Raw genomic sequence first — 104,066 nt, 5'->3', positions numbered from 1 at the left:
CTGCGCGGTTAACGTTGAGCGTATTGCCGACCAGCGGGCCGCCGAGCAGTACGTGATCGATGAGTACAGCAGGCTAAAAGCCCGCCTGCGCGAAAGCGCGATGGGTTAAGTCAGACCGTTTTCCCGGAGGCGCACGAAGCGCCTTTCCGGGATGCGGATCGGTCCTTCCGGCGGCGCGATGCTTACCGGAGGGACAAATTTATCGCCCTGCTTTCATCATGCCTGCTTCGTGCCTGTCATTTTCTTCTCCTGCTCCTCCCTTTATACTGCTCACAATGTTCTCTACCGATAATAAAAAATGAAATACCTCTATTTATTACTGGCGCTGGTCTCTGCCGCCACAAACGCCACGGAACCAGGCAGTCAGTACAAACAGCAGGCAGAATCGGGCGACCCGCGCGCGCAGTACTATCTCGCCGATACCTACGTCAGTTCGGGCGACTATCCGCAGGCCGAATACTGGGCGCAGAAGTCGGCGGAAAGCGGCGATGGCGATGCGCTGGCGCTGCTGGCGCAGCTGAAGATCCGCAACCCGCAGAACGCCGATTACAAGCAGGCCAGGCAGCTGGCGGAAAAGTCGGTGCAGGCCGGCAGCAAGGCCGGGGAGATCGTCCTTGCCCGGGTGCTGGTTAATCATCAGGCCGGCAAGCCGGACTATTCGCACGCCATAACCCTGCTGCAGGACGCGGCCCAGGACCCGGAAAGCGACTCCGCCGTTGACGCGCAGATGCTGCTCGGGCTGATTTACGCCAGCGGCGTGCAGATTGCGGAAGATGACGCCGCGGCCACGCTCTATTTTAAACGCAGCTCCTCGCTGTCCCGCACCGGCTACGCCGAGTACTGGGCCGGGATGATGTTCCAGCAGGGGGAGAAAGGCTTTATCGAACCCAATCAGCAGAAGGCCCTGCACTGGCTAAACGTCAGCTGTCAGGAGGGGTTTGATACCGGATGCGAGGAGTTTGAGCGGATAACCAAGGGGTAGCCTCTTCGCGCCCGGATGGCTTTTTACGGTGGTTTGGGCGAAGGCGTGCGTTGTGGCTAGCGCTGTAGCGTAAGTTCTGTGGAATGTGAACGGAACTTAAAACACGGCCTTCGCCCAAACCACCGTTGACTGGAATCCCCTGCCCTACGATAAAAAAACCCGGCGCATGGCGCCGGGTTTGCTATTTAATTACGCGTTTATTGCGCGGTCTTATCAAATTTGCCCAGCACCTCACGTTCGTACGCCAGCGCTTTCTTACGGTCAAATTTGTGTTCCCACTTGGCGATAACCAGCACCGCCAGGGCATTCCCCACCACGTTCAGCGCGGTACGCGCCATATCGAGGATACGGTCAACGCCGGCAATAAAGGCCAGGCCTTCCAGCGGGATGCCTACGCTGCCCAGCGTCGCCAGCAGCACCACGAAGGAGACGCCCGGTACGCCGGCAATCCCTTTCGAGGTCACCATCAGGGTCAGCACCAGGGTAATCTCCTGCCACAGCGACAGGTCAATCCCGTACAGCTGGGCGATAAAGATCGCCGCAATGCTCTGGTATAACGTCGAGCCGTCGAGGTTAAAGGAGTAGCCGGTCGGCACCACGAAGCTGGTGATTGAGGCCGGCGCGCCGTAGGCTTCCATTTTCTCAATAATACGCGGCAGCACGCTTTCGGAGCTGGCGGTGGAGTATGCGAGGATCAGTTCGTCTTTCAGGATGCGAATCAGGATCCAGATGCTCAGGCCGCAGACCCGTGCGACGAGTCCCAGCACCACCAGCGCAAAGAACAGAATCGCGAAATAGACCAGAATCACCAGCTTGGCCAGCGGCCACAGGGAGGCGAAGCCAAAGGTGGCGACGGTCACGGAGATCAGCGCAAATACCCCCACCGGCGCGTAGCGCATCACCATGTGCGTCACTTTGAACATGGTCTCGGAAATGGAGCGGAAAACGGTCACCAGCGGCTCACGATGCGTTGCCGGCAGCGAGGAGAGGCCCAGACCGAACAGCACCGAGAAGAAGATAATCGGCAGCATATCGCCTTTCGCCATCGAGGCGACGATATTGGTCGGCACCAGCGACAAAATCGTCCCCATCAGCCCGTGCGCGTGGCTTTGCACTTCCGCCGTCGTACTTTGGTATTTCGAAATATCGACCGCCGCCAGCTGCGACATATCAATGCCGGTTCCCGGCTGGAAAACGTTGGCCAGGGTAATCCCCAGCACGATTGCCACCGTGGTGATCACTTCAAAATAGATAATCGTTTTGGCGCCAATGCGCCCCAGCTGCTTAGCGTCGCCAACGCCCGCAATCCCGACCACCAGCGTCGAAATCACAATCGGCACCACGATCATTTTGATCAGGTGGATAAAGATATCGCCCGCAGGCGTCAGGAGGTTCGAGATTAACCAGTCACGACTTTCGGCGTGGTAATGCAGATAACTGCCCAGGAGTATGCCCAGCACCAGGGCCAGCAAAATTTGCCAGGCCAGGCTGACTTTTGTTTTTTTCATCACTACAGACTTCCTCAATGAAAGGCACCATTACCGGAGGTAATGTTACCCACTGAAAGGGGTATGAATTGTGTTGCGTTGCTCTATGGGGTTTTTTAACGCGCGATATGAGTATCATTTGCACGGCCTGCTGCGCAAGCGTTTAAGAACAGGCCTTTACTCTGGTTTTATGCATAAAGCCGCTAATTCCCCCCACTTACATTGCATAAGTATCTGTTATAAAAAAATTTTAATCGATTCCATTTCTATAAATTCACTTGCGAAATTATTCCACTTAAAAGTTTCATTTGATTAATTTTCATTCAGTTGAATTAATGCGTGATCTGCCCCCCAAATAGCAAACAAAGCTCTCAAAGCCCCTACTATTAACGTTTATTTGACATATATTTAACAACCTACAGGAGAAAAAAAGCCATGAGCCAAATACATAAACACTCTATTCCCGCAAATATTGCGGACAGCTGCCTGATTAACCCGGAACAGTACAAGGCGCAGTATCAACAGTCTGTGACCGATCCCGACGCGTACTGGGGTGAGCAGGGAAAAATCCTCGACTGGATGCGGCCCTATACGCGCGTGAAGAACACCTCATTTGCCCCGGGCAACGTCTCTATCAAATGGTATGAAGATGGAACGCTGAACCTGGCGGCTAACTGTCTCGATCGCCACCTTGCGGAGCGCGGCGAGCAGACGGCCATCATCTGGGAAGGCGACGATGCCAGCCAGAGCAAGAAAATTACCTATCGCGAGCTGCATCGCGACGTGTGCCGCTTTGCCAACGCCCTGCTCGGCCTCGGGATTAAAAAAGGCGACGTGGTCGCTATCTATATGCCGATGGTGCCCGAAGCGGCGGTCGCTATGCTGGCCTGCGCGCGCATTGGCGCCATCCACTCGGTTATTTTCGGCGGCTTCTCGCCGGAAGCGGTGGCCGGGCGCATCATCGACTCCAGCTCGCGGCTGGTGATCACCGCCGACGAAGGGCTGCGCGCCGGTCGCGCTATTCCGCTGAAGAAAAACGTCGATGACGCGCTGAAAAATCCTAACGTAACCAGCATTGAAAACGTTGTCGTCCTCAAGCGTACCGGGGGCAAAACGGAATGGCACGAGGGTCGCGACCTGTGGTGGAGCGATCTGCTGGAAAACGCCAGCGACCAGCATCAGCCGGAAGAGATGAACGCGGAAGACCCGCTGTTTATCCTCTATACCTCAGGCTCAACCGGCAAGCCGAAAGGCGTCCTGCACACCACCGGGGGCTACCTGGTGTATGCGGCGACGACCTTCAAATACGTATTCGACTATCATCCTGGCGATATCTACTGGTGCACCGCCGACGTGGGCTGGGTAACCGGCCACAGCTACCTGCTGTACGGCCCGCTGGCCTGCGGCGCGACGACGCTGATGTTTGAAGGGGTACCAAACTGGCCGACTCCGGCGCGCATGTGCCAGGTGGTGGATAAACACCAGGTCAGCATCCTTTATACCGCACCGACGGCGATCCGCGCGCTGATGGCCGAGGGTGATAAGGCCATCGAAGGCACCGACCGCTCTTCCCTGCGCATTCTGGGCTCCGTCGGCGAGCCGATCAACCCGGAAGCCTGGGAGTGGTACTGGAAAAAAATCGGCAACGAGAAATGCCCGGTGATGGACACCTGGTGGCAGACCGAAACCGGCGGCTTTATGATCACCCCGCTGCCGGGCGCTATTGAGCTGAAGGCCGGCTCCGCCACCCGTCCGTTCTTCGGCGTTCAGCCGGTGATCGTCGATAACGGAGGCACGCCGCTGGAAGGGGCCACCGAGGGCAACCTCGCCATCGCCGACTCCTGGCCTGGCCAGGCGCGTACCCTGTTCGGCGACCACGAGCGCTTCGAGCAAACCTACTTCTCCACCTTTAAAAATATGTACTTCAGCGGCGACGGCGCACGCCGCGACGAGGATGGCTACTACTGGATAACCGGCCGCGTGGATGACGTGCTGAACGTTTCCGGCCACCGCCTGGGCACCGCCGAAATTGAATCGGCGCTGGTTTCACACCCGAAAATCGCCGAAGCGGCGGTGGTCGGCATTCCGCATAACATCAAAGGTCAGGCAATTTACGCCTACGTGACGCTGAATCACGGCGAAGAGCCTACGCCGGAGCTGTACGCGGAAGTGCGCAACTGGGTGCGTAAAGAGATCGGCCCGCTGGCAACCCCGGATGTGCTGCACTGGACCGATTCGTTACCGAAAACCCGCTCCGGTAAAATCATGCGCCGCATCCTGCGCAAGATTGCCGCCGGCGACACCAGCAACCTCGGCGATACCTCAACGCTCGCCGATCCTGGCGTGGTGGAAAAACTGCTCGAAGAGAAGCAGTCCATCGCAATGCCATAGCCAGTACGTACTGAATCCCTACACCCTCTCCCCTACCGGGGAGAGGAGATCAACATAAAACCTTCCTAAGGATTCCAGGCAGCAGGAAAGCGGTAAGCAGGCGGATTCCCGACGGTTAGCTGTCGGGCGGACAAGTGCTGCCGACGTCTCGCGCGTGGATGACGAAAGGAATACCTCTGGAGACGCTATGATGAATGATCAAATTTGTCAGCGGATAGAAAATAGTGCGCATTTCAGGGAGTTAGTTGCAACCCGGCAAAGGTTTGCCGCCATTTTGTCACTGATCATGCTGGTTATCTACGTCGGCTTCATTTTGCTTATCGCCTTTGCCCCCGGCTGGCTGGGTACGCCGCTGCACGCGGGAACCAGCGTCACCCGCGGCATCCCCATCGGCATTGGCGTCATCGTTATCTCCTTCCTGCTCACCGGGGTTTACGTCTGGCGGGCCAACGGCGAATTCGATCGTCTGACGAAAAGCGTTCTCAAAGAGGTGCAGGCATCATGAAGAAAGTTCTGACGGCGCTTGCCGCCACGCTCCCGGCTGCCGCAAACGCGGCCGATACGATCGCCGGCGCGGTGCAGCGCCAGCCGACAAACTGGCAGGCGATTATCATGTTCCTGATCTTCGTCGCCCTGACGCTCTATATCACCTGGTGGGCGTCAAAACGGGTACGCTCGCGCAGCGATTACTATACCGCCGGGGGGAACATCACCGGCTTCCAGAACGGGCTGGCGATTGCCGGCGACTTTATGTCCGCCGCCTCCTTCCTCGGGATCTCCGCGCTGGTTTATACCTCCGGCTACGACGGGCTGATTTACTCCCTCGGCTTCCTGGTCGGCTGGCCGATTATTCTGTTCCTGATTGCCGAACGCCTGCGCAACCTCGGACGCTATACCTTTGCCGACGTCGCCTCTTATCGCCTGAAGCAGGGGCCAATCCGCACCCTCTCCGCCTGCGGCTCGCTGGTGGTGGTGGCGCTGTATCTGATTGCGCAGATGGTCGGCGCGGGCAAGCTTATCCAGCTGCTGTTCGGCCTTAACTACCACGTTGCGGTGGTGCTGGTCGGCGTGCTGATGGTGCTGTACGTGCTGTTCGGCGGGATGCTGGCGACAACGTGGGTACAGATCATTAAAGCGGTTCTGCTGCTGTGCGGCGCCAGCTTTATGGCCTTTATGGTGATGAAGCACGTAGGCTTCAGCTTCAATAACCTGTTCAGCGAAGCGATGGCGGTCCATCCTAAAGGGGCGGCAATTATGAGCCCTGGCGGACTGGTGAAAGACCCGATATCGGCGCTGTCGCTTGGGCTGGGGCTGATGTTTGGTACCGCCGGTCTGCCGCATATTCTGATGCGTTTCTTCACCGTGAGCGATGCGCGCGAAGCGCGTAAAAGCGTATTCTACGCCACCGGTTTTATGGGCTACTTCTATATCCTGACCTTTATTATCGGCTTCGGCGCCATCATGCTGGTGGGCGCGAATCCGGCGTTTAAAGACGCGGCGGGCGCGCTTATCGGCGGCAACAACATGGCGGCGGTGCACCTCGCCGACGCGGTGGGCGGCAATCTGTTCCTCGGCTTTATTTCGGCAGTGGCCTTCGCCACCATCCTTGCGGTGGTCGCGGGCTTAACCCTGGCCGGCGCGTCGGCGGTCTCCCACGACCTGTACGCCAACGTCTTCCGTAAGGGCGCCAGCGAGCGCGATGAGCTGCGGGTATCGAAAATTACCGTGCTGATCCTCGGCGTGGTTGCCATTCTGCTGGGGATTCTGTTCGAAAATCAGAACATTGCCTTCATGGTCGGACTGGCGTTCTCGATTGCCGCCAGCTGTAACTTCCCCATCATTCTGCTGTCGATGTACTGGTCGAAGCTGACCACGCGCGGAGCGATGATTGGCGGCTGGCTGGGCCTGCTGACCGCCGTCATCCTGATGATCCTCGGCCCGACCATTTGGGTCCAGATCCTCGGCCATGAGAAGGCGATCTTCCCGTACGAGTACCCGGCGCTGTTCTCGATTGCCATCGCCTTTATCGGCATCTGGTTCTTCTCTGCTACCGATACCTCGGCGGAAGGGCTGCGCGAACGCGAGCTGTTCCGCGCCCAGTTTATCCGTTCACAGACCGGTATCGGTATCGAACGCGGCCAGGCGCATTAAGCCTCTTAACCCCGGCCAGACGGCCGGGGCTCATCAAAACATCAGCAGGCGCACCAGCGGCGCCGCCAGCACCATCACCACTCCCGAAAGCATCATCACCAGGCTGGCGACAACGCCCTCCTGCGGCCCGAGCTCATAGGAGCGCGCGGTTCCGGCGCCGTGCGAAGCGGCGCCGAATCCCGCCCCTTTCGCCATCCCTGCACGAATCGACAGGCGCAAAAACAGCACATCGCCGATCGCCATGCCAAATACCCCGGTCACCACCACAAACAGCGCGACCAGATCCGGCTGGCCGCCGAGGGGCCGGGCCGCGGCCAGCGCAAAAGGCGTGGTGACCGAACGCACCGCCAGGCTGCGCTGAATCTCATCGGAAAGGGTGAACAGGCGCGCCAGCCAGACCGAGCTGCAGACCGCCACGATTGAGGCCGTCAGCACCCCGGCGCTCAGCGACATCCAGTGGCGTTTAATAATAGCCAGGTTGTCATACACCGGCACGGCGAAAGCGATCGTCGCCGGCCCCAGCAGCCACAGCAGCCAGTGGGCCTCCCCCATATAGCTTTGATACGAAATATGGCCAAAGACCAGAATCAGCACCAGCAGTATCGGGGTAAAGACCAGCGGCATCAGCGGAAGCCTGTGGAAGCGGCGATAGAGGCGTTTATTGGCAAAATAGAGCGCCAGCGTCACGATCAGGCACAGGATGCTCAACAGGAGATCACTCATGCTTCATCCTGCTGATTTCGTAGCGATAAACTTTATCCACCACCCACGCCGTCGCCCCCAGCACCAGCGTCGTGCTCAGCGCAATCACCAGCAGAATGCGCCAGCCGTCCACCATCAGCAGCTGGGTGTAGTTGACCACCGCCACCACCGCCGGCACGAAGAACAGCAGCATTTCTGCCAGCAGCCAGCGGGCGCCGGCACGCACCCAGTTCAGCGGGATCACCCGACAGACGATTAATGCCAGCAGCATCAGCATGCCGACTAAATTTGCCGGGAGCGGCAGGTGCAGCCAGTTAACCAGATATTGAGCGCAGACAAACAGTCCGGCATAAACCAGTACCTGAACCGGTACCTGAAGGCGTTGCACAACGAAGGGGGTAACGCGAGCTGGCGCGAAGGCCATGAGCGATATTCCTGAAAAAGAAGCCAGGCGAGCAGTATAGTGAGCCGCCAGGTTGGACAGAAATGAATTAAAATCATCACAGGTATAGTCTCAGGGAATAATTATGGATATCCGCACGCTGCGTTATTTTGTCGAAGTCGTCCGCCAGCAGAGTTTCACTCGCGCGGCAGAGAAACTGTTCGTCACGCAGCCCACCATCAGCAAGATGCTAAAAAACCTCGAAGATGAGCTCAACTGTACGCTGCTTATTCGCGACGGCCGCAGGCTCCTGCTGACCGATACCGGCCGGGTGGTTTTCGAGCGCGGGCAGGCGATTCTGGGCGAATTTCGCCAGCTGGAATCTGAGCTTAGCGATATTAACCATCTGCATAAGGGCATTCTGCGGCTGGGGATCCCGCCGATGGTCGGGATGCTGATGGCCGAGCCTATCGGCCTGTTTCGTCAGCGCTATCCGGGCGTGGAGCTGAAAATTGCCGAGTTCGGCGGGCTGACCGTGCAGCAGGCGGTCAGCAACGGCGAGCTGGACCTGGCGATGACGGCGCTGCCGGTCGATGAGGAGAGCGGCCTGGCGACGCTGCCGCTTTTCAACCATCCGCTGTGCGTGCTGGCACCGCGAACGGCGCCATGGGAGGGCGTTAGCTCGCTGTCGCCGCAGGAGCTCGCCGCCCATCCGCTGGTGATTTATAACGAAGATTTCGCCCTCAGCCAGCAGCTGATGCAGCTGTTTACCGACTACGAGGTGAAACCCCGTATCGCGGTGCGCAGCGGGCAGTGGGACTTCCTCGCCGCTATGGTTCAGGCGGGAATTGGCGTGGCGATCCTGCCGCAGCCGATTTGTGAGCGCCTCGATACCCGGCATTTTTACACGATACCGCTGCAGAGCGAGCTGCGCTGGGAGCTGGGAATGATTTGGCGGGAGGGCGTTTACCTGTCGCATAGCGCGCAGGCGTGGCTGGAGTGCAGTAAGGCCTTCTGGCTGAATGAGTAAACGCCCGGAGGCGGCGCGTTGCGCCGGTCCGGGCTACCAACTACAGATCAGCCAACCGCACGGCCCCGACGGGGCGCGGCGGCGATTATTGATCTTCGATTAACAGCGCTTCCAGCAGGTCAAGGTCGTGCAGCAGCTTCTGCAGCGTCTCGTTGCTGATCTGGCGGGTCGCGCGCAGATGGTACAGCTCGCCGCGCTCTGAACGCAGCGCCGCCAGGCGGAACCGGCGCTCAAGCTGCTCTTCGAGGATTGAGGTTTCCACGTCGTTACGGCCGTCGACCCGCCGGCGCAGGTTACCGATCACGCGTGAACTGACCTCCGTCAGCAGCTGGTTATCGATATTCTCTTTGGTATCCGCCGCCAGCCGCTCCTCCATCTTTTGAATCGCCACGATCGCCACGTCCGCCGTTGCCGCGCGCGCCAGGCGCTCCTCTTTACGCTGCTGGACATGGTCGGTCGACTCAATGTGGCGCAGCAGGATCGGTAGCGCAATCACGCCGACAAACAGCGAGAACAGAATGACCCCGGCGGCAAGGAACACCAGCTCATAGCGTGCAGGGAAAACGTCGCCGTCCGGCAGCAGCAGCGGTATCGACAGTACGCCGGCGAGGGTAATCGCCCCGCGCACCCCGGCCACCGAGGAGATCAGCAGCTCGCGGTTTGTCCAGGAGCCAAACTCCATCGGTTTCTTCTTCAGGAAGCGCTGGCTTAGCTTGCGCATCGTCCACAGCCAGCCAAAACGGACCAGCATCAGCGCGGCGTAAATCAGGATAATGTCGGTAAACAGCATCCAGGTTTCAACGTTGGGGTCCGCTTCCGCCGCCACCAGCGAGCTCGACAGAATATCCGGCAGCTGCAGGCCTAAAAGCAGGAACACCATGCCGTTAAACACGAACTCCAGCATCGCCCAGGTGCTGTTCGCACGCAGGCGCATCGCCAGCGGCGCGGTGCGCATCACCCCGGAACGGGTGATGGTCATCCCCGCCGCGACCGCGGCCAGAATCCCGGAAAAACCGATGTGTTCAGCGATCAGGTAGGAAGCAAACGGCAGCAGGAACAGCAGCACAATCTGCGTTGCCGGCTCATCGCCGCCCCAGCGGCTGAGGAAGCGCATCGAGCGCCCGTACAGCCAGCTGACGACAAAACCGGCGAGGATGCCGCCTATCGCTACCTTGAAGAACTCGACCGTCGCCCCTCCGACGGTAAAGACCATCGTACCCATCGCCACCGCGACGGCAAACTTCAGCGAGACCAGGCCGGAGGCGTCGTTCATCAACGCTTCGCCCTGCAATATCCCCATAATTTTTTTCGGGATGCGCCCTTCACCGACGATCCCCGACAGCGCTACCGCATCGGTTGGCGACAGAACCGCCGCCAGCGCAAAGGCCGGGATCAGCGGAATGCCTGGGACTATCCAGTAGATGAGGTAGCCGATCCCCACCACCGTTACCAGCACCAGCGCCAGCGCGAGGCCAAAAATCTCTCGCCCGTGCTCAATGAACTCGCGGGTCGGCGTCTTCCAGCCATCGGCAAAAAGCAGCGGCGGAATAAAGAGGACCAGGAAGAGTTCGGGGTCGAATTCGACGTGCAGGCCGAAGGTAGGCCAGGCCAACAGCGCGCCGATGGCGATTTGGATTAAAGGTAGTGGAACCTGAAAGGGCAGTACGCGTGTAACCACCCCGGAGAGAGAGACCACGAGGGTCATGATGAGTATGGTAAAGAATATTTCCATGTGTTCCCTGTTTGCTGCGTTTTCTTTTTTTACATCTGAGGCGTCATGTCTCGAAATGATACGCTACTCAGATTAACGCAAAAGGAAACAGGATGTGGCTTAAAAATTAAACGGGCGGCCTGAGCCGCCCGTTGTCAGCAAAAATAGCTTAAATTGCCCAACCGCCGGCGTAGAAGATAACCAGCGCCGCAGCGATGATCACGGTGCCGAGGTTCAGCTTGCGCCACTCCCCGGAAACCAGGCGTCCAATCACCAGCGACGCGAAGCCGATCATGATGCCGGTAACGATGTTGCAGGTCAGCACGATAAAGACCGCCGTAATCAGGCCCGCCATCGCATCGACAAAATCGTTAAAATCAATTTTCGCCACGTTGCTCAACATCAGCAGACCGACATACATCAGCGCCGGAGCGGTGGCGTATGCAGGAACCAGATAGGAGAGCGGAGAAAGGAACAGGATCAGCAGGAACAGCACGCCGACCGTCACCGCGGTCAGGCCGGTTTTACCGCCGGCGGCGGTACCTGCGGCCGATTCGATATACACCGCCGCCGGCGCCGCGCCGACCAGGCCGGAGAAGACGCTGCTCAGGGAGTCGGTGGTCAGCGCTTTACCGCCGTTGATGATCTGCCCGTCTTTGTCCAGCAGGTTCGCCTGCCCCGCTACCGCGCGAATGGTGCCGGTGGCATCAAATACCGCCGTCATCACCAGCGCCAGCACGCTCGGCAGAACTATCGGATTCAGCGCGCCGATGATATCAAGGCTGCCGATCAGCGAATTGCCTTTGTCGTCGCTCAGCGACGGCATAGCAAAAATACCGGAGAAGTGGACGTTAGGGTCGAAAATCAGGCCCACGATCGACACGCCGATAATGGTCAGCAGGATACCGCCAGGCACCTTCAGCTTTTCGAGGCCGATAATCACCGCCAGCCCCAACAGCGACATAATCACCGGGAAGCTGTCGAAATTACCCAGCGCGACCGGCAGGCCGTCCAGCGGGTTCTTAATCACCAGGCCCACGCCGTTGGCGGCGATCAGCAGCAGGAACAGGCCAATACCGATACCGGTGCCGTGCGCAACACCCTGCGGCAGGTTGCGTAAGATCCAGCTACGAATACCGGTCGCGGAGATAATGGTAAACAGCACACCCATCAGGAACACGGCGCCCAGCGCAACCGGGATGCTGATCTGCTGCCCCAGCACCAGGCTGAAGGCGGTAAATGCGGTCAGCGAGATAGCACAACCGATTGCCAGCGGCAGGTTGGCCCACAGCCCCATAACGAGAGAGCCGACGCCCGCTACCAGACAGGTGGAGACAAACACCGCCGCCGGTGGGAACCCGGCTTTACCGAGCATGCCCGGTACCACAATTACCGAGTACACCATCGCCAGAAAAGTGGTTAAACCTGCGAGAATTTCCTGACGCACGGAGCTGCCGCGAGCCGAAATTTTAAACCAGGCGTCTAATGAACCGCCGGTACGCGCTGAAGGCGTAGACATAGAAAACTTCCCCTGAGAATTTTTATCATTCGTCGGTATGCGTGGTGGACCATCCACTGCCAGTTCAACGCGATCTCCTTGTGCTATATCGCAGCGCCAGGGGGGCTGCAAAAAAAGCAAACGTTTAACTCCGCGCATACAATACGGTGGTCAAAATTACTTTACTCACCCCCTGTTAGCAGGATAAATAGCGAGCAAAATAATAAGGCAAACGATTATCCAGCCTTTAGATGGCCCTTTTCAACTGAAGTTTGTCGTATTTCGCTAAATTTCGCTTATGACGTTCAGGAAATAACCAGCCGATGCGCAAACGTTATCGTCCATGCGCAATCTGCTAACATTTTGGCTTTGCGCTGATAGCAATTCGCGCCGGCCATCGTAAAAGGTGATGCCTCAGGCGCCCGGTAGCGCGAAGGGGCCGCCGCGCTCAATGGCGCGCTGCCAGGCCGGACGCTGTTCGATACGCTGCGTCCAGCGGGCGATGTGCGCAAGGCCGTCAATTCCGCCACGTGACTGCAGCGCCAGCAGCGGAAAGCTCATCTGAATATCGGCCATGCTCAGGTTTTCGCCCGCGAACCACGGCCATCGGGAGAGGTGATCTTCGATAAAGCTGGCGTGGGTGGCAATCTGCCGGTCAAGCCAGGCCTTCTGCATCCCCTTCCCCAGCGCGCCGCCCAGCGTGCGCATGCCAAACGGCACCGGGGCCTTGCCGAGACGGGAAAAGACCAGCTTCATCAGCATCAGAGGCATCAGCGAGCCTTCGGCATAGTGCAGCCAAAAACGGTACTGCAGCCTGTCCGCCATCGCCTGCGGGCGCAGCTGCTGCGTGCTATCGTAGGTTTCCTGCAGATATTCGAGTATCGCCCCGGACTCCGCCAGCACGTAGCCGTTGTCCTCCACGACCGGGGATTTGCCCAGCGGGTGAATGTTTTTTAACTCCGGCGGCGCCAGCATATTTTTCTGCCGCGGATAGCAGACAAGCTGATAGGGCAGCTGCAGCTCTTCCAGCGCCCAGAGCACGCGCTGCGATCGCGATTGATTAAGGTGATGTACCGTCAGCATGGATTTCTCCCGTCGTTTGTTCAAATTAACTATAGGAACTGGCGGCGAATGACGGAAAAAATTCGCCAAAATAAACGGGTAGATTTAAGGGGATGTGCCACAATTAAGGTGTCGGCGCAATCCGGAACCTCCATCAACTTGTTGCGCAAAACTGAGGTGAGCCGACGTCGGGGGAAACCCTCCTGTGCACCAGCGGGATAGAGCGAAAGACAAAGACCGGAAAACAACTAAAGCGCCCTGTTGTGGCGCTTTAGTTTTTTAATCATCCTCCAGCAGCCGCGCGCCGGTACCCTCTTCACCCAGCATGTCCCCCGGGTTACGCAGCGGGCAGTCCCGTCGCGACAGGCAGCCGCAGCCAATGCAGCCATCCAGCTGATCGCGCAGCGCGGTCAGCGTATGAATACGCCGGTCCAGCTCGTCCCGCCACACCGACGACAGCTGCTTCCACTCTTTGGCACTTAAGTTGTGGCCTTCGGGCAGTACGCCAAACGCGTCGCCGATAGTGGCCAGCGGAATGCCGATGCGCTGCGCAATCTTGATAATCGCCACGGCGCGCAGCACGTCGCGACGATAGCGCCGCTGATTGCCTGGATTGCGCTGGCTGTGAATAAGCCCTTTGCTTTCATAGAAATGGAGCGCCGAGACGGCAACGCCGGTACGTTTCGCCACTTCTCCCGGGGTCAACAGCATTTTAATTCGGGGTGATTTCTTTTCCATAAAGCGCTTTACCTCAAGTTAACTTGAGGAATTATACTCGCCCGCAGACAAAACGACGAATCGAGAATTGAGAGAGGCCGCTTTATGTCCCATCAGGATATTATCCAAACGCTTATTGAATGGATTGATGAACATATCGATCAACCACTTAACATTGATGTAGTCGCCAGAAAATCGGGGTACTCGAAATGGTATCTCCAGCGGATGTTCCGCGCCGTTACGCATCAGACGCTGGGTGATTACATTCGTCAACGCCGGCTCCTGCTGGCCGCTGAAGCCCTCAGAACGACCCAGCGCCCTATCTTTGATATCGCGATGGATCTGGGCTACGTCTCGCAGCAGACGTTTTCACGAGTGTTTCGCCGGGAGTATGACCGCACGCCTAGCGACTATCGCCATCAGATTTCCGCCTGACAGCTTTGCGCGCAGGAGTTAAGCAGCGCTGGCGCCTTGACCAGCCATTGCTTAAACTCCTGCACCGGCATCGCCTTCGCGAAATGCCAGCCCTGGCAGTAGCGGACGCCGCGCTTCTGTAGCCACTTAACCTGATCCAGCGTTTCCACGCCCTCGGCCACGGTTTTCAGATGCAGGCTGCGCGCCATCTCAATAATATGCTCGGCGATCATGTGGCTGGTGCCGTGGGTCGTCAGCGTATCGATAAAGGATTTATCGATCTTGAGAATGTCCACGTTGAGCGAAGAGAGGTTATGCAGGTTGGAGTAGCCGGTGCCGAAATCATCGATGGCGACTTCATATCCCGCCTCGCGAAAGGCCTGAATAACCGGCGTCGTTTTCTGCACGTCAATAAACCCGCGCTCGGTTACTTCGATTTTAATCTGGTTGATGCATACCGCGTGGCTTTGCGCCTTTTCACTAATTTGGCTAATAAGCCGCGCGGAGTGGAAATCCGTGGCCGAGAGGTTAATCGCGACGTACAGCTGAGGATGGCTGGCGAGAAATTCGCCCATATCGGCAAACACCTCATCCACGACATAGTCCGTAACCTGCGTAATCAGCCCTTCGTTTTCCGCCAGCGGAATAAACTCCGCCGGGCTCATCACCGGGCCATCGCACCCGGGCCAGCGCAGCAGCGCTTCGGCCCCTACGCAGCGGTTCGTTTTAATATCGACGATCGGCTGATAGTGCAGGCACAGCTGGCGACGGCTTAGCGCGCGCTGCAGCATGCAGCGCGGAGAGTGATACTGCCGCCGGGTTCGCAGCCACACCAGTAAAATCAGCGCGCTACAAATAAGGCCCAGCGGAAGGGTAAGCATTATCTGGTCATATAAATTTTGATAATAGCCAACGCGCGAGGTGGACATGATCACCGCAATAGGGCGGTTGGTCGAATGGGCAACGGTATAGACCCGGCGATCCCGCTGAAAAAAGGTATCTTCGGGGCGGATCAGCGGACGTAAGGTCGCGGCATCCGTATTTTTGCTGACGGAGAAAAACTGATTCGTTTTGGTATCGAACAGACCGTAGGCTAAATCTCTGTCGCTGGATATTAGCGTACTATAGGAAAGTGGATTAATAACCGCGACATAGTGACCGCGCTGCATATAGGTCATGGCAAAACCGGGATAGAACGGGGTATCGCGATAGTAATAGATCGCGATATCCGGCTTTTTTATATAATTAGCCGGCTCGACATGCCACGCCGTGTCGGGATGAAAGGCGGTTGAGCAAAAGAAATCAGCGCCTTTTGCATAGACTAAATCATCGACATAAAGCAGGCTGCGAACAATATCCAGCATATATCGCTGATGCTGCGGCGAACATATTATCCCCTGATATTGCATGGCCTTTTTACGCGCCTGTTCGACCTCATGAATAACCATTTCGGTTTTCTGCAGCGCCAGTTGAGAAAACGAGCGGAGCTGGTCGTCGGTTTCCACCTTTGCCCGGTGTTGGGCAAGCCACGATGCCAGGACCACTGGCAACAGGATGACCAAGGTAATACCGAATATTCTCAACGCCTTATGCGGCGCGCTACGACTCATTTCCGCTTTATATCCATGCGATACGCCTTAGTCACGGTAACAGTCCACAATGGCAGATGCCTACTCTTATACAACACTCAGTCATTTAGCAATCGGCTATTTGGCGTAAAAACCACACACCTGATAATGATGAATAATACTTACTTATAGAACAACCGAGAAACATTCTCGAAATAATGAGAGCGGTGCCGCTTTCTGATTCGGTTTATCCGTATGATTACCGCGAACAGGTAATAAAACCCGCAGATATAAGTCTGGCAAAAAGAATCCATCGTATTAAAGCGTCAGCTTTACCGTCATGGCGGGCATGGCTATGGCTCAATGCGCCATTAACCACAATATTAAAATGGTTTATAAGTACATAAAAAACGCAATTTTTGGCTGGTGAATAAAAGAACAAATGTGATATAGTTCACACATCCTAATGAAACGGAAACATTGTTTCATTATACGTTTGTTTGCCCGTCGATAGCCAGAGCGCCACGTCATCGTCAGTCTCGTCAGGTTGTCAAAGGCCCCCGACTTTCTTTGAGGATCAGGTTAATGGCTTCCATTACTACCAGTGTCATACTCCTACGCTGGCCGCTGCTGAGCGCGGTGCTGATGTTTTTAGCCAGCTCGATGAATATTCAGCTGCGTAAAAGCGATTATGCCGGATTAGCGGTCATCTGTAGCTGCCTGGGGCTGGCCGCGGCCTGCTGGTTTGCCACCGGTCTGCTCGGCATCACGCTGCTGGATGTAGCCAAAATCTGGGGCAACATTAAAGACGTCATGGTTGAAGTGATGAGCCAGACGCCGCCAGAGTGGCCAATGATGATGACCTGATAGTAAAAACGCTTCCCATCGGGAAGCGTTTTTACTGGCGGGCGGCCTGCGCGCTATTTCCCCATTTTTGCCAGCATTTCCGGGCGCATAAATTTATGAATAACCAGCATAAACAGCAGCGACGGAAGTAACAAAATCAGCGCAGTAATAGACGAAACCTGATAGTTCCCCGACATGCTGGCGTTGTATAGCAGCAGCGGCAGCGTGGTGATATCCGGCGCGCCGACAAAAAAGGTGCCGGTGAACTCATCCAGCGACTCCAGAAAGACAAAGATGCTGGCGGCAATAATCCCCGGCGATGCCTGGGGCAAAACAATATGCCAAAACGTATAAATCGCTCCGGCCCCCAGATTACGTGACGCTCTTGCCAGCAGCGGATCGACGGCTGAGAATGCCGCCACGCAGATCCATACCGAATACATCAGCCCGTGCACGCTGTGCACCAGCACCACGCCGGCCACGGTGCCGTTTAGCCCCCACTGATAGAAAAGCCGGGCAATATTCATATACACCGTCAGATTAGGGAACGCCTGCGGGATAAGAAACAGCAGCATAAAGCATACCCGCAGAGGCATTCCCCGTCTTGATAACGCATAGCCTGCGGGGATCGAAATCAGCAGGCACACCAGCACCGACAGCACGGCAATCAGCACGCTGGTCAGCAAAGAGCCCGAGACGTCGCTATAGGGGCTGAACACCTGATACCAGTATTTCAGCCCCCACTGGCTGGGCAGGCTATGGGGAAAGAACCAGCTTTCGGCCACCGTCCAGATAAGTAGATTCAGCAGCGGGCCAAACATCGCCAGCAGCATCAGAACCAGCAGCAGCGTCTGCAGCGGCAGGCTGGCGCTCAGCTTTCTCCGCCCTTTCGCCAGCAGCGTCGCAGGTGGTGTCATCCTAACCTCTTTCATTATTCTCCTCCTTTTTGGCGCAGGCTGTGGCGCAGATAAAACCACGACAGCGCGCCGCAGATAAGCAGCGAAACGACGCCCAGAGCATTAGCCACGGCGTAATCCCCGTAGGAGTTAACGCGAAACGCCATATCAACCGTGATCATCGTCGGCGTACCGACGCCTATCATCAGCGGCACGGACAGCACCGACATCATGGTGACGGTCGAGAGCACCAGCGCAACGCCGATAGCGGGCAGCACCTGCGGCAAAATAATATCGAACAGGATCCGTGGACGAGAGGCGCCCAGGTTGCGCGCCGCGAGAATTTGCGACTGCTCAAGCGCCGCCATTGCGCCGCAGATAAGCAGCGTAGCGAACGCCAGCTGCTTCCAGACAAACGTGATAATGATGCCCTTCCAGCCCAGCCAGGAGATAGTCTCCATCGGCGTTAGCAGATCGCTGGCGACCAGGGCATTGTTCATTAAGCCGTTTTTAGCCAGAAACGTCCGCATCATCTGCGCCGCAACGATAAAAGGAATAAACAGCGGCAGCCGATATAAAAATGCCAGCATCCGCACAATCGGCCGGCAGGAGGACAGGGTAATAACGGCGGAAAGGGTGATGGAAATGAGCGCCAGCAGCGCCACGGAGCTCAGCACGACGATCAGCGTAAACAGAATATCGTTGGAGTAGAGCGCGTAGACTTTGCGGAAGTGGGCCAGGGTTAGCTGCTGCGCATCGTTGGTAAAGGCGGCAATCAGCGAGAAGCCCAGCGGATATAAAAACAGAACGGCGATGGTCAGCGCGGCGGGAGCAACCAGCAGCAGATATTTCAACGAAATACGCATAGCAAACCTGATATCAGCGAGGAGAAACGCCCGGGCCGACGCTGTGTCGGCCAGGGCATCGACAGAGATTAGTTGGCGACCTGGCTTTCGTAGCCTTCTTTAATATCGTCAAAATAGGCGGTAATCGGGAAGCTTTTGCCATATTCCGCCAGCGCCTGCGGCGAGATCTCAGCAAACAGCTTTTGCCACGTCCCGGCATCCAGCTGCGGTTTAACGTGCTGCGCATCGATGCCCGGATACCAGTTAAACTGCTTAACGATCCCCTGCGCCTGAACCTCCGGGCTGGTCGCCAGCTCGATAAATTCGCGCGCCAGCTGCGGATTCGCCGCCTTCGCCGGAGTTACGTAATACATCGGCTGTCCCGGCATGCCCGGAGCCAGCAGGGACAGCTTGATCGACGGCGGCAGTTTGCCCTGATCTTTCCAGCTGTAGAACATGTCCACCCATACCGGCCCCATCGTGATCTCCCCGCGGGTCAGCATATCGAGCGTCCCGGCGTTCCCCGGCGTAAAGGTGACGTTTTTATTAAAAGCCTTCAGCTTTTCATAGGCCTGGCTCCAGTTCTTCTCCACGCCTTTATCATACGGCAGGGAGGAGAGACGCTGCGCGTCGGTGCCGTAAGCATACATCCAGCCCACAACGAAGCTGACCCCGGACATGCCGTTCTTAATCCCGTTATAGCCGAAAGCCTGCGGGTTTTTCTGCGCCCAGGCGACCAGCTCATCGTAGGAGGCCGGCGGGGCTTTGATCGCCTCGCTGTTCCAGGCAATAGCGGTCTGGCTTAAAAACATCGGCATCACATAGCCGTCGACGTTAACGCCGAGGGCGTTTTTAGCGTTGTCGGCGGTGACCAGGCTGCCGGTCTTAATCTGCGGGCGGTATTTCTCTAACAGCCCTTTTTCCACCAGCTCGCCGCCGGCGTTTTGATGCACCACGGCGACGTCAATATCCCAGCTGCTGGCGCCGCTCTCCTTCTGCGCCGTCAGCTTTTCGATAATTTTGTTCGATCCCGCGTCCCCCGGCCCGGTGCCGATGACCTGCACCTTTACGCCCGGATGAGCGGCCTCAAACTTTGGCCCCAGCCAGGTTTTTACGTAATCCACCATATTCTGATCGCCCGCCGTCGCGACGTTCAGGATGGTGTCGGCCTGCGCGCCGTAGCTCAGGAGTACGGCAGTCGCTATCGCAACGTTTGTTTTAGTAAACATGGTCTATCCCCAGAATGAACACGATGATGTCAACTTGCATGAGATGAAGGAAAAATATGCAGCGCCGGCGTTGGCACGTGCAGCCTGACCGGCGAACTGGCTGGCCAGCAGCGGGTAGAATCCGCCAGCAGCAGGCGATCGCGACAGCGCACGCTGTGGCGATATAAATGGCCGAGGAAGGCGCTTTGTTCGACGATACCGTCAAGCGTCAGCCCCTCCTGCGGCGCGCTATCCGCTAATGAAAAGAGCGCCGCGTCGGTACTGCGGAAATAAATCACCTGCTCCTCAGAATGCGCATCTGAATATACCGTCGGGGTGCGCCAATGAATGCCGTCGAGGGAGCGGATATCGCGGGTATTTATTTTATTATCGGCCCCCATAAAATCGGCGACAAAAGGCGTAGCCGGACGTTGATATATATCTTCCGGCGTCCCTAATTGCTCAACTCTTCCGTTATTTAATACAGCGATACGGTCAGCCATCACCAGCGCCTCCTGCTGGTCATGGGTGACGATTAATGAGGTAAAGCCGAGCTTCTTTTGCAGCGCTTTTATTTCATGACGGACGTTAAGGCGGACTTTGGCATCCAGATTAGAGAGCGGTTCATCCAGCACCAGCACGTCCGGCTCAATCGCCAGGGCGCGCGCCAGGGCAACCCGCTGACGCTGACCGCCGGAAAGTTCGGTCACCTTCATTTCCGCCAGGCCCGGGAGGTTGACGATATGCAGCAGCTCCGCCACCCGGCGGTCGATATCGTCGCGACGCCACCTGCGCAGCTTCAGGCCGTAGCCGATATTGCGAGCCACCGTCAGATGCGGCCACAGCGCATAGCTTTGAAAAACCATCGTAATATTGCGCTGCTCCGGCGCGCTATGGGTGATATCCCTTCCGGCGACGACGATATCCCCGTTCTGTACCGGGATAAAGCCGCAGAGCGCATTTAGCAGCGTGGTTTTCCCGCAGCCCGATGGCCCCAGCAGGGCGATCATCTCGCCCTTCTCTACCGCCAGATCGATATTATGCAGGACAACCTTATCGCCGTAGCTAATTCTCAGATGGGCAATTTGCAAATAGCTCATATTCGGTACCCAAAACTCTTCTGTAGGCATTTTTTATTTATTCGCGCCAGGATGAACACGTGTTCATTTGGCTGTAAAAAAAATGCAACGTTGACTCGACATGATGTGAGCCTACTTTGTCGGGTATTTGTGACAATTTAATTAAGTGCGAAAATTTTTTGGCGAGGGTAAATGAAAATAGATGTTCTTGGCTGCGGTAGCGCGTTCTCAGAGAGCCAAAATACCTCTGCGCTGCGCATTATTGATGATGAAAATCGTCAGTGGCTAATTGATTGCGGCCCCACTATCCCCCGCGCCCTGTGGCAGCAAGGGGGCGATATTAACGATATCGATGCCATTTACTTCACCCACGTCCACCCGGATCACTGTACCGGCCTGACGGCGCTGCTCAACTACTGGAAAAGCTTTTCCCGCCATAAGCCGCTGATTATCTACAGCCAGCCGCAGCAGCGTCCGGTGCTGATGCAGCTGGCGCAGCTGGCAAACTGGCCGGACACCACGCTGTGCTTTGCGATTGAGTGGCGCGACAGCGCCCCGGCATGGACGTGGCACGACTGGCAGATCCGCACCGCCGAAACCCAGCACGAGCTAACCAACCGCGCTATCCGCATCACCATCGCCGGGAAAAGCCTGTTCTACAGCGGCGACGGCCGCCCGACGCCGCAGTCGATCGCGCTGATGGCGGGCGCAGATCTGGCGTTTCAGGAGTGCGCTTCGCTCACCTCGCTGAGCGATGACGCCTCCCACGGCGATTTCCCGGCCTGCCTGACGCTGTTTCAAACGCTGGCGCTGCCCGCTATGGGGCTGTATCACTGCTATGACGCGATTCTGCCGGCGCTGCGGGTGGCCTGCCGGCCCTGGAACGGGTTGTTCGTCAGCCGCGACGGCTTACAATACGATCTTCATCAGCCACCGCGCAGCGGCGAGGAAAGCCCGGCATGAGCGCACTCCCCCGAAAACAGAGCATCACCGCCCAGGACGTTGCCCAGCGCGCCGGCGTCTCGCGCGCGGTCGTTTCCCGGGCGTTGAGTAATAACGGCAGCATCTCTCCGGTCACCCGCGAGCGGGTGCTGCGCGCTGCGGAAGAGCTGGGCTATCAGGTCAACTTTCTCGCCCAGGGGCTCAACCGCCGGCGCAGCCACCTGATCGGGGTGATCGTTTCCCGCATCAACGATCCGTTTCGCAGCAGCCTGCTCGACGGGCTGCTGAGCGAGATCCAGCGCCGCGATTTTCAGGCGCTGGTCAGCGAGATCCGCAGCGAGCAGGATCTGGCCCAGACCCTCCGCCGCTTTGCGCAGTTCCGCGTTTCCGGGGCGATCGTCACCTCCGGCCAGCCGCCAGAGTCGCTGGTCAACGAGTTCGCCCAGCAGCAAATTCCGGTCGTCGGCATTAACCGCCAGCCGAATATTCCCTGCGTCGATTACGTCTGCTCGGATAATGCAGCCGGGGCGACGCTGGCCGCAAAGCAGCTGGTGGCGGCCGGCTGCCGCCGCTTTGGCTGGTTAAACCATCGCCACTCTACCTGGGCCGGACAAATGCGCGGCGAAGCGTTTTATCAGGCGCTTACCGAACTTGGGGTCGATACGCGGCGCGATCTTCAGCCGCTGTTTGCCTCTCTTGAGGGCTATGAGGGCGGCCTGCAGGCCGCCGCCGACGCCGACGATGCGCTGGAGGGCATTTTTTGCGCCAACGCGCAGCTGGCCTGCGGCTTTCTCGACGGCATGCGCCAGCGCGGCAAACAGGCCCCGGCGGATTTTCAGCTCATCGGGTTTGATAACACGCCGCAAACGGCCCAGTACAGCTACCAGCTCACCACCCTGCATCAGGACGTGGCGGAGATCTCCCGCCAGGCGCTCACCCGCCTGCTGGAGCGGGCCAGCGATCCGCTACAGCCTTCACGCACCACGTGGGTGAAGGTCGATTTAATTCACCGGCGCACGTCGCCATCAACCACATAAGAGCCAGGCTATGACGGAAGAACAGCAGCAATCGCTATGTAATTTGATTCGCCAGTTGGGCGCGCGCGCGCAGGAGCTGCGCGATTCGGGACTGCAGGTAGATAAAAAAGCGCGCCAGGATTTTGTTTCGCAGGCCGACGTTTTTGTCGAGCAGCAGATCAAAAGCTGGCTGGCAGCCCACCGCCCCAACGATGGTTTTCTCGGCGAAGAGAGCGGCCTGCAGGCCGGAGAGCAGGGAACCTGGGTAATCGACCCTATCGACGGCACCACCAACTATATTCTGGGTATGGATTACTGGTGTATTTCTCTGGCCTGGGTCAGGCAGGGCGCGCTGGAGCTGGGAATTATCTATGCTCCGGACCGGAACGAATTTTTCTTTGCCCGCCGCGGCGAAGGCGCATTTCTCAACGATAAGCGCCTGGCGCTGCGCGAGCCGGACCCGGAAACGGTGGTTATTGGCATGGGGCGATCCAGCCGGGCGCCCGCCGCAAACTACGCCCGCATGCTTGAGCGGGTGATTGACGCCGGCATGGAGTATCGCCGCTTTGGCGCCGGGGCGCTCATGCTGGCTCACGTCGCCGCCGGCCAGGTGCACGCCTATTATGAGGAGCATATGAACAGCTGGGATGCGCTGGCAGGTATCCTGCTGATCGTCGAAGCGGGCGGCGCGAGCAGCGACTTTCTTGCCAACGACGGCCTGTTCAGCGGTAACCTGGTGCTGGCCGGCTGCCCCGAGGTTCAGTCGCGCCTGATGGCCCTGACTGGCAAATAGCCGCCCGCAGATGGCTACGGGCAGTCGTTGGATATTTTGATAAATTTGTCGTTGTAAATAATGTACTTATCTCCAGGCTGCCGCAGTGCGGCCTGGCGCACCACGTCGCCAGGGCGTAAATACCAGGCGTCGCCGTCCTCTTCCGTTGCATCACATCCGGGCTTAATCAGCAGCTTAAACCAGGTGTTGCCGCTATTGCTGACGGTGCCCGCCTGGCGGTCAAAGGCCCACTTAAACGCTACCTGACGCGGACGCACCGCCATAATGGTCTCCACCACGACCACCGGGTCGATGCTCACCGCCGCCCCAGCGGTATTGCGCTCGACGCGGTTGCGGGTGGGAATTTCACGAAACGAGACCCGATAGTAGCGCTCGCGGTTGTCCTGGGGACCGTGATAGTAGAATTTAAAATATTCCCCCTCTCCCGCCTGCAGGGTCAGCTGGCGCGGGGCGAAGAGCAGCTCGCCGTCCGCCGGGCGGGAGCGAACCTCTTTCCCGCCCGGACGGTCAATACCGACCACCGAGACCTGATACAGGCGGGCGCTGCTGTTATTATTCAGCACCCGCTTCGCGGCAAAGCTCTCTTCCGCCCCCAGCGAGAAGGTCAGGTTACCTACCGATATGGCCTGTCCGACCGCCGGCAGGCAGAGGGCCAGCAGCCACGCCATCGCGCGTATCGTATTAGTTAACATTTCGCCACGTCGCCTGAACCCGAATTTCACCTGAAGCGCTCACTTCCCCGAACCAGCCGTCATCATCAATAGTTTTCAGCGAGATCCCGTCATTCATCGGGATGGAGAACTTCACCGTGGTTTTATTCATCACGCCAGGATCGCCTGAAGCATCGTTCCACGGCGTGCTCATCCACAGCGCCTCGGTCATGTCGCGCCAGCTATCGTCACAGCCGGCATCGTAGGTTTTGTTGCCGCCGCTCTGCGTCGTGAAGGTCAGCGTGGCCGGGAAAGGCACTTTCGTCGCATTGTCCGCGGAGCTGAAGATGCAGTATGAACGCCCGCCGATGGTCTGCGCCGGGCCGTTAACCTTGATCAGCACCTCATCGGCGGCGGTCCTGCCGCTGGTGGTGACGATATAGCCAAAATCCAGCGAAGGCCGGCCCTGCCCCACGTAGCCCTCGCGGGTCGGCGCGCTGATATACTCATCGGAAATAATGCTGATACTGAAATCGCGCGGCTTGATAATCAGGGCGTTAGAGGTAGAAAACTCATACCAGCCGGACTCCGGCGAAGTGGTGTTCTGGAAGCGGAAGTTAAACAAATCTTTGGTATTTATATCGCTGATCCCCAGCGCGACCATTTGCTTAAAGAAGTTATTCGAAAAGAAAATGTAAATTGAGTCAGAGGACTTCATTTCATTGAAGTTGTAATAGTATGCGATGCCGCTTACCGGTTTCCACGTATTACCGTTGAGGCTGAACTGCATATCATAGATGCCCACCGCAGAGACCAGCGACGAATTGCTGATGGCGGGGAAAATATGGATAGAGGCATTGCTCAGGCCGTTGTTTTCCAGAGCATAGTTAACCATCTTGCAGCTCAGGCCGGAGCGGGTGCCGATAGTCTGAGGCTGGCAGTTGGTGCTCCCCTCACCGACCGTTGGCACCCCGTCAGTGTTGATAAATACTTCGGTAAGGGAATGGGTGTTCAGCAGCCTTAAATTTGCGGCTTTGGTATGGGTGACCTTGCGGGTATACCAGCTCCCGGAAGCCTGATCCTTACAGCGCGCCCCGCTGCTGGCATCGTAATTAACGGAAGTCTGGCAGCCGTTGATGGTCATGGAGAAGCTGCCGCCTACCGGCATTTGCTGCAGATACTGGTAGAAGGCGTCGGATAACATACCGTGCATCCATTTAGCCCCGCCGGTGGTAACCGTCGCGCCATAGAAACCGCTCGCATCCAGCACCGGCGCCTGAATCAGGCTGGTCGCCATATCGCAGCCGGCGTACCAGTTAATACAGCGCAGGCCGCTCAGCGGGTTGGATACCGGCGAATTCTCCAGCCACATATCAAACTGCCAGTTGGCGTTCAGCACCGTGTTGTAGCCGTTATCGATATAGCCCAGGCTCTGCTGATAGATAGTGCCGGTACCGGTATACTTCAGCCCGGTCCAGCGGCTGGCGCCGGTCAGACGCGGGTCGAGTACGCCGCCTGGGGTGACGAAGAAGTTATCGTCAGAGTTGTTTTCCACAAACACATACTGCACCGCCACCGCATCGGGCCAGTTCGTTTTGGACACCGCCGCATAGGCCCGCGTCATTGCGGTCAAGGCGAGCAAAATCGTCAATAGCACACCCCATTTAGCCTTCATAATTCTCTCCCGTCGACAGGTTGCTGGCGTAGGTTTTCAAGCCGTTACAGGTCACATCGCCGACCCATACCGCCCCGCGCGCTTTGTTAATCTCAAGCTCCACTTCGCAGCGCTGGTTGTTGCCGTAGCTGAAGTCGATGGTCGGGAATTTTTTATCTACATCCATCACAAACTCGCCGTTGTCATCGGTGCGGGTACGCCCGATGTGGTTATTAATGTGCGCATTGGCCAGCAGCGTGCCGTCTTCGGCGCGAATACGCCCGGATACGGTCACCATCTGCTTCACTTCCGGTTCGATAACCGCCACGTTGCCCGGATAGAGGGTCAGGCGGCTTTTGCGGCTGCTGACGATGTCGTAGCTGTCGAGCGAGTTTTTGCTGTTCTGCAGCTCTACTTCGTAGCGGCTGTAGGGCGAGAGCGGCAGATAGTTACGTTTACCCGAGAGCTGGAATACCCGCCCGTTAACCTTGGCGCTCAGCTTGCCGTCATCTTCAAGACCGGTATTAAAAATCACCCCGGCGTTACCGTCGGTACGCCCGCTGGCGGCAATATTTTTACCCTGCCAGCCCACGCTGCCGTTGGCGGTCAGGTTGGTGTTCACGTAGCCATCGGTGCCGCTGTTAACGTTCAGCGTCCCGCTGGAGTAACGGGTATCGAACCGGGCATAAGCGCCGCCGCTCAGGGTTTTGTCATCCCCGGTGTCGCCGGAGATTGCCCGGGAGATATTGGCGCCGACGGTGCGGATCGCGCTCCCTTCCTCAAACTGCTTGCGCGCCGACAGGTTGGCCATGGTGTAGCCGTTCTGGTGGGTCATCCCGGCGCTAAACCAGTTGCCGAGCGGCAGAGAAAAGTCGAGCGCGATATATTTCCCGGTGCTGGCGCCGCTGTTGCCATTATTAAAGCGCTGGACCCCCGCGCGCAGGCCCAGCGAACCGTAGGCGTTGCTGTAGAGGGTCTGATAGTAGTCCGCGGTGTAGTAGTGGCTGCTATAGCGGCGATCGTCGTTATAGCTGATGCTGAAGGTGCCCAGCTTTGACCACAGCGGGTTAAGGTTCAGCGTCCCGCCAATCGCCCGGTTATCGGCGTCGCTGCGCCGCAGCCTGTCGCCGATTATCGTCTTTTCCTGGTTGACCCAGATTGAGCTAAAGCCGCCGGGCAGCGTGGCGCTGACGCTGCCGATACTGCTCCACGAGCTGTCGCTGGCCAGCATATTTTGCAGGTTGACGTTGATGGATTGCGTCAGCGGCAGCGTCAGCCGGGTCTCGCCAACGGCGTTGCTATCGTAGCCGTAGCCGGTTGCGGCCCAGCTGAAGGCGCCCACCGAGCCGGTTGCGGAGGCCCCGGCCAGCCAGCTCTCTTTGGCAGGCAGCGTCTTTCTGCCGCCCTCTGACCAGCGGTCCATATGGAAGCTTCCGCCCCAGACCTGCCATGCCAAAGGCGCTCCGGCTCCGCGTCCCCGGCTGAACAGCTTGTTTACCCGCTGGATGCGTTTACTGACCACCCGGCCGTTGACGATAACTTCAACATCAACATCGTAAATCCCGTACGACAGGCCGCGGGTATCAACCTCATGGTTGCCCATCGTAAAGTTCTGCACGCTCAGCAGGCGGCCATCGCGCGACAGGTGCACCTCGCCGGCGGAGGGTAAGAACGCGATAATCGGCGTGGCCGACTGGGAGTTATCAAATACCGTCGAGCTGGCCTGGTTGCCCCAGGAGGCGCCGTAAATTTTCCCTGCCGAAATGGCGGTCATCGGACCGAGGGACTGCAGGTTCCACGTATCGAGCATCCCGCCCGCGAAGCGGTGACCGGCGAAATCACGCTCGTACATCGCCTTATACAGCTCGCTGTCCTGATTGCTGGTTCCGGCGCCGTACAGCGAGCCGTCCAGCACCAGATGATGCTCGCGCAGGGCGGTAACGCTGTTCATCGACAGATAGCTGGAAGTGCTGTTGCCGGCGTTGCGCATCTGGTTGTTATAGACGCCGAGGTTATAGTTCAGGGTGCTGCTGAGCGCGTTAACGCTGGACTGACCGATATCTTCGCTGCGCGATCGCAGCACGGTGCCCAGGGCCTCTTTTTTTACCACCAGCTGGAGCAAAAGCTGGCGCAGGCTGAGCTGCAGCTGCGCGTCGGCGGTGACCTTAATGCGCAGATCGCTGTCGAACGACTCGTTCGCCAGCGAGGACAGCATCTGCCGGGTTTGGGCGCTAACGGTGGCATTATTATCGCTCTCTTCCAGCCGGATCTGGCGTACGCGCAGCACGCCGTTATCCAGCCAGATAAAAGCGCTACCGAGGCGCTGATCGTCCTCGTTTCCCTTACTGCCTTCCAGATGAATAAAGAGCGGGATGCTCATCCCGTCCTGTAGCGCCTGGCTAAACGCCCGGGGAATAATTACGCCGCCGATTTGCGGTATCTGCTCCGGGGCCGCGCTGACGCTTAGCGGAACAGAAAAAATCACCATACCGTAAGCCAGGAGCGCTTTCAGCTCCGGGGAAATCCGTAGTCGTGGCATAAGCTTATCCCGTCAGCATCATTGTTATTTTACGGGAACAAACTGCTCGCCTTGCCAGAGAGCGACCCGTCCTTTTTTATCGGCAAGATTGACGCGCGTGAATCGGCGCTCTTTACCGGGCATGAGGTAATAATTTTCTTTGCAATCTTTGCCGTCCGCCGCCTTCAGGCATGGGCCGTAGGCGAGAATACGCAGCGTCGCGTTTCCGCTATTCACCAGCGTTCCGTTGGCGTACTGATAGCGGTAATTCGCCTTGCGGGGAGCAACGACCAAAATGGTGCCAATACGGGCCGATGCCGTCGCTACCGCGCTGCGGGCTGCGCCATTGCGCTGCGCGTCGCTTAGCGCCTGATCGAACCAGACGATGCGGTAATAGCGCTCTTTGTCATCCGTCGGGCCTTTGTAGAAAAAGCGAATAACATCGCTGCTCTTCGCCGGCAGCAGCAGGCTGGCTGGCGTAAGCAAAACTTCATCCTGGCTTTCCATCGGAATGACGCTGCCGCCATCAAGCGGTGAGGAGAGGCGCTCCATATGGATATTGATCAGACGTCCACTCTCGGTGGTATTTTTTATCTCTTTGCTGAGCACGCTGCTGTCGCTGTTCATAAAAGAGGAGATATCGCCAACGTCCAGCGCCTGGGCCGGCATAATTGCGCAGAAACAGAGGCCAATAGCCAGAATACGGTTTTTCATGGGAATTCAATCCGTGAAAGAAAGCAGGGGGAACTCCCCCCCGCTTTGTGCTACAGGGAAATCAGCTGGTCCAGGTCGCGTCGAACTGTACGCTGACGTCGCCGCTCCAGATCCCTTCCGGCAGCGTGCTGTAATCCGTTACATCCGTAGTGCCGTCGAGGGTGCCGCTAACGATAGAGAAGTTGAAACCATCCTGAGCGGTCGTACGGCCAGTCTGGTCGTAGCCATTAGAGAGCGCGCTGAGGTTGCCGCCCAGTACGCCGTTTGCGGTGTCGATCATGATGGTGTCAGCAGATTTCTCTACGGACGCGCCGTTATAATCAACGCCGACGCTCAGCGTAGAGCCAGAGGTGTCCAGCTGAGTCAGGGTATTGGTGATCAGACGGGAAGTCAGTTTAAAGTCCGTTGCGGTAGCATCGCCTTCAATCGCAACATCAAACAGGCCTTTCTGCGAGTTAAAGCCTTTGATCCCTTCAGCATACTGGAAAGCCAGGCTGCCCAGCGGAGTGACAACCAGCTTGCTGGTGGTATCTTTTTTAGCGGTTGCAGACCAGGTCGCTACTGCCTGAGCCGTAACATCAGCGGCCTGAACAGCGCCAACACAGAAAGTAGTAATCAGAGCTGCTGCCAACATTTTCAATTTCATATTTGTCACCTGATAAAGATAAGAGGCTTTTTATGGCCCATACTGTTCCATAGTTCTTTATGGAATGATCGCCTTTAAGAACCACGGGTCCTTAAAAACAAATACTTTAATAAATCGACAGGATGTGCTTGTCAGGCCGATTAAATAAATCGCACCCCACTCTTCGATGCCGGCAGAATAAATCGCATCAGGGCCAGCATCGTTATGTTGTTGGTGTTAATTAAACCGACTTTATTGCTGGTATTACTTTTATGTAAGCTAATCGTCTTGATGCTTAAACCGAGCATCTCCGAAATATCATTAATCAAATTACCGATAATCATTAATGACATTATTTTTTCTTCCCGTGCGGTCAGGCTTCTCTTTCTTATTTTATACTTTTTAAGTTTTAACATGTTCTCTACCGCCTTGACGCTGGCATTGGCCGAGAGAAAATAAATATCATTAATGTCCGAAACGTCGCTAACAAACTTTGCATCCGGTGCCACAACAACTTTCGCCAGGCTATTAGAAAGATAGTACCTGTAGAAACATAATATATGGTCTAAGTGTGAAAAATGGATAATCACATAGTCTTCAGCACTCAGCGCCATACACTGCTCACGGGCATTCGCACTATCAAAACTACCGGCACAACCGATATAACAGAAGTCATCGGCCAAATGGCTCAAGCCCTGCATAAAGAAATAATTATCAGTTACAATCAGTACAGCCATAATAACCAGCCTCTGTTCCATTGGGCCAACCAGTCCGAAAAAAACACCTCCACGACGCCTTCTTTATTGATTATATCGGACTCGTAACAACAACCTGGCACGATCTTGCTATTTATTAACATTGTTATCGCAGGACGACCACATCCTTTTATTAATATTGTTACGTCACCGCCGAAAAACTTTGTGTAGCAATAATAGTCGTAGCGCTCATATTTTATTACTCATAAAGTTATGAAGTGTAAAGAAATCACATTTGTTGATTTTATGTAAAAACGTAACTCATTGAAAATAAAATGATAAATATCCTTAAGTTAACAAATATGAGGCCTTTTATAACAAACATCCTGGTGGATTAAGATAATTCTTAGTTATGAATGAATGCTGCGGGTAAGCTTTAATGCTAGTATCGCAATATCAAATCTTAGATAAATATCAGCAGCGGTAACTATTCTCACGATAAGAAACGATATATGGATACTATTTACGTTATCGAGAACACGATCAGGTTCAACCCTACGGCGCATACTCTGCATTCTATAGAAAACAATGAGCGTATCACTCTGGCAATTCCAGCAAGCCTTTGCTTTGTTTTATTAATTAAAAACCAGGGCAGAATAGTCACCCAGGCGGAGCTGTTGCATAACGCCTGGGGAGAAAGAGGGATGAACGTTACGCCGAATACCCTACACCAAAACATCTCTCTGCTACGCAAATCACTAAATCGCCTGCAGGTTAACGGCACCATAATTCAAACGATCCCGAAACGGGGGTTTATGATTGCCGATGAGACCGCCATTTTGGCTCAGCGTATTGAAAACAAGCCGGGGCCCAAAGGCAATAGTGAACAGAATGTTGAGGAAATTGTTAATAACCTCCACCAACCTCCGGCAGTAGAAAGCATCGACCTGCAGCGACAAGACCCGGGACCTCCTCAGGATAACGTATCGTCACTGCCGCCAGAAAAAGAACACAAGATCTCCCCGCGAATACTCTCTGGTCTCAGGTTCGCCGGAAAAGAAAAAGGAACATGTAAAATTGCGGGTTTCGCAAGCCTGCTGGCGATAGCACTGTTCGTATATATTTATTATTTTACTGAAACTCGCGCGCCTTTCGCCTCTTATACCGAACTGGCCACTCCCGGTGCCTGTACGGTGTTTCGCAATGATGATCTAAGATTTGATGAGTTTTTTATTCATTTTCTTCAGGAGAAGCACATCACCTGTTCCGATGGGCAAACGGTATATATTACCAATCACTATCCGTCGAGCAGAACGTCGCTGATCGTTTGTCGCTATCCGCTTAAATCAAGCAAGAAGTCATTTTGTACCTCATCTTACTACTTAAAATAAAACACAACATCGGTATATAAAATGAAGAAAGTAATAACTCTCATAATCATTGTTATGATGATCGGTGGTACCATATATTACATTAACTTCCGCGAAGATGATGATAGCATTGACTGTAACTCTGCCTTTTCGATTATCAATGATGATGAAGTGTTCTCCTTTTCAGTTACGTTTTTCACTAAAAATGGTAATGGTCTAATTACCTTTAGCGGCAATTCCGGAAATGCACGGGATAATATCATCATTCGCAAATACTTCTCTTACACTAAAAACAAGAGCAACATCTATATTTTCAAAAACAATAACTCAAACATGAGAACCAGCTCACCGGCATTCTCTGAAAAGTTCGATGATATTTTCCCGCCATTCTTTACAGAAATTAGCAAGGAAGATAACTTCATTATTAAAATAATAAAGGTAAAGTCTGATGCGTGGGTATTGATGTCGACAAATACGCCCTATTTCGTCTGTGAAAATACCCGCGCTTAATAGCCGCCAGTTTAGCATATAGCCTGGCGTTGATAGCTGACAGGACATCGTTTAATGACACAGTGCGGCTGGTAGCAGCAACCCTCTGCGGTCGTTGCACCGAAGTCATAGGGGCAGGATGGCCGCTCTCTCAGCGCCTCCCACTGCGTATCGCTGTAGGTCGCAATGTTATAAACTTTAAAGAAGTGGTATTTATTGTTTATCAGAACCTTAGATGAATACAGCTTCATTGACTCGCCGGGAATCAAAAGAATATCCGCTTCATACCAGATGATAAATTTTAAAAACCGTAATCCGCATATACTGGAGAACGCCACCCCAGAATGCGGGCATATGATTGTATTAAGAACCGTCCATTTCATATTTCGTCCTTGTATCCTTGGCCTGCAACCATGTGTCCAGAGATAGCAAATATTATAATTAATCGCAAGTCCTCACCGCAATAATGTGATATGCAACGGCCCCCCGTAAAAACCGATCCAGCCATTTACAAGTAACCACCCTAATATTTAATACGTAGATAAAGACCCTACAAATACATATTTATAGATAAAGCCAGAAAATCATAAAATAACCCTGCATAACTTTACAAAAAAATATTGAGGCGGAATTCAGATTAAGCAACGAGATAACGGGAAAACAGACTATTTTCGGGTCAGAGCTCTCACTTTCCCGCTGGCGGGAAAATAACCGCCGGGGGAATGTGAGTCGATCCGCCCCGCCCCCCGCTGGGTGAGTGATAACACTCCGACCGTCATCATTCACGCAGCGGCGTGGTGGTCGCAGGGCTGCTCTTTGCCTCCGCTTACCAGGTTTTGCCGATATTAAACTGGAACTGCTCGGTCTTATCGCCATCGTACTTTTTAAACGGCTCAGCCCATGAGAAGACCAGCGGGCCTAGCGGCGACATCCACTGTACCGCAATCCCCGCCGACATTCGGATATGCAGCGGGTCGCTATAGTCCGGGATCCCCGCAGCCAGCGTTTGGGCGCTATTCTGCCACGAGGTGCTCCATACCGTTCCCGCATCGACAAAGAGCGAGGTCCGCAAACTGTCGGCGTATTTGTCGCTAATAAACGGCGTAGGAATAATAAACTCGCTGTTCAGCACCGCCATCGCATTCCCCCCTACCGCGTCGGAAGAGGTATCCAGCGGGCAGCCGCTATAGCTGCTTTCAGAACCATTACAGCGATAGTAGGCCGCTTTCGGGCCGATGGTATTTGAGGAGAAGCCGCGTACCGATGACGATCCGCCGGCGTAGAAATTATCGTAAAAGGGCACGGCGTTACCCTGCAGGCCGCCGGCATAGCCCGCTTTCAGATGCTCCATCCACACCCAGCGTTGGCCTTCATTTAGCGGCACGTACTGGGTGGTATCGAGGGTCAGCTTGTAATAGCTGTTATCAGATCCCGGGACGGTCACTTTGCCACTCAGGCTGCTTTTGTTGCCGGAGCGGGGGAAAAACCCGCGATCGAGATCGTTATAGCTCCATCCCAGGCTGACAAAAAAATCATTGGCGCTATATTCCGCCCCGCTGTCGCCATCTTTGGTCACCACCTGCGGATAAATTCCCCGCGAGTTAAGGTAATTCCAGGTCGTGAGCTCCGGTTCCATATTGGTCAGGTGGTTGTGGACATAATCGACGCCCAGATTCAGCGAGTTATTTTCGCTAATCGGGAAGCCGAGATTGCTCCCAATGCCGTAGCTCTGCTGGTTATAGCTGCCGGAGTCGGCATCGGAGGCGTCGTAGCTGTTATAGAAAATTTTGCCGCCCAGGCTAACGCCGTCGACGGTAAAATAGGGGTCCGTCGCACCGAGCTCAACATAGGACTGATAGCTATTGCGGGTCCCGTTAAAGCTGACGCTGTTGCCGGTACCCAGCCAGTTATCCTGGGTCACTCCCAGCTGGTAGCTGACGCCGCTATCGGTACCAAACCCCAGACCGACGTTAAATGAGCCGGTATTACGCTCTTTAACCCTATAGACGACATCAACCCGATCCTGGCTGCCGGCAACCGGGGTTATCTCTTTCTCAACGGTCTCGAAATAGCCCGTGCGGTCAAGGCGCTCTTTTCCCTGCTGTACCTTTTCATCATTGAGCCACGCGCCCTCCATTTGGCGCATTTCACGGCGTAAAACGGCATCGCGCGAGGTATCGTTGCCGATAAAACGAATCTGCCGTACGGAGTAGCGGCGGCCGGCCTCAACGTTAATACGCAACGTCACGCTTTTCTGCCGATCGTCAATTTCGGCATGCGTCGCCACCTGCGGCCAGGCATAGCCATATTTACCGAAGCGCTTTTTAATCGCGTTTTCTACTGCGGTAATCTCTGCTCCGCTATACCACTGGCCGGACAGCGGCTGGGCCAGCGCATCAATTTCCTGGCCATGCGTGGCCATATCCCCCGTCACGATGGTGCGGTTTACCTTATAGCGTTCCCCCTCCGCAAGGTTGACCGTAAGATATAGCGATTTTTTATCCGGGGTAATACTGACCTGGCTGGAATTAATGGCAAAACGCGCATAGCCGCGATCGAGATAATAGCTGCGCAGCGTTTCAAGGTCGGCCGCCATTTTTTGTTTTTGATATTTTTTATCACCGACGACATTCCACCACGGAACATGATCGCGCAGCTGAAGCTGGTCGAGCAACGTTTCTTCACTAAATACTTTATTGCCAATAATATTAATCTGGGCAATAGTTGCCGACATCCCTTCCTGAAAGACGAATTTTAAATCTACGCGGTTGCGCGGCAGCGGCGTCACCACCGCATGGACCCTGGCGCTATATTTTCCGACGCTGTAATAAAAATCCTGTAATCCCTTTTCTATTTCGCTGAGAGCGTTACGATCCAGCGCGCTACCCGCCTCAACCCCGCTGGCGGTTAGATTATCTTTCAGCATCTCGTCTTTAACCGACTTATTGCCGGCAAAGCTTATGCTGGCAATGGTCGGGCGCTCTTTAACCTGTACCACCAGCGCACGGCCATCGCGCAGGATCTGCACATTCTCAAAGTTGCCGCTGGCATACAGGCCGCGTATCGCGTCGCTGATATCGTCATTGGAGACCTCTTCTCCCGGATGAACGGGCATGCTCAACAGTGCCGCTCCCACGGTAACGCGCTGCAGGCCCTCAAAGCGAATATCATCAACAGGGTTCGACGTTGCGGCATAAAGCGTTAAGGGTGAAATCAATAATCCGGCAATGATATTTGTTTTCTTTAGCATGGGCGTTTTATTTAAGAGAGATTTAGAAATAGCATGAATCTGCTGGGATTAACGTAAGCGAGGCGCAGAATTGCACTTAATTATGATGAAACAATGGAGAAAAGATGGATCTTAAAGAACCGTAAATAAAAATATTTATCAGCGGAACTCGAACCTGTTTTTTCGGTCTGAGAGAGTCAGGCAGTAATATATAAAGCATTTTTAATTAATTATAAAAAATAAAAAAGCCCCCTTCCGCATTGGTTGAAAGGGGGAAAGATCTTGTTAGGAATGATGCTCTCTGGGGTTGACCAGGAACACGCAAAAATTAGCTTATAATGCCGCAGATAAAATGAAGAGATATTGAATAAATTATGCAGTCCGCGCCACGGAATGTGCTCAAAAATATATCACCAGATATATTAATCCTGTTTCTTCATATTTTCCTCAAAATGACAGGATAAGGTCGCAGAGGCTTATGGGAGCATCATGGAAAGCCGGTTGCGATATCTAAAAGCAAAGTAGTGGCGCCTTGCCAGGGACGGTAAGGCATTTTCCCGCGGCGGCGCTGGACACCGAGACCCGGCAGAGAGCCATGCCGGGCGGGAACCTGACCGTGACATCACCCTCTGCCCACGCCATGAAGCGGCGGGCGCCATCGTTCTGGAACTGGCATGAATCAGCGTAAAAATGGGGTCCAACAGGCCGTGCTGCACGAACTGGTGTGCTGGATAAAAAATAATCTGGAGAAAAAACTCACCGTGAATGCGCTAAGCGTATTTTCCGGCTATTCAGAGTGGCACCTGTTTCGCCTTTTCCAGCAATACTTCCGGATGTCGCCAATGGAATTCATCAGGCAGCAGCGGATGCTGCTTTGTCGGGATTTACTGCAGATAAAACCGGCCTTTCGCATCGTCGATATCTGCATTATGGCCGGCTATGAGGACATCAGCGCATTTAATCGGACCTTTAAAAAATACTATTCAGTCACGCCTACGCAGTTTCGTAAAATTTCAGCGGCATAAGGCCGCCGTTCAGCCGCCAGGCGAACGCGCTAACCGCCCGGAGTTGACTAAAATGAAAGGATGCCCCTGCGGAGTGCCGCGCCATGAACATCCTCTGTTTGCAGCGATTATTTATCGCTTACTTTACCTGTCTGATCGCGATGCTGTTTGTTGGCTCCGTTTATGCCGCTTCCGCGGAGAAAAAACCGCCGGCGCCCGAGCCGCGAGAGACCCTGGAGATCAATCCCGAAGAGATGCTAAAACCCTGGCGGGGGGATTTCTCCGGCATGCTCGAGCGGCGCACCATCCGGGTATTGACCACCTACAGCAAAACCTTTTTCTTTATCAATAAGGGCACCCAGCGCGGCGCCACGCATGACATTTTCATTGAGTACGAGCGCGACCTTAATCGTCAGCTGATGAAGGAGAATAAGCTCCGGCACCGCCACCTCAAGGTGCGGATCATCTTCGTTCCGGTGGCGCGCGACCAGCTGATCGACGCGCTCAATGCCGGTAAGGGTGATATCGTCGCCGCGAACCTCACCATCACCCCGGAGCGCCAGCAGCAGGTCGCCTTCAGCGCGCCGCTTTATACCCGCGTTCAGGAGCTGCTGCTTTCCGGGCCGGGCTCTCCCGCGGTCAGCGATATCGACCAGCTCTCGGGCAAGACGGTATTCGTGCGCCGTTCCTCAAGCTATTACCAGAGCCTGGTCGCGCTAAACGCGCGCTTTCTGAAAGAGTCGCGCCAGCCGGTGGTCATTGATGCAGCCCCGGAATCGCTTGAGGATGAGGACCTGATTGAGATGCTCAACGCCGGCCTTATCCCCCTGACCGTTGTCGATCGCCATAAGGCGCTGTTCTGGCAGCAGGTGTTCCCTAAAATCGAGGTACACCAGACTATCGTCCTGCGCGATGATGCCAGCATCGCCTGGGCGGTGCGCAAAGAGAGCCCCCAGCTGCTCGCTTCGCTTAATCAGTTTGTGAAGACCAACAGCCAGGGCAGCAGGCTGGGGAATACCATCCTGCTGCGCTACCTGAAAGATGCTAAATATGTCAAAAACGCGGCGGCGCAAAAGGAGCGGCGTAAATTTTTAGCGATGGTGGATATCTTTCGTAAGTACGGCGATCGCTACGACGTCGACTGGCTGCTGATGGCGGCCCAGGGCTATCAGGAGTCGCGCCTTAATCAGTCGGTGCGCAGCCACGTCGGGGCGATAGGCGTGATGCAGGTTATGCCGCGTACCGGTAAGGAGCTGAAGGTGGGCGATATCAGCAAGCTTGATCCGAATATCCACGCCGGGGTGAAATATATGCGCTGGATGATAGACCGGTACTACGGCGACGAGCCGATGACGCAGCTCGATAAGGCGCTGTTCTCCTTCGCCTCCTATAATGCCGGACCGGCGAGAATAGCCCGCCTGCGGGTTGAAACGAAAAAGCGCGGTTTTGACCCTAATATCTGGTTTGGCAACGTGGAGTACCTGGCCGCAGAGAAGATCGGCTCCGAGACCGTGACCTACGTCAGCAATATCTATAAGTACTACATCGCCTACCGGCTGATCGTCGATGAGATGACGCGCAGGCAGAAGGCAACCGCCGGCGCCCGACGCGCGGATATTTCGTTTAAAACAGGCGGCATACCGGTCGCGCAGTGAGGCGAAAAGACAATAAAAACCCCGCCGAAGCGGGGTTTTTGCCAGCCGGGATGGCGTATCTCAAAATATGCGCCGCTTGCCCTATCAGAAGAAGTATTTGAAACGTACCCGCGCGCCGTAGCGCTCATCGGTATTGCCGGTTTTCGTTGCGGACGAGTCCAGCCACGACGCGTAAGCCCCGAGGTAGATATTAAAGTTCGGCATATCCATGATATTCGGCAACTGCCACGAGGTGTGAATGGTGTGGATGTCATAGCGTCCCGGGGCCAGAATCGCGCAGTCCCCATCGCACTCCGCGCTCACCCCGGACAGATTGAACTGGTCGATTTTATTATGCGCGTAGATATAGCCAAGCTCCACGCGATGCCATAGCACATTAATCCCGGCGCTGAAGTCCTTTTCGTCCGCCGCATCCAGATACGCGGTGCTCAAATTGACCACCGCCCCATCCTGCGGGTCAGCCTTCTGCGTATTCCAGCTGAGGGTCATACCGTAGCCGGTACGGCTGGACCGATCGACCCAGCGGCCATCCTGATTCTGGTAACCGTAGGCGTTATTCACGAGGTTGCTTTCCAGCGCCGCCGCCACCGACCAGGCACCGGACCGCCACGCCGCCACCGGGCGCACGTAAACCGCATTTTTACGATTATCCAGCGCATTGCCGTGATAGCTCCGATCAACAAACAGCGAGCTGCCGTCCTCCACCAGCGTATTCACTTCAAAATACCAGTTATCCAGGGTTTTACTCAGCAGGAAGTTGCCGCCGCTGCTGCTGCGTCCGCGCCCCTCTTTCATCATATAAATATACCCGTAGCCGTCGCTATACAGGTCGTTCGCCGTGTTGCCAGAATACTCAATAAACGTATCCTGATTAAGCGGGAACATATCATAGGCTTCGAAGCGTCCGATTTTAATTTTCCAGTCATCCTCCTGACCAAAGAAAAATGCCGCATCATCAAGATTCATTTTGCCATTCATATCCGCCAGTGGCTGTACGCTAAATCCGGCGTATTTACCGTTAGCGCCTTTCCGTAATCCATCAAAGCCCAGCAGAATACGTCCGTTAATATCCCAGCGTTCTTTATCTCCCGGAGCCCAGTTTTTATTGGCGCTGGTTTTTATCGAGGTCAGGCTGCCGGTTCGGCTGGCGCCGTCCATATTAAACTCAACGTCGCCGTAAAATTTTATTTCGCCATAATCATTAAGTTCTAAAGCGGGTTTGGCCGGCGCGGCGCTGGCCGCCGCCGTTGGCGTATCCTGACGTTTTAATGCGTGGATCTCCGCCTCCGCGCTGGCCGCTCGCTGCTCGGTCGCCTTCAGCCGTTGTTCCATTTGTGCCAGTCGTTCCTCAAGGGATAACGACGCCTGAGCATTGACCACAGGGGTAAATAAAGACGTCAAAAAACAGCCGACCCATATTTTATTCATCGGTAAAGCCTTTTATTATTTAATTAAATGAAGTTTATTATTTAGGGTTTATGGATAAAGCATGACGATGATGACAATAATAACCCGCCCACCGTCACAGACGGGTTATTAACGACAGTAACACTATTATTTGCGCGACCAGACCCGGGCTCCAGCACGCCATAACGGCGTAAGCTCAGAGAGCTGCTGGCCTGTCAGTATGTTTTCTCCTGGGGATGCTGCTCCCGCTCGGGGATATAATCGGCTATTTACCCGATAGCCTGTTTTAACGGCGTAACTAATTTATTGGCAGCGGTTGCTTAAGCGTTTCTTCGCCATCATTTTCCGGCCTCGTAGCCTGCCGACGATCCGCCAGTAAAGCGCAAATCTCCGCATGCTTGTCTTCCGTAAACGTGTAGCGCGACATGCAGCCCATCCTGATCAGTGAGCCAAATGCGGGCAGCAGACAGATGCCGAAGAACAGTCCGTTAAGCACGCTCTCGCTCTGAATTTGCGCCTGCGGCACGTAGCCTATCAGCGTCAAAAATACGCCGATTAATCCGCCGCCGACGGCCACCGACATTTTGCCGGTAAACGTTTGTCCGGAGAAGGTAATGGCCGCGCAGCGCTTGTTGGTATGATATTCGGCGTATTCAATGGTGTCGGCAATCATCGATGAGGTCAGGATATTGCTCATCATGATAAATAGCGTGCTTAAACCCAGCAGAATAAAGAGCAGCGCTGCGTGCTGATAGCCCGCAAACCACATCACCACGCGCACCAGAATATCCAGCCCGCAAAGGATCATAAACAGCTTCCGCTTCTGCATTCTGCGCGTCAGCATCGGGGCCACGAGGCACAGCACCGCCGCGACAATCCCCATAATACCGATCGCCATCTGCAGCCCGCCGTCGCCCATATTGTAGATAAAGAAATAGATGTAAATCCCGCCGGCGACGTTGTGGAATACGCAGAAAAAGAATGACAGCAGGACGATAAATAACGGCTTGTTCTGCCGCAGATTATGAAAGGTATCGCGCATGGTGACCTTTTCCGGACCGGCCTGCACGCGCTCTTTAATCTGGAAAAAACCGTTCAGCATCAGCGGCAGGCCGACCAGCATCATCACCAGCGCCGCCATAAAATAGCCCTTATCGTCGCTGTACTGGGCAAAGAACGCCGCAAGCCTGGGGAAGAAGATGTTGGCGCAGGCAATCCCGGCATTGACGCCGAGCATCGCCGCCGTCACCGCGCGGGTGCGCTGACCGGAGTCGTTGGTCATCACCGAGGACATCGACCAGAACGGAATATCCGATATCGCGTACAGCGTGCCCCACAATATATAGGTCACCCCGGCGTAGATAATCATGGTCGTCATATCTGCTTCGATTTTATAAAACGCCAGCAGCGTGACCCCGGTGATTAACAGCGGCGCAATTAGCAGGAAATGGCGAAACTTGCCAAAGCGGCTGTTAATGGTGTCCATGATGCTGGCGAACAGCGGGTCGTGAACCGCATCCCACGCGCGCGCAATGAGGAAAATCGTACTGGCCGCCAGCGCCGATATGCCCAGCACATCGGTATAAAAATAGTTAATAAACGAACCCACTAAACCAAAACTAAAACACTGACCTAAACCATAGCCAAAATAAGACCACAACTCGCGAGACGGTATTTTCATTGTCGTTGCCATAGTGTGTACCCTAATCCCGGCGGCGTACCGCCGGATATATTGTTATTATGCCCGTGACGGCTGGGCGATGTGACGAAGCCTGCGGATGAGCGCAATCTCTTTGCGGGAGAACGGGATCCCGTTCTCTTCAAAGACGTCGTGGAACCAGAGCCGGCAGTAATCGGTAGATTCCTTCATCACCACCGGCCACGGCAGCCAGGTCTGGGTTTTCCCGCGCACCAGGCCCCATTGATAAGGCGCGACTTTCGCCATATACATCAGCGGCAGCTGCTCTTCGATGGTGCTGCCAACGTGGCGAGCCAGCCACTCGGTGCAAAAAATCGGCCGCTCCAGCTGCTGCAGCTGCTGGATAATCGCCGTCATGCGGGCGGTGTTGGTATAGGCGTGATAGCTGACCACGTCCGAGAGGGTCAGCGCGGCCTGATCCAGCGGCTGCTGGTAGAACGTCTCGCCTTCCACTTCCTCTGACAGGCGCCAGGCGCAGACGGTCAGCGGCTGCGTCGGGTCCTCTTCCCTCGCCCAGCGGAAGGCGAGCTCCATCAGCTCATGGGCATAAGTTTCCAGCTTTTCGTCGTACAGCACCTCAACCGTGCCGGTGGCAAAGATGCCGCGATTCCCCGGCTCGTTATAGAGATCCCACAGCAGAACGCGCTTATCGTCGCGGAACTGGCGGATAACGTCGCGGATATAGCATTCGATCTGCGGCCAGCTGTCGCGGTCGCAGACCTTATCCCGTCCGGGGCTCGCCGCCGCCTGGCTGTTATGCTTGCCGGGTACCGGCGGTTTTTGCGGCCCCAGATACGGTTCATCGCCCGAAAAACCGCAGTCATCCATCAGCGTCAGCATGGTGCTAAAACCGTGGCTATCGGCAATTGCCAGGAAACGCTCGATGCGCGCCATCAGGCCGTCGCGATCGTCCTCCCAGACGATAAACGGCAGGTTGATGCGCAGCGTGTTGTAACCCGCCTCTGCCGCCCAGCCCAGTTCGCGATCGATGGTTGGCTCATCGAACGTCTCCTCCTGCCAGATATCGGTCCAGTTCACCGCCGTCGAGGGAAGATAGTTAAACCCGCAAAGCCAGCCCTGCTGCTGATACCACGCTTGCGCCTGCTCTTTGCTCCACTGCTGTTTCATCATTGCTCCTGATTACTGATAATAATTAGCTAATAAATATTAGTTATGCCCTAAATGAGCAAATGGCGGCATGCTGAAAAGAGATAATCCTCACAAACCTGGTGCGTTGATGAAGATGAAACGTGATCGACTACGCATAAGAAACGGGTCAGGGATGAGGCGATTTCTCAAGAAGGTGAGTAGCGGATAGGGAAGCTGTGGAACGCGGAAAAAACAAATTAACCTGTTGTTTAAAAACTAATTTATTTCAAATACATGTCAGGTGCCGTGGCTGCCTGGCAGTGGCATCAGGAAGCAGGAAGCAGGAAGCAGGAAGCAGGAAGCAGGACACAATAGTACAAAAAAACCCTGCCGGAGCAGGGTTTATGATTCTGAGACCGCTATTCTAAAACGGGTGTTGATTAGAACGGGATGTCGTCATCGAAATCCATCGGCGGTTCATTAGAAGGCGCTGCCGGAGCCTGCTGCTGCGGGCGAGACTGCGCGCCGCCGCTGAACTGGTTCGGGTTGCCGCCCTGCGGCTGTTGCGGCTGCTGAGGCTGACCCCAACCGCCCTGTCCGCCCTGCCCGCCGCCTGCCGGAGCGCCGCCGCCCTGACGGCCACCCAGCATCTGCATGGTGCCGCCAACGTTGACCACGATCTCAGTGGTGTATTTCTCTGCACCGGACTGATCGGTCCATTTGCGGGTACGCAGCTGGCCTTCGATATAAACCTGCGAACCTTTACGCAGGTATTCGCCAGCCACTTCAGCCAGCTTGCCGAACAGCACAACGCGGTGCCATTCGGTCTGTTCTTTCATTTCGCCGGTCTGCTTATCGCGCCAGGATTCGGAAGTCGCCAGCGTGAAGTTAGCGACTGCGCCGCCACTTGGCATGTAGCGTACTTCCGGGTCCTGCCCCAGATTACCGACGAGAATCACCTTGTTTACGCCTCTGCTGGCCATAATCGAATCTCCTGAATACGTTTCTTAATAAGTGTAAACCGGTAATACTAACACCACAAAGGTGCATTTAGATAGCTGGGACGTCGATTCCAGTAAACATCTTATCGCTATACAATTTTTCACCATCAACCCCCGCTGCCATTCCAATACTGTATATTCAAACAGGTCGGATTGTGCCATAATTAGCCGTTTCCGCCGTTTGTTCTTCATACAAACCAGGCAATCCGTGTATCTACCTACCGGGAAAGGTGAATGGATAAGATCGAAGTTCGGGGCGCCCGCACCCATAATCTCAAAAACATCAACCTCGTTATCCCCCGCGACAAGCTGATTGTCGTCACCGGGCTTTCAGGATCAGGCAAATCCTCACTGGCTTTCGACACGCTGTATGCCGAAGGGCAGCGTCGTTACGTTGAATCGCTCTCCGCCTACGCGCGTCAGTTCCTGTCGCTGATGGAGAAGCCGGATGTCGACCATATCGAGGGGCTGTCGCCGGCGATTTCCATCGAACAGAAATCAACGTCCCATAACCCCCGCTCTACGGTAGGCACCATTACCGAAATTCACGACTATCTGCGTCTGCTGTACGCCCGCGTCGGCGAACCGCGCTGCCCGGACCACGACGTCCCGCTGGCGGCGCAAACCGTCAGCCAGATGGTCGACAACGTACTTTCCCAGCCTGAAGGCCAGCGCCTGATGCTGCTGGCGCCAATCATTAAAGAGCGTAAAGGCGAGCATACCAAGACCCTGGAAAACCTTGCGAGCCAGGGCTATATCCGGGCGAGGATCGACGGCGAAGTCTGCGATCTCTCCGATCCGCCAAAGCTTGAGCTGCAAAAGAAACACACCATCGAAGTGGTTATCGATCGCTTCAAGGTGCGTGACGATCTCTCCCAGCGGCTGGCCGAATCGTTTGAGACCGCGCTGGATCTCTCCGGAGGGACCGCCGTTGTCGCCAATATGGACGACCCGAAAGCGGAAGAGCTGCTGTTCTCCGCCAACTTCGCCTGCCCGATTTGCGGCTACAGCATGCGCGAACTGGAACCTCGGCTGTTCTCCTTCAACAACCCCGCCGGCGCCTGCCCAACCTGCGACGGCCTTGGCGTGCAGCAGTATTTCGATCCCGAACGGGTTATCCAAAACCCGGAGCTGTCGCTGGCTGGCGGCGCGATCCGCGGCTGGGATCGGCGTAACTTCTATTATTTCCAGATGCTGAAGTCGCTGGCTGAGCATTACCAGTTCGATATCGAAGCGCCGTGGGGCACACTCAATGCCGACGTGCAGAAAGTGATTCTGTCCGGCTCAGGCAAAGAGAACATTGAATTCAAGTACATGAACGATCGCGGGGACACCTCCGTACGCCGCCATCCGTTCGAAGGCGTTCTGCACAATATGGAACGTCGCTACAAAGAAACCGAATCCAGCGCGGTGCGCGAAGAGCTGGCGAAGTTTATCAGCAACCGCTCCTGTACCAGCTGTGATGGCACCCGTCTGCGCCGCGAAGCGCGCCACGTATTCGTCGAAAATACGCCGCTGCCCACTATCTCCGATATGAGCATTGGCCACGCGATGGACTTCTTCAACAACCTGAAGCTCTCCGGCCAGCGGGCGCAAATCGCTGAAAAGGTGCTGAAGGAGATCGGCGATCGCCTGAAATTCCTCGTCAACGTCGGCCTGAACTACCTGACGCTCTCGCGTTCGGCAGAGACGCTGTCCGGCGGTGAAGCCCAGCGTATCCGCCTGGCAAGCCAGATAGGCGCCGGGCTGGTCGGGGTGATGTACGTTCTCGATGAGCCGTCCATCGGCCTGCATCAGCGCGACAACGAACGCCTGCTCGGGACGCTGGTTCACCTGCGTAATCTGGGTAATACGGTCATTGTCGTTGAGCATGATGAAGACGCTATTCGCGCCGCTGACCACGTGATCGATATCGGTCCCGGCGCTGGCGTGCACGGCGGGGAGGTGGTGGCAGAGGGCACGCTGCAGGATATTATGGCGGTGCCTGAATCCCTGACCGGGCAGTACATGAGCGGCAAGCGCAAGATTGAAGTACCGAAACAGCGCGTAGCCGCCGATCCGCAAAAGGTGCTGAAGCTGACCGGCGCACGCGGTAACAACCTGAAGGACGTTACCCTGACGCTGCCGGTCGGTTTATTTACCTGCATTACCGGCGTGTCCGGTTCGGGTAAATCAACGCTGATTAACGATACGCTGTTCCCGATCGCCCAGCGCCAGCTCAACGGTGCGACTATCGCCGAACCGGCGCCGTATCGCGATGTGCAGGGGCTGGAGCATTTCGATAAGGTTATCGATATCGACCAGAGCCCCATTGGCCGCACGCCGCGCTCTAACCCGGCAACCTATACCGGCGTGTTTACGCCGGTACGCGAACTGTTCGCCGGCGTGCCGGAATCACGTTCACGCGGCTACACGCCGGGGCGCTTTAGCTTTAACGTTCGCGGCGGCCGCTGTGAAGCCTGTCAGGGCGATGGCGTGATCAAGGTCGAGATGCACTTCCTGCCGGATATCTACGTTCCGTGTGACCAGTGCAAGGGCAAGCGCTATAACCGCGAAACGCTGGAGATTAAGTACAAGGGCAAGACTATCCATGAAGTGCTGGATATGACCATCGAAGAGGCGCGCGAGTTCTTCGATGCCGTGCCGGCGCTGGCGCGTAAGCTGCAAACCCTGATGGACGTAGGCCTGACCTATATCCGCCTTGGCCAGTCGGCGACCACGCTGTCCGGCGGTGAAGCTCAGCGCGTGAAGCTGGCTCGCGAGCTGTCGAAGCGCGGAACCGGGCAGACGCTGTATATTCTCGATGAGCCGACGACCGGTCTGCACTTCGCCGATATCCAGCAGCTGCTGGACGTTCTGCATCAGCTGCGCGATCAGGGCAACACCATCGTGGTCATTGAGCACAACCTGGACGTCATCAAAACCGCGGACTGGATTGTGGACCTCGGGCCGGAAGGCGGCAGCGGCGGCGGGGAAATTCTCGTCTCCGGGACCCCGGAGACGGTTGCCGAGTGCGAAGCCTCGTACACCGCGCATTTCCTCAAGCCGTTGCTGGGCTAATCACTGCGAAAGCTGCTGTCGGGTCGGCTCCGACAGCAGCCGAATCGCCTGCTGATAAGAGGCGTCGACCAGGTAGTAAATCTGCGAATCCGGCAGCGAACCATCAAGGAACACCGTACTCCAGTGGGCCTTGTTTAAATGCCGGCTAGGGCGAACGTCAACATGCTGCTCCCGCAGAAGCTCGGCAAGTTCCGGGCTGGCCTTCAGCGACACCGCAGGGCGCTTATCCTCCACCTCCTTGACCATCGCAAACAGCACGTCCGACACTTTAATCTGCGTAGCCTTCCAGTCGCTGTGTTCGCTTTGCTCCGCGCCAGGTTTAGCCATGCAGTAGCGCAATAACTCCGATATTGTCATCTAATATTCCCCCATGAGCGACGCGATAGCGCGAACCGCCGTGAATGCGATATTCCGCGAGCCATACCGCGGCCCGGCTGTCGATGCCAGATAAGCCATTCATGCTGCGAATGAATCTTTCTAAGTGTGCAGCAATAAGCGAAAAGGTAAAACCTTCCGGGGCGGATTTTGTACAAAAAAACGGCAGCCCGCTGGCTGCCGCTGTTGCTCGCTATCATTTCGCCCGCAGACGATCAGTAGTCGGAGTTCACAATAACCTCTTCCCCTTGTGCGCCGGCCATCGGTAAAGGCTTGTAGGAGGAGTTGGAGGCGCGCAGAATGCGAATGCCTCGCGCGCCCGCCTCACGGGCTGCGCCAATATCGTTATCCGAGTCGCCGTAGAAGACCTTAATATCTTTCTCCTGCAGCCACTGGGTTTTCGTATTCTGCCCCGGCTTATCGCCGGCAAAAATAACCGGATTCATGCTTGCCGCGGGGATCAGGAAATCATCCTGCAAGGTTTTCGATACCGTTTCGGTTTTGGTCTGACTGCGTCCGGTCACAAAATAGATGCTATCGCCGCGCTTAACGTGCATCGCAATCAGCTGACGCGCGACCTCTTTCGGCATGCTGAAATCATCCCAGCCGTTGTTCATTTTTTCCCAAAACTCGGGATTTTTCAGGTAAGCATCGCTGCCGGGAGAGAACGTTTTCTGGCCGCGCCAGAATCCTGGGCTGGAAAACAGCACGGTATCGTCAATATCAAAGCCCACCGCAATCGGCGGGCGCCCCAGCAGGCTATTTTCAATCTGCGCCACCGATACCCAGTGAATCGGCGCCTGTTCAGCGAGTTTAGCGACGTTGGTCCCCGTAGAGAGGGGCTGCGGCGTAGACGCGCGGGCAACGACGGCGCTATTTAGCGTGAACAGCAGGCAGACGGCCCCGAAGGCCAGAGTGATTTTGCGCATATTTATCCCTGTAAACGTCATCATTCAAACTGCCTCTTTGACGGCCACGGTTAGACGAACGCTCCCTGGGGCTTTGACGCATTTTGCATGATTGCGTGTGTAAATAATCGAATCATTATAATTTTCAATAATGTGGATGCTTATAAATTCACCATGACCTTAACCTCCGCATCCGGTGATGAAAAGAGGTTTCTGCTCGGATGTCATAGAAAAAGAGAATGATCACACTTCAGGAAGGGAATTGCCCTCTCCTTAACACCAGAAAGGGCCGGATATTACTGCGGTATTATATCACTGCAGAAAATGCCTGTGCGACGCGCTGAACGTTGCGCGAGTTAAGACCCGCCACGCACATCCTGCCGCTGGAAATCAGGTAGACGCCAAACTCTTCACGCAGGCGATCGACCTGAGCGGCGCTGAATCCCGTGTAGCTAAACATACCGCGCTGCTTGAGCAGGTAGTCGAAATTAACGCCGGGTACCGCGTCTTTCAGGACGTTCACCAGCTCCTGGCGCATCGCTAAAATGCGCGTGCGCATCTCTTCGACTTCCGCCAGCCATGAGGCCTTCAGCTCCGCGTCGTTCAGCACGGCGGCGACAACCTGCGCCCCGAAGCTCGGCGGGCTGGAGTAGTTGCGGCGTACGGTCGCCTTCAGCTGTCCCAGTACGCGGCTCGCGGTCTCTGAATCTTCGCAAACCACCGACAGACCGCCGACGCGCTCGCCGTACAGGGAGAAGATTTTCGAGAACGAGTTGCTGACCAGCATCGGCATGCCGGCGCTGGCAATCGTGCGGATCGCCCAGGCATCATCGTCCATTCCCGCGCCAAAGCCCTGATAGGCGATGTCGAGGAAAGGGATCAGGCTGCGCGCTTTCAGCACTTTTGCGACTTCATCCCACTGGGCATGGCTCAGATCGGCGCCGGTCGGGTTATGGCAGCACGGATGCAGCAGCACGATGTCGCCTTCAGGCAGCGTCCGCAGCGTCTCGAGCAGCGCGTCAAAGCGCACGCCGTTGGTCCCATTATCAAACCAGGGGTAAGTACTTACTTCGAAGCCAGCCCCTTCAAAGATGGCGATGTGGTTTTCCCACGTCGGATCGCTGACCCATACGCGCGCCTGCGGGAAGTAGCGTTTCAGGAAATCCGCGCCCACTTTCAGCGCGCCGGAACCGCCCAGCGTCTGAATGGAAGCGACGCGCTGTTGCAGCAGTACCGGATGCTCGGCGCCAAACAGCAGCGGCGCAATGGCGCTACGGTAAGGATTCAGACCTTCCATCGGCAGATACAGCGAGGCGCCGTGCGGCTGCGAGTTAAGACGCGCTTCCGCCACCGCCTGCAGCTGCGGGATAATTCCGTCTTCGTTATAGTACAAACCGATGCTGAGGTTTACTTTGTCACTCCGCGGATCTTCTTTGAAACGCTCCATCAGGGAAAGAATGGGGTCGCCAGCGTAGGCGTCAACTTTCTGAAACACGCGATGTTTCTCCAGGTTTACAAAAGGCAGGTAATAACACAATAAACCGGAAGCCGTGGCAGGTCGAGAGGATGTTGGCGGATAGCCGACGTCGATCGCCCCACCGAGCGCAACCGGAGCTTTTCCCCGGCTCGCGGCGTTAACGCCGTAGCCGGGCTGTCGCGTATCGCCCCGGTCCCGGTAACCGTAGCGCCACCGGGGAACGTTGCGGCAAATCAGGATTAATCGACGTACTTCATCGCAACGCGAGAAGTCAGGCGCGTGATAAGTTCGTAAGCACTTACTTTTGTGATTTCTGCAATCCGTTCAACGGGTAAACCTTCCCCCCACAGCACCACCGGATCGCCGGACTTATCCTGCGCCTCGGGGCCGAGGTCCACGCAGATCATATCCATTGCCACGCGGCCGACAATCGGCACTTCCCGACCGTTAACCAGCACCGGCGTACCGGACGGCGCGGCGCGCGGATAGCCATCGCCGTAGCCCATCGCCACTACGCCCAGCCGGGTATGGCGTTCGCTAATCCAGGTCCCGCCGTAGCCCACCGGCTCACCCGCTTTATGCTCGCGAACGGCAATCAGGCTCGACGTCAGCGACATCACCGGCCTGCAGCCGAAATCGGCCCCGGTGGATTGATGCTCCAACGGCGACACGCCGTAGAGAATAATGCCCGGACGCGCCCAGTCGAAGTGCGACTGCGGCCACAGCAAAATCCCGCCGGAGGCGGCGATAGAGCGCAGTCCCGGCTTGCCATCGGTGAAGGTGGTGAAGATATCCAGCTGCCGCTCGGTGGCCCCGCATTCCGGCTCATCCGCCCGGGCAAAGTGGCTGACGACGTTCACCGGCTGGCGGACGTTTTTACACCGGCTCAGGCGCTGGTAGAACGCCTCCGCCTGTTCCGGCAGGACGCCCAGCCGATGCATGCCGGTATCGAGCTTCATCCAGACGCTGACCGGTTCGCTCAGCTCCGCGCTTTCCAGCGCTGCCAGCTGTTCGGGGCTATGCACCGCCGTTTGCAGCCGCTGGGCGGCGATAACCGGCAGATCGGTGGCCGCAAAAAAACCTTCCAGCAGCAGGATAGGCTGAGTGATGCCGCCCGCCCGCAGGCGTAAGGCTTCTTCAAGACGGGCGACGCCAAAGGCGTCGGCATCAGGGAGCGTTCGCGCGGTCTCGATAAGACCGTGTCCGTAAGCGTTCGCTTTCACGACTGCAACCAGCTTGCTGGCGGGTGCCAGTTCACGCAGACGTTGCAGGTTGTGTCGCAGAGCGCGGCGGTTAATGACTACAGTTGCCGCTTGCATTTAAATTCCTTAATAAAAGAATCGCCCGTATCCATCGCGCTGCGGGAAGGCGACAGGCCAGAGGGCCCCGGAAGCTTAATAAACTAAGTGACCGAGGCGGGCGGGCGAGTCAACGCACCTGCGACGTGAAGGACGACGGAGATTTACTCATCATCATACTGAGGGCCGGCATAGTTATCGAAGCGCGACCATTGCCCGTTAAACGTCAGACGTACCGTACCAATTGGGCCGTTACGCTGCTTACCAATAATAATTTCGGCGATGCCTTTCAGGTCGCTGTTCTCGTGATAAACCTCATCACGATAGATAAACATGATTAAGTCGGCATCCTGCTCGATAGAACCTGATTCACGCAGATCGGAGTTTACCGGGCGCTTATCCGCGCGCTGTTCCAGCGAGCGGTTCAGCTGCGACAGCGCCACGACCGGCACCTGCAGCTCTTTGGCCAGCGCCTTCAACGAGCGGGAGATTTCGGCGATTTCCAGCGTACGGTTATCGGAGAGCGACGGCACCCGCATCAGCTGCAGGTAGTCGATCATGATCAGGCCAATCCCGCCGTGTTCGCGGGCGATACGCCGGGCGCGGGAGCGCACTTCCGTCGGCGTCAGGCCGGAGGAGTCATCGATATAGATATTGCGCTTTTCCAGCAGAATGCCCATGGTGCCCGAAATCCGCGCCCAGTCCTCGTCATCGAGCTGGCCGGTACGAATACGCGTCTGATCGACGCGCGACAGCGAGGCCAGGGTACGCATCATAATCTGTTCCGATGGCATCTCAAGGCTGAAAATCAGTACCGGCTTATCCTGCAACATCGCCGCATTTTCGACGATGTTCATCGCAAATGTCGTTTTACCCATCGACGGACGCGCCGCGACGATAATCAAATCCGACGGCTGCAAACCCGCCGTCTTTTTATTCAGGTCGTCATAGCCGGTATTCACGCCGGTGACGCCGTCGTGCGGCTGCTGGAACAGCTGTTCGATACGCGCAACGGTCGCATCAAGCACTTCGGCGATATTTCTCGGACCTTCGTCTTTATTCGCGCGGCTCTCGGCGATCTTAAAGACCCGGGACTCCGCCAGATCCAGCAGGTCTTCGCTGGTGCGGCCCTGGGGGTCAAAGCCCGCTTCGGCAATTTCGTTCGCCACCGAGATCATTTCCCGGACAACGGCACGTTCACGCACGATATCGGCATAAGCGCTAATGTTCGCCGCGCTTGGCGTATTTTTTGAGAGTTCTGCCAGATAGGCGAAGCCGCCTACGCTGTCCAGCTGCCCCTGACGCTCCAGCGATTCCGCGAGCGTAATGAGGTCAATCGGGCTGCCGGTTTCCTGCAGGCGGGCCATTTCAATAAAGATATGACGGTGCGGACGCGTGTAAAAATCTTCTGCAACAACGCGCTCGGCGACGTCGTCCCAGCGCTCGTTGTCCAGCATTAAACCGCCCAACACCGACTGTTCCGCTTCAATCGAGTGCGGCGGGACTTTCAACCCGGCTACCTGAGGATCGCGGACTCGGGGTTCAGTCTGGGGTTTGTTGAAGGGTTTATTTCCTGCCATATTGAATGGAATTCCCGCTATAGAAATTGGCTCGAAAGGTTACCACATAGTTCAGGAGGAAGCATGGCAACACGTATTGAATTTCACAAGCACGGTGGCCCGGAAGTTCTGCAGGTGGTGGATTTTGTTGCAGGGGATCCGGCAGAACACGAGATACAGGTAGAAAACAAAGCTATTGGTATCAACTACATCGATACCTATATTCGCAGCGGCCTCTATCCGCCCCCTTCGCTTCCGAGCGGATTAGGTACCGAAGCCGCCGGCGTAGTAAGCAAGGTCGGGCGCGGCGTCACGCATATTAAAGCCGGCGATCGCGTCGTGTACGCCCAGTCGGCGCTGGGCGCCTACAGCTCGGTGCATAATGTCCCCGCCGATAAAGCCGCAATTTTACCTGCGGCCATCTCTTTCGAGCAGGCCGCGGCCTCCTTCCTTAAGGGTCTGACGGTCTATTATTTGCTGCGTAAAACCTACGAAATCAAAGCCGGCGAGACGTTCCTGTTCCACGCTGCGGCCGGTGGCGTCGGGCTGATAGCCTGCCAGTGGGCAAAAGCGCTGGGCGCCAGGCTCATCGGCACCGTCGGCAGCGCGCAAAAAGCGCAGCGCGCGAAGCAGGCCGGAGCCTGGCAGACGATCAACTATCGTGAAGAGAATATCGCCGAGCGGCTGAAAGAGATTACCGAGGGGAAAAAAGTTCTCGTGGTCTATGATTCCGTGGGCAAAGACACCTGGGAAGCTTCGCTCGACTGTCTGCAGCGCCGAGGATTGATGGTCAGCTTCGGCAACTCCTCCGGACCGGTTACCGGCGTTAATCTGGGGATCCTCAATCAGAAAGGCTCGCTGTACGTGACCCGCCCTTCTCTGCAGGGCTATATCACCAGCCGCGAAGAGCTGGTGGAAGCCAGTAACGAACTCTTTTCGCTGATCGCCAGCGGCGTGATAAACGTCGACGTAGCGGAGAGCCAAAAATATCCGCTGGCCGACGCGCGACGCGCGCACGAGGTTCTCGAGAGCCGCGCCACCGAAGGCTCAAGCCTTCTGCTGCCGTAACGAGTAAGTCGAGGCAAGGTTAACGCTGCCAACGCACCTGTAGTCTGAAGTATGACGGGAGGGGGAAAAGTTTAGGGCTTCCATATGGAAGCCCTGACTTTTTTTAGTTCGGCTGTATGTAGGGTACAGCGCGATGAATTCATTAACGCGCTAATAGTGACAGATTTAATAAGCAAAACCTACGCCGTTTTATGCAAAATTCCTCAGGTTGTGACCTACCACTCACTACCTTAATAACGCCAGCGGTTGTTGCTACGGTAGTGGGTGATTTTTGGCGTATTTATCGCCCGAATCACCCATACCAACGCAACGGCTAGCAGCAGCCACGGCAGCAGTTTAATCATCATCGCAAACAGGCCGCCAACGAACATCAGCGCCGTCGCCGCAACAATGGCGGCAATAATGCCCAGCAGCGATACGCCGGTTACCAGCAGCATGACAAAAAAACCAATGATAAATAGCAGTTCCAGCATCTTCTTCTCTCCCAAGCAATAGCCCTTTGTACTCAGACATTACAAGAAGCGTGCCAATTATAATCCATTGAATTTAAAGAAAAATGCCATGATTTTTATTTCAGGGCGTGGCGTATTTGACTAAATTTTAGCGAAACAGCGAAACGTTAACGCTTATCGGCGACCAGCTTCAGCGCGTGTTCCAGGACGTTGATATCGGCACCGGCCTTATGCGCGTTCTCACTCAGGTAGCGACGCCACTGGCGAGCGCCGGGGATCCCCTGGAACAGGCCCAGCATATGGCGGGTCACATGGCCAAGATAGGTCCCGTTGCTCAGCTCACGCTCAATATACGGATACATGGCGCGCACCACGGCAACCGGGTCAGTATCCGCGCCATTGGCCGCAAAAATCTCCCGGTCAACGGAGGTCAGCATGCCTGGATTCTGGTACGCCTCGCGCCCCACCATCACACCGTCCATATGCTCAAGGTGCAGCTTCGCTTCTTCCAGCGACCTGATCCCGCCGTTGATCGCCATCGTCAGATGCGGAAAATCACGTTTTAGCTGATAGACGCGCGGGTAGTCCAGAGGCGGGATCTCGCGGTTCTCTTTCGGGCTCAGGCCGGAAAGCCAGGCTTTGCGGGCGTGGATGATAAACATATCGCATTCGCCTTTCCCGGATACGGTATTGATGAAATCACACAGGAACGCATAGCTATCCTGGTCATCAATGCCGATTCGGGTTTTTACCGTGACCGGAATCGAGACCACGTCGCGCATCGCTTTAATGCAGTCGGCAACCAGCGGCGCATTGCCCATCAGGCAGGCGCCAAACATCCCGTTCTGCACGCGGTCAGACGGGCAGCCGACGTTGAGGTTGATCTCATCATAGCCGCGCGCTTCAGCCAGCTTCGCACACTGCGCCAGCGCGGCCGGATCGCTACCGCCCAGCTGTAGCGCAACGGGATGCTCTTCTTCGCTGTAGGCCAGATAGTCGCCTTTACCGTGAATAATCGCCCCGGTGGTCACCATTTCGGTGTACAGCAGCGTATGGCGCGACAGCTGGCGCAGGAAGTAGCGGCAGTGCCTGTCGGTCCAGTCGAGCATCGGGGCGATAGAAAAACGGTGGGCAGCAAAGGCGGTAGACGTTGATTCTGGCATCATGGCGAATAAATAGGCATCCGGGTAAAAAGGGGCGCTACTATAGCACAAAGATAAACCACAGGCGCATAGCGCCAATGGCCGTATCCTGCGCTGGAAAAAAACGCTATTTCCTGCGCGGCTTACCGTCGTGAGGACCGAAGAACTGCGGCGGATGGTCGACCCAGCGATCCTGACGCGTCGCGGCATAGCTGGGGTTAAGCGGATAGTAGATCCGGTTAAATTTTTTATTCGCTTCGCCAACCACCAGCAGGCATGCCTCCTCCTCGGTGTTATTCAGGAAGGTGTGGCATACCCCGGTACCGGCGGGAAAACCGACGCAATCCCCCGGCTCCAGCTTCCACAGATAGCCGTTTATCCACACTTCCGGATACCCCTCCAGCACGTAGATGAACTCTTCTTCATCGCTTTCCGCATGCGGATAAGAGGTACGACGCCCTGGCGGCAGGCGCTCATGATGGATCCCCAGCCGGTTTAGCCTTAAACCACGGGCCAGCGGTGCGCCGATGGAAAAGAGCTCGCTGCTGTCGGGATAGGTGGCATCATCCGGCCCCTCCATCTCGCGCCAATGTCGAATGCAATCAGGTCGTTTCATCGTTTTCTCCCGAAAATGAGATGCATCAGGTATAGCACAAACCGTGGGTTCTCGGCGTTTTGCCTGGATCGTGATAAAGTAACAACTTCATCGTTACGCAACCAGAGGATGCTCATGGATAAGTCCACTTCGCAAGACATGTTAGCGCATGCTGAAAAGCTCTGCGCGCAGCGGGGCGTGCGCCTGACTCCGCAGCGCCTTGAAGTGTTGCGCCTGATGAGTCTACAGCAGGGGGCGATCAGCGCCTACGATTTGCTCGATCTCCTGCGCGGTAAAGAGCCGCAGGCTAAGCCTCCGACGGTCTACCGGGCGCTGGAGTTTCTGCTTGAGCAGGGCTTCGTGCACAAGGTGGAATCAACCAACAGCTACGTGCTGTGTCACCTGTTCGATCAGCCAACCCATAGTTCAGCGATGTTTATCTGCGATCGCTGCGGGGTGGTTAAAGAAGAGTGCGCGGAAGGCGTAGAGGACATCATGCATACGCTGGCGGCCAAAATGGGCTTCGCCCTGCGCCATAACGTGATCGAAGCGCACGGCCTGTGCGCGGGCTGCGTCGAGGTAGAGGCCTGCAACACGCCGGGGCACTGCCACCATGACCACACCATCCAGACTAAAAAGAAAGCCCGCTGAGGCGTTGGCCGCAGCGGGAATCAGGGATTTTTAGTACATCCTTGTACCGTTCAGGCAGGCAATAACAAAGGGTTAACGCTCTACATCTCGTCGCTACCAGCGATGGTCATTTTTGGTTTCCCAGTCAGACACTTCTTTTTCTGCCTGATCTTTAGCGTAGCCGTAACGCTCCTGGATTTTACCGACCAGCTGGTCGCGCTTACCCTCGATGACGGTCATATCATCGTCGGTAAGCTTGCCCCATTGCTCTTTCGCTTTACCTTTTAACTGTTTCCAGTTACCGCCGATTTCGTCTTTATTCATGATTCAGTCCTCATCGTTCGGTGAGTTAACAGCCCGCTGTGTGCCGGACGTATGATTAACTATAGATGAGAATTCTGGGTTAATTTTATTATTCGGAATCTTTAACCATTTTCACACCAAAAGACGTTATGAAAACCAGGTGCCGCGCCGCCAGTGCCGTCGCCAGATCAGCGCCAGCGACAGACCTCGCAGCGCCAGGAATACCGTCAGCGCCAGCCACAGGCCGTGGTTACCGAGCACCGGCAGCGTCAGCAGGGTTACGGCAAAGCCCACGGCGGCCACCGCCATGCTGTTGCGCATTTCACTGCCGCGCGTCGCGCCGATAAACATGCCGTCCAGCAGATAACACCAGACGCCGACCACCGGCAAAATCATCTGCCACAGCAGATAGCGGTCGGCGAGCTGCTGGAGCGAGGGTATCGAGGTCAGCAGAGCGATAATCTGCTCTCCCGCCACGCTGTAGATTAGCGCAAAAGCCAGCGCGACCATGCCTGACTGCCGACAGGCCGCACGCCACACCTCCAGCAGCTTGCTGCCATCGCGCGCGCCGTAGGCCTGCCCGGAGTGGGCCTCCACGGCATAGGCAAAGCCGTCCAACGCATAGGCGGTGAAGGTTAGCATGGTCATCAGAATGGCGTTCACCGCCACGATATCGCCCCCCAGACGCGCGCCGAAAACGGTCACCGCGCCAAAGCAGAGCTGCAGCAGCAGCGAACGCAGCATGATGTCGCGGTTGAGGGCCAGCAGCCGCCGGAGATCGCCGCGCCAGGCGTCCTTCAGCATAGAGAATGACACGCCCCGCAGCGTCAGCACGCGTTTCGCCATCAGCAGGCCAATGATAAAGGTGGCATATTCGGCGGTCACCGTCGCCAGCGCCGCGCCCTGCACGTTCATGTGCAGCCCCATCACCAGCCACAGATCGAGGACAATATTCAGCAGGTTGCCGACAATCAGCAGGATCACCGGCGCACGGGCATACTGGACGCCCAGCAGCCAGCCCAGCAGCACCAGGTTAGCTAACGATGCCGGGGCGCTCAGCCAGCGGATCTCCAGGAAACGCCGGGCCTGTTCCAGCACCGCTTCGCTGCCGCCGACGATATGCAGCGCCAGGTTAATGAGCGGCATACGAAACAGAACGATCAGCAGACCGGCGGCCAGCGCCAGCCCAATCGGCTGCACCAGCGCTCGCGCCAGGCGCACGGGGTCCTTTGCGCCAAACGCCTGCGCCGTCAGGCCGGTGGTACTCATTCGCAGAAAGAGCAGTAGCATGAACAGGAAGCTGGTAGCCGTAGCCCCGACCGCCACGCCGCCCAGGTAAACCGGGCTATCAAGATGGCCGATAACCGCAGTATCCACCAGGCCCAGCAGCGGGACGGTGATATTGGAGAAAATCATCGGTAGCGCCAGGCGCCACAGGGCCTTATCAGCGGCATTAAAAAGCATGAGGGAAAGCCTGAGCGAGGAGAGACAGCGCAGCATCATGCATCAGACGATGCTGCGTTAAGAGAAGGCGCTTACAGCCACTCGCCGTTGCGGATGACGCCGACGGCCAGACCTTCAATGGTAAAGTTTTGCTCGCGTAGGTTCACCACGATTGGTGAAAACTCGCTATTTTCCGGCAGCAGTTCGACGACGTTACCCTGCCTTTTAAGGCGTTTAACCGTCACTTCTTCATCGATACGTGCGACCACAACCTGCCCGTTACGCACATCCTGAGTTTTGTGTACCGCCAGCAGATCGCCGTCCAGAATACCAATGTCTTTCATCGACATTCCGCTGACGCGCAGCAGGAAGTCGGCGCTCGGCTTGAACATTGCCGGATCGACCTGGAAGTGGCCTTCGATGTGCTGCTGCGCCAGCAGCGGCTCACCGGCAGCCACGCGGCCAATCAGCGGCAGGCCGGGCTCTTCTTCAGTCAGCAGACGAATACCGCGGGAGGCACCGGAAATGATCTCGATTGCGCCTTTACGCGCCAGCGCTTTCAGGTGTTCTTCCGCCGCGTTTGGGGAACGGAACCCCAAGCGCTGAGCAATTTCCGCACGCGTCGGCGGCATGCCAGTCTGGCTGATATGATCTCTGATGAGATCAAACACCTCTTGCTGCCTGGTCGTTAACGCTTTCATTCCGCCCCCTGGGTGTATATACAGTTATGCTGTGAGTATATACAGCTAACGGTGATTTTGGAATCAAATTTCACACAAAAATCAGGAGATTCTTTTCGTTTGCCGCGCGCTGCGGCCAGCTAACGCAGGGGGATTGCGGCGGAGCGTTTCTGCTCCACACGACGCAAAACAGGCCGCGTGGAGGGAGGTTGGTCGGCCTCCAGCCCGCGGACGCCAAACCAAATAGTCTGATGCTACAGACCCTTAGCGATAGTGCGCCCACAGCAGCGTAACCCAGACGATCAGCGCAATGACGATCGCCAGAAATACCGCCGCAGAGCCCATATCCTTCGCGCGTCCGGAAAGCTCATGGTGGTCGGAGCCAATCCGGTCCACCACCGCCTCAATCGCGCTATTAAGAATTTCGACTATCATCACTATCAGGACCGAGCCTATCAGCAGCACGCGCGTAATGGCGTCAACATCCAACCAGCAGGCGATCGCAATGGCAATAACGGTGGCAATACCTTCCTGACGAAAGGCGGCCTCATTTATCCATGCCGCACGAAAACCTTTCCAGGAATACCCTGCCGCTTTAATGATTCGGGTTAACCCGGTGGTATTATTGGCCATCAAAAGAACCTTTTTATGTAAATGACGTCAATGAGTGTACGCGTTTGCCGCGTGGCAACGGAAATTTTGCGCACTTTCTGTTATTCTTGCCGCGCATTTGCATGATTAACCAGAGGCTTCACATCGTTTATGTCCGGCTGGCAACGAATTTACTATAAATTACTGAATTTACCATTACGGCTGCTGGTAAAAAGCAAGTCTATTCCCGCAGAGCCTGCTCAGGAATTAGGGCTGGATACCTCGCGTCCGATTATGTACGTTCTGCCCTATAACTCGAAGGCAGACCTGCTGACGCTGCGCGCGCAGTGCCTGGAGCACGATTTACCCGATCCGCTCGAACCGTTAGAAATCGACGGCACCCTGCTGCCGCGCTACGTCTTTATCCACGGCGGCCCGCGCGTATTTACCTACTACACGCCGAAAGAAGAATCCATCAAGCTGTTCCACGACTACCTGGATCTGCACCGCAACCACCCTGACCTCGACGTGCAAATGGTGCCGGTTTCAGTGATGTTTGGTCGCGCGCCAGGGCGCGAAAAGGGCGAGCTCAATCCGCCGCTGCGCATGCTTAATGGTATTCAGAAATTCTTCGCCGTTCTGTGGCTGGGCCGCGACAGCTTCGTGCGCTTCTCGCCGCCGGTGTCGCTACGCCGAATGGCGTCCGAGCACGGAACCGATAAAACCATTGCTCAGAAGCTGGCCCGCGTGGCGCGTATGCACTTCGCCCGTCAGCGCCTGGCCGCGGTCGGCCCGCGTCTGCCGGCGCGTCAGGATCTATTCAACAAGCTGCTGGCGTCAAAAGCCATCGCCCGCGCGGTGGAAGACGAAGCCCGCAGCAAGAAAATCTCCCACGAGAAGGCGCAGCAAAACGCTATCGCGCTGATGGAAGAGATCGCCGCAAACTTCTCCTACGAGATGATTCGCCTGACCGACCGCGTGCTGGGCTTTACATGGAACCGCCTGTATCAGGGAATTAACGTTCATAACGCCGAGCGCGTGCGGCAGCTGGCGCACGAAGGGCACGAGATCGTCTACGTTCCGTGCCATCGCAGCCATATGGACTACCTGCTGCTCTCCTACGTGCTCTACCACCAGGGCCTGGTGCCGCCGCATATCGCCGCCGGCATCAACCTCAACTTCTGGCCGGCAGGGCCGATTTTCCGTCGCGGCGGCGCGTTCTTTATTCGCCGTACGTTTAAGGGCAACAAGCTCTACTCGACGGTGTTCCGCGAATATCTTGGCGAACTGTTCAGCCGCGGCTACTCGGTAGAGTACTTCGTGGAGGGCGGGCGCTCTCGTACCGGGCGCCTGCTGGACCCGAAAACCGGCACCCTGTCGATGACTATCCAGGCGATGCTGCGCGGCGGCACCCGACCAATTACGCTGGTTCCGATCTACATCGGCTACGAGCACGTGATGGAAGTCGGGACCTACGCCAAAGAGCTGCGCGGCGCGACGAAAGAGAAAGAGAGCCTGCCGCAGATGCTGCGCGGCCTGAGCAAGCTGCGTAACCTCGGCCAGGGGTACGTTAACTTCGGCGAACCGCTGCCGCTGATGACCTGGCTCAACCAGCACGTTCCGGAGTGGCGCGAGTCTATCGATCCTATCGAAGCCATTCGCCCGTCGTGGCTAACGCCGACGGTAAACAGCATCGCCTCCGATCTGATGGTCCGCATCAACAACGCCGGCGCGGCGAACGCCATGAATCTGTGCTGTACCGCTCTGCTGGCATCGCGCCAGCGTTCGCTGACCCGCGAGCAGCTGACCCAGCAGCTGGAGTGCTATCTCGATCTGCTGCGTAACGTGCCTTACTCTCCGGATGCGACCACGCCGCCGGCTTCCGCCAGCGAGCTGATTGACCACGCGCTGAAGATGAATAAGTTCGAGGTCGAAAAAGACACCATCGGCGACATCATCATTCTGCCGCGCGAGCAGGCGGTGCTGATGACCTACTATCGCAACAACATCGCCCATATGCTGATGATGCCTTCGCTGCTGGCGGCGATTGTCACCCAGCATCGACGGATCACCCGCACGGAAGTGCTGCGTCACGTCGAGATGTTCTATCCGCTGCTGAAGGCCGAGCTGTTCCTGCGCTGGGAAAAAGAAGAGCTGGCGAGCGTTATCGATGCGCTGACCGCTGAGATGCAGCGCCAGGGCCTGCTGGCGCTGAGCGAGGACGAGATAAGCATCAACCCGTCGCACTCCCGCCTGCTGCAGCTGCTGGCCGCCGGGGCGCGCGAAACGCTCCAGCGCTATGCCATCACCTTCTGGCTGCTGAGCGCTAATCCCTCGATTAACCGCAGTTCGCTGGAGAAAGAGAGCCGTACGATGGCCCAGCGCCTGTCGGTTCTGCACGGCATCAACGCGCCGGAGTTCTTCGATAAGGCGGTATTCAGCACTCTGGTACTGACGCTGCGTGACGAAGGCTATATTAGCGATACCGGCGATGCCGAGCCGGAAGAGACGCTGAAGGTTTACCAGATGCTGGCGAACCTGATTACATCGGACGTGCGTCTGACGATTGAAAGCGCCGCGCAGGATGAAGCGTAGCGCCTGAGACTTGCCCCGGCTTGCGCTACGTAAGCCGGGGAGTCAGGACCCTGCCAGGGAAAACTACGCCATATAGCCCATCGCCAGGCCGAGGAACAGCACCAGCCCAACGTAGTTATTGTTTAAAAACGCTTTGAAGCAGTCGTCGCGTTCACGACGGAAAATCAGCTTCTGCTGCCAGAAAAACAGCCCCGCCGCGATAAACAGCGACCAGTAATATTCCCAGCTCAGGCCGTTCAGCCACCCTACCGCCGCCATCAGGACCAGCACCGCGATCTGCAGCATACCGATAATCACGCGATCGTTTTCGCCAAACAAAATCGCCGTTGATTTGATGCCAATTTTAAGGTCATCGTCCCGGTCAACCATCGCATACTGGGTATCGTAAGCCACCGCCCACAGAATGTTGGCGAGGAACATCAGCCAGCAGCTCAGCGGCAGCGATTCGCTCACCGCGGAGAAGGCCATCGGAATCGACCAGCCAAACGCCGCCCCCAGCACCACCTGCGGCAGATGGGTGTAGCGCTTCATGAATGGATAGACCCACGCCAGCGCCAGCGCCGCCACCGACAGCAGAATGGTCATGGTGTTGAGGGTCAGCACCAGCAGGAACGAGAGCAGCACCAGCACGACAAACAGCACCCGGGCCTCTTTCTCCGTCACCTCCCCGCTCGGCAGCGGACGACGCGCGGTGCGCTTGACGTGGCCGTCAAATTTGCGGTCGGCATAATCGTTGACCACGCAGCCGGCGGCGCGCATCAGCCACACTCCGGCGACAAAAACGGCCAGAATCCACAGCGGCGGAACACCCGGCGTCGCCACCCATAGCGCCCACAGCGTCGGCCACAGCAGCAGCAGCGCGCCGATCGGTTTGTCAGTACGCATCAGGCGATGAAACGCCAACAGCTTATTCTGCGTCAGACTCCACTCCATTTTCTCTTCCTCTTAATACAGCGGCGATGCAGGCAGAAACAGTTCTGTCAGCAGCAGCGGTTTACCGCTCAGCCGGAGGCGGGAACGACGCCCCCAAAGCTCTGCATAACGCCCAATTTCAATAAAGTCACGGGTTAACGTCGACGAGGTGAACAAATAGCGGCCCAGCGGCGTCTGCCCAAGCTGCTGCAGCGCCAGTTCGGGACCGCTCAGCGTCGATTCCGGCACGATAGTTCGCCCGGCCAGCCAGGGTTCATCATCGGCGCAGAGAATGATTTCCCGCAGCCAGTAGCGCTCTTCATCTGGCAGCAACGCTTCTTCACCGACCAGCGCTTCGCGTCCGACAAAATCTTCGTTGACCAGCATAACGCTAACCTTTTTCCCTTGTTGCTCAAAGCGTTTGGTCATTGAGTCTTCCAGCAACAGCCAGTCGCGCAGCGAGGGTTCCAGCGGGGGCATAGCGGCAAAATAGCGCAGCGCACGTAGTTGCGTAAGCGCAGGATGTGACATGCCTGATTCTCCGATACATAACGTAAAGGCATTGTATCGCAGAATAGGCCGATCGGGGCGGGCAAACATCAAGATACGATCTTCCGCGCAACAGCCATGCAACAGAAGCCGCGCGCGAGAAAAAAAGGTGCGTCCAGGCGGACGCACCTAAAGGCTGTGCCTAAACATCAGCATTGTGGGGAGACGATCACCCCTTGCCTTTTACACTGCTGATAAAGGTGGAACGGGCAGATTTCGAGCCAAGGCGTTCAGCTTCGTTCATCAATTTGAGGGCTTTGTCGATATCTCCTTTAGCAACCGCCTGCTTAATGCCGTTGTTAAAGTAGGTTTCCGTATCATCCAGCATCGGCTCACTCTTCGCCGCCGGCGCGGCGACCGGAGCAACGGCCGGGGCGGCGGCTGGCGCGCTGTATACCGGAGCGGCCGTATTGCCGACGGTGACCGGACCCGGGCCGGAGGAGCCAAACAGCGGGCCAACCAGCACGCTGGAGCCAGACGATGTTTTCACTTTCAGGCCCAGCGTACCTTCGGTGGTATGTTTGGCAATCGGGTCCGGAATATCCGGGACCGCGTTACCCGTACCTTTGGCGTAGGCCTTCGCCGGATCGATTAATTTGGTGGTCTGCTGCAGATCCTGCGGCGTGGTAAAGACCAGGACGTAAATCTTTTGCTGGCCCAGCGCCGGCGTCAGACGCATCACCCCTTCGAGGCGATCCGAGCTCATCACGCCCGGCTCCAGGTAGGTGAAGTAGCTGCTTGGGAAGTACGCAGATGGCGTCATATTCTGGTCAAGAATCAGCACGTTAGGCGCAAAAACGCTGGTCTGCTTGTTGACTTCGCTGGTCAGCGTAATGGTCAGCTCACCGATATTCGCCGGGACGCTATAGGCGGCGACCGGCCCGGTGATACCGGAGATATTCAGCGACTGTCCTGCCGTCGCTAAGTTGGTGACCTGGGACTTAGATTGATCGACCGGCGTCCAGGTTAACTGCTGTAACGCGGAGGCAGGGATCGTCGGTGCGGCAGCGGTGTTCTGCGGCACAAAATTCACATCAGCAAAACTGACTGCGGGTACGCTGGCCAGCAGGCCGGCGGACAGGCAGAGGGCAACGAGACTTTTATTCATTTTCATTGTTATCACCTCAATTCCGATGGCCGAGCGGTAGCCAGGCAATAGCTCGCTGGGCCTAAGATATAGAGGGGCTTACGCCCCTCTTTTGCTCATAACAGGTCAGGTTGGATTACCACCAGATTTCCATCTGGGCGCCGAAGGTCCACTCGTCGTTATCGCCACGGCTGAAGGTCTTCGCGGAGGTGTCGTTATACGCCACGCCGGAGGTGTAGCCAGCACCGGAATCGCCGTTCGCGTAGCCCCATTTCTCATCCCACTTGGCGTAGGTTGCGAATACGCGGATTGCCGGACGGGACCAGATGCTGTCGCCAGCCTGCCACTGCTGTGCCAGGGTGATTTTGTACTGGTTGTTGTTGTCGCCGGTTTTCTGCGACTCGACGTTGTCGTAGCCAACTTCCAGCAGGGTGCTCATGATCGGCGTCCATTTGTACATCGGACGCACGCCGACGGTCCACCATTTGGTGCCGTTGTTGTTGTCCAGGTTGATATCCTGGTACATACCGACGTACATCAGATCCCAGCTATCGCCCAGCGAGATCGCGCCGTGGTCAAGCACGCGCCACAGGGAGCCGTCGTTGTTGATGCTGCCGCCCTGCGGAATGCCTTTACCGTTGGAGGTCATCGCGTCGGTGGCGTACTGCAGAACGAACTTGTTGTAGCCTTTCAGCATGCTCTGGGTGTGTTCAGCGGTCAGCATCCAGCCGTCTTTAGACGCGTCCGGCTGCAGGTAGTAGTTATCCGGAACGTTGGTGTGACCGTAGTCAACGCCGAGCTCCAGGGTACCGCCTGGGTTGATTTCCATCTGCGCTAAACGCACGTCGAAGACGTCGTTCGGCACGATGTTGTCATAAATACGGTTGCCCAGCGCATCGCGGTCAGCGAAGGTGGCAGAACCGCCGGACTCAGAAGAACGGGTTGCCGCCATAGACAGCTTACCGAAGCCCAGATCGATGTTTTCGATACCAGCACCAGGACCTGAAATATCCCAGTAGTAGAAGTCGATCATGTGAACGTCATGACGCTGGTAGAAACGCTTACCGGCCCAGATGGTGGAACCTGGCAGCCAGTCGATCAGGTTTTTACCCTGCACGTTGGCTTCACGGAATGCCGGGCTGGTTGATTCCCAGTCATTCTGCTGCGATACGGAGTACGCGACGTTAGTATCGAAGTAGAAGCTCTTATCACCTTCTTTCCATACTTCCTGGCCCAGTTTTAATTCCGCATAGGTTTCACATTCGTTACCAAGACGGTATTTACTTTGAGCACCGGTTGCCTGGAAGCACTGCTGTTCACCGCCGCTGCCGGTCCAGCCGATACCGGAACGAGCATAGCCGTGGAAATCGACGGCCATCGCCTGAGCAGACATAACGCCTGCTGCGACGGCGACCGCCAGTGGAAGTTTGCGCAGAGTAATCATCATTCTATCTCCTGAGATCATTGCTTTTCTTTGAACACTTCGCCCATTGTTCTGCCTGCTGCTGCAGCGCTAAGGGGTTCGCGTTTTTTTTTAATGGGAAGCCTTACACGCCCGGCTCTTTATGCAACCGACGACACGCCGTGCCATCCTCACGGAATAAATGGCAACGTTCCGGTGGCAAACCGATAGCGAATGTGGCTCCCTCTTTTACCAACACCACGTCGTTCTGGCGGTAGACCAGGTTCTGACGGATGGCTGGGATCTGGATATGAATTTGCGTTTCGTGGCCAAGCTGCTCAACCACCTGCACTTCCCCTTCAAGGGTCACGTCGGCGATATCGCTGGGCAGCAGATGTTCCGGGCGGATGCCTAAGGACATATTTGCCCCAACCTGAACGCGGGCGCTGTCCACCGGCAGCCAAATTTGCTGGCGGTTTGGCAGCTCCACCTGAACCTGCTCAATGGCGGTTGCGGTGACTTTCACCGGCAGGAAGTTCATCTTCGGCGAGCCAATAAAGCCCGCAACGAAGCGATCGGCCGGGTAGTGATACAGCTCAAGCGGTCTCCCTACCTGCGCTACGCGACCGGCATCCAGCACCACAATCTTGTCGGCCAAAGTCATCGCCTCAACCTGATCGTGGGTCACGTAAATCATCGTGCGTCCCAGCCGCTTGTGCAGACGGGAGATTTCGATACGCATCTGCACGCGCAGCGCGGCATCGAGGTTTGAAAGCGGTTCATCCAGCAGGAATACGCGAGGCTCCGCCACCAGGGTACGACCGATTGCCACGCGCTGACGCTGGCCGCCGGATAGCGCCTTCGGCTTACGCTCAAGCAGGTGCGCCAGCTGCAGCACTTCAGCCACCTGAGTGACGCGCTGGTTGATCACATCTTTTTTGGCGCCGGCCAGCTTCAGGCCGAAAGACATATTTTCCGCGACGGAGAGATGAGGGTAGAGAGCGTAAGACTGGAAGACCATGCCGATGCCGCGTTCTGCGGGGGGGATATCGTTCATCCTGGTTTCGCCGATAAACAAATCACCGCTGGTTATGGTTTCCAGCCCGGCAATCATACGCAGCAGGGTAGATTTGCCGCAGCCCGATGGCCCGACAAACACCACGAACTCCCCTTCCTGGATGTCGAGATTGATATCTTTCGATACCACCACGTCGCCCCAGGCTTTCGTTATATTTCGCAGCTGTACGCTCGCCATGCCCATCTCCCTTCGTTACAACCTGTCACTTAAAGACACATTCAAGATGGGCTGACTATGCGGCATTCATTAACCTGGTGAATCCTCCACCCCCGGCTTTTTTATGGGGGAGGAGACGGGAGGATGAGAGATTGCCTCTCACTGCGGGGGATGGCGCGCCAAAGTCAATTTCGTGACGCAGGTTGCAAAAATAGCCTCCTTTTTATGTGCTCCACGCCCCAATACCGGCGTTTCTGCAAGCCAGATCACACAAACTACGGGTGGGGCGTAGACATAGGGAGGATGGAAAGGGGTTGTTAAAAAAGGAAACTCATCACCGTTAAGCCACCTAAGTGTATCCACGAGTACATCACCAAAAAGGACTGGTATATGAAAATCAAAACCGGCGCCCGCATCCTCGCGCTGTCTGCATTGACCACGATGATGTTTTCCGCCTCTGCCCTCGCCAAAATTGAAGAAGGTAAGCTGGTTATCTGGATTAACGGCGACAAGGGCTATAACGGCCTCGCTGAAGTGGGCAAAAAGTTTGAAAAAGACACCGGGATTAAAGTCTCCATCGAACACCCGGATAAGCTGGAAGAGAAATTCCCGCAGGTTGCGGCGACCGGCGACGGCCCGGACATCATCTTCTGGGCACACGACCGCTTCGGCGGCTACGCGCAGTCCGGCCTGCTGGCCGAGATCGCTCCGGACAAAGCTTTCCAGGACAAACTCTATCCGTTCACCTGGGACGCGGTACGCTATAACGGCAAGCTGATCGCTTACCCAATCGCGGTTGAAGCGCTGTCGCTGATTTACAACAAAGACCTGGTCCCGAATCCGCCGAAAACCTGGGAAGAGATCCCGGCGCTGGATAAAACGCTGAAGGCGAAAGGTAAGAGCGCGCTGATGTTCAACCTGCAGGAACCGTACTTCACCTGGCCGCTGATCGCCGCCGACGGTGGCTATGCGTTCAAGCTTGAAAACGGCAAATATGATGTGAAAGATGTCGGCGTGGACAGCGCTGGCGCGAAAGCGGGTCTGACCTTCCTGGTCGATCTGATCAAGAACAAACACATGAATGCTGATACCGATTACTCCATCGCTGAAGCGGCGTTCAACAAGGGCGATACCGCGATGACCATCAACGGTCCGTGGGCGTGGGCGAACATCGATAAGAGCAAAATTAACTACGGCGTGACTCTGCTGCCAACCTTCAAAGGCAAGGCGTCTAAACCGTTCGTCGGCGTACTGAGCGCCGGTATCAACGCCGCCAGCCCGAACAAAGAGCTGGCGAAAGAGTTCCTCGAAAACTACCTGCTGACCGATCAGGGTCTGGATGAAGTGAACAAGGATAAACCGCTGGGCGCCGTTGCGCTGAAATCCTTCCAGGAGAAACTGGAAAAAGATCCGCGTATCGCCGCCACTATGGCGAACGCCCAGAAAGGCGAAATCATGCCGAACGTTCCGCAGATGTCCGCCTTCTGGTATGCCGTACGCACCGCGGTTATCAACGCAGCTAGCGGTCGTCAGACCGTCGACGCCGCGCTGAAAGACGCACAGGCTCGTATCACTAAGTAACCCTGCTAGTCCCCTCCCCCTTCTCGGGAGCGGGTCAGGAACCCGGACGGCGAACAGCCGCCCGATCCGGGCCCTCTCTCCTGAGGGGAGAGGGAGAACAAAATACGTTGTAGAGGATGATCCCCATGGATGTCGTTAAAAAGAAACACTGGTGGCAAAGCCCGCAGCTGACATGGTCTGTGATTGGCTTGCTGTGCCTGCTGGTGGGTTACCTTGTTGTTTTGATGTACGCCCAGGGGGAGTACCTGTTTGCCATCCTGACGCTGATTTTAAGCTCGGCTGGCCTGTATATCTTTTCTAACCGCAAGGCCTATGCCTGGCGCTATGTCTATCCGGGTCTCGCCGGGATGGGGCTGTTCGTCCTGTTTCCGCTGATCTGCACCATCGCTATCGCTTTCACCAACTACAGCAGCACCAACCAGCTGACCTTTGAGCGCGCTCAGGAAGTCCTGCTGGATCGCTCCTTCCAGGCCGGCAAATCCTACAACTTCTCGCTGTACCCGGCGGGAGATGAGTGGAAGCTGGCGCTGACCGATGGCGACAGCGGCAAAAATTATGTTTCCGACGCGTTTAAGCTCGGCGGCGTGCAGAAGCTGGCCCTGAAAGAAGCCGATGCTCAGCCGGAAGGCGAGCGTGCTAACCTGCGCGTGATTACCCAGAACCGTACCGCGCTGAACCAGCTGACCGCCGTGCTGCCTGACGACAGCAAGGTCATTATGAGCTCGCTGCGTCAGTTCTCCGGCACCCAGCCGCTGTATACGCTGGCGGCCGACGGCGAGCTGACCAACAACCAGAGCGGCGTCAAATACCGGCCGAATAATAAAGTCGGCTTCTATCAGTCAATCAATGCCGACGGCAGCTGGAGCGGCGAGAAGCTCAGCCCGGGCTACACCGTGAGCATTGGCTGGGATAACTTCACCCGCGTCTTTACCGATGAAGGTATCCAGAAACCGTTCTTCGCCATCTTCGTCTGGACGGTGGTCTTCTCAATACTGACCGTTATTCTGACCGTCGCGGTCGGCATGATCCTCGCCTGCCTCGTGCAGTGGGAGTCCCTGAAAGGGAAAGCGATTTATCGCGTACTGCTGATTCTGCCTTACGCGGTACCGTCGTTTATCTCGATTCTGATTTTCAAAGGGCTGTTCAACCAGAGCTTCGGTGAGATCAACATGATGCTCAGCGCGCTGTTCGGCATTAAGCCGGCCTGGTTTAGCGACCCGACGACCGCGCGTTCGATGATTGTTATCGTCAACACCTGGCTGGGCTACCCGTACATGATGATCCTGTGCATGGGCCTGCTGAAAGCCATTCCTGACGACCTGTATGAAGCGTCGGCAATGGACGGTGCGGGTCCGTTCCAGAACTTCTTTAAAATTACGCTGCCGCTGCTGATCAAGCCGCTTACGCCGCTGATGATCGCCAGCTTCGCCTTTAACTTTAACAACTTCGTCCTGATTCAGCTGTTAACCAACGGCGGCCCGGATCGCCTCGGCACCACCACGCCGGCCGGCTATACCGACCTGCTGGTGAGCTACACCTACCGTATCGCCTTCGAAGGCGGCGGCGGCCAGGACTTCGGCCTCGCGGCGGCTATCGCTACGCTGATCTTCCTGCTGGTAGGCGTGCTGGCGATTGTTAACCTGAAAGCCACACGAATGAAATTCGACTAACTGGAATGGCCAGGCGTCATTGACGCAGCCAGTTTGGGCCCGGCCAGCGCGCAAGAACCGGAGCGTACACGTAGTACGTGAGGATGATGAGCACTGCCCGGGTTCAAAATGGCAAGTGAGATAGCCTGGAGCGGTATCAAGGGGAATAAAAATATTATGGCTATGGTACAACCCAAATCTCAGAAGCTGCGTCTCTTCACCACGCACCTCCTGCTGCTCATTTTTATCGCGGCGATTATGTTCCCGCTGCTGATGGTTATCGCCATCTCCCTGCGCGAAGGTAACTTCGCCACCGGCAGCCTGATCCCGGATCAGATCTCCTGGGAACACTGGCGTCTGGCGCTCGGCTTTAGCGTTGAGCATGCGGATGGCCGCGTGACGCCGCCGCCGTTCCCGGTGCTGCTGTGGCTGTGGAACTCGGTGAAGGTTGCCGGGATCACCGCCATCGGTATCGTGGCGCTCTCCACCACCTGCGCCTACGCCTTCGCCCGTATGCGCTTCCCGGGTAAGGCCACCCTGTTGAAAGGGATGCTGATTTTCCAGATGTTCCCGGCGGTGCTGTCGCTGGTCGCTCTGTATGCCCTGTTTGACCGCCTCGGCCAGTATCTGCCGTTTGTCGGCCTGAATACCCACGGCGGCGTCATCTTCGCCTATATGGGCGGCATCGCGCTGCACGTCTGGACCATTAAAGGCTACTTCGAAACCATCGACGGTTCACTGGAAGAAGCGGCCGCTCTGGACGGCGCGACGCCGTGGCAGGCCTTCCGTCTGGTTCTGCTGCCGCTGTCGGTGCCGATTCTGGCGGTGGTCTTTATTCTGTCGTTTATCGCCGCGATTACCGAAGTCCCGGTTGCGTCCCTGCTGCTGCGTGATGTGAACAGCTATACCCTGGCGGTTGGAATGCAGCAGTACCTCAACCCGCAGAACTACCTGTGGGGCGACTTTGCCGCGGCGGCGGTGCTCTCTGCTATCCCGATTACCGTGGTCTTCCTGCTGGCGCAGCGCTGGCTGGTGAACGGCCTGACGGCAGGCGGGGTGAAAGGTTAAGTTTCATCGTTATACCCGCCCCAAATTTCAGAGGAGGGACGGTGACTTAGTTGCTGTACACGAACCCCAACCGGGTACGGCAACTACCGCCCTCAGCTGAAAAAGTAAGGTAAATGCCACTGCTATCCTCAACTGGACCCTACATAAATTAAATTTGTGACTGTTGGTCAGCGGCCCTTAGAGGCCGCTTTTTTTTATTCGCGTTTCAGGCGATTGGAGTTACACAGCCACAGCGTAATCACCAGCAGAAGGATTGCCGCGGAATAGATCAGCACCGCCATCGGCGACTCGTGATCAACGATAATCAGGCGCACAATCGCGGTAATACCGATGTAGACGAAATAGCGCAGCGGGAAATGAAAGCCGGACTCAAAGTACTTCACAATCAGCGCGATAAACTCGAAATAGAGAAAATAGACCACCAGCCCTTCCACCAGCTTGTACTTGCTGACCGGCTCCGGAGTAAACAGCACGTGCGCCAGATGGAAGGTCTCCTTGCCGAGAAAGACCACCAGAATTACGCCCAGGCACAGCAGCGCCAGATTCAGAACGGCCTGCATGGCCGTCGCAACAAAATTAACCAGCGGACGATAGACCGACGGCATACTCACACCTCTTATATTCATTATTCCTGCCGATCTGTATAACTCAAAAACGTGATCCAGATCGATATTATTTGTTAACTTTTTGCGTCTGTTGCGCCAAATGTAACAATCACTTGCCAAACTGGCGGGTTAAAAAGGAGACAGCCATGCTGACAATACGTACGGCGCAACGGCAGGACGTTCCCCTGCTCGGTGAAATGGGCAACGCCAGCTATCGCCACCACTTCGCCCACCTCTGGCACAGCGCCAGCGAGCTGGAGCGCTTTATCCAGCAGGAGTATGCCGCCGAGGCCCTGCAGCGCAGCCTGGCCGAGGCAAACTGCCGCTGGCTGATCGCCGAAGCGCAGCGCCCGGTAGGATTCGCCAAATACACACATCGTCAGCAGATTGAGCCCGACGGCCCGCAGGGCACCCTGCTGCATAAGCTCTATCTGCTACCCGGCGAAACGGGGCACCGCTACGGCGAACAGCTTTTTAGCGCCGTCGAAGCGCGGGCCAAAGATGAGGGCGAACGCTGGCTGTGGCTGGAAGTGCTGGCCGCGAATACCGGCGCCCGGCGCTTCTATGAGCGCCAGGGCATGCGGCATATTAAAGACACCGTTTTCCGCTCCGCCACCCAGCAAAGCACCCTACATATTCTGGCCAAACGGATCGGAGAGGAATAATGATGCACACGCTTCGTGATACCGGCGTTCGCAACGTCGAAAGCGGCGAAAATGTGGTGATCTACCAGCCCGCCAACCTTTACAACTGTCGCCTCGGCGATAACGTCTTCGTCGGGCCGTTCGTCGAGATTCAGGGCAATACGACGGTCGGGGCGGACACCAAAATCCAGTCCCATACCTTTATCTGCGAGTACGTCACCCTCGGCGAGCGCTGTTTTATCGGCCACGGCGTGATGTTTGCCAACGACATGTTCCGCGACGGTAAGCCCAACGCCGATCGCGAGAGCTGGGGAAGAATTGTGATTGGCAACGACGTCTCTATTGGCAGCGGAGCCACCATTCTGGCGGTCAGCATCTGCGATGGCGCGGTGATTGGCGCGGGCAGCGTGGTCACCCGGTCGATTAGCGAGAAAGGCGTGTGGGCGGGTAATCCGGCCAGGCTTTTGCGCCGGCTATAGCAAAAATGCCGACCACCAGGGTCGGCATCAGGTAGCGACGAAACGGACTATGCGCGCCAGGATTTATAGCGGTTAATCAGACCGTTGGTCGAGCTATCGTGGCTGCTGACATCAGCGCCATCTTTCAGTTCCGGCAGAATACGGTTAGCCAGCTGTTTACCCAGCTCAACGCCCCACTGGTCGAAAGTGAAGATGTTGAGGATCGCGCCCTGAGTGAAGATCTTATGTTCATACAGCGCGATCAGCGCGCCGAGGCTGAACGGGGTGATTTCACGCAGCAGGATCGAGTTAGTCGGGCGGTTACCTTCGAAGACTTTGAACGGCACCACGTGATCCAGCGTTGCCGGATCTTTACCCTGATCGCGATACTCCTGCTCAACCACGTCACGCGATTTGCCGAACGCCAGCGCTTCGGTCTGCGCGAAGAAGTTGGACAGCAGCTTCGGATGGTGGTCAGAGAGCGGGTTGTGCGTTACCGCTGGCGCGATGAAATCGCACGGCACCATTTTGGTTCCCTGGTGGATCAGCTGGTAGAACGCATGCTGGCCGTTGGTACCCGGCTCACCCCAGATAATCGGGCCGGTCTGGTAGTCCACGGCGTTACCGCTGCGGTCAACGTATTTGCCGTTAGATTCCATGTTGCCCTGCTGGAAGTAGGCAGCAAAGCGGTGCATATACTGGTCGTACGGCAGAATAGCTTCGGTTTCTGCGCCGAAGAAGTTGTTGTACCAGATACCGATCAGCGCCAGCAGCACCGGCAGGTTTTGCTCAGCCGGCGTGGTGGAGAAGTGTTTATCCATCGCGTGCGCGCCGGACAGCAGCTCAACGAAGTTGTCAAAACCAACGGAGAGGATGATCGACAGGCCGATCGCCGACCACAGGGAGTAGCGGCCGCCAACCCAATCCCAGAATTCAAACATGTTGGCGGTGTCGATACCAAACTCGCCCACCGCTTTACCGTTGGTGGAGAGCGCCGCGAAGTGTTTCGCCACGTGTTTGTCATCGCCCGCGGTTGCCAGGAACCAGTCGCGCGCGCTGTGGGCGTTGGTCATCGTTTCCTGGGTGGTAAAGGTTTTTGATGCCACCAGGAACAGCGTCGTTTCCGGATTCACGCCTTTCAGCACTTCCGCAATGTGGGTGCCGTCGACGTTGGAAACAAAGTGCATATTGAGGTGGTTTTTGTACGGACGCAGCGCTTCGGTCACCATAAACGGACCGAGGTCGGAGCCGCCGATACCGATGTTAACCACATCGGTAATCGCCTTGCCGGTATAGCCTTTCCAGCTGCCGGAGATGATCGCTTCAGAGAAGGTTTTCATCTTCTCCAGCACCGCGTTGACTTCCGGCATCACATCTTTGCCGTCAACGATGATTGGGGTATTGCTCCGGTTGCGCAGCGCGACGTGCAGCACGGCACGGTCTTCGGTACGGTTGATTTTCTCGCCGGAGAACATCGATTTGATGGCGCCTGCCAGATCGGTCTCTTTGGCCAGATCCTGCAGTTTCGCCAGCGTCTCTTCGGTAATGCGGTTTTTGGAGAAATCCACCAGCATCAGATCGTCGAACGTTGCGGAAAACTTAGTAAAACGATCGCTATCTTTCGCGAAAAGCTCGCTGATAGTGACGTCTTTCATTTCATCAAAGTGTTTCTGTAGCGCCTGCCAGGCAGATGTCTGCGTTGGGTTGATGTTTTTCATGAGCAATACTCTTCTGATTTGAGAATTGTGACTGCGGTCGATTGTAGCGCCGGAGGCAAAAAATTGTGATGATTTTTGTGTTATGCCGTTGACGCGCGTCAGGAACAGGGTCAGATCAGGGTAAAAAAACACTACCAGTATAGACATAAACCCGGGCAAAGCGCCCCGCGCCAGCGTGCGGGGGGATCGTCCCCAGGCATCGGGCAGAGCGGCGGACTCCCGGCCACCGGGCGGCGGCCCGGCGGAGAGCGGCCGGGCTCATCATAAGGCTTTTTGCTGTTAATCGCCCGCGCATGAAAAATCCGCATAACCGCAGCGTTGACATACCCCCTCCGAAGCCTTTATATAGCTGCACTACCTGCGTATAACCAGGTATGTATTGCTCGCGCATTTCACGCTACAGCGAAAGGGTTTTGCAGGGGCTATCATGACCAGCGCTCCCAGGCAAAGTGAAAGACGTCGGTAATTGCCAGAAGAGGTGCGTTGCCCAGGTAACCGTATTGGAGGAACCAGTCCGGGGAAAATACGTGAGGGGGAGCAACGCCGAGGTGAAAGAGCGTCTGGTACGTTCATCACCGGCCACAGGGGCTGAATCCCCTGGGTTGTCACCAGAAACGTTCGCAGTCGGGCGTTTCATACTCAGGAACTGACGTAAAAGGTCGGGGAACGGGTCTACAAGGTGGAGCACTTCTGGGTGACATCGTAGCTGTTTATCTCTCTGCGCCCACCCTGTTTTTCGCTCTTCCCTTGTGCCATGGCTGAATAATTTGGCCTGGCTTATTAAGACATTTTATTACTGTTAGGTTGTGTCCAGCCCAAACCCAATCAGGAATCGTTTTAATAAGTCAGGCCCCCCTGACACGAGGTTGTTATGACAGATTTAGTTGTAGCCAAATTTGGCGGCACCAGCGTTGCCGATTTCGATGCCATGAATCGCAGCGTTGACGTTGCGTTGATTGATGAAAACACTCGTGTAGTGGTGCTGTCTGCCTCTGCGGGTGTAACCAATCTTCTGGTCGCGTTAGCTGACGGGCTGGAACCCACCGAGCGTTTCGATAAGCTCGAAGCGCTGCGCCAGATTCAGTTCAATATTCTTGAACGCCTGCGCTATCCCAACGTGATTCGCGAAGAGATCGAGCGCCTGCTGGAGAACATCACCACCCTGGCGGAAGCCGCCGCGCTGGCAAGCTCGACGGCGCTGACCGATGAGCTGGTCAGCCACGGCGAACTGATGTCCACCCTGCTGTTCGTCGAAATCCTTCGCGAACGCGGCATTGCCGCCCAGTGGTTTGACGTCCGTAAAGTGATGCGCACCAGCGATCGCTTCGGCCGCGCCGAGCCCGATGTCGCCGCCCTGGCAGAGCTAACCCAGCTGCAGCTGACGCCGCGCCTTGCCGAAGGTCTGGTGGTCACCCAGGGCTTTATCGGCAGCGAAGCGAAAGGCCGCACCACCACCCTCGGCCGCGGAGGCAGTGATTACACCGCCGCCCTGTTGGGTGAAGCCCTCAACGCCAGCCGCGTCGATATCTGGACCGATGTCCCGGGCATCTACACCACCGACCCGCGCGTTGCCCCGGCGGCAAAACGGATCGACGTTATCGCCTTTGCCGAAGCCGCCGAGATGGCGACGTTTGGCGCTAAGGTGCTGCATCCGGCCACGCTGCTTCCCGCAGTGCGTAGCGATATTCCGGTCTTCGTCGGCTCCAGTAAAGAACCGAAAGCCGGCGGCACGCTGGTGTGCAATAAAACCGAACACCCACCGCTGTTCCGCGCGCTGGCGCTGCGCCGTCGGCAGACGCTGCTGACCCTGCACAGCCTGAATATGCTGCACTCCCGCGGCTTCCTGGCCGAAGTGTTCGGCATTCTGGCGCGCCATAATATCTCCGTGGATCTGATCACCACGTCAGAAGTCAGCGTTGCCCTGACTATGGATACCACCGGCTCAACCTCAGCCACCGATACGCTGCTCACCCAGGCGCTGCTGACCGAGCTCTCCTCCCTGTGCCGCGTAGAAGTGGAGCAGGATCTGGCGCTGGTCGCGCTGATCGGCAACGATCTATCGAGAGCCTGCGGCGTCGGCAAAGAGGTCTTCGGCGTACTGGAGCCGTTCAACATTCGCATGATCTGCTACGGCGCATCCAGCCATAACCTCTGTTTCCTGGTGCCGGGCGTAGATGCTGAGAAGGTCGTGCAGAAGCTGCATCATAATTTGTTTGAATAATATTCCTCCACGCGATAAATATTACCTATAGCCGGGCTCGAACCCGGCTTTTTTATAACTATATCAACACAACCTACTCGCAATCGTTCGGGCAGCAGGCGCAGCCAGCCTGGAAGATGACGAGCCAATTGCAAGGAAACCAACATGCTCGCTATGCTGACACGGCTGTTCCCGCTCTGGGCGCTGCTGCTCTCCGTTCTGGCCTATTACACGCCGGCCACCTTTACCCCCATCGGCCCCTGGGTCACCACCCTGCTGATGCTCATCATGTTCGGGATGGGCGTGCACCTGAAGCTGGAAGATTTTAAGCGCGTGCTGTCGCGCCCGGCGCCGGTTGCGGCGGGGATTTTCCTGCATTACCTGGTGATGCCGCTCGCCGCCTGGGCGCTGGCGCTGCTTTTCCGCATGCCGCCGGAGCTGTCGGCCGGGATGGTGCTGGTGGGCAGCGTTGCCAGCGGTACGGCATCTAACGTAATGATCTACCTGGCGAAAGGTGATGTGGCGCTCTCGGTCACCATCTCTTCCGTCTCTACGCTGGTTGGCGTGGTGGCGACGCCGCTGCTGACGCGTCTGTACGTCGATGCGCATATTCAGGTCGACGTCGCGGGCATGCTGCTCAGCATCCTGCAAATCGTGGTTATCCCGATTGCGCTGGGGCTTTTCATTCATCATCTGCTGCCGAAGGTGGTGAAGGCGGTCGAGCCTTTCCTGCCCGCGTTTTCCATGCTCTGCATTCTGGCGATCATCAGCGCCGTGGTGGCCGGCTCCGCTTCGCACATTGCCTCCGTTGGCCTGGTGGTGATTGTTGCGGTGATCCTGCATAACGCCATCGGGCTGCTCGGCGGCTACTGGGGCGGACGGCTGTTTGGTTTTGATGAGTCGACCTGCCGCACGCTGGCCATTGAGGTAGGGATGCAAAACTCCGGACTGGCGGCGGCGCTGGGGAAAATCTACTTCGGTCCTCTTGCCGCCCTGCCCGGCGCGCTGTTCTCGGTCTGGCACAACCTTTCCGGATCGCTGCTGGCCGGCTACTGGTCCGCTAAGCCGACGGAGAGGAAAGAGGAGTAGCGCCACGCCTTCGTCGCCCGGCCAGGCCGCTCACCGTGCCTGGCCGGGCGTTTTCCCGCCCTCTCAGCGCTTAGCGCGGTAACCAGACTGTCAGTCGACCCCGTATTGCCGTACACTGAATTATCGGCTGACTGAGGGTTCTACTATGGCACTTCCCCGCATTACGCAACAAGACATGACCGAGCGCGAGCAGCGCGAGCTAAAAACGCTGCTTGACCGGGCGAGAATCGCGCACGGCCGTCTGCTGACCAACGCAGAAACCAACGCCGTAAAAAAAGAGTACATCGATAAGCTGATGGTGCTGCGCGAAGCTGAAGCAAAAAAGGCCCGCCAGTTAAAGAAAAAGCAGGCCTATAAACCCGACAGCGACGCGTCATTCTCCTGGTCGGCAAGCACGCCGACGCGCGGCAGGCGCTAACGCCCTTTCTTTTTACGTCCCGGCTGGTTAAAACGTTTCCCGTTTGCCGCCGGGCGTCCTTTCTCGCTGTTCTTTTCCACGTTCACCACCGGGCGCTTGATGCTCGCCGTTTTCGGCTTCGCTTTCGCCTTCGGTTTGGCCTCAGAGGACGAATTCTCGATCAGCTTAAATAGCGCAACCAGCTCATCATCCGTCAGATCGCGCCACTCGCCGAGGGGTAATCCCGACAGGCCAATATTCATAATCCGCGTGCGCTCAAGCTTAGTCACCTCATAGCCAAAATGTTCGCACATCCGGCGAATCTGCCGGTTAAGCCCCTGAACCAGGGTAATGCGGAAGACGAACGGCGCTTCTTTTTTCACTTTGCACTTCTTCGTCACCGTGCCGAGGATCGGTACGCCCGCCCCCAGCACGCGCACGAACTCGTCGGTAACCGGCTTATCGACGGTCACCAGGTACTCTTTTTCGTGATCGTTTCCGGCGCGCAGGATCTTATTCACCAGATCGCCATGATTGGTCAGAAAGATCAGCCCCTGAGAGTCCTTATCCAGCCGGCCGATAGGGAAAACGCGTTTGCTATGGTTCACAAAATCGACGATGTTGTCGCGTTCGCTGTCCTCGGTGGTGCTGACGATCCCCACCGGTTTATTCAGCGCGATAAACACCAGGTCCTCCGCTTCACGCGGCTCGATCGACTGACCGTTGACCTTCACCACATCGCCTGGGACGACCCGATCGCCAATGGTGGCGCGCTTGCCGTTGAGGAAAACGTTACCTTGTTCAATGTAGCGATCCGCCTCGCGACGCGAGCAAATTCCGCTTTCACTGATGTATTTATTGAGTCGGGTTGATGAGTCGGGCAGCATAACGTCTCCTGAAACACTTCATCCTTCAAGTTGTCTCCGTGTTGGCTACGCTCACTCATCCCAGCCACATAGATTTCTATGCTGCCGGGAGTTCGTTCTCTTGCCGCCTTGATAAAACTTGAATGCTTGTATGTTTAAAACGAGAAATATACCTCAGCCGGCGAGCAATCGAAAATAATCACGCGCCGGCGCGCTGCCGCTAAATGTGATCTGCCGCGTCTTTCTACACAAAAGTGTCCTACGGAACCGCCTGCAACTTTGCCCAGCGAAAATAAGCAGAATCAAGCGATTAGGCAATCCAGCACAAAGGTGCCAGCCGCCGACGGGCTGATAATCAAATGTGCAATATAAACGCCCGACATATCGTAATGAAATGGGCGAAAATTGCTTTGTGGTCGGCCGTTGATAGGGTTATATCAGATCAAGGCAGCAATAACGTGATTTGCACAAATGTGCAGGAGCCCGCAGATGACCACCGAAAATAGCGACGACATCCGCTTAATCGTGAAAATTGCCCAGCTCTATTATGAGCAGGACATGACCCAGGCGCAGATTGCCCGCGAGCTGGGGATTTACCGCACCACGATTAGCCGTCTGCTAAAACGCGGCCGCGAGCAGGGTATCGTCACTATCGCCATCAACTATGACTACAACGAAAATCTGTGGCTGGAGCAGCAGCTGAAGCAAAAATTTGCCCTTAAAGAAGCGGTGGTGGCTTCCTGTAGCTCGGCGCAGGAAGAGGACCAGCTCAATACCATCGGGCAACACGGCGCTCAGCTGGTCGATCGGCTGCTGGAGCCCGGCGATATCATCGGCTTTTCCTGGGGACGCGCGGTGCGGGCGCTGGTAGAAACGCTGCCGCAGGCCAGCCAGTCGCGGCAGGCGATCTGCGTACCGATTATCGGCGGCCCCTCCGGTAAGCTGGAGAGCCGCTACCACGTCAACACCTTGACCTATAGCGCGGCGGCGAAGCTGAAGGCCGAGTCGCATCTCGCCGACTTCCCGGCGCTGCTGGAAAATACCCTGATCCGTAACGGTATCATGCAGTCCAGGCACTTTCAGACCATCTCGTCCTACTGGGACAATCTGGATATTGCGCTGGTGGGCATCGGTTCACCGGCGATCCGCGACGGCGCTAACTGGCATGCGTTTTACGGCAGCGAAGAGAGCGACGATCTCAACGCCCGTCACGTCGCCGGCGATATTTGCTCGCGTTTTTACGATATCAACGGCGGCGTCGTTGAAACCAATATGAACGAAAAAACCCTCTCTATTGATATCGCCAAACTGAAGCACGCGCGCTATTCCGTGGGCATCGCCATCGGCGAGGAAAAATATAGCGGGATCGTCGGCGCCCTGAACGGCGGCTACATTAATTGCCTGGTCACTAACAGAGAAACGGCTGAGTTATTACTGAAATAAAATAAGAATATCTATTCACGCAGCCTGTGCTGCGCGGACTCCCTTTATCTAAATAACGAGACTACGATGATGAAAACATGGTTAAACCTCAAAGATAAAATAGTTATTGTCACCGGTGGCGCCTCCGGGATCGGGCTGGCTATTGTCGATGAATTAATTAAACAAGGCGCCAACGTGCACATGGCAGATATTCACGGCGGCGACAAATATCATGATAGTGAAAATTATACGTTCTGGCCGACCGATATTTCCAGCGCCAGCGAAGTGAATCACAGCGTCGAGCAGATTATTCAGCGCTGCGGACGTATTGACGGCCTGGTGAATAACGCCGGGGTTAACTTTCCCCGGCTGTTAGTTGATGAAAAGGCGCCCGCCGGCCGCTATGAGCTGAATGAAGCGGCTTTTGAGAAAATGGTCAACATTAACCAAAAAGGCGTCTTTTTAATGTCGCAGGCGGTAGCCCGGCAGATGGTGAAACAGCGCGAGGGGGTGATTGTTAACGTCTCGTCAGAAAGCGGGCTGGAAGGCTCTGAGGGCCAGAGCTGCTATGCGGCCACCAAGGCGGCGCTGAATAGCTTCACCCGTTCATGGTCGAAAGAGCTGGGAAAACACGGTATCCGCGTGGTGGGCGTCGCGCCGGGCATTCTGGAAAAAACCGGGCTGCGCACGCCGGAGTATGAAGAAGCGCTGGCCTGGACGCGCGGCATCACCGTTGAACAGCTGCGCGAGGGCTACAGCAAAAACTCGATTCCCATCGGCCGCTCCGGGCGTCTGAGCGAGGTTGCGGACTACGTTTGCTACCTGCTTTCAGAGCGTGCGAGCTATATAACCGGAGTAACCACTAACATTGCTGGCGGTAAAACCCGCGGTTAAGGAGATCGTATGGTCAACGCTATTTTCTGCGCCCACGGCCAGCTTGCCTGCGCCATGCTGGATTCCGTCCGCATGGTCTATGGCGACGTCAACGTCAGCGCCGTGGAGTTTGTCCCCGGGGAAAATGCCGGCGATATCGCCGCTAAGCTGGAAAAGTTAGTAAGCACCCACAGTACTGATGAGTGGCTGATTGCCGTCGATTTACAATGCGGCAGCCCGTGGAATGCCGCCGCCGGGCTGGCGATGAAAAACCCGCTGCTGCGGGTGATCAGCGGCCTCTCTCTGCCGCTGGCGCTGGAGCTGGTGGATAACCAGCAGACCATGAGCGCCGACGCCCTGTGCGACCATTTGAGCGCAGTTGCCAGCCAGTGCTGCGTGGTCTGGCGGCTCCCACAAACCGTTGAGGAGGATTTCTGATGAACATTACGCTCGCCCGCATCGATGACCGGCTGATCCACGGCCAGGTGACGACCGTCTGGTCCAAAGTGGCCAATGCCCAGCGCATTATTATCTGCAACGACGATGTTTATAACGATGAGGTACGCCGGACCTTACTCCGCCAGGCCGCGCCTCCGGGAATGAAGGTTAACGTCGTTAATCTCGAAAAAGCGGTTGCCGTTTATCATAATCCGCAATATCAAAATGAATCCGTTTTTTATTTATTTACCAATCCGCAAGACGTTTTAACTATGGTGCAGCAGGGGGTCAAAATAGCCACGCTAAATATCGGCGGCATGGCCTGGAGACCGGGGAAGAAACAGCTAACCAAAGCCGTTTCATTAGATCAAACGGATATTGACGCATTTCGCCAGCTGGACCAGCTCGGCGTTATTCTGGATTTACGCGTAGTGGCTTCCGATCCATCAATTAATATTCTCGACAAACTTGCTCAGCAGTCCGTTACAGAATAAGAACGCCTGTTTTAATACCCGGTCATGGCGGAAGCATCGCGGCGAACACTAAATAAATCACCGACAGCATAAATAACGATGTGACTGGTATAAGTGCCGTAACAGGCAGGGTTCCCTACACTTTAAAGGTTATAATTATGGAAATTAGTACCCTACAAATAATAGCCATATTTATTTTCTCCTGTATTGCCGGAATGGGCAGCGTGCTGGATGAATTCCAGACGCACCGCCCGTTAATCGCCTGTACGGTGATTGGTCTGATTCTCGGTGATTTAAAAACCGGAATTATGCTCGGGGGCACGCTGGAGCTGATCGCCCTCGGCTGGATGAACGTCGGCGCGGCGCAGTCTCCGGATTCAGCCTTAGCCAGCATCATTTCGGCCATTTTAGTCATCGTCGGCCATCAAAGCATCGCGACCGGTATCGCCATCGCGCTGCCGGTTGCCGCAGCAGGACAGGTGCTGACCGTCTTTGCCCGCACTATTACGGTGGTCTTCCAGCACGCGGCGGATAAAGCCGCCGAAGAGGCCCGCTTTCGCACCATCGATCTGCTGCACGTCTCGGCGCTTGGCGTTCAGGCATTACGCGTCGCCATTCCGGCGCTGGTGGTGTCGATGTTCGTCAGCGCCGATATGGTTAGCAGCATGCTGAATGCCATTCCAGAGTTCGTTACCCGCGGCCTGCAAATTGCCGGCGGTTTTATCGTCGTGGTCGGCTACGCCATGGTCCTGCGCATGATGGGCGTGAAATATCTGATGCCCTTCTTTTTCCTCGGCTTTCTCGCCGGCGGTTACCTCAACTTTAGCCTGCTGGCCTTCGGCGGCGTGGGGGTCATCATCGCGCTGATCTATATCCAGCTCAATCCGCAGTGGCGCAAGCCTGAACCCCAGGCTACCGCCGCCTCTTCCACCGCCCTTGACCAACTTGACGACTGATGGAGCAGACCATGGAACAGAAAAAACTCACGCAAGGCGACCTGGTTAGCATGTTTCTGCGCTCCAACCTGCAGCAGGCCTCTTTTAACTTCGAACGTATTCATGGCCTGGGATTTTGCTACGACATGATCCCGGCGATCAAACGCCTGTACCCGCTGAAGGAGGATCAGGTTGCGGCCCTCAAGCGTCACCTGGTGTTCTTCAATACCACACCCGCGGTTTGCGGCCCGGTGCTGGGCGTCACCGCCGCGATGGAAGAGGCGCGCGCCAACGGCGCGGCGATTGACGACGGCGCGATTAACGGCATCAAGGTCGGGCTGATGGGTCCGCTGGCCGGGGTCGGCGATCCGCTGGTCTGGGGAACCCTGCGTCCGATTACCGCCGCGCTCGGCGCCTCGCTGGCGCTCTCCGGCAATATTCTTGGTCCGCTGCTGTTCTTCTTTATTTTCAACGCGGTACGTCTGGCTATGAAGTGGTACGGCCTGCAGCTTGGCTTCCGTAAAGGGGTCAATATCGTCAGCGATATGGGCGGCAACCTGCTGCAAAAACTCACCGAGGGCGCCTCAATCCTCGGCCTGTTTGTAATGGGCGTGCTGGTGACGAAGTGGACCACCATCAACGTGCCGCTGGTGGTTTCCCAAACCCCGGGCGCTGACGGCGCCACCGTCACCATGACCGTACAGAACATCCTCGACCAGCTTTGCCCGGGCCTGCTGGCGCTGGGGCTGACCCTGCTGATGGTGCGCCTGCTCAATAAGAAGGTGAACCCGGTCTGGCTGATCTTCGCCCTGTTTGGCCTGGGGATTATCGGTAACGCGCTGGGCTTCCTGTCCTGATCTTTCGCCCCGGCGCTGCCGTCGGGGCGTCTTCAATAAACTGACCCCGTAAGATAAAGGGGATGAGGTGGTAAATATGAAAACTACGGCTCTACGTCTTTATGGCAAACGCGATCTGCGCCTGGAAACCTTCGAACTCCCGGCCATTGCGGATGATGAGATTCTCGCCCGGGTGGTCACCGACAGCCTGTGTCTCTCCTCATGGAAAGAGGCCAATCAGGGCGAGGACCACAAAAAGGTCCCGGACGATGTTGCGGTCAATCCGATCATCATCGGCCATGAGTTCTGCGGCGAAATCCTCGCGGTCGGCAAAAAGTGGCAGCATAAATTTCACGCCGGCCAGCGCTACGTCATCCAGGCCAACCTGCAGCTGCCGGATCGCCCGGATTGCCCCGGCTACTCCTTCCAGTGGATCGGCGGCGAAGCTACCCACGTGGTGATCCCCGATGAGGTGATGACGCAGGACTGCCTGCTCTCCTGGGAGGGCGATACCTGGTTTGAAGGCTCGCTGGTTGAGCCGCTGTCCTGCGTTATCGGCGCCTTCAACGCCAACTATCACCTGCAGGAAGGCACCTATAACCATACGATGGGCATCCGTCCGCAGGGGCGCACGCTGATCCTCGGCGGCACCGGTCCGATGGGCCTGCTGGCCATTGACTATGCTCTGCACGGCCCGATCAACCCCTCTCTGCTGGTGGTCACCGACACCAATAAACCCAAGCTGAGCTACGCCCGCCGGCACTATCCTTCAGAGCCGCAAACCCTGATCCACTACCTGGACGGCCGTGACGCCAGCCGGGAGACGCTGATGGCGCTGACCGGCGGCCACGGGTTTGACGATATTTTCGTTTTCGTGCCGAATGAGCAGCTCATCACTATGGCCTCCTCGCTGCTGGCCCCCGACGGCTGCCTGAACTTCTTCGCCGGCCCGCAGGATAAACAATTTAGCGCGCCGGTTAACTTTTACGACGTCCACTACGCCTTTACCCACTACGTCGGCACCTCGGGAGGCAACACTGACGATATGCGCGCCGCCGTTGCGCTGATGCAGGCGAAAAAGGTGCAGGCCGCGAAAGTGGTGACCCATATTCTTGGGCTCAATGCGGCGGGCGAAACCACCCTCGATTTACCGGCCGTCGGCGGCGGCAAGAAGCTGGTTTATACCGGGAAATCTATTCCGCTGACCCCGCTGGGCAGCATTGCCGATCCGGAGCTGGCGGCAATTATGGAGCGCCATCACGGGATCTGGTCCGGCGAAGCCGAACAGTATCTGCTGGCCCATGCGGAGGATATTACCCATGATTAATCGCGATACTCAGCTCTGCATGTCGCTGGCCAGCCGCCCGGGTAACTTCGGTACCCGTTTTCATAACTATCTGTATGAAAAGCTGGGGCTGAACTACATCTACAAGGCCTTTACGACGCAGGATATTGCGGCGGCGGTAAAAGGCGTTCGGGCGTTGGGCATTCGCGGCTGCGCGGTATCCATGCCGTTTAAAGAGAGCTGCATGCCGTTTCTCGACGCTATCGACCCTTCAGCAAAGGTGATTGATTCAGTCAATACCATCGTCAACGATAGCGGCAGGCTGACCGGCCTCAACACCGACTATATCGCGGTGAAAAGCCTGATCGACAGCCACCAGCTGGCGCGCACGGCGAAGGTGATGATTCAGGGCAGCGGCGGCATGGCGAAGGCGGTCATCGCCGCGTTTCGCGATGCTGGCTTCCGCGATGTCATTATCGCTGCCCGCAATCGCGATAGCGGCCTGGCGCTGGCAAAACAGTACGGCTTCCAGTGGCAGCCGCAGCCTGAGGGAATAGCGGCGGATATTCTGGTCAACGTGACCCCTCTCGGCATGGCGGGCGGGGAGTACGGCGAAACGCTGGCCTTCAGCCAGGACATGGTTGAAGGTGCCGACGTGGTATTCGACGTAGTGGCCCTACCGCCGGAAACGCCGCTGATCCGCCTGGCGCAGCGGCTGGAAAAACGCACCATCAGCGGAGCGGAAGTGATCGCCCTGCAGGCGGTCGAGCAGTTTGCGCTGTACACCGGCGTACGCCCGGACGAGGAGCTGGTCAGAGAAGCGGCAGCGTTTGCCCGCGCGGGCTAAACGCCAGCGGCGCCCGGAGATACGCGAGTCGTGATGCGCAGGTTGCGGCGGCGTGGAGTGCCGCAACCTGACAACATCGTGAGCCATGTCAGCGAGCGCGGAGGCAAGCGGTGGTAGGATCGCCAACCGACTTTGTCATTATGGCTATACCAAAGGACTTCAGGCGCAGTGGCGCATTTTGCGGCTCCGCCAATGCGCAAATAGCCTGAATGACGGTGGTTATCACGGAGAAAAGATGGAACTACTGCTACTCAGTAACTCAACGCTACCCGGCAAAGCATGGCTGGAACACGCGCTGCCGGTCATTTCCGGGCAGCTGAACGGCCGCCGTTCGGCGGTGTTTATCCCTTTTGCCGGCGTCACGCAGACCTGGGATGATTACACGGCAAAAACCGCTGCGGTTTTTGCCCCTCTGGGCGTTAGCGTCACGGGTATTCACAGCGTCGCGGATCCTGTCGCGGCGATTGAGACCGCCGACGTGGTCATCGTGGGCGGCGGCAATACCTTCCAGCTGCTCAAAGAGTGCCGCACGCGCGGCCTGCTGGCGCCGGTGGTGGACGTGGTCAAGCGCGGCGCGCTGTATATCGGCTGGAGCGCCGGCGCGAATCTCGCCTGCCCGACCATCCGCACCACTAACGATATGCCGATCGTCGACCCACAGGGGTTTGACGCCCTGGGGCTGTTCCCGCTGCAAATTAACCCACACTTCACCAACGCCCTGCCGGAAGGACATAAAGGCGAGACCCGCGAACAGCGGATCCGTGAACTGCTGGTCGTGGCGCCAGAGCTGGTGATTATCGGTTTGCCGGAAGGAAACTGGATTCAGGTTGCCGACGGTCACGCCACTCTCGGCGGCCCAAACCCGACGCTGGTGTTTACTGCCGGAAAAGAAGCGGTACCTGTCGAAGCCGGCCATCGGTTTTAACCGCCCTCCTCCTCTTCCCGCCGGGAAGAGTCGTTAGCCCGGCCGGCCGCAGCGCCTGCGGGATTTTCCCGGGGCGCTGCGGCCGGCGCGGCCTTATCGCTTAATAATCATCCCGCTCGTCATCTTCGTCCGGCTGCTCCATCACGCTGTAGGCGACCGAACAGAACAGCGAGTTGAGACGCTTCATATCGCCCAGCAGCCCCAGATGCAGCGAGCTGGTTTCAATGCTCTGCACGTTCTGCTGGTGCAGGCGATCGACGTGCGCATGCGCGTAGCGGCGGTTCATGATGCGGAAACGATGCTTGTTGCGGCGCAGGCGCCGGGCGCTCGGGACGTCGCTGGAGAAGAAGACCGACATCGCCAGCTGAAGGTTGCTCAGCAGCTGATCGTACAGGCCGTCCAGCTCCTTCAAGCCTTCAATGGAGAATGCCCGCCGCGCGGCCAGCGACTTATCGGCGATTTCGCTGCCCATTCTCTCGACGATATCGGAAGCCTGCTCGAGGTTGAGGGCCATTTCGATAATCTCCGCCCAGCGGCGAGACTCCTCTTCGGCCAGCTCATCTTTCGGCATCCGCGCCAGATAAAGCTTGATGGCGGTATAGAGCACGTTGATATCGTCAGCCATTCTGCGCAGCTCTTTCTCTTCCCGCGGCTCGCCGTGCATTACCTTACGCAGGCCGTCCAGCATCTGCTCCATGGCGTCGCCAATGCGCAGCGTCTCGCGAGCGGCATTGGCGAGCGCCAGGGCCGGCGTATCCAGCGCCGAGGTATCCAGATGCTTCGGTTTCAGGTGCAGATCGTGATCGGGCTCCTCATGAATCAAGCGCCTGCACAGCCGGGCCATCGGCTCCGCGAACGGCACCATCGCCACGCAGCGGATCAGGTTGTAGAAGACGTGGAAGTAAATCACCAGCTCCGCTTCCGGTAACGGTAGCTTGTGCATCGCATCGGCCAGCAGGTGGACAAAAGGCAGGATAATCAGGCTGCCCACCAGCTTAAACAGCAGGCTGCCAAGCGCGACGCGGCGCGCGGCGGCGTTGGCGGCGCTGTTGTTGATCATCGCCAGGATCCCGGAGCCGAGGTTCGCCCCGATCACCAGGCACAGCGCGACCGGAAAGGAAATCACGCCGGTGGAGGTAAGCGTTGCGGTTAACAGCACCGCCGCGAGGCTGGAGTAGCTAACGATGGCGAACATGGCGCCAATCAGCGCATCCAGCATGATATCGCCGGTCAGCGAGGCGAAAATAACCTGTACGCCGTTGGCCTGGGTGATGGGATGCACCGCCTGCACGATCAGCTCCAGCGCTAATAAAATCAGCCCCAGCCCGATACCGACCCGCCCCAGCTGTCCCGCGCGGGTTTGCTTGCGGCCAAGGAAGAAAATAACGCCGATAAAAATAAGCAGCGGCGAGAGCCATGAGAGGTCGAAAGTCAGCACCCTCGCCATCAGCGCGGTCCCCACGTCGGCGCCCAGCACAATCACCAGCGCCGGCGCCAGCGCGACCAGATCCTGGGCGACAAACGAGGTGACCAGCATGGTGGTGGCGTTGCTGCTCTGAACCAGAGCCGTTACGCCAATACCGGCGCAAAAGGCGAGCGGTTTTTTCTCGACGCTACTGCTGAGGACGGCGCGCAGGCGTGCGCCATAGACGCGCATCACGCCGGTACGAACAATATGGGTACCCCAAACCAGCAGGGCGACGGCAGAAAGCAGGTGCAGCAGAGTTAACACGGATTCTTGTTCTCCTTATTATCCGACGGATAAATGCAGGTAACCCCATAAGGAATTCCCCCGGCGACGCTGCGCGTAGCCAGGCTACATAGTCCGGGCATTCTGAATCAATACCCCAGTATAAGGGTTTAGCAGCAATAAAGAGACAGGGCGCCCTCGGAGCGCCCTGTAAGTTGTAAGATAAGATGACGGATTTGTGACAGGCTGCGGCTAGTCCGCGTCGTAGCCCAGGTTCGGCGCCAGCCAGCGCTCAACTTCGCCTGGGGTCATTCCTTTGCGCAGCGCGTAGTCCTCCACCTGATCGCGCTGGATCTGCGCCACCGCGTAGTACTTGCTGTCCGGATGGCTGAAGTACCAGCCGGAGACCGAGGCTCCCGGCCACATGGCAAACGATTCGGTCAGCTTCATGCCGGTATGCGTCTCCACGTCCAGCAGCTCCCAGATAACGGCTTTTTCGGTATGCTCCGGGCAGGCCGGATAGCCCGGCGCCGGGCGAATCCCCTGATAGTTCTCGCGGATCAGCTCCTCGTTGCTCAGGTTCTCGTTCGCGGCATAGCCCCAGTAAACTTTACGCACCCGCTCGTGCAGATATTCCGCAAACGCTTCGGCCAGTCGGTCAGCGATCGCTTTGACCATGATTTTATTGTAATCATCATGCTGAGCGTCAAAAGCCTCGGCCAGCGCATCTTCTTCCAGCCCGCCGGTAACCGCAAATGCGCCAAGATAGTCGGCCTTGCCGCTCAGCTTCGGCGCGACAAAATCGGCGAGGCAGTAGTTGGCAAACCCGACTTTCTCCGTCTGCTGACGCAGATGATGGCTGACGGTCAGAACGTGGGTGCGCGTCTCGTCACGGTAGATTTCGATGTCGTCACCGACGCGGTTAGCCGGGAATAATCCCACCACCCCGCGCGGGTTCAGCGACTTCTCCGCGCTCAGCTTATCCAGCAGATCGTTGGCATCTTTAAACAGCCGCTGCGCTTCTTCGCCTACCACTTCATCTTCGAGGATGCGCGGATATTTCCCGGCCAGCGACCAGGTCATAAAGAACGGCGTCCAGTCGATATAGTTACGCAGCGTTTCGATGCTGGCTTCGACCTCCTGCACGCCGAGGCGATGGGCCACCGGCGGCGTATAGCTTTCCCAGTCGAACGCCAGGTCGTTATCCCGGGCGGCCGCCAGGGTGACCGGCGGAGTGCGCGGCTTCTTGCGCCCATGCTGGATACGCACGGTTTCGTACTCTTTGCGCGTGCGGGCGACAAAGTCATCGCGCTGGGTATCGGAGAGCAAGGCTGAGACCACGCCCACGGTACGCGAGGCGTTCTGCACGTAGACCGTCGGTCCGCTGTAGTTCTGCTCGATTTTTACCGCCGTATGCGCTTTGGAGGTGGTCGCGCCGCCAATCAGCAGCGGCACGGTAAAGCCCTGGCGCTCCATCTCCTTCGCCACGTTGACCATTTCATCCAGCGACGGGGTAATCAGCCCGGAGAGGCCAATCAGGTCAGCGTTGACCTCGCGCGCGGTTCTGAGGATTTTTTCTGCCGGAACCATCACGCCAAGATCGATGATTTCGTAGTTATTACACTGCAGCACCACGCCGACGATGTTTTTACCGATGTCGTGCACGTCGCCTTTGACGGTGGCGATCACCATCTTGCCGTTGCTGGAACCTTTTTCTTTGCTGGCTTCAATATACGGCTCAAGGTAGGCCACCGCCTGCTTCATCACGCGGGCCGATTTCACCACCTGCGGGAGGAACATTTTGCCCTCACCGAACAGGTCACCCACCACGTTCATGCCGTCCATCAGCGGGCCTTCAATCACCTCAATTGGGCGGGTCGACTGCTGGCGCGCCTCTTCGGTGTCGAGCTCGATAAATTCGGTGATCCCTTTCACCAGCGAGTATTCAAGACGCTTTTTGACGTCCCAGTTGCGCCATTCCGCCTGCTGGGCGTTGGCGGAGTCGTCCGTTTTGCTGCCGCGATATTTTTCCGCCAGCTCCAGCAGGCGATCGGTGCCCTCGTCGTGACGGTTGAGGATCACGTCTTCGACGGCATCGCGCAGCTCGGCAGGCAGGTCGTCATAAATCGCCAGCTGCCCGGCGTTAACAATCCCCATATCCATGCCGTTACGAATGGCGTAGTACAGGAAGACGGCGTGAATCGCCTCGCGTACCGGATCGTTGCCGCGGAATGAGAACGAGACGTTAGAGACGCCGCCGGAAATCAGCGCATGCGGCAGCTCGCGTTTGATATCTTCACAGGCGCCGATAAAGTCCTGCGCATAGTTGTTGTGCTCTTCAATACCGGTCGCCACCGCGAAGATATTGGGGTCGAAGATAATATCTTCCGGCGGGAAGCCCACCTCTTCGGTCAGAATTTTGTACGCCCGGCGGCAAATCTCGATTTTGCGGGCGCGCGTATCAGCCTGGCCCTGTTCGTCGAAGGCCATAACCACCACGGCGGCGCCGTAGCGGCGCACTTTTTTAGCATGATGGATAAACGGCTCGATCCCCTCTTTCATCGAGATAGAGTTGACGATGCCTTTACCCTGAATGCACTTCAGCCCCTTTTCGATGACCTCCCACTTCGAGGAGTCGATCATGATCGGCACGCGGGCAATATCGGGCTCGCCGGCAATCAGGTTGAGGAAACGCACCATCGCCGCTTCCGCGTCGAGCATCCCCTCATCCATGTTGATATCGATAATCTGCGCGCCGCTCTCTACCTGCTGGCGGGCAACGTCCAGCGCTTCATTATATTTTTCTTCTTTAATCAGTCGCTTGAACTTCGCAGAGCCGGTAACGTTAGTCCGTTCGCCGACGTTAACAAACAGGCTGTCGTCACCAATATTCAGCGGTTCGAGACCGGCGAGGCGGCAGGCCACCGGGATTTCCGGCAGCGCGCGCGGCGCCAGCCCCGCAACGGCGCGCGACATGGCCGCGATATGTTCCGGGGTCGTGCCGCAGCAGCCGCCGACGATATTCAGGAATCCGGATTCAGCCCATTCGCGAATTTGCGCGGCCATAGTATCGGCATCAAGATCGTATTCACCAAAGGCGTTCGGCAGGCCCGCATTGGGGTGCGCGGTGACGTAGCATTCGGCAATGCGCGAGAGCTCCTGCACGTACTGGCGCAGCTCGTCCGGACCCAGCGCGCAGTTGAGGCCGAAGGTGAGCGCATCGGCGTGGCGCAGCGAGTTGTAAAAGGCTTCGGTCGTTTGCCCGGAGAGCGTGCGGCCGGAGGCATCGGTGATGGTGCCGGAAATCATGATCGGCAGATCGACGCCCAGCGCCTCAAGCTCCTCTTTGACCGCAAAGATTGCCGCTTTGGCGTTCAGGGTGTCGAATACCGTCTCAATCATAATCAGGTCGACGCCCCCTTCCACCAGCGCCTTCGTTGACTCACGGTAGGCTTCCACCAGCCCGTCGAAGGTGATGTTGCGGTAGGCAGGGTCGTTGACGTCAGGGGAGATGGAGGCGGTGCGGTTAGTCGGGCCGAGAACGCCCGCGACGTAGCGCGGTTTTTCCGGCGTCCGGGCGGTCCACGCATCGGCGCTGGCGCGCGCCAGCTGTGCCGCGGCAAAGTTGATTTCCGCCGACAGGGATTCCATCTGGTAATCCGCCATCGCGATAGTCGTCGAGTTAAAGGTGTTGGTTTCAATGATATCCGCGCCGGCCTCGAAATAGGCGTCGTGAATGGCGCGGATCACGTCCGGCTTGCTGAGCACCAGCAGGTCGTTATTGCCCTTCAGATCGCAGGGCCAGTCGGCAAAGCGCGCGCCGCGGAACTCCTCTTCACTCAGACGATAGCCCTGGATCATGGTGCCCATGCCCCCATCCAGAACCAAAATACGTTTTTTTAACTGCTGATGCAGTTGCTCAACTTTGCTGCTCACACTCGCTCCCGACAACGCTCAACCAGACCCCAGAAATACACAAAATCATTCAAGCTGGGTCAAGGCGGCACGCGAGCCAGCCCCCAGGCGCTTTTACAAGCAGGTAACCGGGGTGAACCAGAGCAGCCAACGCAGAAGCAGTTTGAAGGATGAAGTGTATGACCATACTGGCATAAACCACAGGGTCGGGAAAGAGAGCGGCGGGCAATATGAGACATGTTCAGCTTCACTCATCCGATCAGTCCGGTTGTGATTGCAAAATGGGCAAATAAAACGAAAACTATTTCCACGATACAGAAAAAAGGAATCTGCGATGGCCACTCCCGTTCCCGCAAAGCGCGGCAGAAAACCCGCGACTCCCGCCGCCCCTCAGGCCAGCGGGCAAGTTCAGTCGCTTACCCGTGGGCTAAAATTACTCGAATGGATTTCTGAATCACACGGCAGCGTCGCGTTAACCGAGCTGGCGCAGCAGGCCGGCCTGCCGAACTCGACAACGCACCGCCTGCTGACGACCATGCAGCAGCTGGGCTTCGTGCGCCAGGTGGGCGAGCTCGGGCACTGGTCCGTAGGCGCTCACGCCTTTGTGGTCGGCAGCAGCTTTCTGCAAAGCCGCAACCTGCTGGCCATCGTGCACCCTATTTTACGCCAGCTGATGGAAGAGTCAGGTGAAACGGTTAATCTCGCGGTGCTGGATCAGAGTGACCACCAGGCGATTATCATCGACCAGGTGCAGTGTACGCAGCTGATGCGCATGTCGGCGCCGATTGGCGGCAAGCTGCCGATGCACGCCTCCGGGGCGGGTAAAGCCTTCCTGTCACAGCTGAGCGAAGAGCAGGTCACCGGCCTTCTGCACCGTAAAGGCCTGCACGCCTACACCCACGCCACGCTGGTATCGCCGGTGCATCTGAAAGAGGACCTGGCCCAGACGCGCAAGCGCGGCTATTCGTTCGATGATGAAGAGCATGCCCTGGGTCTGCGCTGCGTCGCATCCTGCATTTATGACGAGCACCGCGAGCCGTTTGCGGCGATCTCCATCTCCGGGCCCATCTCGCGGATGACCGACGATCGCGTCACCGAGCTGGGCGCGCTGGTGATTAAAGCCGCGAAAGAGGTGACCCTGGCTTACGGCGGGGTTCGCTAACATGATCGATCTGAAATCCCTTTGGCAGCAGCGCTATCCCGGCGCCTTTTGCTGGTCATTTGGCGATTCCCCCGCGCTGGCCGATGAGCTGGCGGCGCTGGTTATCGCCGGGAAAAAGCGCGGCACCTGCGGGTCTCTTGCCAGCTATCGCCAGGAAGATCCGCCGGTAATCCCTGGCGCCTGGCATATCGTGCTCAACGGGGCGGGCGAGCCGGTCTGCGTCATCCGCACCCTGGTACTCAGAATGATTCGCTTTAATGAGATGACCGCGGAACTTGCCGCGCTGGAGGGTGAAGGCGATTTGAGCCTGCGCTACTGGCAGCAGGCTCACCGGGCGTTCTTCGAGCGTGAAGGGACCTGGTCACCGGAGATGGAGCTGGTTTACGAAGAGTTCGCGCTGATCGAGGTCGCCGATACGCACTCCTCCTGAGCCGCTAACCCGCCTGCTGCATCGCGCCATAGCGCACGCAAAAACGCTGGCGGCGGCGATAGGCATAGACATCCTCCACGTGGCCGTTACGAATGCGCGTCTGCAGCTCCCGCCAGTAATCGGCCCGCAGCAAATCGGCGTGCATCTCCTCAAACAGCGGCCCAATACGCGGGTCCGCGCAGAGCCAGTGGCGGAACTCTTCCGGGAAAACATCCCCCGGCGACACGCTGTACCACGGCTCGCTCGCCAGCTCATCTTCCGGATAGCGCGGCGGCGGGATCTCGCGGAAATTGACCTCCGTCATGTAGCAAATCTCATCGTAATCGTAGAACACCACCCGGCCGTGGCGGGTCACGCCAAAGTTTTTGAACAGCATATCGCCGGGGAATATATTGGCGGCGGCCAGCTGGCGAATGGCATTACCGTACTCCTCGACCGCATCGCGCAGCGCCTGGCCGTCAACCTGCTCCAGCCAGATATTCAGCGGCACCATTCGCCGCTCGATATAGAGATGGCTGATGGCAATCCGATCGCCGAGGTCGCTAATTTTAGCCCCGGCTTCCGACTGCAGCAGCGCCATCAGCTGCGGCGCGATTTGCCGCTTATCCAGCACGAAGTTTTCAAACTCCTGGGTATCGGCCATGCGCCCGACGCGGTCGTGCTCCTTAACCAGCTGATAGCAGGCGCGGACGTGGGCGGCGGTCATCTCCTTTTGCGGCGCAAAGCGGTCCTTGATGATCTTAAATACCCGGTCGAAGCCCGGCAGGGTAAAGACCAGCATCACCATCCCGCGGATGCCCGGCGCCTCGATAAACTGCTCGTCGCTGCGGGCAATGTAGTGCAGATATTCACGGTAGCTTTCCGTTTTTGCGTGCTTCTGGCAGCCAATCGCCATATAGAGCTCGGCGGTGGTTTTCCCCGGCAGGATATCGCGCAGCCACTCAACCAGCGCGCCGGGCAGCGGGGCGTAAACCATAAAATAGGAGCGCGCAAAGCCAAAGACGATGCTCGCTTCAGCATGGGTGGTCAGACAGGCATCAATAAACAGCTCGCCTTCATCGCTGCGATGGACAGGCAGCAAAAAAGGCAGCGTAGCCACCGGCGTAACCAGTTTGCCTACCAGCCAGGCCGCCTTATTGCGATAAAAGAGTTCGTTGGCTATTTGCAGATGGGAGCGGGACAGCATCTCGCTGCCGAGAGCTTCCACCAGGCAGGCCGTGATATAGCCAATATCCCGCGCCTTATTTTGCCACGCCAGCCGCAGGGGGAGATCGGATAACACTTTGCTTAATAACGTTTCCCAGCCGCGCTCGGGGAAAAACGTTTTCGCCAGCGGACGGGGAATTGAGCGGAAGCTGCGCTCCGGCTGCGAACTGAAAATAAAAAGCCGCTCGGGAGTCAGCGAGCGGTGGTCAAACAACCGACAATAGACGGAATTGAAAAAGCTCTCCGCAATTTCGAAGCGAGGGTAATCCGGTAGCAGGTGGGTGTAGTGCTCTTTCACCCGCAGTAAAAAATCGACGTCGGTACTTTTTCCTTCGGTAATACAGCGCAGCTGTTCAACCACCAGGCCGACGTGATGATCGTAGAGGTGGATACGCTGCTTCATCGCCTGCTGAACGGCGTGCCAGTCGGCGTGTTCAAAGCGCTGCTGCGCGCCCGAGGTGACTTCGAGAAAACGGCCATACTGGGCGTCAAAGCCCTGCAAAATAGTCTGTGCAATCAGTAGTTCCAGGCCACGCGTCATACCTTCCCCCTCACCCAGCCCTCTCCCCGGCAGGGAGAGGGGGAAACAATCAGAACTGCTCTTCTTCCGTTGAGCCGGTCAGGGCGGTGACTGATGAAGCGCCGCCCTGAATAATGGTGGTCACCTTATCGAAGTAGCCGGTGCCCACCTCCTGCTGGTGGGAAACGAAGGTGTACCCTTCCGCTGCGGCGGCAAACTCCGGCTGCTGCACCTTCTCAACGTAGTGCTTCATCCCCTCACCCTGCGCATAGGAGCGGGCGAGGTCGAACATGTTGAACCACATGCTGTGAATGCCCGCCAGAGTAATGAACTGATATTTGTAGCCCATATCGGACAACGCCTGCTGGAAGCGAGCGATGGTGGCGTCATCGAGGTTTTTCTTCCAGTTAAACGACGGCGAGCAGTTATAGGCCAGCAGTTTGCCGGGGAAGCGCGCGTGGATAGCGTCGGCAAAGCGCTTAGCCTGTTCGAGATCCGGCTTAGACGTTTCGCACCACACCAGGTCAGCGTACGGCGCATAGGCCAGGCCGCGGCTAATCGCCTGCTCAATGCCGGCGTGGGTGCGGAAAAAGCCTTCACTGGTGCGATCGCCGGTAATAAATTCACGATCGTACGGATCGCAGTCAGAGGTGATCAGATCCGCAGCATCGGCGTCGGTTCGGGCGATGACCAGCGTCGGTACGCCCATGACGTCTGCCGCCAGGCGAGCGGCCACCAGCTTCTGGATAGCTTCCTGCGTCGGAACCAGCACTTTTCCGCCCATATGGCCGCATTTTTTCACTGACGCCAGCTGATCTTCAAAGTGAACCGCCGCTGCACCGGCCTCAATCATCGATTTCATCAGCTCAAACGCATTCAGCACGCCGCCGAAGCCGGCTTCAGCATCCGCCACGATCGGCAGGAAATAGTCGGTATAGCGCGGATCGTCTGATTCAATGCCGGCAGACCACTGGATCTGATCGGCGCGACGGAAGGTATTGTTGATCCGATCCACCACCGCCGGCACCGAGTTGGCCGGGTACAGCGATTGATCCGGATACATGCTGGAAGCCAGGTTTGCATCCGCCGCCACCTGCCAGCCGGAGAGATAAATCGCCTCGATCCCCGCCTTCGCCTGCTGCAGCGCCTGCCCACCGGTCAGCGCGCCAAGGCTGTTGATATAGCCCTTCTTCGAGCCACCGTGCAGCAGTCGCCACATTTTGGCCGCACCAAGCTGCGCCAGGGTACATTCCGGGTTGACCGAGCCGCGTAATTTCACCACTTCTTCTGCGCTATATGGGCGGGTAATGCCTTCCCAACGCGGCTGTGTCCACTCTTTGTTTAATTCTTCGATTTGCTGAGTACGAGTTTTCATGTGCAGATGCTCCATAGGGTCACGAGTGGGTGAATTACGCCAGCAGGCGGTAGCCAGGCAACGTTAAGAAATCAATCAGTTCGTCTGAGGTAGTGATTTGTTCCATCAGCCGCGCGGCATCGTCAAAGCGGCCGCTGCTGTAGCGGTGCTCGCCCAGCTCGTCCTGAATAACCATCAGCTCCTCGCCCAGCCACTGGCGGAACAGCGCTTTGGTCACCGGCGTCCCGTCGCTTAGCGTCTTTTGATGATGGATCCATTGCCAGATAGAGGTGCGCGAGATTTCGGCCGTGGCCGCATCTTCCATCAGGCCATAAATCGGTACGCAACCGTTGCCGGAGATCCAGGCTTCGATGTACTGCACCGCCACGCGAATGTTGGCGCGCATCCCGGCTTCGGTGCGCTCGCCGTCGCAGGGCTCCAGCAGCTGCTCGGCGGTAATCGGCGCATCCTGTTCCCGGCTGACGCCCAGCTGATTGGTCCGTTCGCCCAGCACGCGATTGAAAACCTCCATCGCCGTATCCGCGAGGCCCGGGTGGGCAATCCAGGTGCCGTCATGGCCGTTTTTGGCTTCCAGCTCTTTATCGGCGGTGACTTTGCCGAGCACCTGGCGGTTCCGTTCGGCGTCCTTGCTGGGGATAAAGGCCGCCATGCCGCCCATCGCAAACGCGCCGCGCTTGTGACAGGTCTTTATCAGCAGGCGTGAATAGGCGTTGAGGAACGATTTGTCCATCGTCACCACCTGGCGGTCGGGTAAAACACGGTCAGCATGGTTTTTTAAGGTTTTGATGTAGCTGAAAATGTAGTCCCAACGCCCGCAGTTCAGGCCAACGATATGGTCCCGCAGCGCATGGAGAATTTCATCCATCTGGAACACGGCCGGTAGCGTTTCAATCAGCAGCGTCGCCTTGATGGTGCCGCGCGGCAGTTCAAACCGATCTTCGGTGTAGCTGAAAACTTCGCTCCACCAGGCCGCTTCCTGCCAGGCCTGCGTCTTCGGCAGATAGAAATAGGGGCCGCTTCCTTTCGCCAGCAGAGCCCGGTGGTTATGGAAGAAATAGAGCGCGAAATCAAACAGGCTGCCGGGAATCGACTCCCCGCGCCAGGTGACGTGCTTTTCCGGCAGATGCAGGCCGCGCACCCGGCAAACCAGCACCGCAGGATCGGGCTTCAGCTGGTAGATTTTCCCCGCTTCGTTGGTATAGCTGATGGTGCCGTTGACCGCATCGCGCAGGTTAATCTGACCGTCGATAACTTTGTTCCAGTCAGGCGCCAGCGAATCCTCAAAGTCAGCCATAAATACTTTCACGTTGGCATTCAGGGCGTTAATCACCATCTTGCGTTCAACGGGGCCGGTGATCTCCACCCGGCGATCCTGTAAATCAGCCGGAATACCGCGAATCGTCCAGTCACCGTTACGAATGGAATCCGTTTCCGAAATAAAATCTGGCAGCTTTCCGTCGTCTATGTCCTGCTGCTGCTGGATACGTGCCGCCAGCAGCCTATTGCGCTCAGGCGTAAAGCGGCTCACCAGTTCCGCCAGGAACTCCACCGCCTCGGGCGTTAAGACCTGCTTTTCCTGCTCGCCATAAGGCTGGCCGAAGGCCAGTTCGTCAGTGATTGTCGCCTGTTGCGTCATTGTGCAGCTCCTCTTGGTTGATCCAGTTGGCGCGAGTGAAAGATCGTTGTCTGGTTTTCGCTCAACACAATTAAGACTACGCATTATTTTTCCAAAATCAAAAACAATTTCCATTTTAATTTTAATATCAATTCAACATATTGATAACATTAAAATTAAAGTTTATTCCGCGTATGAATTGAATTTCGGAAACAAAAAAGGCACCCGAAGGTGCCAGAGGCAAAATGCTGAAACGCTTTAGGATCGCGTTGGCTGGAGGATTAATCCAGAGTCGGATTCATATTCCGCAGATCGTATGGCGTGATTTGGTAGACATAGTAGTTCAGCCAGTTGGCAAACAGCAGGTTTCCGTGACTTCTCCAGCTGGCCCGCGGTTTGTTTTGCGGGTCATCATGCGGGAAATAATTGGTCGGAACTTCCGGGCTGAGTCCCGCTTCCACATCGCGGAAAAACTCGCCCGCCAGGGTACCGGCATCGTATTCCGGATGCCCGGTGACGAAGGCAATGCGCTTATCTTTGCTGGCAAACAGATAGGCATCGCCCTCTTCGGTTTCTGCCAGGATCTCTAAATCGGTATAGTCGCGGATCAATGCGGCCGGAAAATCGGCATAGCGCGAGTGTGGCGCGAGGAAGGTATCGTCGAAACCGCGGGTCAGTAGCGCATGCGGGTGCAAAATATGGTGTTCAAATACGCCGGAGATTTTTTCAGTGCGGGTTTGCTTGGGGATGCCATAAAGGATATTGAGCGCGGCCTGTACGGCCCAACAGACAAAAAGCGTCGAGGTCACATGATCCTTTGCCCACTCCAGCACCTGCTTAATCTGCGGCCAGTAGGCCACATCGTTGAATTCAACCAGCCCCAGCGGTGCGCCGGTGACGATCAGGCCATCAAAGTTCTGGTCGCAGATGTCCTCAAAGTTGCAGTAGAAGTTGTTCAGATGCTCGGTTGGCGTGTTGCGGGATTCACGCGCGTCGATACGCAACAGCTGGATATCAAGCTGGAGCGGAGAATTTGATAGCAGCCGCAGGAACTGATTTTCAGTCTCGATTTTCTTCGGCATCAGGTTGAGGATAAGCACCTTCAGCGGACGAATTTCCTGGGTCGTTGCGCGCGTTGTCGTCATCACAAAGACGTTCTCACTACGCAAGAAATTGACGGCCGGTAGCTCGTCCTGCACCCGAATAGGCATAACTTTATTACCTCATAGCATACGTATAAACGTTTAGACATCCAGACAGCTAACAATAACCAGGAATAAATAAAATGTCGAGTCTGCACGTAGAAGGTGAAAAAGTTTCAACCCCATTCGGTTTAACGTGGCGAGACGTTGTGAGGTTGACGGCCCGAGCCGTGTCTATCCGTTACTGCTTAGCAAAGAATAAAAAAGATAAAAAGGCCATCCCCGCCAGGAGGATGTGAGCAATTCGCGATCCGTATCAAATATTTTAATTAATCTCGCCAGCCGCTGGTGATGTGTAAACCGTTTGACAGCCTTCCCGAAAGACCATTGCTACATTGCGGCAATCCATCAGGTCTTACAGCCACAGGAAGCAAGCATGAAAATCACCAAACTGACGACATTTATTATGCACGTGCCGGTAACCAAAAATATCATCGGCGATTCTACACACAGCATTACACATTGGGGCATGCCCGGCGTCATGATTGAGACGGACAACGGGCTGGTCGGTTACGGTTATACGGGTACCCATGCTGATATCGCTACCGACAGATTGCTCACCACCATTATCAGCGATGTTTTCGGTCCGATGCTACTCGGGGAAGATGCCAATGAAGTTCGTTACCTGCACCGTAAATTATCCCGCAGTTCAACCAATATCTGGGTAGGACGCGGAGGATTGATGCAGATGGCGCTCTCTGCCATTGATATTGCGCTGTGGGATCTGAAAGCCAAGATGGTTGAACAGCCGCTGTGGAAAATTTTTGGCGGCTCACAGCACACTCGCATTTCCGCCTATAACACCGATTGTGGCTGGTTAGTCAGGGAGACCGCCGAGTTGGTCGATGACTGTAAGAAGATGATTTTTGAAGAGGGCTTTAATGCCATCAAAATGAAAATCGGCAAGCCAGACCCGCGAGAAGACCTCAGGCGGATTGAAGCCGTCAGAAAAGCGATCGGCGATGACGTCAATCTGATGGTGGATGCGAACGCCAAATGGGATATCAGCACTGCCAAACAGTATGGTTCACGGCTGGCTGATTTTGACATTACCTGGTTTGAAGAGCCGATGTGGCATGACGATGTATCCAGTCACCGCGCGCTGGCCAAGCATATCAGCACACCTCTCGCCCTGGGAGAACTACTATATCATTTTGATTCTTTTAAAGAGTTTGTACTCGCTGGGGCGGTCGATTACCTACAACCAGACGCCACGCGCTGCGGTGGACTGACGGCAGTCTGGGAAATTGCCGACCTCGGGCAGGCATTTAACCTGCCGGTAACACCGCATCACGGTGACATGATGCAGGCTCAGTTGCATCTGGTCATCGCGCACCCGGCCTGCTCGCTGCTGGAATTCATCCCCTGGACGTTGGAGTGTTTCGTCGATCCGGTAGAAGTGAAAGAGGGGTTCTATTCTCTCCCCACGGCGCCAGGCGCAGGCACCACGCTGCGGCGGGAAGCCCTTGAGCGTTTCAGCGTCAGATAACCCTCACAGGTACATCGTCTGGACGACAAAAAATAATGACAAATACCAAGAGGTGAACTATGCCCGCCCCTACCGATCTTGATTTATCACAGGCAATACGTAAATCCATACGACGGATCATCCCGATGGTCACGCTGATGTTTATTCTGGCCTATCTGGATCGTTCAAATATCGGCTTTGCAAAACAAGAATTCCAGCTGGACACAGGGCTAAGCGATGCAGCCTACGCCTTTGGCGCCGGCATCTTTTTTATCGGTTATGCCATTTTTGAAGTCCCAAGTAATATTCTGCTTTACCGCATTGGCGCCCGGGTCTGGCTGGCGAGGATCATGATCACCTGGGGTCTGGTCTCTGCGGCAATGATGTTTGCACATACCGAAACGATGTTTATCTTCTTACGTTTTCTGCTGGGGGTGAGTGAAGCAGGGTTCTTTCCCGGCGTCATTCTCTATCTGACTTTCTGGTTCCCGCAACATATCCGCGCACGTGTTACCGGCTATTTTCTGTTTGGCGCACCGCTGGCCTTTATCATCGGCGGCCCGCTTTCCGGCTCGCTGCTTTCTCTGGAAGGTACGACGCTGGCATTCGGCCTGCATGGCTGGCAGTTGATGTTCGTCGTCGAAGGTTTGTTGGCCTCAGCCGTCGGGATTTGGGTCTTTTTCTATCTGGACGATCGTCCTGACGACGCCAGGTGGTTAACGCAGCAAGAGAAAGCGGCGCTAAGCCAGACGCTTAATCATGAAGAGCAGATGAAACTGGCCCATGGTCCAAAAGGCGTGTGGCAGGCCCTACTGGATGTACGCGTGCTCTACCTATGCCTGATTTGGTTCACCGTCCAGGTTTGCGGTTACGGGATCTATTTCTTCCTGCCAACCCAGATCGCCACTCTGATGGGCACGAAAGTCGGTCTGCTGGTTGGCTTTGTCACCGCTATCCCACCGTTGTGTGCCGCCATTGCGGTATATTACGTGCCACGGATCGCCGAAAAACTGCAGGAACGCCGCTACGTTGCAGCTGTCACTTTCATGTGCGGAGCCGTGGGCATCGCGTTATCTGGCTTCGCTGCGAGTATACCGCTCATCGCGATTGTCGCCCTATGCGTTGCGGCTGCGGGACACCTTGCCATGCAGCCACTTTACTGGACATTTCCCTCATCGTACCTGGGCGGAGCAGCCGCAGCTTCGGGGATCGCTCTCATTAATTCAATGGGCAATTTAGGAGGCTTCGTCGCCCCAAATCTACGCGTCTGGGCAGAGCATTCCTTCAACTCACCGCAGGCAGGGCTCTATTTCCTCGCGCTGGTCACGGCATCAGGTAGCCTGATGATTCTGGCATTGCGACGGTTTGGGATTGATAAAGCGCAGACGATACCCTCCCCGGCACACGCCATGAAATCCGGTGAGGCGACATATCTCCGGCACTCTGATTAATCGGAAATGATACAGTGCTGCGACAATAATCAACATCAGGACAGCAACAACGATGGTTAAGATATTGGCCGTAGCACAGGAGTCACATGAATGGAATCTTCAGCAGGATGAGATCCAGGCGATCCTGCTGACCAGTAGCTGGTTCCGGGCGCTACCTGATTATCTTAGTGGGCAGATGTTGTCCCGTGCCAGCTTTTATCAGTATGAAAACGGTGAAGTGATCCACTATCGCGGAGATGAATCACAGGCGCTGTATGCGGTCATTACCGGATCCGTCAAAGTCAGCTCCGTCTCAGCCGATGGCAAAGAGTGTATTTTTCGCTATCTTTCGCCCGGCAACTGGTTTGGTGAAATCGGTATGATCGACAAATCAGTCCGTACCCACGATGCCAGAGCTCTTGGCAAAACAATACTGCTGACGCTGAAGCCGCGCGACGTGGAGTCGCTTTTGCAGCACTATCCCATCCTCCACCATTTTCTGGCACTACTGCTGTGTAAAGTGGTGCGCAACGCCTTCACGATGCTCCATGACAGCGCGCTTTTATCCGTCTCAGCCCGTCTGGCGAAACGTCTGGTGAGCTTGTCGGAAGGCTATGGCGAATGGCATGAGAAAGGCGTATTAATCAACCTTTACTTAACCCAGGACGACCTGGCAACCATTATCAATACCACCCGTCAGACGATTAATAAGCGTCTGGTTGCATGGGAAAAGTTGGGATGGATCGAGGCAAAATACGGCAAGATTTTAATCGTGAATATGAGCGCGCTCAGGCAACTCTATATCGATGAAGATGAATAGCCCAAAACGCAAAAAGCCCATCCTCGCGGATGGGCTTCTTACTGG

At 56.6% G+C, this 104,066-nt stretch carries 90 protein-coding genes, 1 pseudogene and 1 riboswitch; of the genes and pseudogenes, 41 read left to right on the top strand and 50 right to left on the bottom strand.

The features are described from left to right. Both GO007_RS29650 and GO007_RS25855 read left to right on the top strand, forming a co-directional pair. A pseudogene (locus GO007_RS29650) lies at positions 1-109 on the top strand (formate dehydrogenase); the annotation flags it as partial. 189 nt (positions 110-298) lie between these two features. Continuing rightward, positions 299-982: a tetratricopeptide repeat protein gene (locus tag GO007_RS25855; protein WP_095104981.1), complete on the top strand. Its 684-nt coding sequence runs from the start codon at positions 299-301 to the stop codon at positions 980-982. 197 nt (positions 983-1,179) lie between these two features. On the opposite strand, the gene gltP is transcribed toward GO007_RS25855, so the two are convergent. Further along, positions 1,180-2,490 carry a glutamate/aspartate:proton symporter GltP gene (gene gltP / locus GO007_RS25850; RefSeq protein WP_095104979.1) on the bottom strand — a complete coding sequence of 437 codons (1,311 nt, stop codon included), beginning with the start codon at positions 2,488-2,490 and terminating at the stop codon, positions 1,180-1,182. Between the two features lie 414 nt (positions 2,491-2,904). Between gltP and acs the strand changes: the two genes are divergently transcribed. The 3 genes from acs (at position 2,905) to actP (ending at position 7,011) form a co-directional block, all read left to right on the top strand. After that, positions 2,905-4,860, top strand: coding sequence for an acetate--CoA ligase (gene acs, locus GO007_RS25845; RefSeq protein ID WP_095104975.1), 1,956 nt, complete (start codon positions 2,905-2,907; stop codon positions 4,858-4,860). A gap of 190 nt (positions 4,861-5,050) precedes the next feature. Beyond that, positions 5,051-5,365: a DUF485 domain-containing protein gene (locus GO007_RS25840; RefSeq protein WP_045853423.1), complete on the top strand. Its 315-nt coding sequence runs from the start codon at positions 5,051-5,053 to the stop codon at positions 5,363-5,365. Next, positions 5,362-7,011: a cation/acetate symporter ActP gene (gene actP / locus GO007_RS25835; RefSeq protein ID WP_095104973.1), complete on the top strand. Its 1,650-nt coding sequence runs from the start codon at positions 5,362-5,364 to the stop codon at positions 7,009-7,011. The genes GO007_RS25840 and actP overlap by 4 nt, the downstream gene beginning before the upstream one ends. A 33-nt stretch (positions 7,012-7,044) precedes the next feature. On the opposite strand, the gene GO007_RS25830 is transcribed toward actP, so the two are convergent. Both GO007_RS25830 and GO007_RS25825 read right to left on the bottom strand, forming a co-directional pair. Next, complete coding sequence (locus GO007_RS25830; RefSeq protein ID WP_095104971.1) at positions 7,045-7,734, bottom strand: LrgB family protein; 690 nt, start codon at positions 7,732-7,734, stop codon at positions 7,045-7,047. Further along, a complete protein-coding gene (locus tag GO007_RS25825; RefSeq protein WP_095104969.1) occupies positions 7,727-8,137 on the bottom strand; it encodes a CidA/LrgA family protein in 411 nt (136 codons plus the stop codon). Before GO007_RS25825 ends, GO007_RS25830 begins: the two co-directional genes overlap by 8 nt. Positions 8,138-8,240: 103 nt before the next feature. Between GO007_RS25825 and GO007_RS25820 the strand changes: the two genes are divergently transcribed. Beyond that, the gene (locus tag GO007_RS25820; RefSeq protein WP_095104967.1) at positions 8,241-9,125 is read left to right on the top strand and encodes a LysR family transcriptional regulator; all 885 of its coding nucleotides are present in this window, start codon (positions 8,241-8,243) and stop codon (positions 9,123-9,125) included. Positions 9,126-9,210: 85 nt separating this feature from the next. Here GO007_RS25820 and GO007_RS25815 read toward each other — a convergent pair whose 3' ends face one another. The 4 genes from GO007_RS25815 to soxR all read right to left on the bottom strand — a co-directional run bounded on the left by GO007_RS25815 (position 9,211) and on the right by soxR (position 14,134). Then, complete coding sequence (locus GO007_RS25815) at positions 9,211-10,857, bottom strand: Na+/H+ antiporter (RefSeq protein ID WP_095104965.1); 1,647 nt, start codon at positions 10,855-10,857, stop codon at positions 9,211-9,213. Between the two features lie 148 nt (positions 10,858-11,005). Then, positions 11,006-12,355 (bottom strand): NCS2 family permease, encoded by a 1,350-nt coding sequence (locus tag GO007_RS25810; RefSeq protein ID WP_095104963.1) that lies wholly within the window; start codon positions 12,353-12,355, stop codon positions 11,006-11,008. A 393-nt stretch (positions 12,356-12,748) separates the two neighbouring features. Beyond that, positions 12,749-13,417 carry a glutathione S-transferase family protein gene (locus tag GO007_RS25805; protein WP_095104959.1) on the bottom strand — a complete coding sequence of 223 codons (669 nt, stop codon included), beginning with the start codon at positions 13,415-13,417 and terminating at the stop codon, positions 12,749-12,751. A 258-nt stretch (positions 13,418-13,675) separates the two neighbouring features. Further along, positions 13,676-14,134 carry a redox-sensitive transcriptional activator SoxR gene (gene soxR / locus GO007_RS25800; RefSeq protein WP_095104955.1) on the bottom strand — a complete coding sequence of 153 codons (459 nt, stop codon included), beginning with the start codon at positions 14,132-14,134 and terminating at the stop codon, positions 13,676-13,678. An 84-nt stretch (positions 14,135-14,218) separates the two neighbouring features. On the opposite strand from soxR, the gene soxS reads away from it, so the two are divergent. Further along, positions 14,219-14,548 carry a superoxide response transcriptional regulator SoxS gene (soxS, locus tag GO007_RS25795; RefSeq protein ID WP_095104953.1) on the top strand — a complete coding sequence of 110 codons (330 nt, stop codon included), beginning with the start codon at positions 14,219-14,221 and terminating at the stop codon, positions 14,546-14,548. Here soxS and GO007_RS25790 read toward each other — a convergent pair. Continuing rightward, positions 14,533-16,137, bottom strand: a complete 1,605-nt coding sequence (locus tag GO007_RS25790; protein ID WP_095104951.1) for an EAL domain-containing protein — start codon at positions 16,135-16,137, stop codon at positions 14,533-14,535. The genes soxS and GO007_RS25790 overlap by 16 nt on opposite strands. Positions 16,138-16,680: 543 nt before the next feature. Here GO007_RS25790 and GO007_RS25785 point away from each other — a divergent pair. Next, positions 16,681-16,962, top strand: a complete 282-nt coding sequence (locus GO007_RS25785) for a YjcB family protein (protein ID WP_095104949.1) — start codon at positions 16,681-16,683, stop codon at positions 16,960-16,962. Positions 16,963-17,015: 53 nt separating this feature from the next. On the opposite strand, the gene GO007_RS25780 is transcribed toward GO007_RS25785, so the two are convergent. The 4 genes from GO007_RS25780 to GO007_RS25765 form a co-directional block, all read right to left on the bottom strand. Further along, a complete protein-coding gene (locus tag GO007_RS25780; protein WP_189339923.1) occupies positions 17,016-17,873 on the bottom strand; it encodes an ABC transporter permease in 858 nt (285 codons plus the stop codon). Beyond that, on the bottom strand, positions 17,873-18,703 hold the full coding sequence (locus tag GO007_RS25775; protein ID WP_095104947.1) for an ABC transporter permease: 831 nt from the start codon (positions 18,701-18,703) through the stop codon (positions 17,873-17,875). The genes GO007_RS25780 and GO007_RS25775 overlap by 1 nt, the downstream gene beginning before the upstream one ends. A gap of 68 nt (positions 18,704-18,771) precedes the next feature. Continuing rightward, positions 18,772-19,911 carry an ABC transporter substrate-binding protein gene (locus GO007_RS25770; RefSeq protein ID WP_095104945.1) on the bottom strand — a complete coding sequence of 380 codons (1,140 nt, stop codon included), beginning with the start codon at positions 19,909-19,911 and terminating at the stop codon, positions 18,772-18,774. A gap of 29 nt (positions 19,912-19,940) precedes the next feature. Continuing rightward, a complete protein-coding gene (locus GO007_RS25765; RefSeq protein ID WP_095104943.1) occupies positions 19,941-20,990 on the bottom strand; it encodes an ABC transporter ATP-binding protein in 1,050 nt (349 codons plus the stop codon). 171 nt (positions 20,991-21,161) lie between these two features. Between GO007_RS25765 and GO007_RS25760 the strand changes: the two genes are divergently transcribed. The 3 genes from GO007_RS25760 to GO007_RS25750 are packed head-to-tail and all read left to right on the top strand — an operon-like array spanning position 21,162 to position 23,720. Continuing rightward, the gene (locus tag GO007_RS25760; RefSeq protein WP_095104941.1) at positions 21,162-21,932 is read left to right on the top strand and encodes an MBL fold metallo-hydrolase; all 771 of its coding nucleotides are present in this window, start codon (positions 21,162-21,164) and stop codon (positions 21,930-21,932) included. Then, a complete protein-coding gene (locus GO007_RS25755) occupies positions 21,929-22,948 on the top strand; it encodes a LacI family DNA-binding transcriptional regulator (protein ID WP_095104939.1) in 1,020 nt (339 codons plus the stop codon). The genes GO007_RS25760 and GO007_RS25755 overlap by 4 nt, the downstream gene beginning before the upstream one ends. 10 nt (positions 22,949-22,958) lie before the next feature. Beyond that, positions 22,959-23,720 (top strand): inositol monophosphatase family protein, encoded by a 762-nt coding sequence (locus GO007_RS25750; RefSeq protein WP_095104937.1) that lies wholly within the window; start codon positions 22,959-22,961, stop codon positions 23,718-23,720. 14 nt (positions 23,721-23,734) lie between these two features. On the opposite strand, the gene GO007_RS25745 is transcribed toward GO007_RS25750, so the two are convergent. The 6 genes from GO007_RS25745 to GO007_RS25720 all read right to left on the bottom strand — a co-directional run bounded on the left by GO007_RS25745 (position 23,735) and on the right by GO007_RS25720 (position 30,639). Next, positions 23,735-24,412: a fimbria/pilus periplasmic chaperone gene (locus GO007_RS25745; protein WP_095104935.1), complete on the bottom strand. Its 678-nt coding sequence runs from the start codon at positions 24,410-24,412 to the stop codon at positions 23,735-23,737. Further along, positions 24,402-25,994 carry a fimbrial adhesin EcpD gene (gene ecpD, locus GO007_RS25740; RefSeq protein ID WP_223261833.1) on the bottom strand — a complete coding sequence of 531 codons (1,593 nt, stop codon included), beginning with the start codon at positions 25,992-25,994 and terminating at the stop codon, positions 24,402-24,404. Before ecpD ends, GO007_RS25745 begins: the two co-directional genes overlap by 11 nt. Positions 25,995-26,034: 40 nt before the next feature. Continuing rightward, on the bottom strand, positions 26,035-28,563 hold the full coding sequence (locus tag GO007_RS25735) for a fimbrial biogenesis outer membrane usher protein (protein WP_095104931.1): 2,529 nt from the start codon (positions 28,561-28,563) through the stop codon (positions 26,035-26,037). A gap of 24 nt (positions 28,564-28,587) precedes the next feature. Next, complete coding sequence (locus GO007_RS25730) at positions 28,588-29,256, bottom strand: EcpB family pilus assembly chaperone (RefSeq protein WP_095104929.1); 669 nt, start codon at positions 29,254-29,256, stop codon at positions 28,588-28,590. A 61-nt stretch (positions 29,257-29,317) separates the two neighbouring features. Further along, the gene (ecpA, locus tag GO007_RS25725) at positions 29,318-29,902 is read right to left on the bottom strand and encodes a common pilus major fimbrillin subunit EcpA (protein ID WP_095104927.1); all 585 of its coding nucleotides are present in this window, start codon (positions 29,900-29,902) and stop codon (positions 29,318-29,320) included. A gap of 140 nt (positions 29,903-30,042) precedes the next feature. After that, complete coding sequence (locus GO007_RS25720) at positions 30,043-30,639, bottom strand: LuxR C-terminal-related transcriptional regulator (RefSeq protein ID WP_223261832.1); 597 nt, start codon at positions 30,637-30,639, stop codon at positions 30,043-30,045. Positions 30,640-31,088: 449 nt separating this feature from the next. Between GO007_RS25720 and GO007_RS25715 the strand changes: the two genes are divergently transcribed. Both GO007_RS25715 and GO007_RS25710 read left to right on the top strand, forming a co-directional pair. After that, positions 31,089-31,967 carry a transcriptional regulator gene (locus GO007_RS25715; RefSeq protein WP_095104925.1) on the top strand — a complete coding sequence of 293 codons (879 nt, stop codon included), beginning with the start codon at positions 31,089-31,091 and terminating at the stop codon, positions 31,965-31,967. Positions 31,968-31,988: 21 nt separating this feature from the next. Continuing rightward, positions 31,989-32,456, top strand: a complete 468-nt coding sequence (locus GO007_RS25710) for a hypothetical protein (RefSeq protein ID WP_198389070.1) — start codon at positions 31,989-31,991, stop codon at positions 32,454-32,456. Positions 32,457-32,467: 11 nt separating this feature from the next. Here GO007_RS25710 and iraM read toward each other — a convergent pair whose 3' ends face one another. Further along, positions 32,468-32,818, bottom strand: coding sequence for an anti-adapter protein IraM (gene iraM, locus GO007_RS25705; protein ID WP_095104922.1), 351 nt, complete (start codon positions 32,816-32,818; stop codon positions 32,468-32,470). Positions 32,819-33,261: 443 nt separating this feature from the next. Further along, positions 33,262-35,685: an outer membrane protein assembly factor BamA gene (gene bamA, locus GO007_RS25700; RefSeq protein ID WP_095104920.1), complete on the bottom strand. Its 2,424-nt coding sequence runs from the start codon at positions 35,683-35,685 to the stop codon at positions 33,262-33,264. A gap of 653 nt (positions 35,686-36,338) precedes the next feature. Between bamA and GO007_RS25695 the strand changes: the two genes are divergently transcribed. Together GO007_RS25695 and GO007_RS25690 are read left to right on the top strand one after the other, a co-directional pair. Continuing rightward, positions 36,339-36,689, top strand: a complete 351-nt coding sequence (locus tag GO007_RS25695; protein ID WP_095104918.1) for a helix-turn-helix transcriptional regulator — start codon at positions 36,339-36,341, stop codon at positions 36,687-36,689. 83 nt (positions 36,690-36,772) lie between these two features. Further along, the gene (locus GO007_RS25690; RefSeq protein ID WP_095104916.1) at positions 36,773-38,323 is read left to right on the top strand and encodes an MltF family protein; all 1,551 of its coding nucleotides are present in this window, start codon (positions 36,773-36,775) and stop codon (positions 38,321-38,323) included. A gap of 84 nt (positions 38,324-38,407) precedes the next feature. On the opposite strand, the gene GO007_RS25685 is transcribed toward GO007_RS25690, so the two are convergent. The 4 genes from GO007_RS25685 to ssb1 all read right to left on the bottom strand — a co-directional run bounded on the left by GO007_RS25685 (position 38,408) and on the right by ssb1 (position 43,501). Further along, positions 38,408-39,751: a carbohydrate porin gene (locus GO007_RS25685; protein WP_095104914.1), complete on the bottom strand. Its 1,344-nt coding sequence runs from the start codon at positions 39,749-39,751 to the stop codon at positions 38,408-38,410. Positions 39,752-40,028: 277 nt separating this feature from the next. After that, positions 40,029-41,423: an MFS transporter gene (locus GO007_RS25680; protein WP_095104912.1), complete on the bottom strand. Its 1,395-nt coding sequence runs from the start codon at positions 41,421-41,423 to the stop codon at positions 40,029-40,031. A gap of 45 nt (positions 41,424-41,468) precedes the next feature. Beyond that, positions 41,469-42,557: a cellulase family glycosylhydrolase gene (locus GO007_RS25675; protein WP_095104910.1), complete on the bottom strand. Its 1,089-nt coding sequence runs from the start codon at positions 42,555-42,557 to the stop codon at positions 41,469-41,471. Positions 42,558-42,958: 401 nt separating this feature from the next. Further along, entirely contained in the window at positions 42,959-43,501 is a 543-nt protein-coding gene (gene ssb1 / locus GO007_RS25670; protein WP_095104908.1) for a single-stranded DNA-binding protein SSB1, read from the bottom strand. Between the two features lie 252 nt (positions 43,502-43,753). Between ssb1 and uvrA the strand changes: the two genes are divergently transcribed. After that, positions 43,754-46,579, top strand: coding sequence for an excinuclease ABC subunit UvrA (uvrA, locus tag GO007_RS25665; protein ID WP_095104906.1), 2,826 nt, complete (start codon positions 43,754-43,756; stop codon positions 46,577-46,579). Here uvrA and GO007_RS25660 read toward each other — a convergent pair whose 3' ends face one another. From GO007_RS25660 to dnaB, 5 genes are all read right to left on the bottom strand, one after another. Further along, positions 46,580-46,936 (bottom strand): MmcQ/YjbR family DNA-binding protein, encoded by a 357-nt coding sequence (locus tag GO007_RS25660; RefSeq protein ID WP_095104904.1) that lies wholly within the window; start codon positions 46,934-46,936, stop codon positions 46,580-46,582. A 233-nt stretch (positions 46,937-47,169) separates the two neighbouring features. Further along, positions 47,170-47,883 carry an acid phosphatase AphA gene (aphA, locus tag GO007_RS25655; protein ID WP_095104902.1) on the bottom strand — a complete coding sequence of 238 codons (714 nt, stop codon included), beginning with the start codon at positions 47,881-47,883 and terminating at the stop codon, positions 47,170-47,172. A gap of 286 nt (positions 47,884-48,169) precedes the next feature. Then, the gene (tyrB, locus tag GO007_RS25650; RefSeq protein WP_095104900.1) at positions 48,170-49,357 is read right to left on the bottom strand and encodes an aromatic amino acid transaminase; all 1,188 of its coding nucleotides are present in this window, start codon (positions 49,355-49,357) and stop codon (positions 48,170-48,172) included. 221 nt (positions 49,358-49,578) lie between these two features. Continuing rightward, positions 49,579-50,658 carry an alanine racemase gene (gene alr, locus GO007_RS25645; RefSeq protein ID WP_095104898.1) on the bottom strand — a complete coding sequence of 360 codons (1,080 nt, stop codon included), beginning with the start codon at positions 50,656-50,658 and terminating at the stop codon, positions 49,579-49,581. A 143-nt stretch (positions 50,659-50,801) separates the two neighbouring features. Beyond that, the gene (dnaB, locus tag GO007_RS25640) at positions 50,802-52,217 is read right to left on the bottom strand and encodes a replicative DNA helicase (RefSeq protein WP_045853454.1); all 1,416 of its coding nucleotides are present in this window, start codon (positions 52,215-52,217) and stop codon (positions 50,802-50,804) included. Positions 52,218-52,280: 63 nt separating this feature from the next. Here dnaB and GO007_RS25635 point away from each other — a divergent pair, with 63 nt between their 5' ends. Continuing rightward, positions 52,281-53,264, top strand: a complete 984-nt coding sequence (locus GO007_RS25635) for a quinone oxidoreductase (RefSeq protein WP_095104896.1) — start codon at positions 52,281-52,283, stop codon at positions 53,262-53,264. A 230-nt stretch (positions 53,265-53,494) separates the two neighbouring features. Here GO007_RS25635 and pspG read toward each other — a convergent pair whose 3' ends face one another. The 3 genes from pspG to GO007_RS25620 all read right to left on the bottom strand — a co-directional run bounded on the left by pspG (position 53,495) and on the right by GO007_RS25620 (position 55,474). Then, positions 53,495-53,737 carry an envelope stress response protein PspG gene (pspG, locus tag GO007_RS25630; RefSeq protein ID WP_095104894.1) on the bottom strand — a complete coding sequence of 81 codons (243 nt, stop codon included), beginning with the start codon at positions 53,735-53,737 and terminating at the stop codon, positions 53,495-53,497. A 146-nt stretch (positions 53,738-53,883) separates the two neighbouring features. Further along, entirely contained in the window at positions 53,884-54,882 is a 999-nt protein-coding gene (dusA, locus tag GO007_RS25625; protein ID WP_095104989.1) for a tRNA dihydrouridine(20/20a) synthase DusA, read from the bottom strand. Between the two features lie 103 nt (positions 54,883-54,985). Then, entirely contained in the window at positions 54,986-55,474 is a 489-nt protein-coding gene (locus tag GO007_RS25620) for a cupin domain-containing protein (protein WP_095104892.1), read from the bottom strand. A 114-nt stretch (positions 55,475-55,588) separates the two neighbouring features. On the opposite strand from GO007_RS25620, the gene zur reads away from it, so the two are divergent. Further along, positions 55,589-56,104, top strand: a complete 516-nt coding sequence (zur, locus tag GO007_RS25615) for a zinc uptake transcriptional repressor Zur (protein ID WP_095104890.1) — start codon at positions 55,589-55,591, stop codon at positions 56,102-56,104. Positions 56,105-56,197: 93 nt separating this feature from the next. Here zur and GO007_RS25610 read toward each other — a convergent pair whose 3' ends face one another. The 4 genes from GO007_RS25610 to GO007_RS25595 form a co-directional block, all read right to left on the bottom strand. Next, positions 56,198-56,407: a CsbD family protein gene (locus GO007_RS25610; protein ID WP_095104884.1), complete on the bottom strand. Its 210-nt coding sequence runs from the start codon at positions 56,405-56,407 to the stop codon at positions 56,198-56,200. Between the two features lie 126 nt (positions 56,408-56,533). Then, positions 56,534-57,850: an MATE family efflux transporter DinF gene (dinF, locus tag GO007_RS25605; RefSeq protein WP_095104882.1), complete on the bottom strand. Its 1,317-nt coding sequence runs from the start codon at positions 57,848-57,850 to the stop codon at positions 56,534-56,536. 71 nt (positions 57,851-57,921) lie between these two features. Then, on the bottom strand, positions 57,922-58,530 hold the full coding sequence (gene lexA, locus GO007_RS25600) for a transcriptional repressor LexA (RefSeq protein ID WP_095104880.1): 609 nt from the start codon (positions 58,528-58,530) through the stop codon (positions 57,922-57,924). Between the two features lie 243 nt (positions 58,531-58,773). Continuing rightward, a complete protein-coding gene (locus GO007_RS25595; protein WP_095104878.1) occupies positions 58,774-59,142 on the bottom strand; it encodes a diacylglycerol kinase in 369 nt (122 codons plus the stop codon). 129 nt (positions 59,143-59,271) lie between these two features. Here GO007_RS25595 and plsB point away from each other — a divergent pair, with 129 nt between their 5' ends. Continuing rightward, on the top strand, positions 59,272-61,695 hold the full coding sequence (gene plsB / locus GO007_RS25590; protein ID WP_095104876.1) for a glycerol-3-phosphate 1-O-acyltransferase PlsB: 2,424 nt from the start codon (positions 59,272-59,274) through the stop codon (positions 61,693-61,695). A 63-nt stretch (positions 61,696-61,758) separates the two neighbouring features. Here plsB and ubiA read toward each other — a convergent pair whose 3' ends face one another. The 5 genes from ubiA to malK all read right to left on the bottom strand — a co-directional run bounded on the left by ubiA (position 61,759) and on the right by malK (position 66,900). Continuing rightward, entirely contained in the window at positions 61,759-62,628 is an 870-nt protein-coding gene (gene ubiA, locus GO007_RS25585) for a 4-hydroxybenzoate octaprenyltransferase (RefSeq protein WP_095104874.1), read from the bottom strand. A 12-nt stretch (positions 62,629-62,640) separates the two neighbouring features. Further along, complete coding sequence (gene ubiC / locus GO007_RS25580) at positions 62,641-63,138, bottom strand: chorismate lyase (RefSeq protein ID WP_095104872.1); 498 nt, start codon at positions 63,136-63,138, stop codon at positions 62,641-62,643. A gap of 187 nt (positions 63,139-63,325) precedes the next feature. Further along, positions 63,326-64,270, bottom strand: coding sequence for a maltose operon protein MalM (gene malM / locus GO007_RS25575; RefSeq protein ID WP_095104870.1), 945 nt, complete (start codon positions 64,268-64,270; stop codon positions 63,326-63,328). A gap of 109 nt (positions 64,271-64,379) precedes the next feature. Next, on the bottom strand, positions 64,380-65,690 hold the full coding sequence (locus GO007_RS25570) for a maltoporin (protein ID WP_095104868.1): 1,311 nt from the start codon (positions 65,688-65,690) through the stop codon (positions 64,380-64,382). Between the two features lie 100 nt (positions 65,691-65,790). Continuing rightward, on the bottom strand, positions 65,791-66,900 hold the full coding sequence (gene malK, locus GO007_RS25565) for a maltose/maltodextrin ABC transporter ATP-binding protein MalK (RefSeq protein ID WP_095104866.1): 1,110 nt from the start codon (positions 66,898-66,900) through the stop codon (positions 65,791-65,793). Between the two features lie 369 nt (positions 66,901-67,269). Here malK and malE point away from each other — a divergent pair, with 369 nt between their 5' ends. The 3 genes from malE to malG all read left to right on the top strand — a co-directional run bounded on the left by malE (position 67,270) and on the right by malG (position 71,177). After that, complete coding sequence (gene malE / locus GO007_RS25560; RefSeq protein WP_095104864.1) at positions 67,270-68,460, top strand: maltose/maltodextrin ABC transporter substrate-binding protein MalE; 1,191 nt, start codon at positions 67,270-67,272, stop codon at positions 68,458-68,460. A 125-nt stretch (positions 68,461-68,585) separates the two neighbouring features. After that, a complete protein-coding gene (gene malF / locus GO007_RS25555) occupies positions 68,586-70,130 on the top strand; it encodes a maltose ABC transporter permease MalF (RefSeq protein ID WP_095104862.1) in 1,545 nt (514 codons plus the stop codon). 156 nt (positions 70,131-70,286) lie between these two features. Beyond that, positions 70,287-71,177, top strand: coding sequence for a maltose ABC transporter permease MalG (malG, locus tag GO007_RS25550; protein ID WP_041143584.1), 891 nt, complete (start codon positions 70,287-70,289; stop codon positions 71,175-71,177). Positions 71,178-71,371: 194 nt separating this feature from the next. Here malG and psiE read toward each other — a convergent pair whose 3' ends face one another. Further along, the gene (psiE, locus tag GO007_RS25545) at positions 71,372-71,782 is read right to left on the bottom strand and encodes a phosphate-starvation-inducible protein PsiE (protein ID WP_095104860.1); all 411 of its coding nucleotides are present in this window, start codon (positions 71,780-71,782) and stop codon (positions 71,372-71,374) included. 146 nt (positions 71,783-71,928) lie between these two features. On the opposite strand from psiE, the gene GO007_RS25540 reads away from it, so the two are divergent. Continuing rightward, positions 71,929-72,447 carry a GNAT family N-acetyltransferase gene (locus tag GO007_RS25540; RefSeq protein WP_095104858.1) on the top strand — a complete coding sequence of 173 codons (519 nt, stop codon included), beginning with the start codon at positions 71,929-71,931 and terminating at the stop codon, positions 72,445-72,447. A 2-nt stretch (positions 72,448-72,449) separates the two neighbouring features. Continuing rightward, the gene (locus GO007_RS25535; protein WP_095104856.1) at positions 72,450-72,905 is read left to right on the top strand and encodes an acyltransferase; all 456 of its coding nucleotides are present in this window, start codon (positions 72,450-72,452) and stop codon (positions 72,903-72,905) included. 47 nt (positions 72,906-72,952) lie between these two features. Here the strand turns inward: GO007_RS25535 and pgi are convergent, their stop codons facing one another. Then, positions 72,953-74,602: a glucose-6-phosphate isomerase gene (gene pgi / locus GO007_RS25530; RefSeq protein ID WP_095104854.1), complete on the bottom strand. Its 1,650-nt coding sequence runs from the start codon at positions 74,600-74,602 to the stop codon at positions 72,953-72,955. A 465-nt stretch (positions 74,603-75,067) separates the two neighbouring features. Further along, positions 75,068-75,300: riboswitch (Lysine riboswitch) on the top strand. A 173-nt stretch (positions 75,301-75,473) separates the two neighbouring features. Between pgi and lysC the strand changes: the two genes are divergently transcribed. The 3 genes from lysC (at position 75,474) to GO007_RS25515 (ending at position 78,309) form a co-directional block, all read left to right on the top strand. Continuing rightward, entirely contained in the window at positions 75,474-76,823 is a 1,350-nt protein-coding gene (gene lysC, locus GO007_RS25525) for a lysine-sensitive aspartokinase 3 (protein WP_095104852.1), read from the top strand. 144 nt (positions 76,824-76,967) lie between these two features. Continuing rightward, complete coding sequence (gene panS / locus GO007_RS25520) at positions 76,968-77,891, top strand: ketopantoate/pantoate/pantothenate transporter PanS (protein ID WP_095104850.1); 924 nt, start codon at positions 76,968-76,970, stop codon at positions 77,889-77,891. A gap of 145 nt (positions 77,892-78,036) precedes the next feature. After that, positions 78,037-78,309, top strand: coding sequence for a YjbD family protein (locus GO007_RS25515; RefSeq protein WP_041143578.1), 273 nt, complete (start codon positions 78,037-78,039; stop codon positions 78,307-78,309). On the opposite strand, the gene rluF is transcribed toward GO007_RS25515, so the two are convergent. Next, positions 78,306-79,175 carry a 23S rRNA pseudouridine(2604) synthase RluF gene (gene rluF, locus GO007_RS25510; protein ID WP_095104848.1) on the bottom strand — a complete coding sequence of 290 codons (870 nt, stop codon included), beginning with the start codon at positions 79,173-79,175 and terminating at the stop codon, positions 78,306-78,308. The genes GO007_RS25515 and rluF overlap by 4 nt on opposite strands. A 468-nt stretch (positions 79,176-79,643) precedes the next feature. On the opposite strand from rluF, the gene GO007_RS25505 reads away from it, so the two are divergent. The 9 genes from GO007_RS25505 to pepE all read left to right on the top strand — a co-directional run bounded on the left by GO007_RS25505 (position 79,644) and on the right by pepE (position 87,188). Next, positions 79,644-80,597: a sugar-binding transcriptional regulator gene (locus GO007_RS25505; protein ID WP_095104846.1), complete on the top strand. Its 954-nt coding sequence runs from the start codon at positions 79,644-79,646 to the stop codon at positions 80,595-80,597. Positions 80,598-80,666: 69 nt separating this feature from the next. Then, a complete protein-coding gene (locus GO007_RS25500; protein WP_095104985.1) occupies positions 80,667-81,470 on the top strand; it encodes an SDR family oxidoreductase in 804 nt (267 codons plus the stop codon). Between the two features lie 9 nt (positions 81,471-81,479). Beyond that, positions 81,480-81,887 (top strand): mannose/fructose/sorbose PTS transporter subunit IIA, encoded by a 408-nt coding sequence (locus tag GO007_RS25495; RefSeq protein WP_095104830.1) that lies wholly within the window; start codon positions 81,480-81,482, stop codon positions 81,885-81,887. Continuing rightward, entirely contained in the window at positions 81,887-82,381 is a 495-nt protein-coding gene (locus tag GO007_RS25490) for a PTS sugar transporter subunit IIB (protein ID WP_041143573.1), read from the top strand. Before GO007_RS25495 ends, GO007_RS25490 begins: the two co-directional genes overlap by 1 nt. A gap of 137 nt (positions 82,382-82,518) precedes the next feature. Then, a complete protein-coding gene (locus GO007_RS25485; RefSeq protein ID WP_095104828.1) occupies positions 82,519-83,316 on the top strand; it encodes a PTS mannose/fructose/sorbose transporter subunit IIC in 798 nt (265 codons plus the stop codon). Between the two features lie 11 nt (positions 83,317-83,327). Further along, positions 83,328-84,152 carry a PTS system mannose/fructose/sorbose family transporter subunit IID gene (locus GO007_RS25480; protein WP_041143571.1) on the top strand — a complete coding sequence of 275 codons (825 nt, stop codon included), beginning with the start codon at positions 83,328-83,330 and terminating at the stop codon, positions 84,150-84,152. Between the two features lie 76 nt (positions 84,153-84,228). After that, on the top strand, positions 84,229-85,458 hold the full coding sequence (gene sorE, locus GO007_RS25475; protein WP_095104826.1) for an L-sorbose 1-phosphate reductase: 1,230 nt from the start codon (positions 84,229-84,231) through the stop codon (positions 85,456-85,458). Then, entirely contained in the window at positions 85,451-86,263 is an 813-nt protein-coding gene (locus GO007_RS25470) for a shikimate 5-dehydrogenase (RefSeq protein WP_095104824.1), read from the top strand. The genes sorE and GO007_RS25470 overlap by 8 nt, the downstream gene beginning before the upstream one ends. Positions 86,264-86,498: 235 nt before the next feature. Beyond that, positions 86,499-87,188, top strand: a complete 690-nt coding sequence (gene pepE / locus GO007_RS25465; RefSeq protein WP_095104822.1) for a dipeptidase PepE — start codon at positions 86,499-86,501, stop codon at positions 87,186-87,188. A gap of 100 nt (positions 87,189-87,288) precedes the next feature. On the opposite strand, the gene GO007_RS25460 is transcribed toward pepE, so the two are convergent. After that, on the bottom strand, positions 87,289-88,920 hold the full coding sequence (locus tag GO007_RS25460; protein WP_095104820.1) for a Na/Pi cotransporter family protein: 1,632 nt from the start codon (positions 88,918-88,920) through the stop codon (positions 87,289-87,291). 210 nt (positions 88,921-89,130) lie between these two features. Then, the gene (gene metH, locus GO007_RS25455) at positions 89,131-92,814 is read right to left on the bottom strand and encodes a methionine synthase (RefSeq protein WP_095104818.1); all 3,684 of its coding nucleotides are present in this window, start codon (positions 92,812-92,814) and stop codon (positions 89,131-89,133) included. Between the two features lie 313 nt (positions 92,815-93,127). Here metH and iclR point away from each other — a divergent pair, with 313 nt between their 5' ends. Further along, a complete protein-coding gene (gene iclR, locus GO007_RS25450) occupies positions 93,128-93,955 on the top strand; it encodes a glyoxylate bypass operon transcriptional repressor IclR (RefSeq protein ID WP_095104816.1) in 828 nt (275 codons plus the stop codon). 10 nt (positions 93,956-93,965) lie between these two features. Then, positions 93,966-94,385, top strand: a complete 420-nt coding sequence (locus tag GO007_RS25445) for an ASCH domain-containing protein (protein ID WP_095104983.1) — start codon at positions 93,966-93,968, stop codon at positions 94,383-94,385. A gap of 4 nt (positions 94,386-94,389) precedes the next feature. Here the strand turns inward: GO007_RS25445 and aceK are convergent, their stop codons facing one another. From aceK to metA, 4 genes are all read right to left on the bottom strand, one after another. Next, entirely contained in the window at positions 94,390-96,132 is a 1,743-nt protein-coding gene (gene aceK / locus GO007_RS25440; protein ID WP_095104814.1) for a bifunctional isocitrate dehydrogenase kinase/phosphatase, read from the bottom strand. Positions 96,133-96,181: 49 nt separating this feature from the next. Then, positions 96,182-97,486, bottom strand: a complete 1,305-nt coding sequence (gene aceA / locus GO007_RS25435; RefSeq protein ID WP_095104812.1) for an isocitrate lyase — start codon at positions 97,484-97,486, stop codon at positions 96,182-96,184. Positions 97,487-97,520: 34 nt separating this feature from the next. Then, the gene (gene aceB / locus GO007_RS25430) at positions 97,521-99,122 is read right to left on the bottom strand and encodes a malate synthase A (protein ID WP_095104810.1); all 1,602 of its coding nucleotides are present in this window, start codon (positions 99,120-99,122) and stop codon (positions 97,521-97,523) included. A gap of 260 nt (positions 99,123-99,382) precedes the next feature. Then, positions 99,383-100,312 carry a homoserine O-acetyltransferase MetA gene (metA, locus tag GO007_RS25425; protein ID WP_095104808.1) on the bottom strand — a complete coding sequence of 310 codons (930 nt, stop codon included), beginning with the start codon at positions 100,310-100,312 and terminating at the stop codon, positions 99,383-99,385. Between the two features lie 367 nt (positions 100,313-100,679). On the opposite strand from metA, the gene GO007_RS25420 reads away from it, so the two are divergent. Genes GO007_RS25420 through GO007_RS25410 form a run of 3 tightly spaced genes read left to right on the top strand, consistent with a single transcriptional unit; the run spans position 100,680 to position 104,021 of the window. Beyond that, the gene (locus tag GO007_RS25420; RefSeq protein WP_095104806.1) at positions 100,680-101,792 is read left to right on the top strand and encodes a mandelate racemase/muconate lactonizing enzyme family protein; all 1,113 of its coding nucleotides are present in this window, start codon (positions 100,680-100,682) and stop codon (positions 101,790-101,792) included. A 59-nt stretch (positions 101,793-101,851) separates the two neighbouring features. Then, positions 101,852-103,222, top strand: coding sequence for an MFS transporter (locus GO007_RS25415; protein WP_223261831.1), 1,371 nt, complete (start codon positions 101,852-101,854; stop codon positions 103,220-103,222). A 52-nt stretch (positions 103,223-103,274) separates the two neighbouring features. Then, positions 103,275-104,021, top strand: coding sequence for a Crp/Fnr family transcriptional regulator (locus GO007_RS25410; RefSeq protein ID WP_095104804.1), 747 nt, complete (start codon positions 103,275-103,277; stop codon positions 104,019-104,021). The last annotated feature ends 45 nt before the right edge of the window (positions 104,022-104,066 follow it).

It is taken from the genome of Klebsiella sp. 10-1 (assembly GCF_009758445.1).
Lineage (GTDB): Bacteria > Pseudomonadota > Gammaproteobacteria > Enterobacterales > Enterobacteriaceae > Klebsiella > Klebsiella scottii.
This window is presented reverse-complemented; position numbering and strand designations above follow the sequence as displayed.

Bases quoted from the DNA above. Each gene is read 5' to 3' on its own strand.
- GO007_RS25855 (WP_095104981.1), top strand. From the start codon at position 299: ATGAAATACCTCTATTTATTACTGGCGCTGGTCTCTGCCGCCACAAAC.
- gltP (WP_095104979.1), bottom strand. From the start codon at position 2,490: ATGAAAAAAACAAAAGTCAGCCTGGCCTGGCAAATTTTGCTGGCCCTG.
- acs (WP_095104975.1), top strand. From the start codon at position 2,905: ATGAGCCAAATACATAAACACTCTATTCCCGCAAATATTGCGGACAGC.
- GO007_RS25840 (WP_045853423.1), top strand. From the start codon at position 5,051: ATGAATGATCAAATTTGTCAGCGGATAGAAAATAGTGCGCATTTCAGG.
- actP (WP_095104973.1), top strand. From the start codon at position 5,362: ATGAAGAAAGTTCTGACGGCGCTTGCCGCCACGCTCCCGGCTGCCGCA.
- GO007_RS25830 (WP_095104971.1), bottom strand. From the start codon at position 7,734: ATGAGTGATCTCCTGTTGAGCATCCTGTGCCTGATCGTGACGCTGGCG.
- GO007_RS25825 (WP_095104969.1), bottom strand. From the start codon at position 8,137: ATGGCCTTCGCGCCAGCTCGCGTTACCCCCTTCGTTGTGCAACGCCTT.
- GO007_RS25820 (WP_095104967.1), top strand. From the start codon at position 8,241: ATGGATATCCGCACGCTGCGTTATTTTGTCGAAGTCGTCCGCCAGCAG.
- GO007_RS25815 (WP_095104965.1), bottom strand. From the start codon at position 10,857: ATGGAAATATTCTTTACCATACTCATCATGACCCTCGTGGTCTCTCTC.
- GO007_RS25810 (WP_095104963.1), bottom strand. From the start codon at position 12,355: ATGTCTACGCCTTCAGCGCGTACCGGCGGTTCATTAGACGCCTGGTTT.
- GO007_RS25805 (WP_095104959.1), bottom strand. From the start codon at position 13,417: ATGCTGACGGTACATCACCTTAATCAATCGCGATCGCAGCGCGTGCTC.
- soxR (WP_095104955.1), bottom strand. From the start codon at position 14,134: ATGGAAAAGAAATCACCCCGAATTAAAATGCTGTTGACCCCGGGAGAA.
- soxS (WP_095104953.1), top strand. From the start codon at position 14,219: ATGTCCCATCAGGATATTATCCAAACGCTTATTGAATGGATTGATGAA.
- GO007_RS25790 (WP_095104951.1), bottom strand. From the start codon at position 16,137: ATGAGTCGTAGCGCGCCGCATAAGGCGTTGAGAATATTCGGTATTACC.
- GO007_RS25785 (WP_095104949.1), top strand. From the start codon at position 16,681: ATGGCTTCCATTACTACCAGTGTCATACTCCTACGCTGGCCGCTGCTG.
- GO007_RS25780 (WP_189339923.1), bottom strand. From the start codon at position 17,873: ATGAAAGAGGTTAGGATGACACCACCTGCGACGCTGCTGGCGAAAGGG.
- GO007_RS25775 (WP_095104947.1), bottom strand. From the start codon at position 18,703: ATGCGTATTTCGTTGAAATATCTGCTGCTGGTTGCTCCCGCCGCGCTG.
- GO007_RS25770 (WP_095104945.1), bottom strand. From the start codon at position 19,911: ATGTTTACTAAAACAAACGTTGCGATAGCGACTGCCGTACTCCTGAGC.
- GO007_RS25765 (WP_095104943.1), bottom strand. From the start codon at position 20,990: ATGAGCTATTTGCAAATTGCCCATCTGAGAATTAGCTACGGCGATAAG.
- GO007_RS25760 (WP_095104941.1), top strand. From the start codon at position 21,162: ATGAAAATAGATGTTCTTGGCTGCGGTAGCGCGTTCTCAGAGAGCCAA.
- GO007_RS25755 (WP_095104939.1), top strand. From the start codon at position 21,929: ATGAGCGCACTCCCCCGAAAACAGAGCATCACCGCCCAGGACGTTGCC.
- GO007_RS25750 (WP_095104937.1), top strand. From the start codon at position 22,959: ATGACGGAAGAACAGCAGCAATCGCTATGTAATTTGATTCGCCAGTTG.
- GO007_RS25745 (WP_095104935.1), bottom strand. From the start codon at position 24,412: ATGTTAACTAATACGATACGCGCGATGGCGTGGCTGCTGGCCCTCTGC.
- ecpD (WP_223261833.1), bottom strand. From the start codon at position 25,994: ATGACGCGGGCCTATGCGGCGGTGTCCAAAACGAACTGGCCCGATGCG.
- GO007_RS25735 (WP_095104931.1), bottom strand. From the start codon at position 28,563: ATGCCACGACTACGGATTTCCCCGGAGCTGAAAGCGCTCCTGGCTTAC.
- GO007_RS25730 (WP_095104929.1), bottom strand. From the start codon at position 29,256: ATGAAAAACCGTATTCTGGCTATTGGCCTCTGTTTCTGCGCAATTATG.
- ecpA (WP_095104927.1), bottom strand. From the start codon at position 29,902: ATGAAATTGAAAATGTTGGCAGCAGCTCTGATTACTACTTTCTGTGTT.
- GO007_RS25720 (WP_223261832.1), bottom strand. From the start codon at position 30,639: ATGGAACAGAGGCTGGTTATTATGGCTGTACTGATTGTAACTGATAAT.
- GO007_RS25715 (WP_095104925.1), top strand. From the start codon at position 31,089: ATGGATACTATTTACGTTATCGAGAACACGATCAGGTTCAACCCTACG.
- GO007_RS25710 (WP_198389070.1), top strand. From the start codon at position 31,989: ATGAAGAAAGTAATAACTCTCATAATCATTGTTATGATGATCGGTGGT.
- iraM (WP_095104922.1), bottom strand. From the start codon at position 32,818: ATGAAATGGACGGTTCTTAATACAATCATATGCCCGCATTCTGGGGTG.
- bamA (WP_095104920.1), bottom strand. From the start codon at position 35,685: ATGCTAAAGAAAACAAATATCATTGCCGGATTATTGATTTCACCCTTA.
- GO007_RS25695 (WP_095104918.1), top strand. From the start codon at position 36,339: ATGAATCAGCGTAAAAATGGGGTCCAACAGGCCGTGCTGCACGAACTG.
- GO007_RS25690 (WP_095104916.1), top strand. From the start codon at position 36,773: ATGAACATCCTCTGTTTGCAGCGATTATTTATCGCTTACTTTACCTGT.
- GO007_RS25685 (WP_095104914.1), bottom strand. From the start codon at position 39,751: ATGAATAAAATATGGGTCGGCTGTTTTTTGACGTCTTTATTTACCCCT.
- GO007_RS25680 (WP_095104912.1), bottom strand. From the start codon at position 41,423: ATGGCAACGACAATGAAAATACCGTCTCGCGAGTTGTGGTCTTATTTT.
- GO007_RS25675 (WP_095104910.1), bottom strand. From the start codon at position 42,557: ATGAAACAGCAGTGGAGCAAAGAGCAGGCGCAAGCGTGGTATCAGCAG.
- ssb1 (WP_095104908.1), bottom strand. From the start codon at position 43,501: ATGGCCAGCAGAGGCGTAAACAAGGTGATTCTCGTCGGTAATCTGGGG.
- uvrA (WP_095104906.1), top strand. From the start codon at position 43,754: ATGGATAAGATCGAAGTTCGGGGCGCCCGCACCCATAATCTCAAAAAC.
- GO007_RS25660 (WP_095104904.1), bottom strand. From the start codon at position 46,936: ATGACAATATCGGAGTTATTGCGCTACTGCATGGCTAAACCTGGCGCG.
- aphA (WP_095104902.1), bottom strand. From the start codon at position 47,883: ATGCGCAAAATCACTCTGGCCTTCGGGGCCGTCTGCCTGCTGTTCACG.
- alr (WP_095104898.1), bottom strand. From the start codon at position 50,658: ATGCAAGCGGCAACTGTAGTCATTAACCGCCGCGCTCTGCGACACAAC.
- dnaB (WP_045853454.1), bottom strand. From the start codon at position 52,217: ATGGCAGGAAATAAACCCTTCAACAAACCCCAGACTGAACCCCGAGTC.
- GO007_RS25635 (WP_095104896.1), top strand. From the start codon at position 52,281: ATGGCAACACGTATTGAATTTCACAAGCACGGTGGCCCGGAAGTTCTG.
- pspG (WP_095104894.1), bottom strand. From the start codon at position 53,737: ATGCTGGAACTGCTATTTATCATTGGTTTTTTTGTCATGCTGCTGGTA.
- dusA (WP_095104989.1), bottom strand. From the start codon at position 54,882: ATGATGCCAGAATCAACGTCTACCGCCTTTGCTGCCCACCGTTTTTCT.
- GO007_RS25620 (WP_095104892.1), bottom strand. From the start codon at position 55,474: ATGAAACGACCTGATTGCATTCGACATTGGCGCGAGATGGAGGGGCCG.
- zur (WP_095104890.1), top strand. From the start codon at position 55,589: ATGGATAAGTCCACTTCGCAAGACATGTTAGCGCATGCTGAAAAGCTC.
- GO007_RS25610 (WP_095104884.1), bottom strand. From the start codon at position 56,407: ATGAATAAAGACGAAATCGGCGGTAACTGGAAACAGTTAAAAGGTAAA.
- dinF (WP_095104882.1), bottom strand. From the start codon at position 57,850: ATGCTTTTTAATGCCGCTGATAAGGCCCTGTGGCGCCTGGCGCTACCG.
- lexA (WP_095104880.1), bottom strand. From the start codon at position 58,530: ATGAAAGCGTTAACGACCAGGCAGCAAGAGGTGTTTGATCTCATCAGA.
- GO007_RS25595 (WP_095104878.1), bottom strand. From the start codon at position 59,142: ATGGCCAATAATACCACCGGGTTAACCCGAATCATTAAAGCGGCAGGG.
- plsB (WP_095104876.1), top strand. From the start codon at position 59,272: ATGTCCGGCTGGCAACGAATTTACTATAAATTACTGAATTTACCATTA.
- ubiA (WP_095104874.1), bottom strand. From the start codon at position 62,628: ATGGAGTGGAGTCTGACGCAGAATAAGCTGTTGGCGTTTCATCGCCTG.
- ubiC (WP_095104872.1), bottom strand. From the start codon at position 63,138: ATGTCACATCCTGCGCTTACGCAACTACGTGCGCTGCGCTATTTTGCC.
- malM (WP_095104870.1), bottom strand. From the start codon at position 64,270: ATGAAAATGAATAAAAGTCTCGTTGCCCTCTGCCTGTCCGCCGGCCTG.
- GO007_RS25570 (WP_095104868.1), bottom strand. From the start codon at position 65,690: ATGATGATTACTCTGCGCAAACTTCCACTGGCGGTCGCCGTCGCAGCA.
- malK (WP_095104866.1), bottom strand. From the start codon at position 66,900: ATGGCGAGCGTACAGCTGCGAAATATAACGAAAGCCTGGGGCGACGTG.
- malE (WP_095104864.1), top strand. From the start codon at position 67,270: ATGAAAATCAAAACCGGCGCCCGCATCCTCGCGCTGTCTGCATTGACC.
- malF (WP_095104862.1), top strand. From the start codon at position 68,586: ATGGATGTCGTTAAAAAGAAACACTGGTGGCAAAGCCCGCAGCTGACA.
- malG (WP_041143584.1), top strand. From the start codon at position 70,287: ATGGCTATGGTACAACCCAAATCTCAGAAGCTGCGTCTCTTCACCACG.
- psiE (WP_095104860.1), bottom strand. From the start codon at position 71,782: ATGCCGTCGGTCTATCGTCCGCTGGTTAATTTTGTTGCGACGGCCATG.
- GO007_RS25540 (WP_095104858.1), top strand. From the start codon at position 71,929: ATGCTGACAATACGTACGGCGCAACGGCAGGACGTTCCCCTGCTCGGT.
- GO007_RS25535 (WP_095104856.1), top strand. From the start codon at position 72,450: ATGCACACGCTTCGTGATACCGGCGTTCGCAACGTCGAAAGCGGCGAA.
- pgi (WP_095104854.1), bottom strand. From the start codon at position 74,602: ATGAAAAACATCAACCCAACGCAGACATCTGCCTGGCAGGCGCTACAG.
- lysC (WP_095104852.1), top strand. From the start codon at position 75,474: ATGACAGATTTAGTTGTAGCCAAATTTGGCGGCACCAGCGTTGCCGAT.
- panS (WP_095104850.1), top strand. From the start codon at position 76,968: ATGCTCGCTATGCTGACACGGCTGTTCCCGCTCTGGGCGCTGCTGCTC.
- GO007_RS25515 (WP_041143578.1), top strand. From the start codon at position 78,037: ATGGCACTTCCCCGCATTACGCAACAAGACATGACCGAGCGCGAGCAG.
- rluF (WP_095104848.1), bottom strand. From the start codon at position 79,175: ATGCTGCCCGACTCATCAACCCGACTCAATAAATACATCAGTGAAAGC.
- GO007_RS25505 (WP_095104846.1), top strand. From the start codon at position 79,644: ATGACCACCGAAAATAGCGACGACATCCGCTTAATCGTGAAAATTGCC.
- GO007_RS25500 (WP_095104985.1), top strand. From the start codon at position 80,667: ATGAAAACATGGTTAAACCTCAAAGATAAAATAGTTATTGTCACCGGT.
- GO007_RS25495 (WP_095104830.1), top strand. From the start codon at position 81,480: ATGGTCAACGCTATTTTCTGCGCCCACGGCCAGCTTGCCTGCGCCATG.
- GO007_RS25490 (WP_041143573.1), top strand. From the start codon at position 81,887: ATGAACATTACGCTCGCCCGCATCGATGACCGGCTGATCCACGGCCAG.
- GO007_RS25485 (WP_095104828.1), top strand. From the start codon at position 82,519: ATGGAAATTAGTACCCTACAAATAATAGCCATATTTATTTTCTCCTGT.
- GO007_RS25480 (WP_041143571.1), top strand. From the start codon at position 83,328: ATGGAACAGAAAAAACTCACGCAAGGCGACCTGGTTAGCATGTTTCTG.
- sorE (WP_095104826.1), top strand. From the start codon at position 84,229: ATGAAAACTACGGCTCTACGTCTTTATGGCAAACGCGATCTGCGCCTG.
- GO007_RS25470 (WP_095104824.1), top strand. From the start codon at position 85,451: ATGATTAATCGCGATACTCAGCTCTGCATGTCGCTGGCCAGCCGCCCG.
- pepE (WP_095104822.1), top strand. From the start codon at position 86,499: ATGGAACTACTGCTACTCAGTAACTCAACGCTACCCGGCAAAGCATGG.
- iclR (WP_095104816.1), top strand. From the start codon at position 93,128: ATGGCCACTCCCGTTCCCGCAAAGCGCGGCAGAAAACCCGCGACTCCC.
- aceK (WP_095104814.1), bottom strand. From the start codon at position 96,132: ATGACGCGTGGCCTGGAACTACTGATTGCACAGACTATTTTGCAGGGC.
- aceA (WP_095104812.1), bottom strand. From the start codon at position 97,486: ATGAAAACTCGTACTCAGCAAATCGAAGAATTAAACAAAGAGTGGACA.
- aceB (WP_095104810.1), bottom strand. From the start codon at position 99,122: ATGACGCAACAGGCGACAATCACTGACGAACTGGCCTTCGGCCAGCCT.
- metA (WP_095104808.1), bottom strand. From the start codon at position 100,312: ATGCCTATTCGGGTGCAGGACGAGCTACCGGCCGTCAATTTCTTGCGT.
- GO007_RS25420 (WP_095104806.1), top strand. From the start codon at position 100,680: ATGAAAATCACCAAACTGACGACATTTATTATGCACGTGCCGGTAACC.
- GO007_RS25415 (WP_223261831.1), top strand. From the start codon at position 101,852: ATGCCCGCCCCTACCGATCTTGATTTATCACAGGCAATACGTAAATCC.
- GO007_RS25410 (WP_095104804.1), top strand. From the start codon at position 103,275: ATGGTTAAGATATTGGCCGTAGCACAGGAGTCACATGAATGGAATCTT.